The following is a 115,343-nucleotide window of genomic DNA, read 5'->3' on the forward strand; positions in this document are numbered from 1 at the left end:
AGCTTGCCTCGACTTCCTTGAAGAGAACAAAGTAGGGGTCATTCTCTCTTGCAATCACCGCCGCGCGGTCTTTTTACCGCAAGTGTGGGAGAAATTACCTGTGCCTTTTGATTTCATTCGTGCCTTGAAACGAAAAGGGGGAATGGATGAGGCTGATTGGCCTTCTGACATGCGGGTTGATGTGTTTTCTGTCGACAGCCTAAAACAAGGCTTTCGTGACTGAACTGCGTGGCCTCTCGCAACTGGAAAGGGGACTTCTCATGTCATAAATGTTATTTCGTTAGACTGCGAGTCGTTTACACGCAGCCGAGAAATAACATGCAGAAATACAAAGCCTTCTTTTTCGATCTCGATGGAACCCTAGTTAACTCTGAACCGCTTAAAGGTGAAGCGATCGCAAGAGCGTGCAGAGAGCTGGGTGCAGAATCAGACGTTGAATATTACAAGGCAGTAATGGGACAGGACTGGCCGACAGTCACTGGCCATTTTTTCAAACTCGGTAACATTACGCCGACCATGGACGCCTTCAATACTCATTTCAGAAAACACTATGAAAACCTGCTGTCTGAAAATCTAAACCTCAACCCCGGCGTCGATGTCTTTATCCGACAAGCCAAGACCGAAGGTAAACGCTGTGCGGTAGTGAGTTCTGCGGCTGCTTGGATGGTTGAGAACATTCTTTCACAATTGAATCTCAAAGGTTGCTTTGACCTTATCATCAGCAATGAAGATGTTTCCCGCCATAAACCTGATCCAGAAGCCTATCTCGTCGCGCTTGAAAAATTTGACCTATCGCCCCAAGAAGCCCTGATTTTTGAGGATTCGAGTGCAGGAATTGAAGCGGGTAAGCGTTCGGGCTGTGACGTGATTGCGATTCGTCATGACTTTAACATTGAAAATGATATGACTAACGCTGACAGTACTATCAATAGTTTTGATGAGCTATCAATGGCTTAACCCATAAAATCAGCGTTATCGCTAGCTGGGTGTTTAACTTTGTGGCGCGTCGCATTGGTCACTCAGCCAAGTTTTAAAGGTAATTTACTGTATTTATATACAGCCAAACCAATAACAACGAAGCTGGAAGTACTGATGATATTAGATTTTGTTAACAAGGGCTGGAAGTATCACGACCAAGAGTCTGAGCGGCTGTCGGGCGAGTTGGAATCTCTCGATCTTTCTTCGCTGACATCAGAGGATCTTACACCGCTATTGGCACTGTCAAACCACACCATGGGCGAGCATCGAAATGAATGGGAGCGTGCGTATGCGTTTGCGCAAAAAGCCGTTTCGTCGTTTGACGCAGATGAACTTTCATCTCGTCAGCACAGCAAGCTTGCTGTCGCGGCCTTTATGTCTGGCGATGTTGCTAAGGGGCATTTCGAAGAAGCGCAAGCGGTTGTCAAAGCAGGCGATGAAGGTCTGGCTGCGGTCGTTGAGATAAAAGTGGCGATGTCAGCAGCTCTAATTGCTGTGGGCCAGATAGACGATGCTCTGCATCTATTTAACGCAGCCTCAACCTTGTCTTCCTCGTTGACGGAAAAGCACTTTGCAGACAGAGCCATCGCAATCTCGGCCAACAACCTGGCGAGTGACCTGCTGAGAGTTTCTCCCAGAACTGATGCGCACGATGAGCTTATAACAGCCGCAGCGACCTTGTCACTGGCAGCATGGCGTAAGTGCGGTACATGGATTAATGCTGTACGTGGTCTCTATTTGCTTCAGTATGTCGAAAACGAGCGTGGTCGTTTCGCGCTAACCGTTGACCATGGCCTTGAAGCTATCGCAGTGTTGGATAAAAACGGCGGCGATGATATCGAAGAGGCATTTATCCGCCTTGAGCTTGCAAGAGCTCTACACCATCTGGGTGAAAATGAACGCTCAACGAGTGATTTAAACCGTGCTGATGACCTGAGCCAAACGTGGGAAGACAAAAGCCTTGTTGAGTGGTATCAGAACGAGCGCTCGAAATACTTCTGATTGGCTGTAAGCATTCAGTACATAAGACAAGCAATGTATTTACCCAATAAAAAAGAGCCGTCAGGCTCCTTTTTTCAGTTCTTGTCAGCTCATCACGCTGTTGCTTCAATGGTCTGTAATTTGTTGCTGTTCCAGCAAATCATCAGGCCAATAACCACCATTACTGACGACAGCATCATTGCGGTCGATACCGTCACAAGGCCATATATCGCAAGCGCAGACACCGCGCCGCTGGCAATGAAACACACCATGGTCTGCAGGAAGTTCAGCATTCCCGCTGCTGTTGCGCTGCAATTTTTAAAACCTTCCAGCGACTTGTTCACCACGATTGGGTAAATCGCGCCATTGGCTGCTGCCATGAAGCAGAAGGGTACCAATACTGTCCAGATTGAGGTCACTTCCGTCTGCGTGGTCATAAAGAAAATCACACCGATGCTGATAACAAACAGCGCGATGAAACCCGGTAAAATCGCTGCGCCGTCAAACTTATTCAGTAGTGCTCGGCAACCGTAACCGCCTGCAATAAACGCAATGGTTTGAGGTACATAACTCATACCAATATCTGCACCTGAATAGCCCATCTCTGTCATCACAAACGGTGAGCCAGTCAGCCATGCGAAGAATGCAGCAGAGCAGCCTGCAAAAATCATCATATTACCGATGAATTTTTTTGAACTCAGAATTTGGCGATAATCTGTTGCCAGTTTGGCCGACATTTTCTGGCTGTTGTCGGCAACGGGAGCGCTTTCTGGTTGACGCAATGTTGCAGCAATCAAAGCAACACCCAGTATCGCAAGCACCACGAAAATACTGCGCCAGCCAAAGTGTACTTCCAGACCTGCACCAACCAGTGGCGCTAATGCCGGAGATAAGGCTACCAGCGGCATGACGGTCGCGAAAACGCGTGGTGCTGTTTCGCTATCATATCTGTCTACCACAACCGCTTGCCAAATAACCGCTGCGCTACAGGCACCTAATGCCTGAACAAAGCGTGCAGCCAGCATCACTTCAATACTTTGCGCCATGAAGCAAACCAAGGTTGCCACGGTGAAAAGCGACAAACCGCCAACCAAGACTTTAATACGGCCAATGCGATCAGATAGTGGACCATAAACAAGTTGACCGATCGCCATACCAAGCAGGAAAACACTCAGCGTCAGACCGATCATCGATTGTGATGTGTCCAATTGCTGGCGGATATTTTCAAAAGCCGGTAAGTACATATCCGTGGCCAGAAACCCCAGCATGCTGAGAACGGCGAACCAGATCATTGTGGTCATTGGAACAGGTTGTTTCATGTTGTCATTCTTATTTTGGTCTTCAATTGCCGGGCAGTCTAAAGTTTGTGAAAACATTTGTGAAACGTTAAAATTTCACTACTGTCATCAAAAAATTTGATTTGTATGTTTTCTTATCAAGATCTTCAAGTTATCGATGCTGTCGCACGCCTAGGAAGCTTTGCCGCTGCGGCTGCTGAGCTTCACAAAGTGCCCAGTGCTGTCAGCTATACCGTCAGGCAAATAGAGCAGAATCTCGCTGTTTCATTGTTTGAGCGCTTACATCGCAGTGTCAGGCTGACGCCCGCCGGAGAATACTTTGTCGTTGAAACACGGTCGCTCATAAAACAAATGGAATCAGTTCGTCAGCAGACCCAGCGGGTTGCAAACGGGTGGACAAGAACGGTGTCTCTCGCCCTTGATAACGTGGTGCGTGAGGACAGGGTTAACTCATTGGTGGGGGACTTTTACGACGCGTTTCCGGATGTAGAGTTGCTTCTAACGATGGAAGTATTTAATGGCGTGTGGGATGCGCTTGCCTATGACAGAGCGGATATAGCGATTGGTGCCACCGCAGCCATACCGGTTAATGGTCCGTTCAGCTACCGTGATATGGGCAAGCTCGACTGGTGCTTTGTCATGAGCAGTCAGCATCCGTTAGCGACTGCAGAGCGCCCGCTGAACAATGCTGAGTTGTCAGCGTACCCTTCAATTTGTCTTGAAGACACCTCCCGTATTTTGCCAAAGCGCAGCACATGGTTACTGGACAACCAACGCAGACTTACCGTACCTAACTGGCACAGCGCGGTTCAGTGTTTTTGTTCAGGTCTCGGAATCGGCGTGATGCCTGCACACCTTGCGAGACCACTGATTGCAAAGGGTGAGCTGGTAGAGAAAGACATCGAGGACGCGGTGCTGGCTAGTTCCTGTTGTATTGCCTGGCGCACAGATAAAGAAAATCCAGCGATTAACTGGATTCTCCACTATCTGGGCAACTCTGAGCAGGCGCATCGGGAATGGTTAGCCTAAATCTGTTTTTTCAGATTCCCTTTCAACGTCTGTCTCGGCAGCGCGAAGCGTGTTGAAGCCAGCCAATATACGGGTAAAGGTTGTTATCCAGCAAAGGGCACCGAAACACCACGCCAACAATGCGAAATGTGCTGGTATCAAGCAAAACAAGACGAAACAAGCGATAGTCTCGGTGCCTTCGGTGAGGCCGCCAATGTAGTAGAGAGACTTATTTTTATAGACAGGGTTGTCGATGCCTCGCTTACTGGCCATCACGGCAAACGCGAGGAAACTTGAGCCTGTGCCCATGAAGGAAAATATCAGGAAGGCGGCAGGTATAGCGTTGTTCGCCGGGTCGGCAAGTGCAAAGGCAAATGGCACCATGGAATAGAAGAGAAAATCTAACGTGATATCCAGAAACCCGCCAGAATCGGTAATCCCCTGTCGTCTTGCTAAGGCTCCGTCTATACCATCAAAAATTCGATTAATCGAAATGAAAAGCAGCCCAAACGTATAGGACTGCAGTGCAATGGCAGGCAGAGCAAGCATACCGACAAGAAAACCGGATACTGTAATGTGGTTTGCCGTTATCCTGCTGCCATCAAGCAGTTGAGCGGCTTTTTCCAACGGTGCTTTAATAATGGTGATGGCGTAGCGATCAAGCATCAGAGTTCGCCTCGTTGCCATTTGTGTTGTAGGCGTTGTTCATTGGCCAACTGATGCAGACGCCATTTGCGGGAACGTCATCTTCGTCGTGTGTTACCATCACTGCTGCAATTTGTCTCTGTGCAATCTGGTTAAATACGAACTCTCTAAACGCACGTCGCAGAGGTTTATCAAGTTTACTGAATGGCTCATCAAGAAGCAGGGCTGAGGGCGCTGACAGTAGGGTTCTCATCAAACTTATCCTTGCGCGTTGACCACCAGAAATCTGATCTGGCATCTTTTCAGCGATTTCAGACAGGTTGATTTCAGATAATGTCGCCATGGCCTTCTGTTTCTTTTCCTTGGCGCTTAGTGCCGAACTCAAACCAAATGCAAGGTTTTGCCAAACGTTGAGGTGGGGGAACAGAAGATCTTCCTGAAACAAAATACCAATGTGGCGCTTTTCTGCGCTCAACGAAACGACGTTCTTGCTATTAATGTGTATTTCACCCTGGCAGGTAAACTCCGGCGCAAGGTGGCCAGCAATTGCGCTAAGCAGCGTAGATTTTCCGCAGCCGCTCGGCCCCATCACCGAGAGCACATCACCGTTTTCAACAGTGAACGAGAAGTTCTCCAGCAGTGTGAGCCTGTCAGTGTTTATAGTCAGGTTTCTTACCGACAAAGTCATAGATACTCGCTTTTAGCGTGGTTAGTCGTGATTTTTGACGTTTCGGATCAGCCAATCGGCTTGTCGCTAACGCAAACGCAAAAAACAAAAATGGCAGCATGGCTTGAAGCAATCCATAAAGGGCGCTTACCCGCCTATCTTCGCCGCTGGCTAGGCTCACCGCTTCTGTTGTCAGCGTCATAATACGCCCTGCGCCCAATAGCTGGGTCGGTAAGTATTGGGCGAGGCTGACGCTTGCACCTACAGCCCATGCTAAAAGTATGGCTGGTATGAGTAATGGAAACTTGACCAGCCACCATGCCTGCCAACGGTTTTTCCCTAAGCTGATTGCGGTTTGTGTCAGCCGCTGGTCGTAACTTTGCCAAGGTCCGTCCAAGGCAAGGTAGACATAAGGAAAGGCGAATAAGATATGTGCCCAAATGGTTGCGGGTACATGCCATGCGCCGGGTAATACGTAGATTGAAATTTGGATACCGAAAAGAACGGATAACTGTGGAATCAGCATCGGCGTGGCAATTACCAAACGAGGAATCGATTTATGGTATCTGTCCCGATATTCAAGGCAGGCAACACTTAGCATAATCGCTGTAGTCGCAGCAATCAGGGCCAACAGCAGGCTGTTGCCGATTAACTCACTTAAGTGACTCATTTCCTGTTGCCAGAACCGCAGACTGAACCTGAGAGGCCAAAGATCGGGGAATGACCATCTGAGTGCAAAGGACCACACCAACAGTATTGGCAGTGTCGCAAGAGAAATCAGGGAAACCAGTCTGAAGATGTTTTTTCCCGGAAGGGAAAGTTGTTTGCTTCCTGAAAACTGCCAACCTTGAATGCGGTCAAGGAAAATGGTCTCTATTTTTCGATAGATGGCTAATATCAGCAGGCATAATCCAAAAAGCATCATGGCACCGACAGCAGCTCTTGGCAAAAGGCTCAAATCCGGATCGTTAAACCATTGCCACACCAGCACCGCAAAAGTAGGTGGTGATGAGGGGCCAAGGATCATCGCAACGTCAACGACTGACAAGCTGTAAGCAAGAACCGCATACACAGGAAAACGCATTTTCCTCAACCAGATAGGAAGAATGACTTTTACCCATGCGGCGCTGCGGTTATATCCAAGACTGCGGGATACCGTGAGGAGTTTATCGACCTGAATCTGCCGAAGTACGGAAATACTCATCAGCAGAAGAAAAGGGGTTTCTTTGAGCGCTAACGCGAGTGTCAGACCTATACCAAGATTGTCCTGAACTATCGACCAGTTGTATGGCTGTTCTTGACCCGTGATAAACGCGAATAACCGAAAAAACCAGCCAGACGGGGTAAATAGCAAAGAAAACCCTATGGCGAAAGCAACATGGGGCACAGCCAAAAGTGGAGAGAGAAGCTTTTCAATGCCTTGCCAACCTTTGTTGCCCCACCATGCCTGCAACGTCAGAAACGTTATCAATACAGCCAATAGGTGGATGTGATGCCAGAGAAAAGTGTGAGAAGAATTGATTTATCAATCCCCGGCCAACTTAGAAAAGCATTATGCCTGCTAAGTTTGGTGACTCGAGTCCTAAGACGGGTAAATAACCCGAAGCAGTAAACAAGACACCAACAAGGCCGGGGAGAAGCGGGAAGCAACAAACAATAAGTGTCGTCAAATACAACAGACGAATCACATTACCCCCACGAGAATTACCCTAGCTGCCATAGCGTTTAAGCCATGCTTGCTCGAGCGCAACCTGCCAGCTTGGGTGAGGCTCTGGCTGAGATTTAAACAATGGTTTGCTGCCTTTGATTTTAACCACAGCAGGGTCACCCCAAACACTGTTCTTCGCTTTCTTCGCCTGTGCTTCTTCACTCAGCATGAAGTTAATTGCAACGAGTGCACCTTCTTTGGCATTGGCGTTGAACGGTACAGCAAGGAAGTGAACATTCGACAACGCACCTTTTTCAAACGCGATGGTACGTGTGGTCGGCGCCAGTGTGCCATTTTCAATGCCTGCTTCAGCAGCATTCGGGTTGAATGCAATACCCAGCAGCAGTTCTCCATCATCTAACAGTTGAAGCGTTTTAGGACCGCTGGCCGGGAATTGTTTGCCCTCACGCCAAGCCACTGGATGTAACTGATCAAGGTACTTCCAAAGTGGCGCGGTAATGACTTCAAAGCGCGCTTCGTTGACGGGTGAGTAGAGCGGCGCTGTATCATCAGCCAGCTCCAACAGTGCAGACTTTAAGAAGCTTGAGCCATGAAACTGTGGCGGCTTAGGGTAGGTCACTTTACCCGGAAACGCTTTAGCAAGGCTCAACAGCTCATCAAAAGAGGCCGGTGGGTTATTGAGCTTCTGGCTATCATGAACAAATACGAATTGACCCACACCCCACGGGGATTCCAATCCATCTGTTGGCTCGGTGAAATCTTCAGTCACAGGCAGCGACATGTCGACATTTGACCAGTTCGGCAGTTGCTCAGTGAATGGGCCGTGCAACAAGTCGTTCGACTTCATTGATTTGAAGTTTTCACCGTTGATCCACACCATATCAACACTACCGCCTGAGGTTTTACCCGCGGCTTTTTCGGCGACCAAGCGGTTAGTGGTTTCCGCAATATCAGAGACTTTGACATGTTTGAGAGTAACGCCGTATTTGTCTTGTATTTCTTTCGCTGCCCAAGAAATGTAAGAGTTCACATTCTGGCTGCCACCCCAGGCATTGAAGTACACGGTTTGACCTTTGGCTTGTTCTTCAATAGCTGCCCAGTCAGTAGCTTGAGCGATCGTTACAGGCGCAGACGCAATCAATGCAGACGCGAAAAGGATCTTTTGTTTCATGATCTCTTGTCTTCCTTAACAGATGTTATTCAGATAAAAATAAATTAACGATTTCGTTGCCAAGTATGGAATTTCGCCACCCACTTCAGAACTTGCTGTGGTGCATTATTTTGCTTCCAAACCCCGGCGGTATATTTAGTTGCTTCACTCATTGTGGGGTAAGGGTGTACCGTCCCCAATATTTTATTTAGACCCAGACCATGACGCATTGCTAATGTAAATTCTGCCAATAAATCACCAGCATGACTACCTACAATGGTTGCTCCCAAAATTTTGTCTTTTCCTTTTGGTGTAAGTACCTTGATAAAACCGTGGTCTTCGCCATCAGCGATAGCGCGGTCAAGATCGTCAATGCCATAAAGCGCGACATCGTAATCTATGCCCTGTGCCTTGGCTTCTTTTTCGTTAATACCGACACGAGCTACTTCAGGCGCCGTGTAGGTTGCCGCTGGCATGACAGAGTAATCGGCACGGAACTTTTTAAACTTACCAAACAGTGCATTGACGGCAGCATACCAACCTTGGTGGCCTGCAGCATGTGTTAACTGAAACGGGCCTGACACATCCCCGACGGCAAAGATATTCGGGTAGTTGGTTTCTAAGTAATCGTTAATTTTGACCGTGCCGCGCTCGGTTAATTCAACGCCAAGTTCCTCAAGTCCAAAACCTTTGACGTTTGCGACACGACCGAGAGCGACCATCACCGCATCAAAATCTATATTCACAGTCGACCCTTGGTATTCAAGGATAGCGGTCTGCTTGCCGTTTTCGTTGGTAAATTGTGTCGCTTTGTGACCGAGTAACACGTTTACGCCGTCCTCAATGAGCCCTTTGTAGACTAGCTCAGAGACATCGGCGTCTTCTCTGATCAGGAGTTGATCTGCCATTTCCACCAAAGTGACTTCAGAACCCAAGCGAGCGAAGCTTTGCGCCAGTTCACAGCCAATAGGGCCGCCACCCATGACCAACATCTTTGGTGGTAACGTCTCCAATGACCAAACGGTTTCTGACGTCAGGTAATTCACATCAGCTAAACCAGGAATCCCAGGTACGAGTGGGCGAGCGCCCGTTGCAATAACAATGTTCTTGGTGGTGAGTACTTGTCCGTTAACCTCGACTTCCCACGGCGAGAGTATTTTTGCTTCTCCTTGAATACACTCAGCGCCCAAACTGGTGTAACGTTCAACCGAGTCGTGCGGTTCAATTTTAGCGATCACGTTACGAATTCGACCCATTACCTGAGCAAAGTCGACTTTCGGCTCACCTTCCACATGGATACCGAACTCTTTCGCTCTCTGTATTTCTTTTAGCGTCTGACCTGAACGGATAAGGGCTTTAGAGGGTACACAGCCTGTATTCAGGCAATCACCGCCCATCAAATGTTTCTCTATGATGGTAACTTTTGCTTTAACCACAGCACCAACATATGTTGTTACCAGACCGCCTGCGCCCGCGCCAATGGCGATAATATTACGGTCGAACGTTTTTGGCTTGGTGAAACGGCTATAGATTCTGCGATGGTTAAGGTTGTCGATAACAAATTTGGCGATCAGTGGGAAAATGCCCAGCAGCGCCAACGAAATCAAAATTTCTGGTGAGATGATACCGCTTAAGCTCTCAATCTGCGCTAACTGTGAACCTGCATTGAGGTAAACCATGGTTCCCGGCAACATACCTAACTGGCTGATAAGGTAAAAGCGACTTGCTTTGAGCGGTGTCAGGCCCATCAGTAAATTAATGAGGAAGAAAGGAAATACAGGGATCAGTCGAAGTGTCAGTAGGTAAAACGCACCGTCTTTTTCTATCCCTTTATTAATGGAATCAAGTTTGTTACCAAACTTACTCATTACCCAGTCTTTCAGTAAGAATCGGCTTACGAGAAAAGCTGCTGTGGCGCCGATAGAGCTGGCGAAAGACACCAGTAATAAGCTCCACCAGAAGCCGAAGAGTGCAGCACCTAACAATGTGGCGATAGCGGCACCTGGAAGAGATAAGGCGGTAATGGCAATATAAGCAGAAAAATAGATGATGCTGGCGGTAACCCAGTTTTCTTCAATGAACTCAGCTAGTGCGGCCTGTTGTTGCTTGGCATTTTCTAGTGTGAAAAGAGTATCAAGGTCAAATCCAAACCAGATAGCAATAAACGTTATGATGACGGCAATTATTGCAATTTTTTTTGTATTCATTTGGTGGTCCATTCAATAGGTTGTGGCACTCTGTTTCTAGGTTTCAGGACGCAAACATACCTTTTTGCGTTTTCAGTCCATTTTGTAGCTCGAGAGTGATCAATCTCTATGCATTATTGACCGAGTGATGATTAGAAAAATTTCATCCCTGAGTAAAAAGTTCGGGCTTGAGGGAACGATGTGTTGAAATTCAAATATTGATTGTAGCGATGGCATGTATGATTAGAGTCTCAACAATGGGGATTAGAGAAGAGCATATGCAATAAAGCTGTCATTTAGTCTTCAAGCTACTGAACAATATAACAGTTCTTGCTAATTTTTAAATGGCCTATACACAATAAGATGAATACTGGAACACGAGTGCTGACAATGGTAGAAATGCCAGGAAGAGGCTTTTCGAATAATAATTTACGTGGAAACGTGTTCGTGACCGCGCGAAGCTGAGCTTGAATCCCCAATAGATAACCATTGCATTAATGACCAACGACAAAACGACGAGAAGCGATAGAAAGGAGGGGGCAAACAAGCCAGTTTGTAAAATGTAGTAAGCCAAGAAAGGTAACAGACAGCAAAACAGCACCGTAAGGTTATATTTTATCGTCGAGTTTTTCACTTTATCTTCGAAAAAGTGGCAATTTTTCTGCTCAAAAGTGTTCTTTTTAGGCATTTTTTCTGATTTTTATTTATTCAGACTCTTTTTTCAATAGTTGATATTTCTCACAAAGAGGAAGTTTTTGAGCAGATGATAGATGAAAAAAGTGACCCTTATCACGAATTTGTCTAAATCAGCGGTAAGAGTTACCTTCTGTCAGAGTTCCAATCGAACGGGGATTATTCTGACAAAATTCGAAATCTGGTTAGCTAGCAAACAAAAATAAAGAGCCGCGGTTGCGGCTCTTCAGTTAGAATGATCTGTATATCAATTGCTGGTGTTAATCACTAAGGCGTTGAAGTAACTCTTCTTTGCGCTGTGGTGTAATCACTGACCAGTGCTTGCCTTCCAGTGCGCCTTCCAGTGCCCACAAAACATCAAGGCTCAGGCTTTCAGAATGGGATTTACGCAAAGCAAGAAAAGCCTCTAATGAACCACGGTTTTGCAACTCCTCGACACTCTCGATACCTGCTTTACGCAGCATTCTTTCGGTTGCTAAACGCAGGTTCGGTAGGTCTTTGATTCGCTCCGGACCAGTGTTTTGTTTTACTGTTTGAGCTTTTTTCGCCAGCTTAAGTGCGACTTTTGCTTGCTCAAGCAGCTCAGAAGGATCTTCCCACCAATGGTCTGGCACTGAATAATACTTAGTGACGACCGGGAAACCTCGCTTCTTGTAGATATACGGGGTCAGTTTCAGTTCTTTGAAACCTTTTTCATTCTCCTCTCCAGCTCGAAGGTGTAATTTGTCGTTGACAACAAGCGCGAACATAATCTTGTCGCAGAATACACCAAATCCGCCAAACATAGACCGAGACTTCATTTCGCCAAGGTCTTTCATGAGTTCAATTGAGTTGTTCAGTGTTGATTTATCCATGTGACTTCTTCTCGTTCAATCAATGCGTTCCTGAATGAAGGTCAAGAGGTAACGTAAAAAGGCAATCTCGGAGAATTGTCATCGAGCCTTAACGGCACTTGTTATGTTTACGTCCGGGCAGCCCCGCCGCCGATTGAAAAGTACTTGCTTAACTATTCATCCGGCCGGTGGCTTTGCGTCCCAAGCTTTCGCTTTGGTTTGCCTTTCACTTGACGAAATCCAGCTTATCTCAATCCGCAAATTAAGTCGTTATTGACTACCTTAATATTTGTGATATTGATTCAAAAATAATGATACAAACCAGTTTGTCTGTTACAAAATGACAACAGTGTTTCAACAGGTGCACTGTAAGTATTTGAATCGCGAAAGTGAGATAAAGTGAGACGCGTCGAGGTTTTGCGGCCAATTGATGACTAGAAGATGTATAAAATGGAATGAAAACCCACTTAGGCAATAATTATAGTCGAAAAAAAAGCCTGTCAATATGGCAGGCTTTTATTGTTTCTCTAATGCGACTGAGTCTAAAGATTGAGGTCTTTTACTGACTGTCTAACAACCAACTCTGGCTGTACCTCAAAAACTTGTTGTTCACTATCTTTATTGGCGATGCGGTTAAGAAGTAACTTAATGGCCGTTTTTCCCAAGCGTTTTTTTGGGTTGATGCACGGTGGTGAGCGGCGGAGAGAAGAAGCCAGCCAGGTCGATGTTGTCGTAGCCAATCACTGAAATATCTTCAGGTACACGCACGCCCGCTTCCTGAAGCGTGCTGATTGTTGCCAACGCCATGATGTCGTTGAAACAGAAAAGGGCTGTAGGGCGATCTGGCATCGCAAGAATCTTCTTCGCAGCTTCGACTGCGGCGTCGCATTCGAAGTCTGCTTCGACCAACCAGTTGGGATTAACCTGAATGTCTGCTTCATTCAACGCTTTTTCAAATCCGGTCAAGCGCTCTGAACAGGTAAGTTTCTCCATTTGCCCCGAGATACAGCCAATATGCTTATGACCTTTTTCGACAAGGTATTTAGTGGCAAGGTAACCACCCATTTCAGCGTTGTCCTGAATACAGTCAGAATCAGAGATATGCTCGGTGCCCCAATCCATAATGACCATTGGCATTGGCTTCTTCTTCTCAAGAAGGCCCATTAGTTCATCGGTTAGGTCAGAGCACATCACCAAGAGACCATCGACGCGTTTTTCAGCGAGCATCCGCAGGTAGTCTCGCTGTTTAGTGAGGTTACCTTCGGTGTTACACAGAATCAGTGTATAACCTTCGTTGTAACAGTACTCCTCAACGCCATGGACAACTTCAGCAAAGAAAGGGTTGGTTGACTTGGTGACCAGCATGCCTATGGTGCGCGTTGTGTTGCACTTTAGGCTACGTGCGACCGCGCTTGGCGCATAATTTAGCTCGTCGACTGCGCTCCATACTTTCTTGGTGGTCGATTCAGCAACAAAACGCGTTTTGTTGATAACGTGCGACACAGTTGTAGTAGATACGCCTGCCATACGGGCGACATCTTTAATGGTGGCCATTGAATGCTCTTCTCTATTTGGTCGGTGTACCCGACACATGCAGTGAGGCCGCCATTGATAATGACAGCGTCAGTGTTATTGGTTTGAGGCATTGGGATGGTGAGATGCAGAGTACAGAAAATCTCAATGCCAATCGCTTGCGTTCACAGTTTACTGATAGTTGCGTGTAGGTCAATTCTACGTCTTGTGGTTTTGTGGCGAATTAGCGGCTATTTGATCAGTGACACTGAAATGTAGTGAATAATTGGCATAAAAATAACAGCCGAGCATGGTCGACTGATACTGAGGTGGTTTTGCGTTTTGTGGATAGGGTTTTAAGGCCAGTGTAGATTCGCCTTTGGAAAGGCGATATCGAATGTATGCTAGGCGTTTTGCTGTGGCGTCGAATACAAGGACGATATCACCGTTCTTTATGCTGCTTGTTGCTGCGTCTTCAGTGCTCACCTGTGAGAGCAAATCCTCTGTGCACTTTCAACCAGAAAGAGCTATGAGAGAGGGTTTGCAGCAGTGTCATCAATCATTATTTAATAAAACTTGACCAAGAGACACTCACCCCAGGAAATTGCACACCGAAAATAGGTCGGTTACAAGCGAAGCCTACGAAGTTTCGTGCAGTTTCACCTTTAAACTGCATTTCATTTACTTGACTTAAAAAGCCAGACACAAAAGGAATCGATTTGCCGATATTTAGAAGAATATCGATCGGTATCTTTTTGAATGCAGGGCTGCCATTCATTCGCATGGCTATACCATTGGGTAAACGGGCGAATGCATTTAATGGTTTACCAGAGACCAACTCATGATGACTCACTTCTTGCATCCCAATGATATGCATAGTGCTCACTGCACAATGAGGAAACGTATCAGGGATGAAAATAATGGGGGATATATCGTGGTTATTCTCTGCGTCAAAAACCAGTGAAAAACCAAGTGAGAGGCCAGTAAAATCGTCTATGTCATGCAATTCAAACTCATAATGTATGTTATCGCGCTGGGTAATGACAGGAAACTTATAGAGTCTCTCACTACTGTGGTTCGGTTTATATTCCACATGTGAATCGGAATCATCTTCTATTCGTTTGAGGCTAAAATCTGCTTTTTCAGCCGGGAAACCATACCAACTGCGGATTTGCATAGTTCCCGCCCCATGATTACAGCGTATCGTTTCAACGGAGTTCAGCGCCGTGATGCAGTCTTCGGCTAGATTATTAATCGGAACGTTGGGTTTGAATAAGTTACGATCATCCCAAAAAGCGTAACTATCAAGGCTCTTGCCGACATCGCGTAAGGTTGTTGTGGCTATATCTCCCCACGCATCATTTAAAGTAAAGCGTGTTTGAATATCCATATTCATTTTTATGATGGGTTCCGGGTTAAAGGTGACATCATTTACGATATTAGTAAATTTCTCTGCTCCTCCAATTAAGTACATAGCTTGAGATGTAATATCTTCTTGTGATGTTGAAAACACCTGACTTTCATCAAAGTTAGCAAAGTGCGTATTAGTTAAATGAAAGGGGCCGTCATACAATAAGACGCCAATCGGACTATGAAAATTCAATGGATTCGAATCATCAGCTGGGTCATTATTATTACTTCGACCAACAATTAGGCTATCTTTTAAACCTTGATTGTACGCAACAAAAAAATTCCAAACACTGTCCGCTAAAATTGAATGATGAAATGTTGTTGGTGCACCGCGATAATAAACTGCTGTATTAGCACTTTTATAAGCGACTAAGTTTTTTGGTTGTGGGTCACCTTCATAATATGATTGTCTTAGGGCAAAATCATTTCCAGGATTACGGGGATTAGATATTGGTCGATTTAGGTCGATACCTCCGTCCCATGTAATTCCTACTTTGTTCGTGCTAGCTTGGTTATTTGAAAATGTTAATGTCGGTGATGATAGAGGGTACACCTTTTCATGACAATCAGTATTCTCTCTGCACTCGGCTTCGACAGCAAAGGACATCCAAAAACCGGTCCCCTCTGATGCTACAGATACATTATTCTCGATAATATTAGTGGGGTGGGTAATCCAAAACGTAGAAGGCCCGACTGCACGCTTTGGTCCAATACCAAAATTCATTTGGTTTGGATCGCTATCAACAATACCTCTATCGATATCTGAAAATAATAAATGCTTGCCCACTGGAGGCCTACGACTTAATATACCAATATTGTTCGTAATGACATTTTTAGTTTCATTGCCATCCTCTAGAAAATAGCCATGGCCTTCGTGATCATAACAGGCATTATTGTCAAGAGTCGCTTCATTAGTCCCATGAATCGTGTAGCAACGGTTTTTCGAGTTCATCACCACAGAGTCTTTCACATATTGCCCTTTAGCATTACCAATGTAATGCCAATGGAAAGGATACCGACCTAAGATTCCTTGCTGTCCTACACGTTTAAATTGAACGCCTTGTAAGAAGCCTTTTGCTCCTGACATTAACATGACATGAGCACCAAAGCCGTCGTCTCGCCAATCACTATCATCAGGCCCTTCAATGATAATGTTTCTTTTTAAGTTAATGACGTGAGCTCGTTGATCAAGTGTCCAGGATAAATCTTTGTCGTTGGTAAAACTCTCTGTTTCGCCATGATGGTAATAAGCTAATGGCTCGTCCAATAAAACTGTGGTCTCAGATTGGTTAAAAGATATCTCGCTAATAACTCGTTCTTCATTTTCATGCACACTAAAACTTGTCGTTGCTATGACAATTTTATCGCCGACATTCCAACCTGGCATATTGCCTAGCAGTGTTATTCGCTGATCACCAACATCAACACTTGAACTAAGTCGAGTCCGCTTCGCTACATCAGATGCAGGAGTATGTAAGTTGAGCGTTGCATTGTCGGTGATCATAATACCGCGTTTAGCATTATGAACGTCGTCAGGCTCACCTGTTAGTTTCAACGTTAATTGTCCATTAAATGGAGCCTCTTTTTCACCGCAGAGTAATTCTGCCTGTGAGCCTTTTACTATAATACCGCGTGTGCTAATCGTGATCTTGCCTTGATCTGGACACTTCAGTAGACCATTTACTGTAATATAACTATTATCACGTTGTACTGAGTCTAAAGTGACCACTGTATCTATCGGTATATTGATATTCCCATTTTCATCTAAAGACAATTGACTTAATAATAAGTTCCCTGGAAAATTTGGTAGTGAAAATGCACCCGATTTAGTCAATTCTTTATTGTGATTATCTATACCGTCTAGTGATATACCGAAAACAATAATACGTTGCCCTGCAAATTTTTTCTTTTGCTGATCACTGAATGTGTATGTAAAACGGTGTGTCGCTGATGCACCACTAGAACAACGGTTAATAATATCTAATTCGTTCGAAAGATTAGCAGTCGTACTATCAATGAATTTTCTATTGCCGGCTTCATTTTGAGCATATATATGCACATCAATTGATTGCATTTTTGAATGATCGCATGCCCATCCCAAGATAGTGCCGTTGGTTAATTCATCAACATAACCCTTAATACCCAGAGGCACCACAGGCTTAGGAATTACAGAAAAGGCAAGTATTTGATTTGACATAAATACAAAAAGAAAAACAAGAAATAAATAAAATAGTTTTTTCATCACGAATAAATCTCTCTGTAAAATTAAATTAAAAGAGACGCTATTGGAAACTAGCACTAAAATGCCACTTATCAATTTTATTTCGCGGAATTTAAATCTAGGGGCGTTTATTTTTCGAATGTCTTATAAATAAGAATTACGCTGAGGATTGTTTAAAAGAATGCAACATGAAAAGAATCAGTAAACTCATTAATGGTTATTTCATTGTTGCCACTGCAATGAATGGAATAATTACTATAAAAAACAAAAGCCGAACAAGGTCGGCTTATATTTGGGTGATTTTGAGGCTTTGTAGAGGAGACGGCGTTGCCCGACCTTATTCGCCTTTGAGAAAGGCGATATCGAGCACAACGAAAGCTGACAGCAGTTTTGCAGCCGCGCTGTAAAAACCAAAAGGATCCTGCTTGGTGACCAGTGCCTGAAAGAGTGTTAGCCAGCTCGTTAGCATATCATTGATGAAAGTGAGTTGTTCCTGCATCAATGCTTCTTGTTGGACTTCATCTTTTTCTGTGTTGGTACGAATTATAAGGTTACCGAGAAAATCGAGAATAATGGCCAGATGATCGCTCGGTTCATTGAAGTCTTTGCGTTGTGCGATGTCGAACTTTTTCATCCAAGCCGCCATATCCTGAGCGGGCTTTTCATTTAAAAGGCCACTGTCGCATAAAAATAAAGATGCATAAGGGAGCGCGCCAGTTTTAGGCGTACTTAGAAAAAGGCCACAAAAATCCGCTGACAATTCAAGTTGCGTATCCGGACGTTTTTTCAGCTTACTCAGTGATTCCCGAAAGTTGGCGACAGGCTGGCTGAGTTCAGGAGTCATTGCCAGACTCGAAAAGTAATTGCCCATTTCACCGCCGAAATAGTTTTGAAGGTCAGCTTCTGTCAGCTCTTTGGCAAACAGTGATGACATCCACCAATAAAATTCAGCGCGTTGTTCGTTGATGGCAATAAAATCCTGCATAGGGGCTCCTGATGTCTATTATTGCGGTCAGTCTAGCAAAGTTGACTGGTGTGAAAGGTGAGAAAAGTGAGAAGGGCATGAGCACAGAAGTTCATGCCGTTTGGTGTTACTTTGCTGTTATTTATAAATCCATCGCTGGGAATAAAGGGTTCACATCTTGCAATTCTGTCGGCCCACTGAAACCTGTGGCTGCAGGCGCAGTACCTTTATATTTCTCGATGTTTACCAGCGCTGTGTGGGCAGATGTTGCTTGAGCAAGCTTTGACGTACCTTGGTCCATCGTCAGAACGTTTGGATCGCCATACGTACAAAGTGTTCCCGGCTTACCGCCTTCCAGCGGGCTGTACCAGGCACCTTCATGAATACGGCAAACGCCTGACTTGTATTCATCTGTGACAACGGCACCTGCAAGCACTTGACCACGGTCATTGAACACACGAACGATATCGCCGCTCTTGATGCCGCGTGCGGCTGCATCTTCAATGCTGATATAAATCGGTTCACGACCATTTACCGCATAGGTTTCACGGTGTTCGGTAGACGAACACAACTGCGAGTGCAGGCGGTGTTTCGGGTGACAGCTTTGTAAGTGAATCGGATACTGACGCGATTTTGGCCCGCCGTGACTACGTTCTGCTTTCTCAAACCACATTGGGTGACCCTGACAGTCGTCGTAGCCCATATCTGCGATGGTTTTACAGTAAATCTCAATCAAACCAGACGCTGTGCCCAGTGGTTCAAGATCCGGTTCGTTGCGGAAAGACTCGTGACGGACCCACGGGCTGCCTTCCGGGAATTCAATAAAACCTTCGCCATCCCAGAATTTTTTGAATTTCGGCATGCGAACGCCAACGCCACGTCCTTGCAGAAGTGCACCGTTGTATATTTCTTCGACCCACTCGGCTTTGGTTTTGCCGCCAGTGAAAGCTTCTTCTCGTCCGAAGCGGGTACAAAGCTGACGGAAAATATCGAAGTCATCTTTTGCTTCAAACATTGGGTCGACAATCTTACGAAGGGCAACGATACCTTTATTCGAGTGGTTACCGAATTGCTCGATGTCATCACGCTCATACGTTGTGGTTGCGGGCAAAACGATATCAGAGAAACGGCAACTTGCTGTCCATTGGTGCTCGACGCTGATAACCGTTTCCAGCTTACGCCATGCCTTGATCATCCGATTGCGATCCTGATGATGATGGAATGGGTTATTACCGCAGAAAATCGCCATTTTCATGTGCGGGAATTTTATTTTTTTGCCGTTCCAGTCGATTGTCTGGCCCGGGTTTTCAATACAATCTACAAAACGGGCGACAGGGATATAGCTGGAATAGCCGTTATAGCTATGGTTATGAATAGGGTCGACACCCGTTACACCGCTGAAACCCGCCATCAGTGGACCTTTGGAGGTTACTGTGCCTGCATCGTTATAGTGCCAGCCAAATCCGTAACCGCCACCCGGTAAGCCGATTTGACCCAGCATTGCCGCCAGTACAACCAGCATCCACGCGTATTGTTCACCGTGCTGCATGCGCTGCAAGCACCAGCCACCGATGATTTGTGTACGACCTGATGCCATTTGACGTGCCATCTGGCGAATCGTCTCGGCATCAACACCACAAATCTTTTCTGCCCACTCAGGTGTTTTGGCAATACCGTCTTTCTCACCGAGCAAATACGGCAAGAACTTATCGAAACCTGTTGTGTAGTCAGAAAGGAACTGCTCGTTGTGCAGCTTTTCAGTGTATAGAGTATGTGCGAGCGCCATCATAAGAGGGACGTCAGTCTGCGGGTTAACCGGAATCTGATCGCCACCGACAAATTTCTGGGTCTCGTTTTTCACCGGATCAACGTGAATGACTTTTATGTCACCGTTTTTCACTTTCTCGGCAAGCTGTTGGTAATAGCCATAGGTAGAATGGCAAGGCACCATCCAGCCAACCTGCAGGTTTTTGATTGGGTCAGAACCCCATACCACAATGGTGTCAGTGTGTTCTAGAACCAGAGGCCAGGAGGTCTGTTGCTCGTATACTTCCATGGCACCCGCAACATAGGGTAAGACGACCTGAGCTGCACCTGTCGAATAGTCACCGGCTTTCGCCAGATACGTACCGTGCAGACCGACCGCACGCATCATCATGGTGCCTGCTGAATGGAGTTTACCGACTGACTGCCAGCCTGTGTGACCGGCATACAGCGCACTTGGACCATATGTGGTTTGAACACGCTCAAGTTCATAATGGAAGAAATCGAGAGCCTGAGACCAAGGTACGCGGACGAAGCGGTTGTCACCACGCTGGGTGGTATCTGACTTAAAACCGTGTTTGAGCCAGTCAATACGTACCATTGGGTACTTCACGCGGGCTGGGTTATAAACGGTTTCACGCAGACCCGCAAGCATGCTGGTAGGGTGAGGGTCTTTCTCAAACGGAATAGTATCTACCCAAATACCGTCTTTGATTTTGGCACGGAAAGCGCCCCAGTGAGAGCCTGAGAGAATGTCGAGATTCGGGGTTGCTTTGGCTGCATTCTCTGCCGCGAGAACACTACGTGGGGCCAGTAAGCTTGAGCCAATGGCTGCGCTGGCACTGGCAGCGAACAGGCCAGACAGGAAGCGACGGCGGGTAATGCCAGTATTTTTGAGTTCTGTCGCCATGAGTAATAAACCTTACATACTTGAATTCATGATTGCCGGGCCATCGGTGTGACCCGGCGCAAAGAGAGCACTGGTGTCTCAGTGGTTAGTGGTGACCCTGTCCGCCAGTGTCGCTACCGTGGTTCTGAAGATATTTCAGCAGGGTGCGCTCTTCTGTTTTACTCAGGCGATAGTAAGAGCTCATTGCTTTGAGGCCTGAGATCCAGCCGTTTGCTGTAAAGTGTTCTGGTGCTGGTGCAGCGTGACACGCATTACAGGTTGAACCGAACATCTCTTCTGCATAGGTCCAGATAGGTTGGATATCATCCATCAAGTGATCTTTGGTGATGTAGGCTTCAACACTTACGTGTTGCCATGCAATATTTGTCGCTGGGTCTTCCTGTTCTTCAAGTAATTTTTCTGAGGCTTTGATGTCGCCACGAATGGTAGCTTTGAACACGCGTTTACCCATGTACTCAGTCAACACTCGGCCTTTACCGGCTTTTTCGAGCCAACCGTCCAGACGAATTTTAAGCATGTCATTTTCTTCGCCGATGACAGTCACCTGCGATGCTGGCAGAAGCTTACCTTCTGATTTGCCATTGGCATCTGCCGTCGCGAACATATCCTTCTCGCTGATAGAGAACAGGTTGGTAGCCCCTGCCGTTGCGACTGCCTTCGCTTCAAGCTCTTGGAAGCTCTTACGGAAACCGCCTGCCATGTTTGGCAGCTGGTGAGCAATACCCTTGTGACACTCGATACAGTTCATGTCATCAGCCGCGGCTTTTTTCATTTCCATCTGGGCTTTGACTGACTGTTTGTCATGATCCATCGCTTCATAGGAGTGACAGCTTTTACAGGTTTTCGAATTCTGACGCTTCATTCGCGCCCAGACAGTTTGTGCCATTTCCAACCTGTGCTCTTCGAACTTCTCAGGGGTATCGACTTTCTTGGTAATAAAGTGGTGGTACAGGTCTTTGGCTGCTTCTAACTTACGCAGCATTTTGCCGGGTAAATCTTTTGGCTGGTGACAGTCAACACACTCTGCGCGAACACCCATCGAGTTTTTAAAGTGGATGGACTCTTTGTACTCTTCATAGTTGCCCTGCATGGTATGGCACGACGTACAGAAAGAGGTCTGAGAAAAGAAATGCAGAGATTCGTGCGCAGTAATAGTACCGATAATGGTGATAACGGAGCCGACCAAAATTAGCGCGAGTACAGAGTACTTGGCACTTGGCTTTGTGAGCTTCCCGAGGAGTTTTTTAATCAAAACGATTTACCCGTCAATTGTCTGCCGTGACACAGGTCGCAGCAATCTGAAATGCTATCTTTATGCCGACAATATTAGGGAGTGGATGTGAATATGGTTACCTGTGCTTGTTAATGGCTGTGGCGTACTTATGAAGAGATATGAACAGAATTGATTCTTACTAACGAGGCAAGCTTGAGTGCTTCATATAACATACTGTTATTAAATAAAAAGGAAGTGTTTTTCTGGGTTCATGAAATGAACGTAATAATTGGCTGAAAGCTAATCAAGTGGCGACCAATCTGGCTTTATGATGATCCAAATCAATTTATTAGAGAGGTCGGTTGATAAGATTTCACAGATAATTGAACAAATATGAACAGGCGGCGAAATGGACCACCACATACTGGTAGTGGATGACGAGGCAGTCACCCGCAACATGGTCAGCAAGTACTTTGAAAAGATGGGTTATCAGGTTAGCCAAGCAGAAAATGCCGCTGAAATGCGTGCGTTAGTCGCTCAAGACAACGTGGACTTGATACTGTTAGACATTAATCTCCCTGATCAGGACGGTTTGACACTGACGCGTGAACTTCGTGGACACAGCAATATCGGCATCATCCTCGTGACAGCAAGAACCGATTCTATCGACCGTATTGTTGGCCTTGAAATGGGCGCTGACGATTATGTCTCTAAACCTCTTGAACTTCGCGACTCCAGGTTCGGGTTAAAAACCTGTTGTGGAGGATGTCGACCCCTCATAGAATGCAGGTAACAACTCAGGCTAGCCCGGTTGAAGACCACCTGCTGCGTTTCGGAAAATGTATCTTCGACGCAAAGCGTCGCTCCCTTGTTAAAGATGGCCTGCCAGTCAAGCTCACCAAAGCTGAGTATGAAATGCTGGTTGCGTTTACTGAGCACCCTAATACGGTACTCAGCAGAGAACGTATACTGGCAATGATCAGCCATCGTGTTGATGCGCCGAACGATAGAACCATTGATGTACTTATTCGGCGACTTCGAAACAAAATAGAGCTGGAACCGAAAAAACCGCAGTTGTTTATTACCGTCCATGGCGAAGGGTATTTGTTTGCCAATTAAGGAAGGGTAGGGCACGCTTCAGCGCATAAACAGAGAGAACTCATGAACTATATTCCGTTTGATGAATACAAACGAAAGTGGATATTTACCCATCAGTCGATGCCAGTTGAAGAGGCTGATAAAGAAGCAATAAAACCCATGTCAACGCAACGTTCTTCTCAGTTGTGGACTGAATTTGTCAGTCGTAAAAGTCCGACTGTTGATCACTTTGGTGCTGAAGATTGGGCGAACAAAGATGCAACGTGGAAAGAAGAAGTCAATTGGATGATTGCGTGGGAAGATGAAGCTGACTTACCACCAGAGTTTATTGAGCATTTTCAGTGGGAAGACAATATTGTCGTCTACTTCTGTTATGACAAAACTAACATTATTGAAACGCGTTGGGCTATGTTTAAGAAGTATTGGAAAAATTTTCTGTTCTATGACGATAAGCCTTTGTTGCTGGGTCGCCGTAAACAGGAAGTGGCAATGTTTGAACAGTCAGGCGAGGTGAAAGTGGGTAAGCGCCCATAACTCACAGCAAAGGATACTGAGCCGGGCTAGCATGTGCAGCCCGGCTTTTTTGTTTCAGGATGAGATGCTGTTCGACTCTCAGAAGGTCATGAGATGAAGAGTGCGCGTGTCATTGTGTTGTTTGCCCTGCTTATTGCTTGTAGTCCGGCAACACTGAGAAATTTTGTGCCAAACGAAATGTCTGATGTGGCGATCTCGAAAGAGCTAGATCTCGCCCACGACAAAGTCATCAACTGTCACTACTTTGAAGCGCTGGATACTTTCCAGCAATATACCGTAATTGGTAGCCGACCTGAGCGCATATTTGCCTACCGTTGGCTCGGAGTGCTCTATCTCGAGATGATGAACTTTGACGAATTCAACCATACTGTCGACCGCTTCCTCTTTTCACGAGCGGGTAGAGGGCAGGATAGGGAAAAAGTTGTTCTCAATTGGCGAATAGAAGCGAGAAAATGCGCGCTGAGAGGCACATAAATACGGGCGTGGGCGAATGTGGTATCTACAATTTGCTATCAGAGAGCGAAATTTAGACAAGATTGATCGCAAATTTTGCTGATCTCTGTCTGGTATGGGCAACTATTGGTGATATTTCACAGAATTCTCTACTGTTGATAGCTAATATCCTACTCGTTCTTAATAGAACTTTAAAAAGCCAGCGTTGGTATTGGCCTATTAACGCTGGCTTTTTACCCCTCTCAGTTCCAAAATCGGCGGCTCCAAACCCTTTTGCACCACACCGTCTTAAATTACCTACATTAACGAATAATTCACAAATTATCCTGACGTGAGTTCGAGTGATCACTTTGTTTGTCTTTTTCAAAAAATCTTCGACAAACCTCTGATTTTTATGTTAACAGCGACATCATATTCTATTGAATAAGACCAAATCACTATGTATAGTTGCGAACGATTTTGATAACCACTCTCATTAAGGTTTGCGATATGTATAAAGTACTTGGCACGGCAGCCGCGCTGTCTGCATTTTTGTCTCTTCCCGCTTTGGCCCACTCTGTTACTGTTGAGCACCGCCTGGGTAAAACCACTGTTGAAACGAATCCAGAGCGCGTTGTTGTTATCGGTTTGGGCGCGCTAGATGCCGTTGATAGCCTAGGTGTAGAGCCAGTCGCAGTAGCGAAATTTGGCTTATTCCCTGACTATCTTGCTAAGTACAAAACAGATGAGAAAATGACTGCAGGGTCTTTCTTTGAACCTGATTTTGAAAGCATCTACTCACAAAAACCTGATCTGATCGTTATCGGCCCACGCGCGTCTGGTCAATACGAAGAGCTGTCTAAAATCGCACCGACCGTTGTATTTGCCGCTGAATTCAGCAGCTACTGGGAGTCAACTCAGGCACAATGGCGTAACCTTGGTAAAATCTTTGAAGCTGAAAATGTTGTTGAAGACAAAATTGAAAAGCTGAACAAAGACTTCAAAGCAATCAAAGGCAAGGCAAGCAACACTAACGCACTGACTGTTCTGACTTCAGGCGGTAAAGTATCTACCTTTGGTGCTGAGTCACGCTTCTCTGCTATCTACAAAGACTTTGGCTTCAAAGAAGCGGTTAAAAACCTGAAAACATCGACTCATGGCGACCAGATTTCGTTCGAGTTCATTCAGGAAGCAAACCCTGAAACACTGCTGATCATCGACCGTGATCAAATGAAGGGTAAGGGCAAAGCGAAAGAAACATTAGACAACGACCTCGTTAAAGCCACTGAAGCTTACAAAAACAACAAGCTGTCTTACCTAGATACAACGGCATGGTACCTGTCTATCTCAGGTGTTCGTGCAACTGAGCAAATGGTAACAGACATCAAGCAATCAGTAGGCCTGTAAGGCAAGCACCATACAAGCTGGAGTAAACTTTGAAAAAGTTATTGCTTGTACTGGTTGTGCTGAGTGTTGCGTCCCTTTTTGTGGGCGTTAGCGAACTGGAGTTTATGTCAGTAATGGCAGGCGACCCCGGTTCGCTTCACTTGTTGTTCACCAGTAGACTTCCTAGACTATTTGCCATTCTGCTCGCTGGCTCTGCATTGAGTATCGCCGGCCTTATCATGCAGCAAATCAGTCAAAACCGCTTCGCGGCGCCTTCCACTTCCGGCACCATTGAATGTGCTGTTCTCGGTTACGTACTCAGTCTTGTTTTATTGGGTCACGGCAACGGCCTTTGGCTGATTTTTGGTTGTTCAATGCTCGGCACGTTAGTGTTTGTCCAATTCGTACAACGCATACAGTTTAAAAATGCCGTCTTTATCCCGCTGATTGGCATTATTTTCGGTAATGTTGTTCAGTCTGTATCGACATTTTTCGCCTACAAATTCGATGTGCTGCAAAACATGTCGACTTGGGCGGTGGCAAACTTTGCAAGTATTCTCGCCGGTGACTTTGAGCTGCTTTATATCGCCCTTCCCATTGGTTTCTTCACTTATTTCTACGCCACGCGAATTTCTGCTGTCGGCATTGGAAAAGACTTCGCGACCAATCTTGGCCTGAATTACCAGCAGGTAGTGACCATTGGTGTCATTCTTGTCTCTGTATTGTCAGCATCTGTAGTGATGATTGTCGGTGAACTGCCGTTTCTCGGCCTGATCGTACCAAACCTGGTGAGTCACTTCTTTGGGGATAACCTGAAAAAGAACATTCCTTTGACCATTATTTGTGGTGCATTGCTTGTTCTTGGCTGTGACATTTTAAGCCGTCTGATCATTTTCCCATACGAAATTCCTATTTCTATGGTGCTGAGCATTCTTGGCGGTATTGTCTTCCTGTTCCTTATTATGCGGAGTCAGCCAAGTGAGAGATAAGCAAAAATTATTGATACTTAGCTTGGTTGCATTGGGGTTAGCGGCACTCTTTATTGTTATTGGCCTCAATGCGAATAACTACGAGTACTTTCTCTCAAGAAGAACACCGAAAGTGCTGGCTATGGTTCTTGCAGGTATTGCAGTGGCTCAGGCTTCGTTAGTATTTCAGACCATCACCAACAATCGGATTCTGACACCCAGTATCATGGGTTTTGACAGTTTGTATGTCCTGACTCAGACATCGATTGTGATGTTCTTTGGTGGTATGAGCGCATTTGCGATTAATCACTATCTGAACTTCACGATTTCCATTGTCGTGATGGCGATGTTCTCAGTCTTTTTATTCGGCTTTTATTTCCAAGGTAAACGCAAAAACTTGATTGTGCTCTTGCTGGCAGGACTGATTATTGGCCAGTTGTTTGGCAATATTTCCTCGTTTTTCACCATGGTGATGGACCCGAACGAGTTCAGTTTTCTGCAAGGGAAGCTCTTCGCCAGCTTTAATAACATTCAAATGGAGTTGGTTTATATTTGTACGCCTATTCTTCTGGTTGCTGCCTTTTTGCTGTTCCGGGAACACACAGTGCTTGATGTACTTTGGTTGGATCGTGATAACGCTGTCAGCCTCGGCGTGGATGTTGATCGTTTCAATCGCAAGATACTTATCTTTTCCGCTCTGCTGATTGCTATTTCGACGGCCTTGATAGGTCCAATCATGTTTTTCGGCCTGCTAGTGACTAACCTGACGCGCGAATGGTTTTCGACGTATCAACATAAAATATTGTTGTTCGGCTGCTCCTTGATGTCTATCTGTGCGCTATTGAGCGGTCAGTGGGTGGTCGAGAAAATCCTACACTTTGATACCACGTTAAATGTGGTGATCAACTTTGTCGGTGGTGTTTATTTCCTCTCTATGTTGTTACGAAACAAAGTGGTTTAGAGAATACAGATGATAAAACTTGCTCAGTTAACCAAAAGCTATGGAACAAACAAAGTCGTTGATGAAATCAGCGCGGAGTTTGCGAAAGGCAAAGTCACAGCGATTATCGGCCCCAACGGCGCAGGTAAGAGTACCGTTTTGTCGATGGCTAGTCGCCTTTTGTCGCGTGATAACGGAACTGTTCATATCGACTGCAAAGAGTTGAGTGAATGGGACAACAAAGAGTTGGCAAAACGTTTGGCGGTTTTGCGTCAGGCTAACACCATCACTATGCGCTTTACGGTGAAAGAAATGGTGTCATTTGGCCGCTTTCCTTATTCGAGGGGGCGACTAACGGCTGAAGATAAAAGCGTTATTGAAAAGGCAATTACTTATCTTGATTTGACCGATATACAGGATAAATACTTGGACGAACTCAGTGGTGGTCAAAGGCAACTTGCATTTATTGCGATGGTTATTGCTCAAGACACCGATTACGTTTTCCTTGATGAGCCATTAAATAACCTAGACATAAAACACTCGTTGCAAATCATGAAGAACATACAGCGACTCGCGCATGAGATGGACAAGGCGGTTGTCGTGGTTATTCATGATATTAATTTCGCGGCCTGTTATGCCGACAGAATAATCGCCCTGAAAAAAGGAAAAGTTGCTGCTACTGGCAGAGTAGAAGAGGTTATTGAACCTTCTGTGCTAGAAGGCATTTACGAAACGCCGTTTAACGTAATTGACATGAACGGTAAACGCATGTGTCTTTATTATTGAGCGTCTTTGTATAGATTCATATCTCTTCAAAAACACGTAACTGGTATCATCCCATTACCAGTTGCGTTCTCAGATATGTCAGGATTTTTCCATGACATACCGTGAAAAGAAAATGTTTACTTTTCATTGCTTGAGTGAAAATCAACCTTTCCTTAAAAGACATAATTTTATATGTTTTCGCAAAAATTTATATTTAGCAATGACTTATATATTGGCTGGTACTTATTTGTTTATGAATAATTTGTTTCGTTAATAAGATTTATTGTACAGATGTTCAAAAAATAGATAGTGCCAAATCACATATTCTGTAAGCAGTAACATAAATTTCTTTCTGGCTATTTTGGTTATGCTACGGTTTACATACCAGTTGAGGGGTCAGAGCCTCACAAAAGACCCACAGTAGAAGGTGGGCGATTTAAACATAAAGACATCATTGAACTGAATTTATCTTGGCTGAAAAAATTAGCATTTATTCTTTTGGATGTGTTTATGTTTACATTAATGATGAAAATTTACTCTTCTTATTCATACAAAAAGTCCTACTCTCCGGACAACACTTCGCATTCGTTATTTTCGGTAGCTGATAATAATAGACATTATCGATTACCTCTCCTCCCGTTATAAATCCGAAAGAATAAATTTACTTTTTTTTGGAAATATATATTTTTTATTTGAAATTTAGAATTCAATTTGAATGAATTTTCGAATTAATAAACTGTGACTAGGAGGTGATAAAAATAAACAATAAGGTCTTTTATACCTTAATACATTTTCAAAACCAAAATCTGATTAATTGCACTATCCAAATTGAAGGAGCATTACAATGTGCAAGAAAAGAACACCATTTTCGTTAGTTGCTGGTGCACTACTTTTTTTATCTTCATCAGCAGTGTCGCAAACATTTACGCTTTCAAATGACAGTGGTTCTCAACTAAATAACCACAATCCACATTTTACAGGACTGGGCTATTTACAACCACGGGCATCAAACTCTGGTTCTTCCTCTGTCCGTTATTTACCTCAGAAGAATGACTCTGCTGCGGTAGATATTTATGACAGCTCATCAAACCGGGGATATATAAAAGGCAAGGGCTTCAGGGGTTACGAGACTCAAGTTATTTCAACACTCGCGCCTGAGGAATCGAATGCGGGCGGCAACTTATGGACCCTGCTCGGTGGTAACAGTAACCTTAATCACTGCAAACTTTTCCCTGATTCAAACTTTGGCGGTATATGGAACTCACTCTGGGGCTCACACTCAACCAGTATCGGTGTCGGGGGCGGTGACGATGTCAGCTGGGGTATTAGTGCAACACTGGGGACAAGTTGTGATGGTGTCCATAACGGGCATGCTATTTTCGTAAAAGTGGGTGCCTCTATATCCACCGGTATTGGTGAAGCGTTGGAACTTGCTCAGGCTCCTAGCCCAGTTAAAGTGAGTTTTAATATCGGAGCGTCTGCAGGTTTTAAAGTTGAAGTCGGTGGCGGAAAAATGGGGTACTTCAATAAGGTTCCGCATCCCATTTACGTTGCTGGTATTCGCTTTCCAGAATATACCTACATTTCTCTGACTCCGGACGGAAAAATAACGTTAGGTGGTGCACTCAAGGCCGGCATGGTGATTGGCGGCACACTGGGTGTATCAATTAATCTCCTAGATATTTCTGCTCCTGTGCGTCTGGAGGCTGGTTTGACTCGTGCTGCAAACCCCAAAAACTATAAATATTACACCAGAAAAACCGCGAAAATCGGTGCGTCTTCGGCCGGTGGCCGGGCTTATGCGAGCCTGTGGTTGGGTAACCCTCCCTGGACATGGACCATATTAAGTACCACGTTATTTTCTTGGTCTGGTTTCCCTATATTTAGTCATACATTTTATGACGAGTTTGAAAAAGGCAAACTGTTGGTTAATCCGAAGGAAAATACCGCTTCGATTAGTCAGAGTTCTGTTTAATTTATGCCATCCGGGGCGGAAGCGCCCCGGAATAGCCGAGACTATTTAGGAATGAGAGCATGCGAAAATATATTATTAGCGCAGTTGGATTGATCGTTGTTGTTAGCCTGTTTTTTATTCAGACTGACTTCTGGGGCGGCAACGGTGGCAGCCTAAATAACGGCTCAGCGACCGAAAACGCGCTATCAAACCCTACATCTGAGGTGATTGGCACGCAGCAAAAAACTAGCCACCAGAACAGCCTTTTGAAGAATAATACCTCAGAGTTTCTCGGATACATTGTCAATGTAAACGTTGGGATGACGAATTCAGATATTGAGGAAACTGGCGGCAATTCATCTGGCACTAAAGCGAGTTTCGAACTGGTATTTAATCACCCTTTTGAAAGCGGGACTGCCAAGCAGGCATTGGTGAGAAACTTCATTCAGGAAACGGCGAATGGCCCGTATAAAGTCGATCAGATGGGCTTTCTTTATGACTTAGAACAACCCCAAGTCTACCAAAACCTTGATTTACTTGGGTTACCTAAAGAACACACTTTGGTCATGCTGCCTTATATCCTCAATGCTATTTCGTACCATAGCGAGACAACCCCACTGATCCTGACAACGCCAACAATGAAAACTGAATATTCATATCAGCGTTTGGATAACAAAAAACTATTGAGGGAGCTTATCGATTATCAAGATGGTCCCTCAGTTGTCTATTCGGCAAATTCGCCACAAGTTGCCTATTCAGAAACATGGCAGGCTGATTTATCAGAGGACAAGTTTATTGAACGGGTCGCCACCAAATCTGCCATTCAGGCACTATTTACGAACGTGAATGATGGTGAAGATCTCAGCATCGAACAGCATATTCGACTAACGATGAAACGGTTTTATCCTGAGAGTGCTGATTTTACTCAGGGGTTATTTATTGCAAATGCCAATCGCTCGATCGATATTCTGCTTGCTGGTAGTGACTTGAAAGAGCCTGAGAATGATGAGGAAATGCTGCTACTCCTTGATAAGGTCACTGAAACACTCAGTCAGGCTGAGGCTGAAATGCTGGGACGTTACCTTATTACGAACAAATCAATCAGTGAAGTCAAAGACTTGCTGGCCGATGAAGCATTGGATCCTTTCAACAAGCAAGCTCTTTTGATGGCATTGCAAGAAGCAAATCAACCAGAATCAGAAACCTATCTCGCGTCAATTATCCTTGATGCATCAGTCGCCGATCGCTATCGTGCCGCAGGAATGGTAAACATCGCCTTGATCAAAGATGCAACCCATGTGTCCTACGATGCTTTGCATGGCGTGATGTATAAACAGGAAGCGCCACTATTAATTGAAACCGCTCTGTACAACATTGGCAATATTTCCCGTAATCAGTCTCTTATTGCGCCCGATGGCGTTAAAGAAATCATGTCAATCCTTGAAAAAACGCAAGACGATTCGCGCGAGCGTTTCATTGCCTTACAAGCCGCAGCAAACGCAAACAATGATGCGTTTACTGAAACTTTTGTATCGTCTCTATCTGCCAACACGCCGAGGGAAAGGCTAGCTGCGGTCGAAGGTGCGTTATACCGCCCCAATGCAAAATCCCAAGCTGTGGAGCATTTGCTACTCAAAGAGACAAGTCCAATGGTTTTCGCAGCTGCTGAACGTTATTACCGCCGCGTTGAACCCTCATTTTATGAAGTTATTAAATTCTATGAGCGGTTGAAAAGCGAAAATGACGAAAACATGCAAGTTGCTCTTGGCAAGGTTCTTCTCAGTAACCGTGCTCAAAAAGAGCGAATGCAACAAAAGCTTGAAGAGTTGATTCCAGTGAAACCCGGGATAGCAAAGCTACTCTCCGGGTCAAGCGATGGTTGATATAAGTTTCAAAAAATAATTACAACGTCAGGCTAGGCAATGGCAGGTGTAAAAACCTGCCTTTTTTCATTTTGCTGACTTCCGCTGGGCGCTCATCATGAAAACGCACTTAATATTTTCATCCTAAAAACAAAAGACTCAACAAAGAGCCACATACGATTATTCATACTATTGAATGATTTATTAGTATTTTTCGCTCTTCTAATATTAATTTTTCGGTGAACACCCATCACGCCCAATGGACGCGAGCGCTACGGATGGCAAAGTTTAGTTTTGATTTAAAAGCACTAGATGTGTTTGTTATGGCTGCGAAAACCGGAAATATGACCGAGGCAGCACTAAAGCTTAAATTGTCTCAGTCTTCTGTTTCTCAGATTTTGTCTCAACTGGAATCTTCCCTCGGTGTCGAGCTTTTAGATCGAACCGTTAGGCCTATCGAGTTAACGGTAGCAGGGCGTTATTTTTACGATCAGTCCGTTTATCTGCTCAAACAGGCTGACAAAACGCAGCAGGTCATCACCAAAGGCAGTTTCGACAAACTGCATCTTGTTCGTCTCGCTATTGTCGACTCAATGGCATCGACACTCGGCAAGCCAATTATCGATTCAGTAAAGTCACATACTGAAAACTGGATGATGACCACTGGTTTTTCCCACTTGCATCAGCAAGGCTTGTTGAGCCGAACGGTGGATATCATTATTTCTGATGATGCACTTCCGCGTCATGATGATCTTCAACGATTTCGATTACTGAAAGAACCTTTTGTTCTTTTAGTGCCGACTACTTTTCATGAGAAAATACCAAATATAACCAGCCTTAGACAACTGTCAGCACATCTCGACTTTGTTCGTTACAGTTCTCAATCTGTGATAGGCCAATCTATTGAAACTTACATACGTCAGCAAGGTCTGGATATCGCTGCGAGGATGACGTTAGACAACACATTTGCGATTACATCGGCTGTCGCAGATGGTCTGGGTTGGACAATAACGACGCCGCTTTGCCTTCTGCAAGGCGATGTATTTGATAAAAAACTTACCTGTCTGCCTTTGCCTGATAGTGAAGGCTTTTCTCGCTATTTGACGTTGGTGGCAAGAAGAAATGAGTTAGGTGACTTACCTGAGCGCCTTGCCAAAGACAGCAGAGTCATTATCCAACGCCACTTCTTACCAAAAGTGAAGCAGGCGCTACCTTGGATTTATGATGCCATCAAAATTGGTAGCTGACTGTGCGTTGTCAAAATGAATCTCAGATAAAGGTGTATTGCCACCCGAACACCCATGGTTGAATGTTGACCGGTTGGTACTTTGCATAACTTAACTTATTGAAAATTAATAATGTGACAGCTGCCCTACTATTATGAATCCTGATAGTGTTCTCTTAGCACGTACGATTCTTGTGGCCAATTATTGAAGCCTCCACCTATCTTAAGATCAGTCGTTCGTTCTTCGGTTTGTTTCACACGGAGAACTACTTGAACTCTGTATTTGCTTACCACCGATCTTGATCCGGTGTGCTCAATCTTAATGTCAGCCAATGTTGTTCTGTCTTTGTGTTCGACGAAAACGAATAAAAAAGGGGAAACATCAGATATGGAAGCGAGAGATGTAAGAAGTGTTGCCGATGCAAAGCAAATTATTGAAGAGCGGGGTTTAACGCACGTAAAAGTCGGTTTGTTTGATAATGACGGCGTGATGCGCGGCAAGTACATGTCGAAGGCCAAGTTCTTTTCGTCGCTGGATAAAGGTTTTGCGTTCTGCGATGTGGTACTTGGCTGGGATGTTAAAGATCAACTTTATGACAATACCAAGTTTACGGGGTGGCATACGGGATACCCCGATGCGCCTGTCCGAATACTTCCTGAAACGTGCAGAGAAGTATTGGACGAAGACGGAATGCTTCTTTTTATCGCCGAGTTTTCCGGTGAGGCTGAAACTGTCTGCCCCCGAGCGACCCTGAGAAGGGTGCTGCAAAAAGCCGAAGACATGGGCTTTGATGCATCCGCGGCACTCGAATATGAGTTCTTTATTTTTGATGAAACGCCTCACTCGATAAGAGAAAAAGGCTTCAGAAACATCAAGCCAATAACCCCAGATTGGTTCGGTTACTCGATGATCCGCAATTCGACTTATTCCGGGCTGTACAAAGCGATTCTGTCGATGGCCGAGACGATGGACTTTCCCATCGAAGGTATTCACTCAGAGACCGGGCCCGGCGTTATTGAAGCGGCTATCGCTGTCGATAGCGCAATCAACGCGGCAGACAAGGCGGCACTGTTTAAAACCTACATGAAAGTACTGGCGCAAAAAAACGAAATGATGGCGACTTTCATGGCCAAATGGACCAATGACTATCCCGGTCAAAGTGGGCACATTCATATCTCCCTTCAAAACAAAGATGGTACTTCGGCGTTTTATGACCCGACTCAACCACTGAACATGAGCGATACCCAGCGTCATTTTATTGCAGGACAGCAGCATTTGATGTCTGACGTCCTTTGTATGATTGCTCCTACCATTAACAGCTATTCCAGAATGGTGCCCGGCTTTTGGGCACCCACCACGGCAACATGGGGTGTTGAGAACCGCACGGCATCATTGCGCTTAATACCGGGCTCGGAGAAATCACAGCGGGTGGAATACCGTTTAGGTGCAGCCGATGCCAACCCTTATTTGGCGCTCGCTGCCGCATTGGCGTCCGGGCTTTACGGTATTGAAAATAGCTTAGAGCCAACGGCGCAGGTTAAAGGCAATGCCTACGAGCAGGAACATCCAGAAGAACTTCAGCTGCCAAGCACCTTGTGGGACGCTGCTCAGTCTTTCAAACAGTCTGATGCGGCAAGGGGCTTGTTCGGTGATGCCTTTGTTGAACACTTCGCAGCCTCTAGAGAATGGGAGGAACGAGAGTTTCGTAAGCACGTCACTGACTGGGAACTGGATCGGTATTTCGAAATCATTTAGGGCGGGAACATGGATAGCATTCGAACAGTGTCACCCGTTGATGGCCGCATATATGTCGAACGACCATTAGCGTCAGAAAATGAAATTGCAGTGTGTATTGAGCGTGCGGATAAAGCCCGGAACTACTGGCAGGCATTGCCGCTTTCTGCCCGAAAAACCTTTTGTTCTCATGCCATTGATCACTTTGTCGATAACAAAGAGGCTATTGCTGAGGAAATCAGTTGGATGATGGGGAGACCGATCGCTTACACGGGTGGAGAAGTCAATGGGGTGGAGGAACGAGCGAGGCACATGATTTCCATTGCCGATGAAGCGCTTGCACCGATTGTGTTGGAAGAAAAAGCGGGTTTTGACCGTTATATAAAGCGTGTTCCTCTCGGTGTGGTTTTTATTATTGCTCCATGGAATTATCCGTATTTGACGGCGATTAATGCCATTATTCCCGCATTGCTCGCCGGCAACACGGTAATTTTGAAACACTCGGCCCAAACCCCCTTGTGCGCTGAGCGCTTGTTTGAAGCGTTCGAAAAAGCGGGATTGCCTGAGGGTGTCTTTCAATATCTTCATTTAAGCCACGCTGACACTGAAAAGGTGATTCAGAGCCCTGAAGTCAAGCATGTTGCGTTTACTGGCTCGGTGCCGGGTGGGGCGATGGTAGAAAAAGCGGCGGCGGGACGATTCATCAGTGCAGGCCTTGAGTTAGGGGGGAAAGATCCCGCTTACATCCGTGCTGATGCAGATATTGCTGCTGCTGTTGAGACCGTGGTCGACGGCGCTTTCTTCAATTCAGGACAGTCATGCTGTGGTATCGAGCGCCTCTATGTACACCACAGTGTTCATGATGAGGTCGTAGAAAAGTGTGCAGCCCTCATCAAGGATTATCAACTCGGCAGCCGGATGATCCGGCGACAACAATGGGCCCACTTGTTAAAACGGGTGCTGCTGATTTTGTTCGAGGACAGGTTGAAGAGGCGATCAGAGAAGGGGCCAAGGCGTTGATTGATGCCAGCCACTTTCCGCTGCATAAGCCAGGCACTCCCTATCTGGCTCCACAACTTTTGACCAATGTTAATCATCAAATGCGCGTGATGCATGAGGAGTCTTTTGGCCCTGTGCTTGGTGTGATGTCCGTCTCTGATGATGACGAAGCGATTACGCTGATGAACGACAGTGAATTTGGTCTGACTGCTGCGATTTTTACACAAGATCAGCAAGTAGGCGAGGCGCTTGCTGACAAAGTTGAGGCGGGCACAGTGTTCCTCAATCGCTGTGATTACCTTGACCCCGGCCTTGCGTGGGTGGGTATCAAAAATTCAGGACGTGGTTGTACTTTGTCAAAGGTGGGTTTCGACATGTTAACCCGTCCCAAGTCCTACCATATTAAAAAGCCCGGAGGTGACGCATGATCACTCGTTGGAATTACCCAACTTCGATGACGGCTGGTGAGGGAGCCATCGAGACCGTGGCAACATCGTGTGAGTCTTTGGGAATTCAACACCCATTACTGGTGACTGATCCCGGTATTATGGCGCTCCCAGTTTGTCAGCAGTTAATTACGTTTTGTCAGCAAGCAGGCCTTGCGCTCGGTGTCTTCAGCCACGTTAAGGGCAACCCAACGGGGGAAAACGTCCAACTGGGCGTAGACGCTTATAAATCAGGCAATCACGACGGCATTATCGCTTTTGGCGGAGGGTCTGCACTGGACTGTGCGAAAGCCATTGCGCTGATTGCCGGGCAGACAGAGTCGCTTTGGGCGTTCGAGGATGTTGGAGATAACTGGACCAAAGCAATTGCTGAGTATATCGCTCCAGTTATCGCGATCCCTACCACGGCGGGAACAGGCTCAGAGGTTGGCAGGGCGTCCGTTATCACCGATGAGGATGCACGGCAGAAAAAAATCATCTTTCACCCGCTGATGTTACCCAAACAGGTCATTTTGGATCCTGATGTCACAGTGGGCTTACCTCCTCATATCACTGCCGCAACAGGTATGGATGCGTTGTCACACAGCTTTGAAGCATTGTGCGCGCCCGGCTATCACCCGATGGCCGAGGGCATTGCCTTAGAGGGGATACGTTTGGTGAAGGAGTGCCTGCCCACGCATATGCCGATGGCGGGGACAAAATGGCCAGAATGCAAATGCTGGTGGCATCCAGCATGGGGGCGACGGCTTTCCAGAAAGGATTGGGTGCTATGCACGCATTGGCGCACTCACTGGGCGCGTTGTATGACAAACATCATGGGCTCCTGAATGCCATTTTGATGCCGTACGTTGTCGCCAGTAACCGAGAACATATCGAAGATAAAATGTTAAGGCTAAGCCGTTATTTAGGCTTTGGCGAAAGCGGTACCGATGCAGTACTTACGTGGATTCTGGACATCAGAAATGAACTGAATATTCCTCACACACTCGGGGACATCGGTCTTTCAGATCAGGATGCGGTAAAGATCGGTCAGATGGCCGTGCTTGATCCGTCGGCAGGAGGGAACCCGGTTCAACTCTCTGCGGCGCAATATCAACAATTGTATCTCAACGCGCTTCACGGCAATGGACTTAACTGATGCGGCTAACCGATGAAATAGCGGGGGAATCAACATGCGAATAGGCTTGTTGCTTTGTGACGATGTGGCACCTGAGCTTCAGGTTACCCACCAAAACTATCCTGAGATGTTCAGCGCTTTGTTGACCCGGCTGGAGCCGTCAGTTGAGCTGGTGACATATCGGGTCATGGAGGGGCAATACCCATCGACTATTGATGATTGTGATGCTTACATTATCTCTGGCAGTAAGTTTGGTGTGAATGATGATATTGACTGGATTCATACCTTCGAAACCTTTGTTTGGCAGCTCTTTGCTGCAAATAAGCCTGCCGCAGGCATTTGTTTTGGTCATCAAATGATGGCAAAAGCGCTGGGTGGAGAGGTGGTGAAATCAGAAAAGGGGTGGGGCGTCGGCGTTATTCAGGTCGAAAGAAAATCTTCTCACCCGTTTGATTGGTTGAACGATGGCACCTCGCCCGACACATACTCGTTGGTTGTCAGTCATCAGGATCAGGTTATTGAAGTACCGGAGAATGCAGTAGTCCTCTTTGGCAATGACTTTTGTCCTGTTGCTATGTTTCATGTCGCTGATACGTTCTTGGCTGTGCAAGGACACCCCGAGTTCAGCCCTGCGTATTCGGCTGCGCTGATGGAGCGCCGAAAAGATTCGATCCCTGCTGATGTTATTCAGGCAGGGAAAGTTTCACTCACAAACAATATTGATAGTGACGCTGTCACAAAATGGATTTTGGCGTTTTTAAAAAAGGCCCAAGGTCACCACTGAGAGAGACAGTCTCACTAAACACTAAGGAAGGTCGTAGTAATGCAGTCAACCGAAGTGCAAGAAAAGGAAATTCTAGATTATCTTCCCGCGCCGTTTGCGGTGTTCGTCCGAGTAGTGGAAAAGGTAAATTACCGCGTTGGTCGCTTCGCTATGTATTTGATCTTCGCCATCCTCGGTGTGCTGATTTACTCCTCGATTACAAAGACCTTCTTCCTGCCCGCGCTTTGGACTCTGGAAATGGCGCAATTTCTGATGGTCGCCTACTACATGCTTGGCGGCCCTTATTCGATGCAGCTAGGCAGCCACGTAAGAATGGATTTGGTGTATGGCAACTGGTCATTGAAAACCAAGTCTATAGTGGATGCGTTTACCGCAATATTCCTGCTGGTTTACCTCGGGGTGCTCTTTTATGGCGCGATTTCTAGCACCAGTTATGCCCTTGAGTATGGTGAGCGCAGCTATTCGTCATGGCGGCCTTATATGGCACCGATAAAACTTGTGATGTGCCTGAGTATATTGTTGATGTTGCTCCAAGCCGTTGCAGTCTTCCTCAAAGATATCGCGACGTGGCGTCAGCAGTCTGACAAACCGGAGGTGCAGGCATGAGCTATGAAATGATCGCTTTGCTGATGTTTGCATCCATGATGTTGATGCTATTGACCGGACAGCGTGTGTTTGCGGCCATTGGCGCTGTCGCAGTGATTTCGGCGCTGTTGCTATGGGGTGACGGCGGTTCTGAGATTGCTTTCGGCGCAGCCATGAAGCTGATGAAATGGTACCCGCTGCTGACATTACCTCTGTTCATTTATATGGGTTACATGTTGTCAGAATCCGGCATTGCTGAAGACCTGTATAAGATGTTCCACGTCTGGATGGGGCCGATTCACGGCGGCTTAGCTATAGGCACTATTCTATTGATGGTAGCTATTTCGGCCATGAACGGACTCAGTGTGGCAGGTATGGCCATTGGGGCCAGTATTGCGTTACCGGAACTGCTTCGGCGGGGCTACGACAAAATCATGGTGACAGGGGTGATACAAGCGGGAAGCTCGTTGGGTATTCTCGTTCCTCCAAGCGTGGTTTTGGTCCTGTACGGCATGATAGCCCGTCAACCAGTAGGCCAACTTTGGCTAGCAGGCGTTTTCCCCGGTCTGATGATGGCGGGGATGTTTATCCTCTACATTGTGATTCGTTGCCGTATGCAGCCTCACCTTGGCCCTGCTTTATCGAAAGAAGAACGAAATGTGCCTCTGGCTGAAAAGCTCAAACTGTTACGCGCAGGTATTCTGCCGCTGCTGATATTTTTCTCGATGACCGGACTGTTCTTACTCGGGGTGACCAGTTTGGTTGAAAGCTCCGCGGTAGGGGCGCTAGCGGCGACACTGGCTGCTATCGTCAAACGTCGTTTGACGAAAGAAGTGCTGGAAAATACGGTTCGAAAAACACTGGCAATAAGCTGCATGTTTATGTGGATCATATTAGCGGCTTTATGTTTTGGTGCAGTGTTTGATGGCCTGGGTGCAGTGAAAGCCATTGAGGCCTTCTTCGTCGGCCGTCTTGGGCTGACTCCGTGGGAAATTCTTATCCTGATGCAGCTTTCATATCTGTTGATGGGAACGTTTCTGGACGATACCGCGATGCTGGTGATTGTGGCACCACTCTATGTTCCCTTGGTCAAACTGCTTGGCTTCGACCTTATTTGGTATGGCGTCCTTTACACCATTACCTGCCAAATTGCCTACATGACGCCCCCGTTTGGCTACAACCTGTTTTTGATGCGCGCGATGGCCCCACCTGAAATCAGTCTGACTGATATTTATCGCTCGATTATTCCATTTGCTCTGATCATGCTGATTGCGCTGGCGTTGGTCATGGCGTTTCCTCAGATAGCCCTTTGGTTGCCTGAATGGCATTACAGCCGCTAAGGAAAGAAATCACGACAATAATAATATAAATAGCAAAAGGAACCCGGGGTAACCCGGGAGTGATAACCTGAACAAAAGGACAACACTATGAGCAACAGACGCGACTTTCTGAAGAAAGCAGGGATCGTCGGTGCCGGAACCGCTGTTATTGGCGCCCCTGCCGTAGTTACTGCAAAACAAACCATCAAATGGCGGTTACAGACGTATGCAGGGCCAGCATTGGCTGAGCATGTCATCAAACCAGCCATTGATGCGTTTAATAAAGCAGCCAATGGTGAAATGGTTATTGAGCTTTACTATGCCGACCAATTGGTGCCAACGGGTGAACTCTTCCGGGCAATGCAAAAGGGCACCATTGACGCTGTGCAGAGTGATGATGACTCTATCGCTGCGCCGGTTGATGTATCTGTATTCGGTGGCTATTTCCCGTTTGCAACCCGCTACAGTCTGGATATTCCGGTTTTATTTGAAGAATACGGGCTCAAAGAAATCTGGGAAGAGGCCTATGGCGAAGTGAAAGGTGTAACCTGGCTGAGTGCAGGCGCATGGGACCCTTGTCACTTTGCTACGGTTGATCCGATCACCAAGTTGTCAGATCTGAAGGGTAAGCGCGTGTTTACGTTCCCGACTGCTGGCAGATTCTTGTCACGCTTCGGAGTCATCCCCGTTACCTTACCGTGGGAAGACGTCGAGGTCGCTGTACAAACAGGCGAATTGGATGGCATTGCATGGTCTGGGATCACTGAGGATTACACCGTCGGTTGGGCTGACGTAACCAACTACTTCCTGACCAATAATATTTCTGGTGCATGGGCAGGGTCATTCTTTGCCAACACAGAGAGATGGGAGGCGTTACCCGATCACCTGAAAACTCTGTTCAGACTTTGTATGGATAGTTCACATTACTATCGTCAGCATTGGTATTGGGGCGGTGAGGCGAAACTAAGAACGCAGGGTACCAAAATGAAGCTGACCACGATTCCAGATGATGAGTGGCGGAAAGTTGAGCTGGAAGCCTACAAGTTCTGGGATGAGATTGCCGAAACCAGCCCGAGAGCCAAGCGTGTGATCAATATCTTCAAAGAATACGCTTCAGTCATGGAGAAGGCAGGGAAACCATACCGCTATTCATAAATTTGAATCAGCGAACTCGGCTTAAAACAAAAGCGTAAACCAAGTAAAGCAGAACGCGTTCAATGTAGCGTGTTCTGCTTTTTTATCGACTTATTCAGGGACGTTTTACTTGTGCTCGCAACAACACCTGCTCGGCTTTCTCCATCAACGCAGGGTAAGCGCCTTTACTCTGAAGAGCGAGTTCAGTTTGTTCCGCTAACACTTCCTCAAGAATTGTCTCGGTTGTTAATGGGTTTGCCAATACCACACGGAACACTGTCGTTGTTCTTCCATCCCATGCTGCAGGTGTAAGTCTTGTTCGGGATACAAACGAGTGACCGCTTTCACGCTGCCGCTTCTGAATCGAAATGGTTAGGTCGTTGAGCAAACTCGTTAGAACATCAATCTCATCGGGTTTGGCGAGAGACAGCGCCTGTTTGACTCTCTCCGGCACGTAACGGTAGGTCAGAATACACAACTCAGGTTCAGAAATTAACTCAAACTCAGGGTGTGTATTTATCATCTTGGCAAATCGTTGCGCCTTTGCGACGCTCTGATCAATGAGCAATTGATAACCCTGGCGACCGATAATCTTGAGGCATGAGAACACCAGCATTGCCATGCCGCTTCGAGAACCTTCGAGTGTGTGACTGCCTAAGTCTTTTGAGCCTTTACGGAGAATATACTCGGCATGATGCTCAATCGATGACACCAGAGCTGGGTCTTTAAACAACACCATGCCTGCGCCCATAGGCACGTATAACTGCTTATGGGCATCTATGGTGACAGAATCTGCTCGCTCTATGCCGGCCATTTTCAGACGTTGACTGTCAGACATCAAACTCGCACCGCCCCATGCTGCATCAACATGGAAATGACAACCTTCACGCTCAGCGATATCGGCCAGCTTATCGAGCGGGTCAATACTGCCTGTTTCGGTTGTTCCGGCGATGCCGACAATGGCAAATGGCTTGATATTTTGTGCTTTCAGCTCGGTGATTGTTTTCTCAAGGGCTGCAATATCAATACGGTTATTTTCATCTGTAGCCACAGAGACCAGTGACTCGCGACCAATCCCAAGAATGTCGGCAGATTTCTTGACCGAGTAATGGCCACGATCTGATACCAACACGGCGATGCCTTCATAGCCGTAATGCTTCATTGCTCGATATATACCCTCTTGTGCGACGCCCCTGAACGTGCCTTGAGGCCTTAACAAGTGGTTTCGTGCTACCCAAAGCGCAGTGATATTCGCAACCGTGCCACCGGAGCAAAAAGAGCCAAGCGAGTGGTTGGCACTGTGCATCCAACGATCGTAGAAAGCATCGTCTTGCTGATAAACAAGATTGTGAAGCATACCCAGCACCTGTCTTTCTAACGGGGTAAATGCTTTAGATGTTTCAATCTTTACGGTGTTCTGGTTGAGCCCAATCATGATTTTTGAAAGCGGCATCAGGAAATAGGGCAACGCAGACGTCATGTGGCCAATAAACCGGGGAGATGATGTATGCACTGATTGTGCTACCAGTTTATCGAGCAGAAATTCTGTATGTTCCGACACAAAAGTCGGGTTTTCAGGCACAGATGCAGTGTTGAAGTCTTTTTCAATCTCAGTCAAAGGGCGTTCGGTAGCGGCGATATGTTCCTGAAGAAATCGGTTCAGGTTTTGAGAGATCGCCTGTTCTATCCTGCCTAATGATGAATCCGGTGCTTCCGGCACCGTGAAGATTCGATCAATACTTTGCTGGCTTGCCTGAGCAGTTTTTTTATCTTTATGCATCAGTAACAGTCTATTTATCGTTATTTAAGCGCAATGTTTCAGCTCACAGGGCGGGGAAGATAGCAAAGAGCCACAACAAAAGCAGGCAAAATAGGCTGCTTTCCTCAAAAGTGTTCGTCGCTGTGTTCGCAAAATGTGATCTTAGAAACAGTCTGGTGATTATTTCAGGCAGCTTTTCTTACTAATTGTTTCGATTTTTTGATTGTAGGCGCCTAGAGGTTCTTCGATCTTCTTAGGGTGACTCAATAAATCTGCAAATGCAGAGCGAAGTGAGTAATTATCTGCGTGGGCTTTCCCTTGGCGAAAGTCGAAGACATCCTTTGCTGCCGCGGATATTGGCGTACTTGTCTGGCTTAGCATCCTAATGTCTTCCTGCTCAGTTTCAGCCATGATTCGACAGAAGTGTTGAAGTCGAGTTTTGACTCATCATTATTCAGGTACCAATCAAATGCTTTTTTGTTGAGTAAGAAATGCTTTTCACGGCCGTCCATAAACCACTCGGCAACATCCTTGAGTTTTGGATCTTCTTTAATGGTCAGGCGCACAAGGTTTTCATACCATTCGACGGATGCATCGACGTAGTCGTGATAACTGCTTTTGACACACTGCACATCAACGTTGGCGATGTCAGTGGCTTGGGCAGAAACTGAAAACAGGCCCGAGAGTAAAACCAAAGCTGAACGACGCATTCCGGATTCCTTTTGTCGTGATAGTTTTTCCAACAGTATATACGTTGACCGACTTTAACGAGGATTCATGGTAATAGCAGTATTTGTGTCTGCAAACACAAAGTTACTCGAAGCGTGAGAGCAGTAGGTATTGCGTATTCTCATCATTGTTAACTGACGAATTCAGATTTTGATACGAATAAGTGCTTTGCATTTGTTGTTCGAGAAACGCTTTACTGCGCCTTAATAGCCTTCCCTTAAATCAGAGGTGATATGTGGTTACTTCTCACATTAAAGATGCCATGCACTTTACTTGTTAGACAAAAGTGAGTGTTAATGGATTTTTTCCAAATGATAAGGAAATGTAAAATGCAGGAAGGCTTAGGTTACGCTGTGTCGGCTGGCGTCTTGGTTATGGCGTCTATCGTGCAAGTTGCATTTATCTGTCTCTCATACGCTTAATTGATCCTCTCACTGAAACTGAGGGTGTGCATCTCTTCCAGTTGCTGGCAATATGTCCAGAAGTGGTTGAAAATTGTAATGTATACCCCGGTTCAGTGCAGAGGACGCAGTGACACAACATACCCCCAAGAGATATTCCCCTGATTCACCCCAGACATCGGTCGTATTGCCCGCAAAACGAAAAATAGCGCTTGTCGCACAAGGTGGTGGCCAACGAGGAATCTATACGGCAGGTGTTCTTGACGCTTTTCTTGATGCAGGTTTTGACCCTTTTGAAATGTACATTGGTACATCTGCAGGTGCCTTGAATATTTCGTCTTACTTGTGCAGACAACGAGGCTTCGGTCACGACTTTATTCTTGACCTGACGACACAAGATGCGTTTTTTAACCTTTTTCACTTCGCGCGCCGTGAGCAATATATGGGGCTGGACTGGGCGATGGAACAAGTGTTGCCTCATCAACTTGGCGGATTGAAGATGGAAGAAGGTCTACGTAATGTCGAACGAAGTGGCAAGAGTGCATTGGCATGCGTTACCTTTGCTGACACCTTACAGCCTGATTACCTCCCGATTTTCAGCAAAGACTGGCAAAAGGTGCTTAAAGCCACCTCAGCGATCCCTCTTCTTTATCCATCGCCAATTGAAATCAATGGGGAACAGTACATTGATGGTGGAGTGGGGGATTCAGTTCCCGTTCGGGAAGCGTTTAATCGTGGTGCCGATGTCATTGTTGTTATTCGAACTGAGAGCACGGCTTTCGAAAAATCGCTGTTGAATAATCGATTTTTTGATTCACTGATCAACCGCGTTGAAGGTGCTGTACCGAATTATCTTGAGCGAATTAATCTCGATGAGCGGCTCGAAAAGTTTGATGCACTTCAGAAAGAACTCGCGCAGCGTTTTCGCTCTGTGACTGACAAATACGTTGATGACAATGCTGATTCTGTTTGGCCGAAGATTCGAACTGCGATCGTAAATAGCCTGTTGGGCAACAAAGATAAGAAGACGTTATCAGAGCGAGAGACGATTTATCGCCTTCATGCCTTGGGTGGCAGAAAGCTGAACGCTGATACCATCGCGATGTTGGTTAAGCACTACCAAACTTACCAAGATGCGGTGACCTTTATTGCAAGGCCGCCAAGGCGTGTCGAGATTATCGAAATTGCGCCAGAGGTGGCTCTGGAAAGCAGTGCAATGCTCAGCAAACCTTTCCAACTAGAACATGATTATCAGGACGGTATGAAAGCAGGGGTAAACTTCTTGTCTGAGCACGGACAAAGAATCAACAGTGTCAGTCGTAACAGGGAATCACAGTGCAATATTCCCAATCCATTATCGGGAGATATGACATGACGGAATTTGAAAAAATGCAGCAAGGGTTGCCCTATCGACCCGCCGACGAAGAACTCACTCAGTTTCGTTACGCTGCGAGACGCCTTTGTCAGTCATTCAATAGCCTTGATCCGTCTGATGCTGAGCAACAGGATGTTGTATTGACAAAATTATTTGCTTCTAGGGGTCGAAATGTTGTGATTGAGACCCCATTTTATTGTCAGTACGGAATGAACATTGATATCGGCGATAACGTAATTATCGGCCTCAACTGCTCATTTATAGACAGTGCGAACGTACACATTGGCAGTAACGTCCGCATTGGGCCTGATGTGAAAATTTACACGGTAACCCAAGGCCTTCTTCCTGAAGAAATCAAAACGGGAGAGCAGGAACTCGCGTCGCCCGTTGTCATTGGTAACAACGTACTTATCAATGGTGGGTGTATTATTAAAGCAGGGACTGCAATTGGTGAAGGTGCAGTTATTCACTCAGGTGCGGTGGTTGAGGGCGATGTAGCCCCTTGCGATATTGTTGCTGGGAATCCGGGGAAAGTGGTGGGTAGGCTGCGTTGAAAAATGACAGCAAGAGATAACATTGATAGGATTGCGCGTCATGTCATCGAAAATGTTGAATGTTAAAAATCAGTGCATTAAATGCGCTGAGCGTAAGCCGATGAAGTGGATGCACCTTTGTTTACACGGTGCATTCAATTGGAAATTGAGAATTTAGAGAAACAAGCCGATGGCGAAAATCAGAACACGGGTAGACTTCAGAGTGGGTACAGGAAGCCAATTTCCGGCTGAGATCCTCTCTTTCGAGGGACTGGATTCGGACAAAGAGCATGTCGCCCTTATTTTCCAACAAGCCGATCAAGAACAGGCAATTCCTTTAGTTCGCATGCATTCTGAATGCCTGACTGGTGATGTCTTCCATTCGTCCCGCTGTGATTGTGGTGAACAACTGGAAGAAACTATTCAGATGATGGGAAAAGTGGGCGGTATTTTGCTCTACCTTCGCCAGGAAGGCCGCGGGATTGGCTTGTACAACAAGCTTGATGCCTACGAATTGCAGAGCCAGGGTATGAACACCTATGAAGCCAATAATCATCTTGGTTTCCCCGATGACCTGCGTGATTTCAAAGATGCTGCGGATATGCTCAAAGCGCTGGGTGTGAATAATATCCGCCTTGTCACTAACAACCCGAAAAAGATTCGAGAAATTCAGGGTTACGGTATTGAGCTTGAGGAGGTTATTGGTACTCAAGCGCACATCAAAGACGGCAATAAACAGTATCTGAAGACGAAAGTTGCCCATGGCAAGCATAAGCTGAGCATTGACTGAAACAGGCAACAACGTGATTTCGAAAGGCAGCCGATTGGCTGCCTTTTTTATATCGACACTCTTATCATTAGTTTTCAACGTTTTTCATTAGAAAAACTAATCATAAATATGATTTCTTATCGTGCTCGAATCAGAAATATTCAATTGTACTAAAAGCACTAAAGCTCTAATATCGCCGCCATATCCAAAGTTTACAGAACTATCCACTGGTCAAGTTGAATTGGCCAGCAAGTAGTCGTTTTCTTAGTTTTCCGAAAGTTATCATTTTTGTAATAGAGGTGTTTGTCATGTCATCGACAATGGCAATGTCTAAAGTCTTGTTTTCAATTATTATTCTGGCCGCTGTCGGGCAGATGACACAAACCATGTATATCCCGTCCATTCCTCTAATGGCTGACGACTTTGGCGTGTCTGTTTCTTTGCTGCAAGCGGTTATGGCAAGCTACCTGATCCCATATGGTTTATCGCAATTTTTCTACGGGCCGCTTTCCGACCGATTTGGCCGAAAGCCGATCATCCTTTTCGGGTTAGCCTATACATAATCGGTACATTGATAGCGATATTTTCGCAAAGCTTTGCTGTCTTTCTTACTGCGAGTGTTATTCAAGGGTTAGGCATTGGTTGTGGTGGCGCAATGGCTCGAACACTGCCTCGAGATTGCTTTTCTGGAAATCAGCTGCACCGTGCCAATAGTCTTGCCAGTATGGGACTGATCTTTTCGCCATTGATTGCCCCTGTTTTGGGAGGCACCTTGAGCACCTTTATGCCTTGGCATGCGAGTTACGTATTTCTTTTGATTCTTGCCGTCTGTGTTCTGGTGTTCATGATTACCTCGTTGGAAGAAACGTTGCCTGTTTCGGCTCGCCAGAAGACGTCAGTTTTACAAAGCTATAAGCGCGTGCTTTCGCATAGGCCGTTTGTTGGTTTTCTTGTCTGCCTGATCGCGACGTTTTCCGGTGTGGCAGTGTTTGAGGCTGCAGCAGGTGTGTTACTTGGTGGAACAATGGGGCTGGATTCCGCAACGGTGAGCTTGCTTTTTGTCATGCCTCTACCAGGGTATTTGTTGGGCTCTTGGTTGTCTTCCCCCTTGAGTGAGAAGACATCGTCTCAGTTCGTTCTGCGTCTTGGTGTGATCGCAACAACAGTGGGTGCAGTGGTTATTGTTATTCCGGGTCTGGAAGGTTTAGTGACTGTTGCCTCCCTGATTGGCGGAGCCTTCATCTATTTTCTGGGTGCTGGCATGTTGTTTCCTGCAGCAACGACAAGTGCATTAAGGCCTTTTCCTTATCAGGCAGGCACCGCCGGTGCATTAATGGGTGGTGTGCAGAACTTAGCTGCTGGTGGTTTTACATTACTTACCGCCTTTGCATCTTCTGAGAGTCAGCTTTCTGTGGGTTGTGCACTGTTGATTATGAGTTTTATCAGTGCGGCTGGACTGATTTTGACTCGATGTGATGAGAGTGAGTCAAATCTCGAAATTGCAACCTGATTTTGTCTTTTAGGTGAAATTTGCGACAAATTATTACAAAGTAATTGCGAAGTTTATCGCATTAGTGCATCTTGGATGCGCTTCGAACACTCTGAAACGCTAAGGGAGTAGCTGAAAGAGTGTGAACGGCCAATTTTATACTGATAAGTGGTATCTGATTTATGCACTCAAACTCCCAGAAAACCTGGTTAGGACATCCTAAAGGACTTTTCCTTCTCTTTAGTACCGAACTTTGGGAAAGGTTCTCTTACTACTCGATGCGTGCGATTCTGGTTCTTTATCTCACTGACCAAACAATCAGCGGTGGTCTTGGCTGGACAACTGAACAAGCGCTGAGTCTCTATGGCATATATACAGGCTCGTTTATCTTACGCCTGTATTTGGCGGATATATTGCCGATAACTTTCTTGGTCAGAGACGTTCAATTCTATTCGGTGGCGCGTTAATGGCCGCCGGACAATTCACACTTGCGCTGCCAGATAGCATGGTCGGCGACCTCAATGTTGATTTCTTCTATGGCGGTTTGGCCCTTCTTATCGCAGGTAATGGCCTGTTTAAGCAAATATCTCTACGATGGTGGGAGAGTTGTATGAAGATGGTGACAACCGTAGAGATGGTGCTTTCACGATCTTCTATATGGGGATCAATCTTGGTTCTTTGATGGCTGCGGTCATTTCAGGCTGGGCAGCAAATGAATTTGGGTGGAAAGCTGGCTTTTTCTGCGGTGGCGTTGGTATGTTGTTGAGTCTTGTTATTCAACTGGCTTTTGCACGTTCACTATTAGGAAAAATTGGTGTTGAGCCTGCGGCAAAGCGTAATTTGAATGAGGCTGGGGAAAAAACCAAACAGCCTTTGACTCTGGTAGAGAGAGACCGTTTGAAAGTCATTTTGGTAATGAGCCTTTTCGTTATCATTTTCTGGGCTGGCTTCGAGCAGGCTGGCGGCCTAATGAATATTTACTCTCAGGAATATACCAACCGCATGCTGGGTGGGTTTGAAATTCCCGCGGCCTGGTTCCAATCATTGAATCCATTTTTCATTATTTTGCTGGCACCTCTGCTTGCAATCTTTTGGCGTAAACTTGGTGCTGCAGAGCCAAGCTCTCCAGTGAAGTTTGCCATGGCAATGGTGTTTCTCTCGCTTGGTTTCTTATGCATGGTGGGAGCGGCTCTGGAGCAGGGGGGAGACCTTTCGGTGAAAACCTCTATGTGGTGGTTGGTGGGTGCATTCTTCTTCCATACGTTGGGTGAGCTTTGCCTGTCGCCGATTGGATTGTCACTAATCACGAAGTTAGCGCCGCTCAGACTCGCGTCGGTGATGATGGGTATATGGTTCTGTGCTAACGCCGTTGCAAACTTTGTCGCGGGTATTATTGGTAGCCATATCGGCAACGCCGGACCACTGGCTATTTTTGGTGGTATCGCAATAACGTCCTTTATGGCAGGTGTACTGCTACTTATTTTCGCAAATAAGCTGATTTACTGGATGCATGGGGCCGAAGGACCACGTGAAGAGCAAGTTGAGTACAAATCAGCAACAGTATGAATTACTGAGTAACCCAGAAATGGCAGGCATTGCCTGTGCGGCGAATAAAAAAGGCAGCGTAAGCTGCCTTTTCACATTCAACATCACTAGCCTTGGAGGCGTTTCCAAAGGAGATGGCAAAATTTGTTTTCTGGGTCACGGCTTATCAGCATCCTGACCAGTACATCTTTGAGTTCATCTTCTTCGACTAAACCGATACGAATTTCTATGAAGCGTCTCTGTCAACGTCAAAGCCCACATGCTGTTCCCAGTCAGGCGCTGCCTCAACGGCAACACCTGCACCGGTATCGTCAAAATGCTCTCGATAGGCCAGTAAGTCATCATATTCAAGACTGTCTTCCGCCATTTCATAAAAGATTTCAAAAGCGCTATCAAGGCTTTCATCGATGCTAACCAATTCAGTTGTCATTGTCTTATCTCAGCGTATTTATGATGTGGAGCCCAGTTTTATTGTAACCAGTCTCACATATTCAATCAGTTGGCTTAAAATGTTCAGTGGGCATTAGACCAGAATGACAGCCAACACCCAAGCAATCAGCCTTCAGTTGCGATTATTTTGTCCGAATGGAGGCGGAAAGAGCTTGATGTGAGCCAGGGTAACTAGTGCTTCAATTTCAATCGGCGTGAGAACATTAAGTGACAGCATTATATCGAACCAAAAGCCGTACAAGCCAGCTCCCTGAACTGGACAGCTCATCGCCGTTTCAGGAGACATTTGATCCTGCAGTAAAAGCCGCTGTTGGTTATGTTTCCTCATATTTAGGAATTAACCTCCACAGCCTCTATATTTCGGGGGATATTGCGTTACGCAATGTCGAGGGAGATAAAGCTGTAATGAAGCTCACAGCCGTTGTCGATTCAGAATTAACTACCCGTGAATTTGTCGGGTTAAACTCGGTCAGAAATAAATACTGTAAAGCGTATCCCCAAATATCCCAACTGCATATCGAATGTATCCCGCAAAGCCGCGTCGTCGATCTTGCCAATATTTTTCGATGGGGTTTCTTTCTTAAGCACTGTGCTATTTGCCTTTCCGGGAAGAATCTGGCCGATGGCTTCGGGCACTTTGAAGTAAGCTGGGAAGTCGCGAAAGCCATGAACAACAGTTTGGTGAGCCAGCTGTCTATTTTACGCAGGAAAATTGCTCAGTCAGCAAAGTGGATTCAGCAGTTGGATGCCGCAGAAGAAGCTGCGGATGTGTTGATCAGGGCTGCATTCGGTTTGGTTGCACATAAGGAAAAAGTCTGGGAACACAGTCTGAAACCCTGCTCTGAGCGTTTCCTCAAACACTACCCTGAGAAATCTCTTGAAATTGAAAGGCTCTTTTACCTGATTGAGAGAAAGCGGGTGGGGAAACGCGCTGTGGTGACTCTGCTTGATGATCTGGGAGACTGGATAAAATCGGAATACAAGAAAATTGATAACCGAATAGGCTAACTTCTTACTTGCACTTACCCGCGTCAAAACGTTAATGCTGTTAACCAGTCGTTACCACCGTGTTTTTGCTTTATATTTCGTTGACACCTCCCTTTTTTTGTTATTAATTCTCTATTTAGTGGCTGATTCTTAGCCTATCACACCGTATATATGTTTTTATTCAAAATATATGACTAGGTATGGTTTACTTTGTCTTTTCACTGCATTAATCTCGCTCACAACTTGAACGTAATAATCGCAATTCACAAACAAAAAACGCGAGTGAAACTCAATTTTATGCATGGTTCTTCTGCGGTAAACACGCCGACGTTTTCAACACGAAATATTTTGATGTTCTTGATTCCCTCTTTGCTAGGGATCTTATTGTTTATGGCACCTGTTAGTCATGAAGGGGGGATTACCATCCCTGTCGCCATTTTCTCTAAGCTCATTCTGTCAACACTGGGAGAACAGAGCGGGTTAGTGGTCTCTCTCGTGATCATATGCAGTGCGGTGATTTCGGCGCTTGCTTTTATTGCTAAACCCAAATGGATCACATCGAACGCCTTCTTGAAGAACCTTTTTATCGTATCGCCTGTTTGGTTTTCTGTTCGTCTCTTGGGTGCAGTCTTTGTCTGTTTGAGTTATTTCGCCGTTGGTCCCGAGATGATTAGCGGTGGCGCTACAGGGGGATTCATTTTCACAGACCTACTGCCGACCTTATTGGCTGTATTTTTGTTCGCTGGTCTCTTCTTACCTTTATTGACCAATTTCGGCTTGTTGGAAATGTTTGGTGCCATGTTGAGTCGTGTTATGCGACCTTTATTTGGTCTCCCAGGACGTTCAGCTGTTGACTGTGCCACCTCATGGTTAGGCGATGGAAGCGTCGCAATACTGATGTCCAGTAAGCAATATGAGCAGGGCTATTACACTGAGCGCGAAGCTGCTGTTGTTGGCACAACATTCTCGGCTGTGTCTATCAGCTTCAGCCTTGTGGTCATTGCTCAGGTTGGCCTTGAACATATGTTCGTGCCTTTTTATCTGACAGTTTGTCTGGCAGGTTTTGTAGCTGCTGTTGTTGTGCCTCGTCTTCCACCGCTGAGTTGGAAAAAAGACACGCTTGCCAATGGCGAAGAAAAAACATCTCACGATGCTGAGCTACCCGCAGGTGAAAGTGTTCTGCGTTATGGTTTTTCCATGGCAGTGAAAAGAGCGAGCACAATCACCTCATTACGCGCTGTATTTAAAGAGGGGTTACAGAACGCCCTGGATATGCTGTTCGGTGTACTCCCCATTGTTATGGCTATTGGCACACTGGCTTTAATCATCGCTGAGTACACCAGTGTCTTCGCCATTCTTGGTGCGCCGTTTGTTCCCTTGCTCGAATTACTGCATATTCATGAAGCGGCGGCGGCATCTGAAACCATGGTGGTTGGCCTAGCCGATATGTTCATTCCTGCCGTACTTGCTGCAGATATCAACAGCGAAATGACACGTTTTGTCGTTGCTGTAATGTCCGTTTCTCAATTGATCTATATGTCAGAGGTCGGGGCACTGCTGCTGGGCAGTAAAATTCCAATTAAGCTCTGGGAAATGGTCGCTATATTTTTGTTACGTACGCTCGTGACTCTGCCTGTGATTGCTGGTGTTGCTCATCTAATTTTCTAAATTCATCTAAAGCAGCATGGTGTACTGCACACTCCATAGCGACTTTCTCATGATTAAGCCTCTATCCTGCTTAAGTTGGCTAATACTTACAGGAAAGAAAAGAAGGATGTTCAGATGAAAGTCGTTTTGATTCATGGGCTCTATATGCATGGTGTCACTATGATGCCCATTAAAAAGATATTAGAGCGCCATGGGCACCATACACTCAATATTACTTACAATACCTTAACGCCTGATGTGGGTGTAATATTTGGTCAGATAGACGACTACCTGAAAGGGGAGAGTGAGGCTGCAATCGTCGCGCATTCAATGGGCGGTATTATTACTCGTGCCTATCTCGATGCGGGTAGTGAGCAGAGCAAGCTAGTTAAAAAAGTCATCACGCTTGGCTCGCCACACAAAGGCGCTAAACTCGCAGGTTTCTTCAAAAGTATTGGAATGGGCTGGGCTATGCACAAGAGCCAGCAGTACCTTTTACCGAATGATGACGCCGAGTGGAATCACGATGCACAGCTATACAGTCTCGCTGGCAACCTGCCTATTGGAGCAGCTAACCTGTTCGTGCGGGGCGAATCTGATGGCACTGTTCTCGTTGCAGAAACACGGATCCCCGGGATGACAGGCCATGAGGTATTCCCTCTTACCCACTTTTCGTTACTTTGGGCGTCTGAGATTAAGAAACGTATTCTGGTGGTGTTAGACTCGCCGCCAATGAAGGCGGCGGTCAACGAATAAAGCGGGGATTACTCTCCGACAGTGGATGTATTTTTTGACCATCGGCGCGTAAACGTGCCGTCTGGGTCATACATTTCAGCTTGTTTTTCCAGATTAAAGTGGCGTTGACCTCGTGGATCGGCACCGACACCTGCAAGATATTGCCAATTCCCGTAATTGCTGGCGACGTCAAAGTCGATGAGTTGTTGCTCAAAGTATGCCGCACCAAATCGCCAATCAACACCCAGCTCGTTCACCAGACAACTGGCGACGATTTGTCTGCCCCGGTTTGATAACCAACCTGTTTGCTTGAGCTGTCGCATGCAGGCATTGACCAAGGGGTACTCTGTTGTCCCTTCTTCCCAAGATTTATAGCGGTCTGAATAAAAGCTGGTTAGAGGTCGCTTGTCCTTGATGCCGGTGAATTGAAACATCTTGGCACCATAAGTTTTCATCATCCATTGGAAGTACTCTCTCCACAGCAATTCAAAATACAGTGCTTGTGTTGATTCGTCTTTACCGTGGCGATACTCGTAATTGTCGAGCTCAGCGGCAACGGTTCTCGCCGAAATTGAACCGTTGGCAAGCCATGCAGACAATCTCGAAGAGAAGTTCCAACCGTCAAAACCATTTCGCGTTTGCTTGTAGCTTTTGACGCGATGGGATTTCCAGAAATACTGATTCAACTGGAATGCCGCACTGTCTTCTCCGCCTTGGTATGGCCTCAGGTCGTACACAAACTCTTGATCATCATAGCTATCACTGGCTTCAACAAGACGCTGCGGTAATTCCTCTGGGGTGCTGATAGGGATACATGGCAAGATGTGATTTTTTTCGACGAACTTTCTAAATTGGGTAAAAGTCGCAGGAAAATCGTCCTTTTGGAAAGGAATTTGATTCTCAAGAAACAGGGTAAAGCTTTCAGCGGTGATCACTTCACAGCCTATGTTTCTTTTTAAGTTCGCAATCTGATGTTGTTCAAAAACACCAGGGTGAGATGTTGCTGCCACCAGATCTACACTGTGTTTTTTACAGAGTTTGGGAATTATCTCTAAGGGGTTTCCGACTTTAACGACGAGCCTTTGTCGGTTAATTCTCAGTTGGCTGTCTAGTTCCCGCAGTGATTGATAAAGAAACTCTTGTCGGAACTTGCCCATGTGCGCACATTGGTGGCGTGAAGGACGAAACCAGTTAGGATCGATGACATACAGTAAGATTGCCTTTTTACATCTACGGCTGAGTGCTGTTAGAGCAGGGTTGTCTGAAAGACGCAGATCATGCCTGAACCAAATTAATCCATTCATTTCGTCACTCCTGATAAAAAGTCGCTGATAGGGTGAAAACTGCGTGTTGCTGGCGGGCACCTCCTTGCAGTCAAGCCAGTAAATTACTGACCTACATACGATATGTATTGAGATGTGAATGCGATCATTTATCCCTAAGGTTAGCCAAATTCATTTCATTTGACTCAAGTTTCAGTCAAGAGTGTGGAAAAGATCGGTATTAGTCCTCTTTTTTAAATTTCTGATGTTTCAAAGAGATAGTGATTTAAATCACGTTTAGTTTGACTTGGGTATTATTCCATATAAAATGAACACCGTTTTTTAAGTGCTTTGAAATAGATTTATGACAGTGCGCATCTGGGAGCCGAAACATTTAACAACAGGTGTAAAAAAGGTTTGCTTTTGGCGACTTTTTCCAACGTCTATACAGGTAAATTCATGCCAGTTAGCCTCTTAGAGCCGTCATAACTTAAATAAAAATTAAAAAAATAAACAATAAGTGACCGTACACCAAATCGTTGCATCAAATGAAACTCAAACACGCATTCAACACTGTTTCAGTAAAGTGATTTGCTCCCTTGTTGAGCCATCGCTGTTTGCGAAGAGGTGAGTAGGTTTTTGATGCCTTGTCATATTGAACAGTGATGACCATTAATGAAAAAGATTAAATTCGACAATGTGGTATTTGATACGGGTCTCCGTGAGTTAGCATCAAACCTTTCGGAGCCCGTTCAGCTGAGACCACTTCCTGCCGATGCGTTGCTTGTCTTGCTAGAACATCCAAATACACCCGTGAGTAAAGAAATGCTCATTGAACGCTGCTGGTCAAGCAGTGTAGTAACCGATCAGGCACTGACCAATGTTATTTCAAAGCTCCGAAAGGCGTTGACCAGTGTTGGTGCAGAGAATACCCGCATAAAAACAATCACAAAATTAGGGTATGTCTTTGAAACAGAGAGCGTTGTGCAGCTCATTGAAGAAGAACATGGCGATCTACAGCAAACATCATCGGCAACCAGCACACCTCCTCTCACTGAGTTGGAATCAGAGAGAGCTTTATGCGATGAGAGTATTAGCGAGTTCGGAGAAGTGTCAGGAGAGGCATTGGAAGAAACGGACACGGTGAGTACTGAATCTGTCGCTCATTGCCATTCTATTGTCGTAATTGATGATAAAAAGGATGATATTTCTTCTAACGTCGAAGTGCTGGCCAATGGGCGGGATAAAGGCCGTAACAATCGTCTTTCTATCATTGCCATGGGTTTAGTGACCATGGCTACTGTCGTGTTCGCTATCTTATTTGGTCTTCACTTTTTTCACAATGAATTCTTCGATCATGACGAGTTTGTCAGTGTCGATGCAAATAGTTATTTTCACGACTCGCACCTTTTTGTTGAAAAAGACTTCGGGCGACGAACCAACGACATTGATTTACAGAAAATAATGGTTGATAAATCAATTCAAAATATTGAAGGGTGTGAGCAGAGTATTTACCTCGAAGTCTTCCAAGCCTTATTTGACCATAACAGGCTGGGGATCAAGATGTACGGATTTAATAAAAAAGACCGAGGCACAATTAACGTTGTAAATAAAGAGGTGGAACCATCAGAAATTTCTGCTGTGTTGGTTTCATCATTTAGGGAGATAAGGAAAATATGCCAGCTATAATTGCCGTTTTTTGCACATCCATTATTGCGATTGGTGCATTTAGTTGGTTTCATTTCTTTCCAGAGCCGCTGACAAATACGACTTGGAGTTGTAACTCTTTCACCCAATATTCTGGCTATGGTGCCGATGAGGAAAAAGGCGTTCGCCATGAATATGATACGCTAATTTTCCTGTCTGACGCACATGCACGTCTTATAAAGCGTGGCTTCCAGCAGAATGATGGAGACAGACAACGTGGGTACCAAATCGATTATGTCGTGAATTATCAACAATACCATCAACAGTTAAACTTACAGTTTTCTGACGTTGATTGGGTCTGGGGTGACATTGCCAGTTGGAGACGGTCTGTTCAATCCCATGAGGGGGTGTCTGCGGTCTTTAATTATAAAAGAGACGGGAATCATCTTTTCTTGTGGACGGGAAAACACGGAAACCGAATGGTATGTTCACGCTATATTGAAGATAATAAAGAACTTCATTAGTATTTTTTGAGTGCGGGATACAACATGTTACCCGCATTAAATCCATCATTATTCTCTCTATCATCAGTTTCTTATAGATATTTCTCTCATTTGAATTACGTGTTTCTCTTTTGCGTCTATGCTGTTAATTAGATGAGTTAAACTTTGCCCCTGTAACCAGTCGAGAGCGGCGTATATATGGAACATCAAACTGGAATTCTATTAGAAAGTGGTACGAATGAACTCGAGATTATTGAGTTTCACCTTCGAAGAAATCTGCCCGATGGTTCGAAAAAAGTATGCTATTACGGCATCAACGTAGCCAAAGTGCGTGAAGTCATTCGTGTACCCGAAACAACTGACTATCCAAATGCGCAGCCAAACGTTTTAGGTGTGTTTTCATTACGGGACAGATTGATCCCATTAGTGAACCTTGCTGGTTGGTTAGACGTGGACACTGACTACGAGATGGATAATAAAGTCGTCATCGTCACTGACTTCAACAAAATGATAAATGGGTTCTTGATTGACAGTGTCAGTCGAATTCACCGTGTGTCATGGGAAGAGGTTGAGTCGCCCAGCGAGTTTCTTGAAGCAGGGAACCAGGATTGCGTTGTTGCTGTCGTCAGACAAGAAGGTAACCTAATTATGATCCTCGACTTCGAGAAAATTATTGCCGATATCAATCCAGAAATCAGTATGGAAAAATACGATATCACGGCAGATAAAAACATCCATCTCGATGAGGATGCGGTCTCGCAGCGGAACAACAAAAGTATTTTGGTGGTTGATGATTCCGGGTTTATTCGTCGGATGATAGAGAATACGTTGCGCTCAGCAGGTTACAACATTCTGTCAGCGAAAGATGGCGCTGAGGCTTACCGCACTTTAATGGGATTCGCGAAAACAGCGGACGAAGAGGGTGTGCCCATCACCAACTATGTTGATGGTGTGGTTACGGATGTAGAAATGCCGAAGATGGATGGCATGCACTTATTAAAACGACTACGTGACACCAACTATTACACCAAGATTCCCATTGTTATGTTCTCTTCATTAATGAGTGATGAAAACCGACGTAAAGCGCTGCAACTCGGTGCCAATGACACTATTACCAAACCAGAAATGGGGCGGATGGTCGCACTGATGGACAGTTTCATCCTGAATATAAAAGATGAGTACGTTGCGCCAGCGCCGAAAGAAGAGTCTAGTTGATCCCATCTCGTTTTAAGAACTGGGAAAGGGCGGTGACGCCCTTTTTTGTTGTTTCTAAAACGTTCAACATCACTTTAGGTTACATGCCGCCGATACAGACGTACTTGATGTTGAGATATTCATCGATACCTTGTTTTGCCCCCTCGCGGCCAATACCAGATTGCTTAATACCGCCAAAAGGAGCAACTTCGGTAGACACTACCCCTTCATTGACGCCGACCATACCAAATTCTAGGGCCTCAGCGACGCGGAATATACGGTTGATGTCCTTACTGTAAAAATAACTGGCAAGCCCAAATATGGTGTCGTTTGCTCGCTCAATTAACTCCTTTTCATCTGAAAAAGAAATAACAGGCGCTATCGGGCCAAAAATCTCTTCTTTCGCTATTTTCATATCTGGCTTAACCCCAATCAGCAGAGCTGGGCTGAGGAATAACCCTCCGAGATCTGTTCCCCCGGTAACTAATTTAGCTCCGTCCTCGATGGCTGATTCGAGGAGCTGTTTGACTGATGTTTTTGCGCTTTCTTCAATAAGAGGACCGATTTGTGTGCCTGGCTCTAATCCATCACCGACGTTTAATGCCTCAATGGCAACGGTGAACTTTGCAATAAACTCGTCATGAACAGATTCGTGAACATAAAAGCGATTAGCGCAAACACAGGTTTGACCGGCATTTCTGAACTTAGAAGCGATTGCACCTTTTACTGCCGCGTCAATGTCCGCATCTTCGAAAACAATAAATGGTGCGTTACCACCCAGCTCCATAGAGGTGCGTTTTATTGTGCTGGCACAATCTTCCATTAGACGCCTGCCCACTTCTGTCGAGCCGGTAAACGAAAGCTTGTTAATCTTTGGATGTTGACAAAATATTTTACCGACCATCGATGAACTAGCACTTGAGACAACGGTGAGAAGGTCTTCAGGTATTCCAGCCTGATGCGCTAACTCGACAACAGCATAAGCACTGAGAGGGGTAAGGTTTGCTGGTTTGATGATCATACTGCAACCTGCTGCTAGGGCTGGTGCCGCTTTTCTAGTGATCATTGCGATTGGGAAATTCCAAGGTGTTATGGCCGTCGTTACACCAACAGGTTGTCGGATGGTCATAATCCGTCGATCTTGCAAAGGGGAGGGAATCACTTCCCCGTAAGCACGTTTCCCTTCTTCAGCAAACCATTGAATAAATGATGCACCGTATATGACTTCACCCCGTGATTCTGTGAGCGGTTTTCCTTGCTCTAAGGTCATGAGACGAGCTAGGTCGTCAGCATTTTCCATCAAAAGGTCGTGCCATCGCATCAAGATAACAGAACGTTGCTTCGCGGTGAGTAACGCCCAAGCTTTTTGGGCAATGGCACTTTTATCGACACACTTGTTAACCACCTCTTCGGACATTGAGGCGATATAGCAAGGCAATCGCCGTTCGAGGGATTATGAATGGCAATGCTCTCTCGACTTTCTTCCGCGGAAAGTACTGTAATTAATGATTTATTATTTATTTTTTCCATTAGTCCTCCTGACGTTAGTAAAAGAATTGTTCTCTGCTTAATGCTGCGCCATAAGTTCTGAAGATGTAAGTTCTAACTTTGCGAAATGTTGACATTTCACAACAAAGCAAAATATTAATCATATATAAGTTCATTTTTTAGTACCTAATTCTGACTGGTCGTCAGTTTTCAGTGGTTGATTGCATTGAGACGGCTTGTTGCTGACCTGTTTGTGTAAAGGTTTATCACCAATTCGCTTCAACTTTGAGAAAAGTGAACCTTGCTTCATTTTTGGATAGGTCGCTGACAGCAATTTGTTGTGAGTTCTAAATGTATCAAATAAATTACATGTGCAAATTAAATGATTATTCGGAGTACTAAATAGCTGAGTGTATCCGAGTCAAATGCCAATACAGGGCCTTGCGTGCGTTTCTTTTTTACATTTTTTGGGCGCCCTAGTATTTGAAGATCAGAGCTCTCAGCGATTTTTGTGCTTCTTGCTGACACCCAGTCGAGATGGATGCAGTCGCGATTTACACCGCAACCAATGCTGCTTTCGACATGTTTTAGGGGCTTAGATATGCGTTACACACAACTCACACTTATTGCACTCTCTGCGTTATCACTCGTTGCTTGCTCATCAACACCAACATCTACCGTGTCTTCTGATGAAGTCACTGCCAATAACCAAGAGAAAAACAATGCACTGGAATTGTTTGAATCTGTAAAGGCTAAAAATACTGAGTGGAAAGAAAAACTCTCTAACATTAAACGATTTGGCATATATAGTCGGTCGATGATAGAGGACATCATTGATACATGGGAAGATGCGCAAGATATCTATTTAGATATTTCAGCTGATCCGGCTATCGCTTCTGAGAGCTACTCACTGTTTTCATCACACACTTACGCAGCTAAATATCAATTGGAAGTACAGTCGGTAGCCAATCAATATGAAGCGCTAATGGAACTGAAAAAGAGAGCCGACAGCTGCTTGCACCTTCGATCGATGCAATGAAATATCTTGGGTCTATCGATGCAGCCGAGCACTCAGCATCCAAGTATCGCTCACTCAAGAAAAAGTATGTCTACCTGTTCCGTGAAGTCGAGGCGGGCGACATTAATGATGCGACCAAGCTTCAGAGCAAGTTTCTTGTTTATGCACAAAAACTGGAAGTGGAAGTAGCAACTAAAGTATACATTGAGCCCCTCGAAGCGTCAGTGAAAGCGCTCAAGAGAAAACGCACCGATGATAAAGCACCGGCGAGTTTTCTCCAGCTTGAGGCGGCACTTGAAATGGCGAGTTATGTTGTTAAATCAACACCGCGTGACGTTGAAAGAATCAAAGCGCTCGTGGCCAAATCGACAGAAGAAATGTCACACGTGAAGAATGTGGCTGCAGAAGTTAGGACACTCCAATCACTGGAAGATGAAGAATTCGAAGCGTATGTTTTGTCGATTGAAGATACGCTTCAACAAATTGCCGCAGCGCTTGATGCAGAAAATATGCGCTCTTTGACGATTTCTGAAGTGGGTTTGAATCTGGCTAGCATGGCAAATGACCTTCGCACTGCTGGAAGCGACACGCAGCCTTTAATTGATGATTTGAAAGAGCAGCTTGCCGATGCAAAGGGCATGAACGATAAGTTAAACCTTGAAGTCCTGAAGTTAAATGATGAGCTTGAGAGTCTATCTCAAGGTGCCAATACCATCGCTCAGACACTCAACTAACGACGTGCAGTCGACAGGAAAAGAGCTACGTTATGTAGCTCTTTTTTATCCGCATTGTTTAAACAATATTAGTTGCACAAACTCCATATAAAACCCAATTCTTATATTATCGATACTGCATTAGATAACTTAGCTTCTGTTTCATTTTTGATTCATCCTTCTGCTGTTGTAGAACATATAGTTCAGTGGTCTGACCATTAGTTCGGGCCATGGTCAATAGATAATGCGTCTGCCGTTACCTAGCTCTCACCAAGTGTGAGGTTGGGATGCGTGTCTGTAGAGTCCGAAGCGTTAATTCACAGGAGGTGTCATGAAATCACTGTTTCAAGCATTACTTTTTCTTTATCTAATTACGTTCCATCACCTTGCATCCGCGGCCTCACCTCCGAAGAACCCTTTTCTGGCTGATTCTCCGTGGCCAATGTCGCATCAGGGGCCATATGCACAGGGATCGTCAGATTGGCCCGGTCCGACTGCTAACCAAAATTTGACCAACGATTACATGCCCGGATTACCTGTTTCTATCACCTTGGGGTATACCTCTTCGAAATACGGTCAACCTGCTGAGTTTTGGGGGAGTTCACTTTTCACCATATTTAATGGTGAAGCCCGGGACAGCGGAATTCATCGCAATCTGTTTGTGGGTAAACCGATGGCACAAAATGCACTGTCTGGAGCCTACATCGTCGTAGATAAAGATGACGCTGCCTTTATTCCCGTCGGCGATACCTCGATGGGAAAATTCGTCCATCACAAAGCGCCATTCCTTTGGTGGACAACGTCACAGATAAATAAGGTGAAAGAGCTGGCGATACCGAGCGCGTATATTAATGGCAGCAATGACTACATTGTTGGTGTGAATATGACGTATGACGGTCATTTGATAGTGGTTACTGCAAATGGCGTAGTATGTAGCACAGACAGAAACCTAAATAGTTTTGACTGTATCAACCTGCCAGATAATCAGGAGATATCAAATTCAATTGCCGTCGATGAAGAGGGCGGTATATACATTGTCAGTAACAAATACATGAACCGAATCCAATGGACAGGAAGTTCACTCTCCACACATTCAAGTGATGGTGCATGGCAGGCGAATTATGAAACGGGTCCTGAGCAACCGCTGCCGGGCCGCTTGGGCACAGGCTCAGGCTCTACACCTTCACTGATGGGTAATCAAGGGGAAGACCAGTTTGTTGTGGTTACTGACGGTCAGGAGTTGGCGCATTTAGTACTATTCTGGCGTTCAGACATTCCCGCTGATTGGCAGCCGATTGCACCCGGTAAAGACAGAAGAATCGCTGCCGAAGTTCCGATTAAATTTGGTAACCCGTCTGCAACCTCCAGCGTTTCAGAACAGTCTGTTTTGGTTCGTGACCACAGTGCCATGGTAGTGAGTAACGATTATGCGTTCAGCTCTTCGTGGTTACCGGGTTTGCTACAGTACACAACGGTATTTTTCTCCAATGTTGGTCCGAACGCGCCTTATGGCGTCGAGCGCTTCAGTTGGGATAAAAATACTCGAACAGTAAAAAGCGACTGGGCCACAAAAGAAATCAGCTGCCCTAACGGCATTCCAACAATGAGTGCGGCGACACAACTGGCGTACTGTATTGGTCAGCGGGGAGGGAAGTGGACCTTAGAGGGGATTAACTGGCAGACAGGCGCCTCGGCTTTCCACTATAAATTAGGCTTACTGCCAATCAACAACAGCTTTTACGCGGCGACTCAAATCGGTGCAGATGGTGACATTATCACGGGTACATTTGGTGGTGTTGTAAGAATTCGCCAACGATAAATACATAATGGCCTGACTCACTGTGTCAGGCCAGCTTTCGATATCGATGAAGTCGACAGTAGTCAATCACTACAGGTTTTCGGCAGAGTTTTCCGTCCAGTAATAGTGATTATTGGCTTTCTTACTGATGAAACCTTTCTCAGCCAACTCAGCAAACAACTCATCGACTTTTTCATTACTGATATCAAAGTGTTTAACGACAGCACGTTTGCTGCATGCGATCACTTTGTCACGCAGTGCCGCTTCCACTTGTTGCACCAGATTTTGTGAATATGGCTCTGGCTCCTTGGTCTCTTGTTCTGTTGCGCCTTGGCACTGACTAGCCTCGGAAACTTCAACCTGTTTGCTCTCTTCGCCGCGAGTACCAACATCCATATTGGCTGACTGACTTTCCAATAACGCGGATGGATAGTGCTTGGGTAGGCATCAATAGTGACTTCACCATAGCGGCGGAAAAACTGTCTAAAACGCAGCTCCTCACCAATCACACCAACAAAGAAAGCGGCAAAGAAATCAAGTAAGAACGAGAGAAACACAACCAGACCAAGTTGCGCGTCTTGAGTCGACAGCTTTAACGACTTTGCAATACTGTCAATCAGCCCAATAGCGGAACCTTGCGCGACAGGAGGAAGGGCATCTCGCTCAGCGGCGAGCCGGAGTTGTTCCGCTCTTAACTTGTTGTTCTGTTTCTGAATACGTTCAACACCCGTCGCAATGCGCTCCATCTCGATATACTTTTTTGCGGCCAGATCATTGAGCGCGATTTGTTTTTCAATCGCCTCTATCTGCCTGTCGTAAGAGGCAACCTTTGACTCACTGATGGTAATGTGACTTTGTGCTTTATTGGTCGCGCTGTTAATACCACCAATGCTTCCCCCGACTGAAATCGCGGCGAGCACAAGATAGAAAATCAGCGAAACGAGAGCGCCAGAGTAGTTTTTATGTGCCCGTCGTTCGCCATATTCATACCAGGCAAAAAACTTACCTGCTTCGAAAATGATGGCGAGTGTTCCAAACAGCACCCGCATCATTGGGTCATCATCGATAGATAAGAAGAGTAACAGTGAGAAAACCGTTGAGGTAATGACAGCAGCGCCAGTAAAAGAGTAGACGCTGAACATCGCGAAGTGCCCTTTAGGGAAGCGATATCCTATTGATTCTTGGTAATGCATATTTACTTATTATTTTGCTGTATACCCTGTTATTTCTGTGAGGACAGATATAGAAGGGCATAAAAACAGTCAGGATTATTGCGGGAGAATACCCCAACCATGTCGAACATGCTGCCATTTCATTACTCGTAAGGTGTTGATTGGTTGAAATGAACGCTTAATGCTGCTTTTTCATGCGATAAGTACATTGTGACAAAGTTTTTAGTTATGAAATCTCTCTATTCTCTGCATATCCATCATGATCATAACGCACTATAACTAAATTTCTTGTGTTGCATTCAGACAGAAAAAAGGAGGTAAAGCGCCTTAGTCGCTTAGTCAAAGATGATTACTGTGTACCACTATCGATAAATAGTGGTTTTCTCTTGTTCCAGCCCCTCAGACACTTTGCGGTGACAAATACGATTCTCTAGACTCGTTGCTAGCAAATTGTTGCAAGGAGCACAGCAAATGGCTTTATGGAAGAAGTTGGTACTACTCATCGCTTTAATCTCTCCTGTGGTAAGCCAAGCATCATCGAATGAATCAGAAGGCGCTTGGGATCGCGCGCTTGAATCAGCATCGCTAGCCCTGGATGCAGCAAAAGATGCGGGTGAGAATGCTTGGGTTGCAGCAAAAGATAAATCCAGTGATGCATTGGTTTGGCTGGAGGCACGAGCTGGTGAAGGCTGGATCGTTGTAAAAGATCTGTCTGATGATGTTTGGGCATCGTTAACGCGTAATGGTGAAGAACTCTGGGAAGAGTCAAAGGTATTACAACGCAATTTCCTCATTGAAGCGCGGGTCACCATCGATAAAATTCTTGCTCCCGAAAGAAATATTGAAGAACGTCACGAATTATCAAAAGATAAAGATGAAGAGGTGCTGGCTAATCAAGCCTAGCCCTTTCACTAAAAAATCTTGATTGATTTTCTCTTATCCAATGACACTGTGAAACGCATCCTTTTTATGGGTGCGTTTTTTATTTTTATCTCTTCAAAACGCGTAAATTTTCCTGTCCAGAATGGTGCGCAGATTATTCCTTGATGCACCAGAAGTAAGCGCAGCTCAAAACCCCTCACAATAAATGCGTTAACGAATTCTCCTTTTTTCTAATAAAAACCATAGTCTTGGTTAGTTTTGCGATCGGGTTGGCACACTTCTGGCGTGTTGGTGAATGAATTTGGAACTTTGTTCACAAGGAGAAACCTGAAATGGAAAAGATCTTATTACCTATGACACGTAAGCTCGCGATGGTTCTCGCTCTGTCTGGAGCGATGCATGTTTATGCAGATGATGACACGATTAAGGTCGGTGTTCTTCATTCACTGTCGGGAACAATGGCAATCAGCGAAACGACGCTGAAAGACACTGTGTTGATGATGATCGAAGAACAAAACAAAGCAGGCGGCCTTTTGGGTAAAAAGCTTGAGCCTGTTGTCGTTGACCCAGCGTCAAACTGGCCACTGTTCGCGGAAAAAGCACGTGAGCTTATAGAGAAAGAAAAAGTAGATGTGGTTTTCGGTTGTTGGACGTCGGTTTCTCGTAAATCGGTATTGCCCGTTTTCGAAGAGCTAAACAGCTTACTGTTTTATCCGGTGCAATACGAAGGTGAAGAATCATCGAAAAATGTTTTCTACACTGGCGCAGCGCAAACCAGCAAGCAATTCCAGCTGTTGACTATTTAATGGCTGACTTGGATGTTGAGCGCTGGGTTCTTGCAGGGACTGACTATGTTTACCCGCGTACGACCAACAAAATTCTTGAAGCTTACCTGAAAAATAAAGGCGTCAAAGCTGAAGATATCATGGTCAGCTATACCCCATTTGGTCACTCTGACTGGCAGTCAATCGTTTCTGACATCAAGAAGTTTGGCGCATCAGGCAAGAAAACGGCGGTGGTTTCAACCATCAATGGCGATGCCAACGTTCCTTTCTATAAAGAACTGGCTGCACAAGGCGTGAAAGCGGAAGACATTCCTGTTGTTGCTTTCTCGGTTGGTGAAGAAGAATTGTCAGGTATGGATACCTCTGCATTGGTGGGTCACCTTGCTGCATGGAACTACTTCATGAGCGTTGAGACCGATCAGAACGAAGCCTTTGTCGAGAAATGGCACAAGTTCATTAAAGATGACAAGCGCGTGACCAATGACCCAATGGAAGCGACTTACCTTGGCTTCAAAATGTGGGCGAAGGCTGTTGAGAAAGCAGGCACCACAGACTCTGAAGAGGTACAGGAGTCCATCATTGGTGTGACCGTTCCTAACCTCAGCGGCGGATACGCCACCATGATGCCAAATCATCACATTACCAAGCCAGTGTTGATCGGTGAAATTCAGGATGATGGTCAATTTGTCACTGTATGGGAAACATCTGATGTGATTGCAGGCGATGCATGGTCTGATTTTCTTTCAGGCTCTAAAGACCTGTTCGCAAGCTGGTTGAAACCAATGTCTTGCGGCAGTTTCAATGTCACAACAGGTAAATGCTCGGGTGAAAGCAAGTAATTAAAAGTAAGGGCGACCGCCTCAGGTCGCCCGTCTAGCCCAGCTTTTTATTTACGGAGCAATAATGGCTTACACGGATGGCAAAATGGATGTAATTAACAGGCTTTCAGTTGGCATTGCCTCTGCGCGAAGCCAAATTCTTTCGATATTAATACTGCTATTAACACTCTTTTCTACTTCGATATATGCATCAGTGAGTGACTTTCATGACGTTGAAAAAGCTCTGTCTAAAGGCAAGTTCAATGAGAAGCGTGGTGCGGTGTCTTGGCTTGTAACCAGTAACAATGAGAATGCAGAAATCATTCTTAATGGACTGTTAAACAGAAAAGTCGCTTATGACAAAGCGAACAAAAACCTCTGGTTGTTGAAAGAAAAATCGGCGGTTCGCCTTTATGACCAGCAGCGTGTCGAAGATGCAAAACCCCTCAGATTAAAGAAAGTGACGATCAATAACTCGGTCAGAAAAGCGATCAAAGAAGGGTTGGCGAGGCTTGAGTTATCTGCGCCCGACAGTCAAAAACGTCTGGATGCCATCAATCGCTTAATGACGTCTGGTCTTGATGCGCCAACATCGAAGGCGTTAACGGAACTGCGTACTACAGAAAAAAATGAATCTGTAAAACAAGCCATCGAGCTTGCGTTAGCGGCACACGCATTATCGTCTGCCACGCTGCTTAGCGATGAAGCAGTTTTATCACATATCGCTCTTCTCGGTGACTCTGCCCACCCTTACGCGCAACAAGTCTTAAACAAAGCAAAGAGTGAGAACAATTCGCCTGCCGTATCTAAAGCAATAACATTGGCTCTGACTGAGTTGGACCAACATCAGCGCCTGATGCAGGGTGTGGAAACCCTTTACTTTGGTATCAGCCTTGGGTCGGTATTGGTGCTGGCAGGTATTGGTCTTGCGATCACCTTTGGCGTAATGGGCGTTATCAATATGGCTCACGGTGAGCTTGTGATGATTGGGGCTTACTGTACTTATGTGATGCAACAACTGCTGCCGAATGACACAGGTTTGGCGCTTCTGCTGTCTATACCCGCTGCGTTTGTCGTGGCTGGTGCGGTTGGTATGCTGATAGAAAGAACAGTCATACGTCATCTCTACGGACGCCCCTTGGAAACACTGTTGGCAACCTTTGGTATTAGTCTCATTTTACAGCAAGCAGTGCGTTCAATCTTCTCTCCGCTTAACCGTTCTGTCAGCACTCCAGACTTTATGTCAGGCATGCTGGAGATTTCACCCATGCTGTCGCTGACGTGGAACCGTCTCTACATCATCGGATTCTGCCTCATTGTCTTCTTTGGCCTGCTGATGGTGTTGAAGAAAACGCCGTTGGGGCTTCAGGTTCGTGCCGTCTCGCAGAACCGAGCGATGGCGCGAGCAATGGGCGTGCGCTCCGAACGCGTTGATGTAATGACATTTGGTATCGGCGCAGGCGTGGCAGGTATTGCGGGTGTCGCTTTATCTCAGCTTACCAACGTGGGACCAAACATGGGGCAGGCCTACATCATTGACTCATTCATGGTGGTCGTATTCGGTGGTGTTGGAAACCTATGGGGTACGCTGGTCGCGGGTCTCAGTCTCGGAGTGTTTAACAAACTGCTCGAACCTTGGGCTGGTGCGGTACTGGCAAAAATTCTTGTATTGGTATTTATCATTCTCTTTATCCAGAAACGTCCAAAGGGGCTGTTTCCTCAACGTGGCAGAATGGCGGAGGGCTAATCAATGTCTATGAATGATCTTCGTCAACAGCCTGCGAGCTTCAGGCTTATCGCGATTTTACTGGCAATAGCGGTGACAGTACCCATATTAAACTTGGTGGTGCCACAGGGCAGTATTTTCCATGTGGAAACTTACACAGTATCCCTACTGGGTAAATACCTGAGCTATGCCATTCTCGCCTTGGCTGTCGATTTGGTTTGGGGGTATTTGGGTATTTTAAGCCTTGGCCATGGTGCTTTTTTCGCGCTGGGCGGCTATGCCATGGGAATGTATCTGATGCGTCAGATAGGCGATAGGGGTGTTTACGCTGACCCACTGTTGCCAGACTTCATGGTCTTCCTGAACTGGACGGAGTTACCCTGGTTTTGGCACGGCTTCGATCAGTTTTGGTTTGCGTGTTTGATGATTGCGCTTGTGCCCGGTGTGCTTGCTTTTGTCTTTGGCTGGTTGGCATTCCGCTCAAGAGTTTCGGGAGTTTACCTATCAATCATTACTCAGGCACTGACTTACGCGCTGATGCTGGCCTTCTTCCGAAATGAGATGGGTTTTGGTGGGAATAATGGCTTAACAGATTTCAAAGATATCCTCGGCGCCAGTCTGCAGTCAGATGCCACCAAGGTTGCGTTGTTTGTCGCTACCGTTTTGATACTCGTGGCTGTTTATCTGCTTTGTCAGGCCATCGTTAATAGCCGTTTGGGCCGGCTTTCTGTTGCAATCCGCGACGGCGAGGCACGTGTTCGATTCACAGGCTATCGGGTTGAAAATATAAAACTCTGGTTGTTCGTTTTATCTGCGGTCATCGCGGGTATTGCAGGCGCGTTATATGTACCTCAGGTAGGAATCATTAATCCGGGTGAGTTCTCTCCGCTTAACTCTATTGAAGTCGTGGTTTGGGTTGCGCTGGGTGGTAGAGCCACGCTTTACGGCGCAGTAATTGGTGCGGTGTTAGTCAACTATGCCAAGAGCTGGTTTACGGTTGAGTTCCCGGAAGTTTGGCTATTCGCATTGGGTGGATTGTTTGTCGCCTCGACACTGTTTTTCCCAAATGGGGTCAGCGGTATTTTCAAATCACTTGGCGCGATGTTACGACGTGATCAAATTCAAACCCGGGAGGCAAAATGAGCCGTTCAGCAGCAGTCACATCTATGATGGATGTTAAAGGGGTCAAAGCTCTTGAGGGTGTGCAGTCATTTCTGCGTCGTGATGAAGTGTTCGACTTTATTAAGCCTGTCGAAAACCCTTTGGTTGATACCCGAAAGAATATCTTGCTCTACCTCGAAGGCGTATCGGTGTCTTTTGATGGCTTTAAAGCCATCAACGATTTGAACCTTTACATAGAGCCCGGTGAACTGCGATGCATTATCGGGCCAAACGGGGCGGGTAAAACGACCATGATGGATATCATCACAGGCAAGACGCGTCCGGATGAAGGGGAAGTGTGGTTAGGCAGCAACCTTAACTTACTGAAAATGGACGAGGCTGATATCGCCAATGCGGGAATAGGGCGAAAATTCCAAAAACCGACTGTCTTTGAAGCTTTATCGGTTTGGGAAAACCTAGAACTGGCAATGGCAGGTGTGCGATCCACATGGGGCGCATTTAGGGCGATCATGTCGTCCAGTCAAAGAGATGAAGTGAAACGTGTTCTCGCGTTGATCGGGCTTGAAAAAAGCAAAAATGAACCGGCGGGTAAGCTCTCGCACGGACAAAAACAGTGGCTGGAAATTGGCATGTTGTTAATGCAAAAACCACAGCTTTTGCTTGTCGATGAACCCGTTGCCGGAATGACCCATCAGGAGATGGACAGAACCGCAGAGCTGCTCCTTAGCCTCGCAGGTGAGCAGTCAGTGGTAGTGGTTGAGCATGATATGGAATTTGTTCGCTCCATTGCCAGTACGGTCACTGTACTTCATCAGGGGCATGTGCTCGCTGAAGGGAACATGGATTCGATTCAGAGTAACCCTAAGGTCAGGGAAGTGTATCTCGGTAACTAACCATAAGGAGTGTGAAAATGTTACTAGTAGAAGGTGTTAATCAGTTCTACGGCGAAAGCCACACCTTATGGGACCTGAGCATGGATGTGCCCGAAGGTGAATGCACGGTCTTGATGGGGCGAAATGGCGTCGGCAAAACAACGCTGATGCAATGTATTATGGGGTTATTGCCCCTGAAAAGTGGTGAGATTTCCATTGGCGGCCAAAGGATATCCGGCACCTCGACAGAACAGCGACCGCGTCAGGGCATAGGTTATGTACCGCAGGGGCGTCAGATTTTCCCGCTGTTGACTGTTGAAGAAAACTTACAGGTTGGCTTGCCCATTCGAAAACGTAATGACCGAAAAATACCCGCTTTTATCTATGAGTTGTTCCCCGTGCTGAAAGAAATGAAAAGTAGACTGGGAGGCGACTTATCTGGAGGTCAACAGCAACAACTTGCAATAGCGCGTGCGTTAATTGTTGATCCAAAGCTCTTACTGCTTGATGAACCGACAGAAGGTATACAACCGAGTATCGTGAATGAGATTGGCGAAATCATTCAACGGCTTAATCGGGAAATGGGATTGACAGTTTTGCTGGTCGAGCAGAAACTTCATTTTGTGCGCAATTTTGGTCATCGCTATTGCTTGTTGGACCGCGGTAGGGTCGTCGCCAAAGGAGGTATGGAAACTTTGACTGACGATATTGTTGATAAATACTTGACCGTGTAACGAAATATGACCAAAAAGGCATTTTTGCTCTGCATGTTGAGAGCATTCATAAACCAGGGATAGGTAATGTTATGGCTGCGAAAATTCGTAGGCTTAAGGCTGTCGATAACTCAGCTTCAAGTTATGATAATGAACCCCCGCAACTGTCGCCAGAGGGATGGAAGGCTGAACTTGAGCTTGATTTCCATGATCGCGGCGACAAAACTATTCTGAAACGCTACCACCATAGAGGGCCTCTGGCTGTTCAGCGTCCTCTTTATCCTGAAGCGACATTTGCCATATATATTTGCTCCATCCCCCGGGTGGTGTGGTCGGTGGTGATCAGCTGAGCATGCAATGCTATTCAGCATCTGGATCACACGCTTTGTTGACCACCCCCGGCGCGACCCGTTTTTATCGGTCGGGCGGTAAAGTGGCAAAGCTTAATCAGACCTTTGTGGTTGATAGTGGTGCAGTGATGGAGTGGCTTCCGCTCGAGAGTATTGCGTTTCCCGGTACCAGACTGGATGTTGATACTGATATTCGGGTAGCTTCTGATGCCTGCTTCTTTGGCTGGGATATCTGGTGCGTAGGTCGTCCCGCCAATGCTGAGCAGTTCGACAAGGGATTAATCAAAGGCAAAAGTCGTATTTTCATTGATGACCGCCTAGTACTCACCGAAAGAATGCGTATTGGCGAAGGGTCCGGGGTATCGAAAGCGGCTGGCCTTCGAGACTACCCAGTCACCGCGAACGCTTATATTGTGTGCTCAGACGGTGATGCTTTATGTTCCTCTTGGCAAGACATGCTTGAGGAAGAAAAAGACAGCGATGATTTCCAGTCAGCCGTTGTTGGCGCAAGTTATATCGATGGCCTGACGGTAGTACGTGGTCTCGCGGAAAATACTGAAACCATGTTCCGTATTTTCACCCGCCTTTGGCAGCACGCACGAAATCATTGGCAAGGACAAACGCCGGGCGTACCTCGTATCTGGTTGGTTTGATATCAGCTTGGAAGCATCTTGAAAGCCATTAAAGAAAAAGAGCACATAACGTGCTCTTTTTTATGTTCATTGGGCTGACAATTAAATTAATCAGTGCCTACGCCTTGTGAAATCTTCTTTGAACACATCTGATGTTCGATCCAGACCAGATCCTTGCCCATTAACGTTGCGGTTTTTCGGCGACACGGCTTGCCTATTTTGTGCTGTGCACCAGTCGACCTCGGTTTGAAGCGGTGTGGCATTATTTGGCAGAGCACTCAACTCTGTGGCAAGCGATCGGCCAAGAATTTCTTCTGCCACAGCCTGAGCACGTGTTCTGACACTGAGGTCTGACAACCTGTTCCTTTGCCCCCATCGCACAATATAGTCGGCGCATTTCGCAGTATTCGGGTCTGGATTTGTGGTGAATGCAACATCAGCGACGGCACCGTATTGGATGAACATCATGACTTCTTCGAACAGCATGGCAACATCTTCTGCACCATATCTGTCATGGTCGCTGTATCCGTAAAGGTGCGCTGCACCATCAGTCGCGAACATCACCCCTGCGTCATAAGGGGTTAATGCTTTGAGTGCGTTTGTTGCCGCCTTACCGGCGTATCTTACGCTGGCGGCGCTTTTTAATGTTTCTGAATTGAGTGGGTAACGCTTTTTAGCTGTTGATTAATATACAACTCGGGAAATAGGGAAATTGCTTCATCGAAATCACCAAAGTAGAGCAATGTCATCAGGCGATCAGGAGGGAGAAAGTCGTTTGCGTGCGCAAGTTCGTGAACCAGCAAGGCAAAAAGCCTCGGAGCCAGCTCTTCGGTTGTGCGAAATGGATTTGACGTACTTAACGTATTTGATACTTCTAGTCGGCTGTTATCAGATGGGTTGATATAACGCATGGGTGTGGCAAATTGAAGCGGTCTACCAAAGTCTTGTCGATAGTCGTCTTTCTTTTCAATGGTGTTCCATTCAGAGAGGTCTCGCCACAAGTATCGCGGATCGAGGTAAATGGAGCCTGTCAAAGGATGGTAAAAAGCGGGCCGTGTATCGTAGCTGATCACGATGGCATTAACCGGTTTGAACAGGTTCAACAGATCTTGATTGTCTATCTGTTGTAGCGCAGCGATTAAACTGTCGCCCATCCAGTCATGAGTGGTCACAATTCTATCTCTAATGTCGTTAAGGGTAACGTTATAGAAATATTTGTCGGCCCCCAGAGGGCGAATCTCAGAAAGGTCGCATGACTCATTCGTCTTGTAAGCATTTGCACAATCGATCTGTTTCTGCCCGTCAGGCTGGTTATTGTAAGCTCTCAAAACGGTAGCTGAGCCAGAATTGGCTGCATTGTTTCCAGCAGAGGCGTTAGCGTTATTGACCGTATTAGAGTCAGAGCCTCCTCCACACCCACTGAGCAGCAAGAGCAATGTTATGTACCTAAAGTGTTTAATTGTTCTGCAAAGACATTCCATCAATCGTCACCGGTTTAAATCCTTGTTATCGCTAATGAGTGCCGCGAAACATTAAACCGTTCACGCCATGTGCATTCTCGTCTCAAAAAGGAAACGCATTGCTGGCAAGTATGGAGTGCGAATTTCACGAATGAATGCTGACGGTTGAACAAAAGAGGGCTCAAATTTTTCCCTGATTTAAATCACTCTTTGGCACTAAATTAGTGCACTAAAACTCGATTGTGCACAAAAGGTGCAAAAATGTTGTCCGCTATGTTGAGCTTTATCCTTCTCTCCCTTTAACTTCTTGTTAAGTCGATATTTTCGATTCACCTCACCAATAGGCACGGCTTTTGCTGAGTCAGATTGTAATCTGGTGAACGAATGTCACATAGGCAAGTGTGTTCGATATGACGTCAGGGAGGGGAAATGGAGCTGACACCCAGAGAAAAAGACAAGTTAATGCTGTTTACGGCAGCACTACTGGCAGAGCGAAGAAAAGACAAGGGACTTAAATTGAATTACCCGGAGTCTGTCGCTTTTATCAGTGCTGCGATCCTTGAAGGAGCGAGAGAAGGCAAAACAGTGCAGAGCTGATGGATTTTGGCAGAACCGTCTTATCAGCCGAAGACGTCATGGAGGGGGTAGCATCAATGATCCACGATGTTCAGGTTGAGGCGACTTTTCCTGATGGTACCAAACTTGTCACTGTTCACGATCCCATCGTTTAGGTTGTTCACAAGCAAAGGTGTAACGTTGATGACTGCAAAAAAGAAGAAGCCAAAGCCACTGATTCCGGGTGAGTTTTTACCCGCTGATGGCGACATTACGCTGAATGAGGGACGAAAAACACTCGAGGTGGTTGTTGCCAACCTCGGTGACCGACCCATTCAGGTGGGATCGCACTATCACTTTTTTGAAACCAATGATGCACTCGACTTCGACAGGGAGGCGACGCGTGGATTCAGGCTGAATATTGCCTCTGGTACCGCAATGCGTTTTGAACCGGGCCAGACCCGCACCATTGAGTTAGTTGAGTATGCAGGGAAGCGCGAAGTATATGGCTTTAAAGGACGCTGCATGGGTGCCGTCTGAGGTTAGTGAGTGTCAGGACGCAATAAGAGTATCGAGTTTCAAAGCTCAGGGAGGAAATGAAAAGCATGGTGAGTATTTCCCGACAAGCATATGGCGAAATGTTTGGGCCAACAACAGGCGATAGATTAAGACTCGCCGATACGGATTTGATTCTTGAGGTAGAGAAAGACTTCACGGTTTACGGTGACGAAGTCAAATTCGGTGGTGGTAAAACGATTCGAGATGGTATGGGCCAAAGCCAAAGACCATCATCAGAAACACCAGATTTAGTCATTACCAACGCCATTATTCTCGATTATTGGGGCATAGTAAAAGCGGATATCGCGGTAAAAAACGGCCTTATCTCCGCCATTGGTAAGGCGGGTAACCCTGATGTGCAGTCTGGCGTTGATATTATCATTGGACCAGGCACTGAAATCATTGCGGGCGAGGGTAATATCATCACTGCTGGTGGTATCGACGCCCACATCCACTTTATTTGTCCGCAACAAATCGATGAAGCATTGGCATCTGGCGTGACTACGATGCTGGGTGGCGGTACCGGACCCGCAACAGGAACCAACGCGACGACCTGTACGCCTGGCCCATGGAATCTGGCAAGAATGCTGGAGTCGTTGGATGAATTCCCCATGAACTTTGGTCTTCTCGGTAAAGGGAATGCCAGCCAGCCACAGGGGCTGACCGAACAAATCGATGCAGGCGCAATCGGCCTTAAGCTACATGAAGACTGGGGCACAACACCTGCAGCGATTGACTGTTGTCTTAATGTCGCAGAAGAAATGGATATCCAGATTGCGATTCATACTGACACATTGAATGAATCGGGATTTGTAGAATCAACGCTGAACGCCATCGGTGATAGAGTGATCCACACTTACCACACCGAGGGTGCGGGTGGTGGTCACGCGCCAGACATTATCAAAGCCGCGGGTCAGGCAAATGTATTGCCTTCGTCTACCAACCCTACCCGGCCCTATACCGTCAACACCGTCGATGAACATTTGGACATGCTGATGGTGTGTCACCACCTTTCTCCAGCGATTGCAGAAGATGTTGCATTTGCTGAGTCACGTATTCGCCGAGAGACGATTGCGGCAGAAGATATACTGCACGACCTTGGTGCGTTTTCAATGATTGCCTCTGACTCTCAGGCGATGGGCCGGGTCGGTGAGGTCATCACGCGAACTTGGCAAACGGCGCACAAAATGAAGGTGCAGCGTGGCAGCTTGGAAGGGGACCCTTCGACGAACGACAACTCCCGCCTCAAACGTTACTTGGCTAAGTACACGATTAACCCGGCAATTAGCCATGGTATTTCGCACCACGTAGGGTCTGTCGAAGTGGGAAAATTGGCTGACTTGGTGTTGTGGAAGCCTGCATTCTTCGGCGTGAAGATCAATCGTGCTGAAAGGTGGAGCTATAGCGATGGCGCCAATGGGGGACCCGAATGCCTCGATTCCAACCCCGCAACCGGTTCACTACCGCCCAATGTTCGGAAATTATGGGAAGGCAGCATACAGAACGTCGACATTGTTCATGTCTCAATCTGCTGTCGACAAAGACATTGCAGGCCAACTGAGCCTGAACAGCCGTATCGAAGCGGTGGTGAATTGTCGAAATATCTCGAAAGCAGATATGAAGCTGAATAGCTGGCAGCCGAATATCGAAGTGGATTCCCAGACATATGAAGTGCGTGCAGATGGCGAGCTACTCGTCTGCGAACCTGCCACAGAATTACCAATGGCTCAACGCTACTTTTTGTTCTAGTCACTCAGTGATTTGACGGAATATTTTTCACAAGGAGAAGGTGATGAAGAAACTGACACATCTTGTAGATAGTGACCTTGTCACTTTTGATGGTCGTGTGAGCCTTACCATCGATCAGCGTATCAAAAGTCGCCTCAAAGTGGTTCTGGCGAGTGGTGAGGATGCAGGTATCTTTTTGCCTCGCGGGCGAATTTTACGCGGCGGTGAAGCACTGGCGACAGACGACGGATTTACGGTAGAAGTGGTCGCTGCTGATGAAACGGTATCAACAGTGACTGCCGACAGCCCGCTTTTAATGGCGCGGCTTTGCTATCACCTTGGTAATCGCCATGTACCGCTTGAAATTACTGAAACGTATTTACGCTACCAACATGACCATGTGTTAGATGAAATGGTGGTGTTATTAGGTGGACAGGTGTTAGTCGAGCAAGCGCCATTTGAACCTGAGGCTGGCGCATACGGTCAGCAAGAATCGGGGCATCACCACCACCATCATGAACATGAATAATTGAATCAAACATTAGCCGACAAGGAGACAACAATGAATAAATTAACTTACGGCGCAGTGCTGACGACAACGTTGCTTTCATCGACGACAGCACAGCACATAACGGTGAACATACTTTTGATTTTGGTGCTCTTCATAGCCTTTTACATACTGTGTCTGCAGCGTTACCTGCGTTGTTCGTTGCTGCATCAGCTGGTGCAATGTTATGGGTGGGCTTCCGTATCTATAAAGCATCCAAAACTGACAAAGGCGTCGATAATAACAAGCGCGTCATGAACCGCTAAAAAGGTGCAGCGGATGCATGAAGACTTTCGACTTTTTCAACTGATAAGCCCGTCTCTGCCCGTCGGTGCATTCAGTTATTCTCAGGGGCTTGAATATGCCATTGAGCTTGGTTGGGTAAAGAATGTCGAGCAGTTCAACGACTGGATGGTCAGCATGATAGAAGACAGCCTCGTTACCCTAGAGCTTCCCATTTTGAGGCGGATGTATCATGCATTTTCGGAGGGCGATCTCGATCAGATTAGCGAGTTGAATCGCCTTTTCTATGCCAATCGTGAAACGGCGGAGCTACGTGCTGAAGAGAAGGCGCGAGGTAAGGCGATGGCGAGACTGTTACAGAAGCTGGGGATGAACCCAAGCAGTGACAGTAGACAGTCAGAGTTACTCAGTCAAAACAGCTTGGTAGGCTTTGCGTATGCCTGTCATCACTGGCATATCGATGAGGACAAGATGTGTAGTGGCTACCTGTGGAGTTGGCTCGAAAACGCAACAATGGCAGGGATAAAGCTCATTCCGCTTGGTCAGTCTGATGGACAAAAACTGATGTTGGCGTTGAACGAAAGCATGTCTGATGCAATAGATAGCTCGAAACAAGTGATCGATGAGGATATAGGCAGTTATACACCTGCACAGGTGCTTGCCTCCAGCAAACACGAAACACAATATACCCGGCTTTTCCGGTCTTAAGGAGAGAGAATGGATTACAAACAACCATTGCGAATTGGCGTCGGTGGCCCTGTTGGTTCGGGGAAGACGGCGCTTCTGGAAGTACTGTGTAAGTCACTGCGCGACAAATATCAGATAGCGGTAGTGACAAACGATATTTATACCCGTGAAGATCAGCGTTTACTGACTGAAGCTGAAGCGCTTGAAGCAGACCGTATTGTAGGTGTTGAAACAGGCGGTTGCCCGCATACGGCGATTCGTGAAGATGCTTCAATGAATCTGGAGGCGGTTGAGACGCTGGCCAAAAAACATAAAAACCTTGATGTGGTTTTTGTAGAAAGTGGTGGCGATAACCTGAGTGCGACGTTCAGCCTGAACTTGCTGACCTGACTATCTATGTGATTGATGTGGCCGAAGGCGAGAAAATCCCCAGAAAAGGCGGCCCGGGTATAACGCGCTCTGACTTGCTGGTCATCAACAAAATCGACCTTGCCCCATACGTTGGTGCATCCCTTGAGATCATGGATTCTGACACCAAGAGAATGCGCCCTGAAAAGCCTTATGTTTTCACTAACCTCAAAGAACAGAAAGGGTTGGATGTGATCATTGAGTTTATTGAAACGCAGGGAATGCTGTCGATGGCAAGCTAACCCGCTACTTAGCTGAAAAGAGGGGGACAGCAGTATATGCTGTCCTTTTTTGTATTAAGCAGTGGCTTCTTCTTGCTTCGCTTTATGGTATTTACTTTCGCCAATCAGCGCGCATAGCAAGCAAACAATTGATACCAGATAAGAGACAAACAGAATCATAAATCCACCATCCCAGCCGAAGTGGTCAACGGTATAACCGAGAATCGCATTGGCCGCGACAGCACCACCAAGATAACCAAACAACCCCGTTAAACCGGCAGCTGTTCCTGCTGCTTTCTTCGGCGCCAGCTCCAGAGCATAAAGACCGATCAGCATAACCGGGCCGTAGATCAGGAAGCCGATTGCAATCAGTGCGAGCATGTCTATGGTCGGATTACCCGCCGGGTTGAACCAGTAAACCAACACGGCGAGAGTCACCAATGCCATGAAGAGGATGCCAGCGGATGCACGACGCCCTTTGAACAGTTTGTCGGAGATCCAACCGCATAGCAGCGTGCCCGGAATACCCGCCCATTCGTAAAGGAAATACGCCCATGAAGACTTATCGACACTGAATCCTTTTGCTTCTTTAAGGTAGACAGTTGCCCAGTCCAATACGCCATATCGGATCAAGTACACAAAGGCGTTAGCGACGGCGATTGACCACAGAAGTTTGTTAGAAAATATACTTGAAGAAGATTTCCTTCGCCGTCATCTCTTTTTCCTGAGAGGGGTCGTAATCATCTGGGTAGTCGTTTTTGTACTCTTCAATCGCAGGCAGTCCGCATGACTGAGGTGTATCGCGCAGTGTCAGCCAAATAAAGAAGGCAACCAGCGTAGCGAAGAAGGCGGGGACATAAAATGCTGTTTTCCAGTCATCGTTAAATGCCCAAAGCCCCAGAAGAAACATAGGCCCGATCAGTCCGCCGCCGACGTTATGAGCGATATTCCAGACAGAGACAATTTCACTCCTTTCTTTCTTCGACCACCAGTGAACCATGGTTCGATAGCCGCAGCATTGTAATCAAGGACAAATCATTGTCTGTGACATAGAGTGGATTAATCGTCTAGAACTGGGTATTGAGGTGTAGTTAATCTGTATTTTTGGGTCTTTCATCAACCGAGCCTAAAAAAGAAGCAAAACTATGATGTTTTTATAAAGAAAAAAGTCTCCTCTTTGATTTCGCTTCTTTCTTTTTGATTTATACGCATAAAAAACAGAGAGATAGAAAAAATTGAGAAGGTAGACGAAATTACACTTTGCCGCTGGATTTGTAAAATAGTGAGTGGTCAATTGGTTCTTTTGGGGAAGATGATATTTGATTCATGTACAAATTTTGCGAATACTGTCATAGAGTTACTCTATCTTAACTTTTCTACTGTTTTAAACATAAATTGATTGACCTGAATATTGTTCTTCGGTCAATATTTCATCATCTAACTCATTGATAGCGTGATATTCCGCATCAATGATTCTCGTTGAATTTATATGTTTTCGGATGGTGAAACCAAAACATTTTCTCAGTGTAAAGGTCGTAGTTGGTTATGCAGTCAGAACAACGAGGTGTTCTCTTTATCCTCATCGCGACTATGCTCGCGGCCTCTGGATGGATTTTTTCCAAAGAGCTATTCAGGGATTACCGCCATTTGGTTTTATTGGCTTGAGGTTTGTTCTCGCTTCACTTTTCATTCTGCCATTCTCCTGCAAGCAAATTAGGAAGCTAAATCGAAAAGAATTGATGAACGGCTGTATCACTGGTTGCCTGTTGGCCATGACGCTGAATTTCTGGGTATATGCTGTTTCAATTACAACATCATTGGGGGTTGGCGGTTTTATACTCAGCTTGTCGATGTTATTTGTCCCATTGGTCGGGATCATTGTATTTGGTAGACGCCCACCACGTATCTTTTGGCTAAGTGCACCGATAGCTGCGGTTGGAATGGGCTTTCTGTCTCTCAAAAGTGGTGGTCTCATAATCTCAAAAGATCAGGTTTTCTTTCTTATTGCTGCTTTGGCGATGGCCTTTCACTTTAATGTGAACAGTAAAATTTCCAAGCAAATCCCCGTTCTCGCACTGACTACTATCCAGCTGTTCGTGACTGGCGTGTTAGGACTTCTCCTTTCGTCTTTTACCGAAAGCTGGCCAAATTCTGTTGATGTCTCTATATGGGGCTGGGTATTGATGAGTGTTTTACTCGCCACAAGTTTACGCTTTGCGGTGCAGACACTTGGACAGAAAAAGGCAAATGTCACCAGTGCCGCAATGGTAATGATGGTCGAGCCGGTCTGGATAGTGACCTTCAGCCTAGGATACTACGGTGAGGTGTTGGCACCGCAAAAACTGGTGGGGTGTGCCTTGATACTGTCAGCCCTTTTTCTTTATCAATGGGTTGAACGAAAAAAGTCAAATCTCTGATTGTTCCGCCCAGTCTTGAAAATAAGGGGCTGCGCAGCCACTCAAAGTGATGCCGCGCTTTATTCTTCACAGATTATTGACGCTGTTCCACTTCGTGATCACAGTGTGATAATTCCTCCTAATCTCAATGTGTTACAGAGACTACAATATCCACTTAATTGTGTTTTTAATTCAGTGATTGGGCTTAGCCAGCGTTTTGGCGCATCGGTGAGTGATTAAAAATACAAATCATAAATAACATAACCAGAACACATTTAGGGTGGGGAAATGCGTCGCATAGTATTTAATCAAAAGGGTGGAGTAGGGAAGTCAAGTATCACGGTGAACCTTGCAGCAATGAGTGCTGCAAGCGGCAAGCGCACGTTGCTGATTGACCTCGATATTCAGGGAAACAGTAGCCACTATCTGGGCTTCGACATTAATGAACGAAGCAAGAAAACGGTGGCCGATTTATTTGATCAAACCGTATCATGGTTCTCTGTTTCTACGCCAATCAAAGATTTCCCCCAGCAAACCCGTTATGAAAACCTCGATATTATACCTTCAAGCCCAAGGCTTGCAGCACTCGAGCCAGAGTTAGAACGCCGATATAAAATATACAAATTACGTGAAGCGTTAGACCAGCTAGAGAAAGAATATGACAGAGTGTATATCGATACGCCGCCAAATCTTGGCTTCTACTCTAAGGCAGGGTTGATCGCGGCAAACCGTCTTTTAATTCCCTTCGACTGTGACAGTTTTTCCCATCAGGCATTACTGACCTTGATGGATAACTTGGCGGAACTGAGAAATGACCACAACCGTGCATTGGAGTTAGAGGGAGTGGTGGTGAATATGTTTAATGCTCAAGCAAAATTCCCTGCGCAAATCATAGAAAATATTCGAGAGCTTGGTCTGCCGTTGATGGAACCATTTTTGCCTCAGTCCATCAAAATGAAAGAATCTCACTACCAACAGATGCCATTAGTACACTTTGATAATAAACATAAGTTGACGCAGAGTTTTTCTGCATTATTTGACAATATGGAAAGTGAAAAGCTGGTAACAGCGTGAGACACAGTCAGAGTTTGGTAAAGAAAAAGCCGCACAAAGTGCGGCTTTAGTTTCTTGTGAGTAACCTTTTACTCTGCAGTCTTTAGGAAGTGACATTTGCTGCCGTGGCGTTCTCACTAACGGTTAGCTGAGATACAGCGACTTCTGCAGCCTCCAAGCTCCCTCAATATAACCGCCGTATCCTTTTGCTGCCTCGGTGCCCGCAAAGTAAAGTCCTTGTGCCGCGAGCTGTTCAACAGGCTCTGAAGGAAGGCCATACGAACCATGCATCGTTTGTACTTGGTCGTCGACTGTCGCGGTATATTCTTCTTGCGACCAGTCAACCAGTTCCACGCGAATTGGCTTGCTGGCTTTCTCCCCAAAGATGTGGCTGAGCTGTTCGATAGCCAATTCTTTAAGTTTTTCTCTACCTGCTGTTTTTCTTGTTTGGGCGTTGTAACCAATAAACCCAAACAATGCCCCCGCGCCTGATTGGCTGTTGATCGACGCATCATGAATTTCAACAAGTGGACCTACGCGGCTGCTGGCCGTTCCTGAGTGGCCCTCATCGCGCCAAAAAGGACGGTCGTAAACAGCCACAAATTTCGCGTGAGCTGCCATCCAAGTTGGCGTGTTGAGCATCACTTTCAACAAGCTTTCAGGGAGTTCGGGAGAGAATCCTACCTGATTGACCAATAAACGCAGTGGTATTGCCGAAATAACATAATCACCCTCGTAGACGGTAGATTCTCCGTCAGTCTCGGCATGAACTGTGTAGCCCCCATCATGCTTTGTGATGCGTGTTACCTGCGTATTGAGAACAATCTGTTCCTCTTTTAATTCTTTATAAACCGCATTTACCAGTGAGTTCATGCCACCTTCGACACGATAAGAGCTCGGTGAATTGACATAGATACCCGGTATGACGCGTGGTGGCGATGTTTTGGTATCTTCCATCAGGTAATTGCCTTCTTCCTGTTGCGCGAAGACATTTAAACCGAAAGTTTTGACCAACGACTCCACGCGACGGTTCATACCTGGCCAGAACCACGAGGGACCCAAATCGTAATATTCTTTTTCGCCACGCTCTTCGGTTTTTGCGGTTAATATACGGCCGCCGACTCTGCCTCGTGACTCAAGAATCGTCGCTTCTATCCCTTGTCTTTTCAGCAGGTAGGCAGAGTAGAGCCCACTGAGACCTGCACCGATAATGATGACACGTTTAGTTTTCATAATATGTCCTCCAATTCTCAGATATTCGGCCTAAAACGACTCTGAATAAGGTCTTAAGTCGATTTCATGACTCCATGTCGAGCGCGGTTGTTGGCTCAGTTGGAAATAGGCTTCCGCGATGTCTTTTGGAATCAGCGCATTTTCAATTTTTAAATTCGGGAAACGTTTCAAGCTAACGTCTGACCATATGATGCCGTCCAGTACGACATGCGCAATATGAACGCCAGATGGTTGGTATTCCCGAGCCAGCGACTGTGCTAAACCACGCAATGCGAACTTCGCTGATGAAAATGGGCTGAATCCTTTACCCCCTTTCACGCTTGCCGTCGCGCCTGTAAAAATGAGTGTGCCTTTGTGGTTTCGTTCCATTGATGGCAGTACAGTTTGTGCAACATTGAATGCGGATAAGGTACTTGCCCGCCATGTCGCTTCAAACTCTTCCGCTGATATGTCGTTAAAACTGCCCCTGGACAATGTTGCTACGTTATGGATTACAATTTCGGGCGAACCATGCTCTTCCCTGATGGTTTCGAACACCGCACTGACTTCTTCAGCGCGTGTGGTGTCTGCCTGATAATCACCACCTCGTCTGGCAACCCCAACAACTGTGTAACCTGACTGTTGGTATCTGTGTTTCAGCGCTTCACCCAACCCTGGACCATACCCTGTGATGACAACAAGTTTTCGTTCCATTGATGTTCTCCATCCACATTGCAATTGTATTTCGTTGATACCTATTGTTAAAAATTCATGTCGTTCTCACAAAGCATGAGTTTTTGCCAGCCACTAAAGATTTTATTTAGCGGCGTTCATACACAATCAAATGCATATTTGTTGATTGAGGAATAAATGATTTAAATCATTGCTTTACAGGCTTTGGTTGCGAAGAGGTTTGAATTTTATTTGGTTGTTGATGCTTTTTTGGTTAGCAAAATGGCGTGAAATTAACATGGTGAAGAAAGAATGTGCTTTTTGGCATGTCAAATTGATGCGTTTTCTTATTATGCGCCTGATTGATTTAGCTGATCATTGGTCCCTTCATTTGTCTTTTTATTGAACGATGTTCGAAGGGTAATTCAGCGCACACTAGGAAAATATCATATGTCAAAAAAGCCCCTTCTCTTGATTGCAGCTTCGCTGGTTACCACCCAAGCCATGGCTGATGATTATCGCCCTTATTTCGGTGGTGGTATTGGTAACACGTCCATGGATGATTCCGGCTGGATCGACAAAGTTGCAGAATATGGCAACAATTCAAATAAGAAGGGCGCAGGTTTTAAATCTGACGATTTAAGTTTTCGTGGTTTCGCTGGTTATCACCAAAACCGAATCGTAGGCCTAGAGCTTGCGTACACAAAATATGGGAAATCGAAGGCGGAGTATAAAGGCCAAGATCTGAATTACTCCTGGGCACCTACTTCTATATCTCTATCTGCTAATCTTGGCTTTTCATCACAGAATGGCCTGCGCCCATTCGTTCTTATTGGTTCTTCTTACGTCAACATTAATCAAGAGGGACGCAAAGAGTTAACCATTGCTAATGGTGACAGTGGCGCTTTTGGGCTGCACTACGGGGTGGGCCTTGAATATACCCCGCAGGTAGATAGAGGTCTGAGTTACCGCCTTGCTTACGAAGGTGACATGGTGGAAGTAACTTCATCAACTAACACCAGTCATGGCATTGCTATTGGCAGCCTCTATGCCGGCGTTCTTTTCAAGCTGTAATGGGACGATAATGAAAAAACTCATTCTACTCGCGGCGTTTTTTTCGGCCAATGCGTTTGCCCAGTTTCAGCCATCGTTTTATATCGGTGCTGGCTACGGTGATTCACACGATATCAAGAGCACGTCAGATAATGGTGGTTCGTTCTCGCAATCTGTGTCTGAGAAAACCAAGCGCGGGTACGTAGGCGTTAAGGTAAACCCGTTTTTAGGGTTTGAAGGCCAATACGTGAAATACGATATGCCTAACAATGCAGCGGACATTTCATCGATGTCAGTTGCGGGAACGCTGGGCTGTAGCTTTAATTCAGGTTTTCGTCCTTATTTGATCGGCGGGGTTGGTATTTCGGTTGCAAACTCCAACAGAAAAGATGTGGAATCTGAAGCGCGTCCGTCGCTTCATTATGGGGTTGGTATTGAATATACGCCGCCAATGTTGAAACAGCTGACAATCAGGTTGTCTACAGAAAAAGATCGTATCTATTTAGAAGGCATTGATAATCCACGTACAACGCTGGGGTCGACCTATCTGGGTGTGAGTTACAACTTGTATTAGCCTTTTTACGTTAATAATTATTATGAAAAGCCAGCATCTTTGCTGGCTTTTCTTTTTCTGAAATTGCTTAGAAAATGATGCAAGAAGCCTAATCTTTAAATCACTAAAAGATGATTTATTCCTTTCATTTTCAGATAGTTTTACCGATGAGAAGAAAACGATCTAATGCCGGATGCTATGCTTGCGCTAAAGACAAAATAATAATCAAAGGGATATATGAATCGATTGGCACATCTAAACGGAATCAAAGCATTCGAGGCTGCAGCGCGCCACCTTAGCTTTGTTGCCGCAGCGGAAGAGTTGAACGTAACACCGGCTGCAGTGGGACAACAGGTAAGGCAACTGGAAGACTGGTTAGGCGTAAAATTGTTCATTCGCGCGACATCAGGTCAGGCAAGGTTGACGCTTACAGAGGAAGCCAAGCTGGCTTACCCTGAAATATACCAAGGTTTTAACTTAATCATGAACGGGTTAAGTAAACTCAAAAGCCCCAACTTTGATGACAAACTGACAGTCAGTGTCAGTCCGTCTATAGGCGCTAAGTGGCTTTTGCCGCGTATTGCTGATTTTCAAATACGTTTCCCCGATTATGACCTGTGTATCTCTACGAATATCGCGCCACTTGATTACGCTAAAGAGGCGGTCGATGTCGGTATTCGATATGGCTCTGGCGAATGGGACGGACATGACAGCTTATTCCTGATGGACGAAATGGTTTTTCCCGTTTGTTCACCTGAGTTTGCGGAGAAATATAATCTTGCAGCGGGTAGGGAGTCAGAACTTGGTGATGTCCCTTTTTTGTTCGACGTGTCGTTGTCAAAAAGCAAACTCTACCCAACGTGGAATGAATGGTTCGTTCACAAAAGTATCACCGTGCCAGACTGTATTCAGGGCCTGAAAATTAACAGTTCTTCTGAAGTTATTGATGCGGCTATCCGAGGAGAAGGGTTAGCGTTGGGCAGAAGTGTGTTGGTTGAACGAGACATGGAAGCAGGCAAGTTAGTCTGCCCATTTAATATCGAAGAGGTCAGCCACCGTTCGAATTTTTGCTATTACGTTGTTTGGGCTTCGGGTGTCGTCGTACCTGAAAAAGTTGAAGACTTTAAACTGTGGTTACAGGCCCAAGTTAATTGATCGAACTGATGGTTTGATAAGCACAAAGACCGCCTAAGCGGTCTTTTTTACATTTTTACATTGTCTATCTTGGCAAAACATATGTCAGATTGAAGGGAATAGCTACGTCTAACAGTTTAGGCGCAGCGAGCTGGTTATCCCGATTCGACCGACTCTTGATGTACTCTGCCTCTGAGACATGTGCGTTAATCATTACGTTGTCACTCTTTTGCGTTGCTAGCGTGGAACATAACTCAGGTTCATCTTCCTGTTCAGGATAGTCATGGCATAAATAAACCCGCGTATCCTCAGGGAGTTCATAAAGGCTGGTGATAGAACGATAGAGGTCCTCCGCACTGCCTCCCGGAAAGTCTGCCCTCGCTGTTCCACGTTTCGGTGAAAACAAGGTATCCCCAACAAAAACGCTATTTGCTATGTGGTAAGTCAGGTCAGCGGGCGTATGTCCGGGAGTGGCAAGCACAGTGATGACTTCTTCACCGACTGGCAGGGTATCACCGCCCTTTAAAAGGATATCGAACCGGGCCAAATGATTACCATTGACTTTAGCGATCCATGTTTCGTACACATCAATCACTTTTTCGCTGATGGCCACTTTTCCGCCCATTTCTGCTTTAAGTGCCTGCGCTCCGGACAAGTGATCGGCGTGGATGTGAGTCTCAAGGATGTACTTAAGTTTTAAGCCCTGACGTTTTATTGCCTCAATTACTATTTGCAATGAATCTGCTGCTACCTGTCCTGTTTCGTAATCCAATACAGGATCGATAACAACAGCCTCTCCACGATCCGAAACAAGATATGTCAGTGTGCCCGTCGCCCGATGAAAGAAATGTTGTACGTTCATCTGAATCCTCCTAAATTTCGCCTCGTCGAGGGTATGCAGGGAGTTTACGATGCGCATTTTTTCAGAGCGACGCACAAAACTTTTTGATGTCCAACAGAAATTCTTTTGTATGTTCCTGTGGCTTTGAGTCAAGAGGCATTGAGGATTAATCACCACGAATAATTGTCGCTACCAATGCTGTTGACTAGTCTCACAATAGATACATTGTGAATTGATTGGGGAAATTATTGTGATGCATAACAGGTTTTCTCGGCTTATTATAGCCTTCCTAGTTGTCAGCTTGAGCGCATGCGATAAAAGCGCTGAAGATGTGAAAACAGCCTCAGGCAAATCCATCAACCAAGTAAAGCCCGAGGTTTTATATCGTGTCACTGTGATTGATGGTTATCTCGACGGCGCGACAGTCTGGGTAGACCTTGATGCAGACTATGAACTGGATCAGGATGAACCGTCAGCTGTGTCCGGGGCTAACGGCGATGCAGACATCAATGTTGCTGGTATCGACAATGCTGAAAGATACCCGATTGTTGCGTTAGCGGTCAGAGGGAAGACCATTGACGAAGATACACAGTTAACAGTTCCATATACTTTTCTGCTCTCAATGCCTCCCGGTTATAAGGTCATTACGCCACTGACAACCTTGCTTGATTACAGGCTGAGACAACAAGCATCAGCTCAACCTCAAGACCTCAGCGATACGTCTACTCATGCGACAGCAGTAAGCTGGATAGCAACGCATTTGGGGTTGCCTAAAGACGTAATTACAACAGATTTTATTAAGGGCGAGCAGATCAGTGCTCGCTATGCAGCGATGAACTTGGTCGCAGCAGGTGTGTTACCTGAAAATGCCGCACAAATTCCTCCTGGTATCTTTATTCAGTCTTTGACGCCAACACTTCTAAACAATATTTCCCTTGCCGGTGACGCGATTAAACAGATGCTGGTGTGGAACACCTCTAAAGGAAACACTGATATAAAGTCGATGAAAAGGGTCTACCGACCTTTTGACCCTGATGTAGGTTGTGACAAGGGGTATGTCTCGGAGGGAAAAGCCTGTGTACTCGACAGCGATGATGACAATATAGGTAACGCGCGCGACACAGATGATGACAACGATGGCGTTGAAGATAACGCGGATATGTTTCCATTAGATCCGCAGGAGTATGCAGATTTTGATGGAGACGGCATCGGAAACCGCTCTGACCTTGATGATGATGGCGACGGTGTTTTAGATGCCAACGATGCTTTTCCTCTCAATACCAATGAGTGGATAGACACAGATGGAGATGGTATTGGCAATAATACCGATAACGACGATGACGGTGATGGTGTCGTTGATGAAGACGACCAGTTCCCATTAGATAAAACGCAAACCGGCCGGCAAACCGTCAAGCACAACAGCTATATCGCGTTCAACCAGAACAGCTTTAACGATTTGAGCGGTGATTTGAGTGCTTACGTGCTCTTTGCTCAGCATTCAATCATCCCTGCTGGTAATCATATTCAGGGAGATCTCCAGCCACACCTTACCGGGAACAGAAAAACCCTTGTCATGGTTAAACCCGAAAAAAACATGATGTCAGGGGATGCGCTGACGATGCAGGTCATTGACGCTGGTGGCAATGATCGCTATTCCGTTTCTATGGAGACGCCCCGCTGGATCCCCGGAATTGCAGGTCAATTGGAAGTCTCTGTGGGTTTTGATTGGGATCCGACTGATTTTGACTTGCCCTCCAGTTACGACGCAACGGTTTCAGGAGAATCAGCGTTGGCTCAGCTTGATAAATCCGGTGCCAAGTTGCTCGACATATTCAAGTCAGCACAAACGGTAAAAGTCGCGACCCGGAACGGTTCATGGCGCTCTGCGTTCTACCTGCCAACCTCTGAGGCGTTGGACGGGAAGAAAATCGTCTTCCAGTCGTCGGCTGGGTACGGTTCAACAGTGTATTACGGTAATTCAAGTACAAGACTGACAAACGGAACAACGCTGGTTTTGGTCAATTACAAAGGGGCTTGGTTGCAGGCTTCCGACATTGAGCTGACAAAGGTCAAGTATGGGAGAACTTTTGGTCGGCCTCTATCCCTGCTGAGTTTATCAAACCTGGAATGTCACTCAGGTTTAATTATTCAAGACCTGATATGGAATTAAAAACAGGCACATTGGATCAGGTAAATGTTGGTGCGCCAACCGAAATGCTGCTGCACACTATAGATGTAGGAATGCTGATTGAGAATCGTGGTAGGTTTGAATTTCAGTATGATAAAGAGCATGCCAGACAGTATTTTCAGACGCTTCCCGCCAGCCGTCTGGTCGTTTCTATCTATGAGCCGCAGCATTTTGAAGAAATCATGATGTATGACGGCACCTTGCTGACAGACCGGGCACCGGATAACGGTGGATGGCATAGCGGTTCAATGCGTGAGTCAATCGGAAAAATGCTGATTTCATTGGGTATCAACAACGCAAACTATGGCATCAACACGTCCGATGTGTTTATGCAGTCAGGTCGGGGGCATCCTTATTCCGTCGCGCAGATGACGGTACACAGCACCATCGGCGTGTATCAGAATGGCCCGGTTGTACATGGTGGTTCAGGTGGGGGGTATAGTGACGTTAGACAATAGTATTGGCAATGAAATGAGCCACGAGTTAGGGCATAACTATGGGCTCGGTCATTATCCTGGCGGCTTCATCGGCACCCTCCACAGGCCTGCAAACCAGATTAACTCCACGTGGGGATGGGACAGCGATAAAAACCTTTTCTTGCCGAATTTCAATGTGGTTAAATCTGGCACTCAGGCCTGCTACAACGGACAGTGTCTCGACCCGTTTAATGAATATAGATTTGGCAATGATTCCATGGGGGGAGGGGCACCTCACGTCCCTTCGGTGAATGCCTTCACACTTTACACGCCATACACCGCCAAGATCATTCAGAGTTTCCTTGAAGGAAAAGCTGTATTTTCAGAGACGTCATCAACAGGGTTTGTGAAGTGGGATGTTGAGAGTCAATCTATGCGTGAATGGGAAAATAAAGTGCCAGACAAAACCTACGGTAGTCTCTCTCCATCAACATCTGATGAGGCCTCTGTCGCCAGTAAACTTGCGAAGTATGATGGTGTGAAGGTCCACTTTTATAATGGCAATTGGACTGACAATATTCATATTCCGGCTGCATCTTCTGACAATATCGGCAAAGTGTTGACAGTCGGGCATTCCGCAGGGTGGGGCACCACACTTCACATTAATGGTGGAACCGTCTCGGTGAAGTCTGGGTTCGCCAAAAACTATCGCTCGGATGGAAGTCAGTGGGTTGAAGGCGAGTCGTTGAGTCTGACTAAAACACGCAAACCGATACGTCATGGTGTCCCTGTCACGACACTTTTAGGCTACTTTGACCCAGAGAAACAGCTAACAAGCTACATATATCCGGCACTGCATGGTTCGTATGGCATGGTTTACCCGGATGATACGGAATTGGCCAGTTCATCGAATCATTGCCACCTCGCGGTGACTACTTCTGAAGGGGTAAAAAACTACGCGTTGGCCAATCATCGCTTTACACCATCCCGAATGAATCAGTTTCACATCAATATTGAAACTGCAACACAACCGTCAAAAGCAGAGATCATTTGTGGTGGGAATCCGGTTGTGTCACGGGCATTGGAAAGCCCTCGGCAAGAACCTAAGGTTTATATACTGCCATCTGCGGAATGAATGCTCTAATGAAAAGAGAAAGAGCCAGCAATAGCAATGCTGGCCCTTTTTTCTCGGGCAGTGAACGTTTTTTTCTTAGCCTTTCAAGCTAGGACGTTGACCTACTTTTTCTCGCCAGTCGATAAGGTTAGTCAGCTCAGCTGAAATCTCTACTTTAGCGAAGTCTGCAAACGCCAGACCATAGAACAAAGTGATATCAGCCATGGAGAAACTGTCTCCAGCAACATATTCGCTGTTCGCAAGCAGTCGATCGAAATACAGCAGGCCGTTTTTTGCATTAGCAAGCTGAATATTACCCCACTGTGAACACTGGTTAGTTTCCAAATCTGGACCTAAGCCATCCGTTGCATGGTGGAAATACGTACCGACTGCATCCATCACCATTGATTCAGCACGACGCTGCATCATATGTATTTTACCGCGAGCTGAGGCAGTTTGACCCGTCAAGCTAACACCATCGAAATGCGCATCAATGTATTCGGTGATTGCGGTCGACTCTGAGATGAAATCTCCTTCAGCCGTGCGTAATACCGGTACAGTACCGAGCGGGTTCATTGCATAAAAGCTCTCGGTTCTGTGCTCCTTATTCATGACATCGATTTCAACGAAATCCACCTGATCTAAGGCATTTTTCTCTGCCAAGGCTGCACGGATACGCGCAGGGTTAGGAAAGCCGGTAGTTTCAAATACTGTGATTTTGTTTTCCGCTGACATAATGTCTCCTTACTGATATTTATCAATGTCTTTGAGCGACTAAATTGAGTGTTTTCTAAATCTAACGGGTTCAGTTACAGCGAGGTTCTCGCAAAACCTTTGCCGATTTTTCTGTATACCGTTGCACCGCTGGCAGTTTTCAACGTAATGGGCGTGCCTTTGGCGAAACGGAGCCATGAACGTTCTGGATAATCTGCGCCGTTGACGTTTGCAACACCATTGACGACGAAGTATTCCGCAACATCATCAAAGAGTGTTGTTTCTGCTTCATACCCGGCTTCAAATCTGAAAATGTCCGTATGTTCGTATTCTGATTTCCACAGATGCAGTTTGGTCGCTTTTTCGCCGTCAGCTTTCCATTCTGCTGTGTTCATATCGATAATCACTTGCTCTTGGTTTTCTTCTGGTGGAAGCTGAGCCAGTTTTACGAAAATCTCACACCCATCATCTGAAAAGGGACGGTGTGTTCCACGAACTGGGTTGCGAACATAGTATCCTTTCGGATAGTCGCCATACTCATCCTGGAATGTACCTTCGAGTGTGATGAACTCTTCGCCGCCTGGGTGCATGTGAGGTTCAAAATAACTCTCTGGCGCATATCTCACGATTGACGTTGCTCTGATAGCGACTTCATCGCCACGACGTTCAAACATCATTCTTTCTACGCCTTTCATTGGCGTTGGGCTAAATGGTGTTTCTCCGCCGTTGATTTTTACTGTTTTGTCAAAGTCGACGTTGGTTTCGATGAAGCTTTGAGCAGCAGTTTTTTTAATAGCAGTCATTGTTATGCCCTCTATGTCTTGTGTATTCCGTTTCGATGGAGCCAGTGTAGGAAAGTCTTCTGCTGCCGACGACACAAAAACTTTTTGTCCCAACACAGATTTTCTTCCCCGAAGCCGATGAGCGAGAAAGAACGCGTCAAGGCAGGTGAACACAATATATGATTGGTACTTTGTCGAGGTGTTATTCTTGATACGGCGATATATGCCGGGTGGGGTAAGCACTCTTGTTGCTAAATACTTGGCAAGGGGATGACTAACGTAAAAAGTATCCGGTTGATAAAGGATGGCATCGCTCAGCCCGTGACTATGGCATGTCTCGCGCCACAGAGTGTTATTGCTATATCTGGCTTACGAAAATGCTCTTAAGTTGGCGAGTGATCACGGATGTCGCGATAGTGCGTTTTCCGCATTTTCTGAGGAGTGTGGTTATTCCATCATTTAGCTGCGAAGTTCGTGTTTAATGCTCGTAAAATGCAGAGGTTAAACATATCGAAATAACCTCCACTTTTTTGAAGGTACGACATGAAAATACAGAATGACATACCATGTAATCTCTATCAGTGGATATGTTTGAAATTTCAATGATCTTATAATTTTATTTATAACGTTTGTCATTCGGTATTTACTTTTACTTATTCTCACTTAGACCGTGTTTTTAATAATGTCTATACTCTATAAATTATTAGGCATTATTTAATATTTGTATGAGATTTGAGTTTGTATAAGTTATTAGAGCTTAAAAGAAATATAACTAAAATAAGCGTTCCTATTTTTAGGCACCTCAGCAAGTTTGTTTGTGTTATTTTATTTTTTCTACCACTTCGTTACACGCTAATGAACCCGTGAAATTACTGAAACTTGACTGGGCAAGCCAACAAGCTATCACCCACATCACCGAAATTCTGCTCAATAAAAGCGGCGTCGATACTGAAATTGTTGAAGCGGATTCACTAGGACAATGGTTCTTTTTGAATTCAGGGCGGGCAAATGTCCAGATGGAGGTATGGCAAGGAAATGGTTCTTCTCCTTATTACCATCTCGTCGAAAAAGGCAAAATTATCAATGCAGGAAGTCATTTAGTTAAAGGAAGAAAGGAGTGGTGGTACCCCGAACACGTTAAAGAGCTTTGTCCGGGTTTACCAGACTGGCGCGTACTGAACGACTGTATGTTGCTTTTCGCACACGAATTTTCTGGCGATGGAGAGGTGTCGATTGAAGAAAACGCAGGAACAAAAGGTATTCTTTACGCTGGACCATCGAGTGGCAATCTACAAGGAAGAATACGCGCGTTGGAGCTTAACTTTGACGTTAAATATGTCAGGCATGATGATGTGCTTTGGCAGTATTTAGATTCTGCTGTGAACATTCAGAAACCGATTATACTTTTAAACTGGAACCCTAATTGGGTCGAAAGTATCTACCTGGTGAATACGTTGAGTTTCCTGAGTATCAAAGTGACTGCGAAATTAAGCCGGGGTGGGGCTTAAATCTAGAGTATATGTTTGATTGCGGTTCACCAAGAGAAACGAAAATAATTAAAGTGATGACTGATAACTTACCTCTTTGCGCAAGAGAGGTTATCAGTTCAATAAAAATGACAGAAGAAGACATGATATTTCTCTCTACGCTATTGGAACTTGAAGTTAATTATGTCTATACCGCACGAGAGACTGCAGAAATTTGGTTACGTCAGAACAAGGCGAAGTGGAAACGTTGGATGAAAGATGTCTCTTGCCAAGCAAAAAAAAGTGATTTTTCAGATGGCATTCAAGTGCTGTAGTTGTAGATGACTGAGAAGATGAATATGCAGAATTCACGGAATCACGCTAAACAGTCTTTGTCGAAAAAACTCGTGAAGAAAAGTTTGTTCACAGCGCTGTTGCTCGGGCTGCTTTCAAGCTTGTTTTTTACTTATCAGGGTATCAATTCTGAGTTAAATAACGAGATTAAGAATGCCAGAGAGCGTGTCCTTTCTGTTGGCCCAAGTGCTGCGCTTGCGCTTTATTCGATGGACCAAACCCAACTGGAAACTCTATTAAAAGGGTTTGAGACTGACCCCGTATTCAAATACTTCGAAGTGATCGACGTTAACAGCGAGACCATTTTTCGAGTCGATATTCCGCATGCTGAATCAAGTGCCAGTAACATCTTCATGGCAATACTCCCAAACAAAGAAAAGCGTATTGATTTGACTTTGATGCATACCTTTTCAACGGGCAGCGAAACCAAGACGATACCAGTCGGCAAGCTTGAAGTAGAGGTGGATACCATTCATTTGTTCAACACTGCGGTGAATCTGATGTTTGGTATTACCACCAGCACATTGATCTCTGTGATGTTGACCATGATTGTCTTATTAGTCATCAGCCATAACCAAATCATTAAAGCGCTGACTCAGATGAGTGAACTAATGACCTTCAAAGAAGGCAGTCGAGATGTGGGTAATTACCCGATTCCCGACAAGCATGAAGACGACGAAATCGGCGTTTTGATCACCTCGTTCAATGATGTGACGATACAAGCCCAGAACTATATGGACGAGCTTCAGAAGAAGACAGAGAAGCTGCGTGCTTTATCTGACACTGACCCGCTCACAGGTTTGTGGAACCGTCGTGCCTTACTCGCAAAGTTGACGCGCGTTTGTCGCTCTGACTACGACAACAAGTGGGTCATTGTTGCCGTGGGTATTGATGGTTTGAAAGAGTTTAATGACAAGTTTGGCCACAAAAGTGGTGACCAGCTGATTAAGCAATACGGCCAGTTTTTACTCGAAAACCTTCCTGAATCGGCCTTTGTGGCGAGGGCTAGCGGCGATGCGTATACCATTGTCAGCGCTGTTTCATCGGTTGACGACGAGTTGTTGGATAAAATTAAGCAGCTACAAACGTTCCACTTTCCCGCGGATGACCCTAACTTGCCGGAAGAGCATATAACGGCGGCGGTGGGTATCTCGGTTTTTCCTGAGCACGCGAAGAAACCTGAAGCGCTCATACAGTGCGCTGATGTCGCGTTATTCTCGGCAAAGAATAACGAAGATACACAACCCAGCTTCAGATTTTACTCACCAGAATTAGACCTGAAGTTGAAACACTACATGCAGTTAAGAAAAGAGCTGCACAAAATTCTTCATGACAATGCGTTCTACATTGTTTATCAGCCAAAAGTTGCCTTAAACAGCGGTAAAGTTGTTGGGGCTGAGGTGTTGTTCAGGCTGAGAAGTAACCCTGAGCGCGCGCCTTTCGAGCTTTTACAAGTCGCGGAAGAAAGTGGTCAGATTGTTCGCCTTGGTGAGGCGGTGATAGAGATGACATTCCTCGAGATGAAGCCTTATGTCAGACGTTTCCCTGATAACTTCAGGGTCAGTATTAACATTTCACCTAAGCAGTTTCATGATGAACACTTTACTGAGTTTCTCTATGAAACGAGCAAACGTACTGGCTTTCCCCTCAATCGGTTGGATATAGAGATTACAGAAACCAGCCAAATGACAGATTCGGCAGCGCTTGAAGAAAACCGTAAATGGCTTGAAGCGAATGATGTCACCGTGACATTGGATGACTTTGGTACTGGTTTTGCCTCGATGGAGTATCTCCTGCATTTTGGCTTCGACCAGTTGAAGATTGACCGACAGTTTGTGATGCGACTCCCTGACGACGATGAATCACGCTCTATCGTGTCGACCATCGCTTATCTGGCGAAACAATTCGGTATGACGGTGGTTGCTGAGGGCATTGAACTAGAAACGCAAGAAGCCTGCCTTAAAGATTTTGATATTGAGTACGGTCAGGGTTTTCTTTATGCACGGGGCATAGAGCTGGATGCGTTTCTCGATATGGTCGAGTTTAACGACGAGCCAACCACCGGCAGGCCTGCCGTTAACGAATAAGCCTGTTTATTCGTCAGACTTTGACTACGCCACAGGCTCTGGCGACATTTTTTACAGTGAGGTCTGGGGTGTCTTTTGAACGATCATAATCTCGCATTGACTTCACCAGACAATAGTAGGTTTTTCGCAAGGCTTTATTATCGGGGTTTTCAATCGCGTCAATCCGGTAACGCGTTATCGTTTCTTTAAACCATGCCTGAACAATGCTTGTTAATGTTCCCTGACAGACGGCTTTGGTGACCACGTTTAGCTTGTCGTTATAATCTTTTGGTTTCGCTTTCCCTTGATGATGGACATGTTGAAGAAAGTCTTCAAACTGCTTCGATTCCGCAAGCAATGTTGAGTCTTCGACTTTTTCACAGAGTGAGGCCGTAGAGGCATTCACAGCGACTACGCTATTCATCAGCGTCATGGATTGATTTTGCAAAACAGCCAGTTTCTTGTATTCCTGAATAACACCTTCGTTGGCAACGACAGCGAAACTAAAAGTAGCCAATGAAATAATGAGGAGAAGGTTTTTTTTCATGATTAATCAATCCTAAATGCATCAAGAGTATGCCGTGTCGTTTCGTATGCCCTCGTTGTAATGGATGAGGTGGAATTGAATCACTGGCCTGACGTAGACAGTGTATAAGGAAGAAATAACGGGTTTTTTCGTGAAATTAAGACTAAAGCAAAATTAATGCAATTAATGGTACAAGACCCGGTTACTCCGGGTCTTTTTCATTCAGTAGATTGAGGAATTTCTCAGGTAGTTTGATGTTGATATCAGGGTTCTCTCTCAGCAGCGCGTCGAGTGCATCTTTGGCTTCTTGGCGTTTTCCTGCACCCAGTAGTTGTTTTATCCTTTCAATTTCTTCCATGTGTTCATTAAGCTGACGGTTTGTGGCAGGTTCTACCTCGTGTGCTGGGTCAACTGTCATGATACCAAGCATCTCCATTTTCCCTGACTTAGCTCTAACTTCAGGCATCTTTATCGATTGTTCAGAGAGAGTTGGCGGTATTGACTCTTCAATATGTTGAATGCTTTCAACGGGTGCAGTCAGTATGGTTGCATCACTAACATCAACCTGCTCCGGTTGCCTGATGTCGGTCCACTGCCATGGAGAAAGTAGTGCTACAACAGCTAGACACGCCGCCAGACTCGCATAGGGCCACCATGTTTGATGCGCTGATCTCTGGCGTGGTTTATTTGAATCTTCACTTTCCATCGCCTGTGCAGCACGGCGTAAAATCGCATCATCAAGACGTGATGTGGGGGTCTCATCAGCATGCTTCTTGTACGTGTCTATGATGTCATCATCATTAAACTCTTTCGCCATCATACTTCTCCCAGCTTGCGCGAAATGCACTGCCTGAGCTGATCTAGTGCGTACCTCAAGCGGGTTTTCAGTGTTTCTGGTTTAACCGCTATAATGTCGCAGATCTCTTCGCGGGAAAAACCAGAGTCATGTTTCAACATAAATGCTTCTCGTTGATGAGAAGGTAACGAAGAGACGCATATTTTTATCGCTCGTTTTTTTGCCTCCGAAAATTCGTCAGTCATGGCTTCTTCAGTCTCTTCTTGTTGCACCTGTTTTAGCCAGTGAGTGTGCGAGCTTTCTTTACGGTATTCGTCTACTAAAAGATTATGCGCAATTTTATATACCCAAGTAGTGAATTTTGCACTTGATTGATACCGTTGCCGATTATCAACGACACGTATCCACGTCTCCTGATACAACTCCTCGGCACGGGCCGAGGAGGAAATCTGACGCAGAAAATAACGGTATAACGGCGCTTTGTGTCGTTGATATAGCTCGGTAAAGGCTGCGCTGTCACCATTACCGTAAGCTAGCATCAACTGTTCATCATTTTTCTCTGTCATAAAATCAAAGGGTAGGAGCAAGTTCTACTAGACTAACAAACTCACCGCGATAGTTGAAAGGGTCCTCTCCGCGACTTTTTCTCGCGATATCAGCAATTTCGGTGTAGTTCATCGTAGTCAGATATTGGTTAGCTTTTAGCTTTTGAGCAAAAGCGGCAACGGCGCTGGCAAACCTGAAGTCATCAGATGCCTTATCAAAACTTTGAGTGATTTGGTCAGGGGTGACTTGTGTTTTGACCAACTTGCTTGTTGATTCTCCTGGCAGTTTGTAACGCACTTTAACTTCTAACAGCTCGCCATTGTTTTCCTTTGATTGTTTTGTTTGTTGGTACTTTAAGTCATCAATTTGGCCTGCTTTTCCTGCCAAGGTCATTTCGTACAACGCGGTGACGACATGCCCTGCTCCAATTTCCCCAGCATCTACGGCATCGTTATTGAAGTCCTCGTCCTTTAGCAGTCGATTGGTATATCCAATCAGACGATATTCCTTCACCGTTGCTGGGTTAAATTCGATCTGAATTTTGACATCGGAGGCAATGCTTTGCACCGTGCCGCTTAGCTGACGTTGCAAGACTTTTTGCGCTTCGTGGAGTGTGTCAATGTAGGCGTGGTTTCCATCACCGATATCAGCGAGTTGCTCCATCATCGCATCGTTATAGTTGCCACGGCCAAATCCGAGTGTGGTTAAAGAAATACCTTGTTTACGCTTTTCCTCGATGATGGATTTGAGCGCATCAATATTGGTGGTACCAACATTAAAATCTCCATCGGTGGCTAAAATAACGCGGTTGACGCCATTTTTAATCTTGGCATCAAGTGCTTGTTGATAAGCGAGTTGAATACCACCTTCGCCATTGGTGCTGCCCGCAGCCTTCAATGATTTCAGCGTATTGAGAATTTTGGTTTTGTTCTTCGCTGATGTGGGCTCCAAAGCCAATCGGGTGGCGCCTGCATAGGTGACGATACTGACGAAATCTTCTTCAGAGAGTTGGTTAACCATTAATGTCAGGCTTTGGGTCAACAATGGCAATTTGTTGGCCTCGTTCATAGAACCCGATACATCAATAAGAAAGACCAGATTAGAGGGTTTGCGTTCATTGGCTGGTATATCGTAGCCCTTGAGCGTCAGTCTGAGCAGTTGCCTGTCTGCATGCCATGGGGCTGGCGCTACTTCGGTATAGAGCGAGAAAGGCTGTTTTTTGTTTGATGGCGCAGGGTATTGATAGTCAAAGTAATTGATGAATGCTTCTTCTCTTACCGCATCTTTTGGTGGTTTTTTGCCCATTTTCAAATAACTACGTACATTGGCATAACTGCCAGTATCGACATCAACAGAGAAGGTTGAAAGCGGTGAGACAGAGGTTTGAAACACACCGTTACTTGGTGTTGGCAGATAGTTGTCTCTGTCTGATGATGAAGTAGGAGGCTCGATAATAATAGGTGGCATGGGTTGAGGAATGCCGACTCTCGTTGTTTGGATCGCCATGGTCGACATCTGGTCGACCGATTCATAATGCAGCACCATAAGTTTTTTATCTTTTGGCGTCTGTGGGAGTTTTGTGTCTCCTTTTTTGTTTTCATCAGAAACCACGTCAATCACCTCATGCGGTTCTGGCTGTGTGGTCTTCGTCGCGTTTGTCGTATCGTTTTCAGACGTGCACGCAGTGAGTGCAAGCACGGTGAGCGATAAGCAGAAAAACTTTGGTGTGTTATTCATCATGTCTACCTATTAGTTAGCGATTTTAACGCGCAATATTGGTCTTTATTGACTTTGTTAAACGCTACAAACGGCTGACATGAAAAACGGGGTGAAAAAAGTTGCGATTTATTTATTTGGTATTGCAGGGAATAAATGAACTTTGCCGGGAATCGGGTGACAGAGCTAGTAATGGCCAACGATCTGGCATGTCATCTCTGGAGAATTTTATGAATACAAACAATGGTGTGACTGCCACATTGGGCCTATTGGCGCTTTTTTGCTCGCCAATGGCATGGTCGGCATCAATGCTAGATGACACAAAGAAGGCAGATACACAGCCTCATCTGTTAGGCGTTTGGCAGTGCAATGCTGTTTCTTCAGATATTGAGAGTGCTACTTTCGAAGGGGAAGTTGAGTATAAAGCCGATGGGACATTTATTTCTGAAGTAAAAACTGAGTTCGAAATGCCATCTCTCCCTATCGAGTTTCTATTTCTCGTGTCCTCGACGGGTGAATGGGTATCAGATGGTGTCAAATTAACCGAATCAGACATCAATTACAGTGCAAAAGGTTTGAATGATTTGTCCGTTAAGTTTGCTGATGCGATGGCTTCCCAGTTACCAACTTCAGCGAGTTGGACTTTGTCATGGAATGGAACAACCCTCGTGAAAACCAGCGAATTCGGTCAAGTTCAGCAGTGTATCAAGCAGACAAAAACATTGAGTGCGAGCTTATAAGTTCGTGATGAAAGCGCGTAATTTCAGGGGCTTGCTACCTATGCTACTATCTTTCACTTCTCTCGGGCTGATGCCTGCGATCTAGTATGGAGTGATAGATGGATTATCTACAATTTTATGGTATCGATTGGTTGGCAATGGTGCTGACGTTTCTTGCCATTTGGCAGATAGGTAACAAGAACAAGATCGGTTTTGTATTGATGATGTTCGGGAATACATCGTGGGTTGCGGTTGGCTATTTGACAGGAAGTGTTGCAATGATTATTGCCAATGTCATTTTCTTTTCAATGAACCTCAGAGCCATAATTAAGTGGTCGAAGCCTCAGCTTGTAGCCTCTGAATGACGTTTAATACCATTGCAAAACAAGGCGTTGAAGCTAAATAAACCCCTCTTTCGGGAACAGTAGAGTAACTTTGTGTTGGGTTAACATCAGTAATAAAAAAAAAGCCCTCGCATGCAGAGAGGGCTCCAAGGAAAAAATAACGTCTGAAAAAACCAAGCTTATGTGCAGGGATACATGTCACTTGGTAGGTGTAGAATGCGCCCGTATGCTTTGCGAGGCAACTAACAGATTTCATGTATCAGATGTTACTTCACTAACTTAATGTACTTCGAAAAATTAGTGGTGGCATTAATTGATCTTGCTTCAAGTAATTCTGCGTATATAAGCGCTTTATTGAATATGCTTGGGCGATTTCTTGAGTTTATGACGCAATTAGCTCGCACCGTGAATTAAGTCTCTTGGCTTCGTACGCTGGCAATTCCTTTCTTCAATCGCTCATCAAATTCACTGCACGTCAATGTATCCCATCAAGCCTGTTTTCATGTGTTCAATGACATGGCAGTGATACATCCACTTTCCCGGATTGTCTGCAACGAATGCTGCTTTTGCGTAGCCATTTTTTCCCAACAGCACAGTATCCGTATGAAAAGGCTCAGCGAGCGGTTCTCCGTTCATTTCCAACACGGTAAAAGTATGCCCATGTAGATGAATGGGGTGGTGATATTGGGTTAAGTTGCGAAGGTAAAAAATATAGGTTTTACCCAGCTCGAGTGTGGCCAGCGGTGCAGGGATGTTGTCTTTACTCATGCCTTCCCATGCACGTTTATTTGTTAGCCAGAATGTTGGTATGTTTTTACCGGATGCGTCGGCTGGGCTGACTGCACCTGCCCATTCAAAAACAAAATTGAGCGCCTCAGCATTATCTAAATTCAAATTTGGCACTGGGTTTAATGGCAGGGCGGGTAATGATTTACCATCCGGTATCGCAGAGGTAATGACATTAAATGAACACAGCGGGAACGCGAACCGGCCTTTCATTTGCCTTACATGAACCATCGTCCCTGCTTTTGGTGCGATAAAAGCAATATCTACGCGCATACCAGGGCTTACTTTGTGCTGTTCGAGTTGATAAGGAGTTTTGATAGGGTTGCCATCAATCGCCACAACCCAGACGTCAGCATTCTCGACAGTAATTGGGTAGGTCAGCGTGTTATCGACATTTGCTAACCTTAGCCTCACGGTTCCGTTTTCAAGGAGGTAATACGTCGGCTCGTGAACGCCATTAACGGTTGACCACTCGCCGGGCGTACCCATTCTGGCGCTGTAACGTGGGATCATAAGGTCTTTCCAATGTCCCTGAGCGTCGAGGTGCCAGTGCTTTAGCATTAATGCCTGATCATGATCGAAAGTCACAGGATCAGCTTCCTCAATGATGAACATCCCCACTAACCCCATTCCCAGTTGCTTCACGCTGTTCATGTGTGGGTGGTACCAAAACGTCCCCGCGTCTGGTGGTGTGAATTCATAGGTGAAAGTCTCACCTGGCATAATCGGGTCTTGGCTAAGGAAAGGAACGCCATCCATCTCAACAGGTATACGAAGCCCATGCCAATGAATTGTGGTGGGTTCATCAAGCTTATTGGTAACTCTTATGGTGACTTTTTTTCCTTGTCGACAATAAATGGTTGGCGCAGGAATTTTTCCGTTAAAACCGAGAACAGACGTTTGATATCCGGGCACCAGCTCGGCAACCGCAGGCTCTAAGGTTAAATCGTATACATAAGATGTTTTGTCATCAGTTTTTTTGATGAGAGTGCACGCAGGAAGCATTGAGGCTGCGGAGAGGAAAGCTGAGTGTTTAATAAACTGACGTCGGGAGGTGTCCATTTAATTCGGTCCATGACTTTAATCCGGTATTGTATACCGATTCAATACAATAAAAACACGGACCATTGCCTGATGGGATGAACGAATTGATAGAAATGCCGGCCGTCATTTTTGCTTGAATCGGTTTTACCATCCGATACGTCAGTGAGTTTTCTATATCAAGTGATGATCAGGCAGGTCGCCGACGCTGTGGCCAATAATTTACCGTCTTCTGTCTTCAACGTGCCTTCTGAGACACCTAACGACTTTGACAGGTTTAAGACTCTGCCTTCAGCAATTAATGTCTGGTTCTTAGGGACAGGGCGCATCATCTTCACGTTTAAATCAATGGTGCCGTAACTCATACCCGCCTTAAGTGTACTGTGAATCGCACACCCTGTTACTGAATCCAACACAGTTGCTGCAAAACCACCATGCACGCCACCCATGGGGTTAAGGTGTGTGTTGTTCGCGGTTGCATGGAAGGTAACTTGACCCTCATTCGCGCTTACCATCGACATTGGCATCGTATGGGTAATTGTCGGAGCGGGTAATTGTCCGTCGATAAAGGATTGCAATATTTCCAGCCCAGTCATTTTTGAAACTTCCATGTACTTTTCCCTGTTATAGATAGACTTATTTATCGGTTACGATTGTTTTTTATACAAAAGCAACTAGACGTTATCATTTAAATTAATCGCAACGTGTCATACATTTGACAAAAAATACCATCAACTATAGTTATTCAATAAATTTTATTGATTTTTTTATACATAATACTTTGTGACTATTAATTGAGAAAAACATCCGATTTATAAACAAATAATTGCGTATTAATATTCTCACTCCTTCGAATGTTAATGATAACTAAACCATTTCACAGTCATTCTCTTTTTTGAGCCAGCAAAGTTAAGTATCTAATGTTTAATGTTTTTTTACTTATTGGAAATATTGCATGCTAGTTTTTCATATATAAAACAATGTATTATAGGTTTTCTCCTGCCACTTAATAAATGGGCGCGTACTGCTAGCTAAAGTGGAAACAATAAAAATGAGATGCACTAGGGGAATATATGAATCTGACAGCGAGAATAAGGACATCAGCGGCACTGGTTGCTGTTTTGTGCAGTTATAACAGCGGAGTAAACGCTGAACCAAACACATTCAATGCAATGGATAAACTGAACAAGACATTTTCTGGTGAGGCGGATGGCCTTCTTAAACACTTTGATAGGCAAGTTATTGCCGGTGGCTTCATGCTCAGCGACGGCAACTTTACAGGGAACTCGTACTCGAAATATCGGATTACCGCTGGACCAAAAAGCGATGTATTAACAAACGTTGAAGCAAACACTGATCTAAACACAACCAAGTCGACACAAAAATCATCAGCGGCATGTGGCGAATTAGACACGTCAGTCACGCTGAGAGTAGACGATGAAACCTTATTCGAAACATCGCCGAGCTGCAGTCCGCGCTCAACGATTCAGGTATCAAAAGAGTTTTCCGTTCAGGTTGTGCCACCTGCATTAAACATCGGGGCAGTTTGTTTTGACCCGTTTTTCTGTAGTGTGAAATTGGATAACTTTTCTTTGGAATCTGTCATCGATACTAAGATTACTACCTCTATTGGGCTTAGTGCAGGTGAAAACGGCTCTAAGGAAGATTTTTTCTTTGCGCATGCGACACCAGAAGTCAAAGGAACGGTTGAAGGTGCGGGGTCTACGACCATTGATTGGTGGATAGCCAAGTGGGGCCTTGATGGAGCGGGCACTATAAACCTCGATGAATTCAAAGTGGTATCAAAAATTGAATTCGGCATTAAACACAAATCTGATTTGCTTTCTAGCGTTACAAATACAGCCGTGGGGGCTGCGAATGGTGCGATAAATGCAGTAGCGCCTATCGCGGGAGGTATTTTTGATGTGCTCGCGCCGATTACGAACCCAATCGTTGATGCAGGCCTTGGCGTTGTTAATGCAGGCATAGATGTTGTAGGTGACGTCGTAGATGCAAACGCGCCACTTATTGGTGCAGTAGCCGATGGCGTTATAACAACCGCATCTTCTATATTGTCGAACTTTAACGGCGGTGCAGGTGGTGCCTTCCCCACTGTTATTTCAAACATGTTGCAATGGCTACCATTCCAAGGTTTCGCTCGTCTTGCGGTCGATTATAGTGTGACAGCAGGCAGCGGATCTTTATCGACAAATGTTTGGCTCACAGTGTGGGAACAGCAGCTTATTAATCAGAACCTTGTCCATTTGACCATCCCGCCTCTGGTCAACATTCCTCAAACACCACTTATCAATATCGAATTACTCTTGTGGGAATAATCAGTACAAATCTGAGGTGGACAATGTCCACCTTAATTTTCAAATAATAGGATAGGTCAGAGATGATACGTAAACTCGTCTTCGTCGTGTCCATATTATCAGTTTTCATGACAATTCAATGGATAATGAACGATGATGTGGCACAAGGAAGTAATAATGTTGAAAACTATGCTGTAGAAACACCCTCGATAAACGAACAACGAAATAACGAAGAAAATGCGCCCATAAGCGATAATCTAGAAGTAAAAATGTTTTCTGTTTATTTCAACTCAGAAGTGAGTACCGCTGGGCAGGCACTTGGCACATTGGAATACAGATTTAATCTTGCTCTTAAGCCTCAGAGGCAAGGCGAACAATACTTGGGAAGAGTTTACGATATTAAATGGCCCGAATTAGAAGCCGTTTATAGTAAACCCGATACGTTGGCATTTAAAACACAATTTAAAAATGGTCAATTTACACAAGTGGACTTGCTTGGGCTTGATGACAAACATCCACTGGCGATGATTCGCCCATTACTCGCACAAATGTCGTATTCAGAGGGAGTGACACAGCTACAACTTGAGGGCGGGATGTATACCTTCAAATTCAAAAGGCTGGATAACAAAACGTTGACACGCACACGCCTTGAAAGTGCAGAAAACGAAAGTGTGCTCGACGTGCTGAGTGAAAGTGACGACTGGCACATGATTCATGATGACGCAGGTTTCCCGTTAACCATGAAAATGTCTCATGCTCGTGAGGTGAGATATCCCCCAAACGTTCTCGCGATCAGCCAAAAAGCCTTTGCATCGCGTGTCGCTGACTCTGTTTCTTTGAGTTGGCAGTCAGAGCAGTTTGACTCTGGTGCGAACAGCGCCTATTTCGTTCGTGCGACCGAACGCCCTGATGAAGCCCCCGCAATAACAAATGAAAACCTGAGAGAGAATCTCTCACAACTCGCGTCAAACACGTTGATCAGTAAAGTGAGAAGCTTGGTGAGTTTCTTGTACTTCAAGGAGCGGGATTTTCGCGGCAGCTTTTGCTCGACAATTCCCTGAGTGATAAAGAAAAATCAGTGTTAATTCTTGCGTTGGAACAATCAGGTACTCAGGAAGGGGAATGGATTCTGTCGCAACTAATTAGTGATAATGAACTCGAAGAAACACACCGTTTAAGGTCGACTATATCAATTGCAAGAATGGGTGATGTGAATACACTTGTTGCCTTTCGTTCACTTCAAGATGCAATGAAAGAGAAGGGGTCATTACTTGCCAACACGGCACTGATTAATATGGGCGTGCTGGGGAAGAGAGCGCCATCACTAAGCAACCAAGTTGACGAATTCCTAGTCGAAAAGCTTCAATCTGATTCTGAAACATATCGCACATTGATTGCGATAAATAACTCGACGACGGCTAACTTGAGTGAGCAAATTTCTCCGTTTTTGAACAGCGCATCATCCTCAGAAAGGGAGTTAGCAGTAAGTATACTGAGTCGCGATAGCAGCTCGGCACCGCTTCTGAATGAAGCATTAAAGAAAGAGACAAACCCGTCAGTCATGCAGAAATTGTTATCCGTTCAGGGTAAAGATGGATATATCAATCAAGAACTGATGATTGACTTACAACAGAGGGCCGTAGATAAGGCAACGCCGATGGTGACACGCGAGATAATTTTTGGCTTTTTGTTAAATCATGCGAGTAGTTCGTTTGAAATACGAGAGGTAGCAAGAGATATACAAAAGCAGCGAAGTGTGTCTGACGCCATGGAGAAAAAAATAAGTGATTTATTAGCTCACTAATGAAAGTTGAGGAAATAAGTAACTCGTCTTTGTGTCAGACGATTTTAGTATTACTGCAGGAAGCGGGTCGTTATCGACTAATGCCGCGATCTCATCTTGGGGATACGAAATTGACGATATGAATATCGGGATTCTTACTATTCCCCCGTTGCTCAATATTCCCCAAAAACAGCTGGTAAATGAGCAATTATTCTTGTGGTAATACACGTCATCTGTAGAGGTGGGCAAAGTCCACCTCTTTCTTCAAATAATGGGATGGTGACGAGGTGATACGCAAATTTGCTAAGGTTTGATGATAAAGGTCTTTTGATAATGTTCCACTTTACTAGCGTGGCGTCTAATTCAGAGGGAGTGCACTACTCGAATTGTAGGGACGTACATACGCTCAAAGCTTAAAATAAACAGTGCGAAAGCTATAGAAAAAACTAACGTTGCAATTACGTTAACAATCAGTTTCATTAAACTCAATGAATAACTCATTATGAATTCAAACTCTTCTCTATTCTAATTGTTAGGGCTGGGGCTTCGCTGTATTTTTTCATCAAATATTGATTTTTTATATCGGTAATTGAGGAAGGAATGAAGAAAGTATCTGGCGCCGTCTCCGTTGTAACATTACTCACTGCGTGTGGCGGTGGTGACGATGGCAACACCTCAGCGAGTGGCTTTAGTGGTAAAAGTTGTAATGGCTTTAAGATAGAACGGCAATACACAGACGATAGCAAATCTTCAAAAGTATGGAAGTTAGAGCAAAAGGAATTTCCCAGTATCACGATTTCAATCAACCGGATGAGTGGGACAAAATATTCGAGTGTTTCCGACATTGCTTATAAATGTCAGCATAGCCTAGACGTTCTCGCGGCAAATAAAGTTGATGTTTGGGAAGGGGAGACCAATGGTTCTATCTCTACAGGAGAGGAAATTACTTATAAGTCTTCATTTATGCTTGATCACTCCATGCCAGATATACCTTCATACAACGAGTGGGAAATACTTAAGCCCAACAGGAAACTAGCCGAAATACGTGGTGCTGAAGTAAAGGTTGACATATTGAACAGTGACGATTGGAGAGTTCCCAATGCTAGTTCGACAGCTATAGATTTGGTTTGTGAACAGCCTTTTGTCGAAGAGTTTGAAATAACAGAAGATGAATTTGAAGTGGCAGAAATTGACCTTTACGACTTAGATCCAAAATTTTGTGGGCTAGCTTATAGTCGAATGAAAGACGGGAAGCTGACACATTTTAAAAAATGTTTAGATGTTTCTCCAATCATTACTGAAAAGGCCGCAAGTTGCAGCTTCACTGATGCGAAGTTCAATATCCCAGATAATAAGGGCGGTAACTTTCCAATACTTGCAAGCGGTAAGCTCACTAAACCCGTCGATAATATTTTCTCGCTAACCATTAATTCAGTGAAATACTGAATTGAATTTATTGGGTGGAGGCTGTTTTTTAGCCTCACTCATTTATCTCGCAACTTACTTTTCAAAAATTGCGTAAATGCCTGTACTTTTGCACTGTGGTGCAAATCTCTATGCGTAATCAGCCAAAGGTTTGCGTTCCATTGTTCAGGAGCATCAAATTGACGAATTAATGTCGGTTCATTGTTAGCAAGCCAACAGTGACAGGGTGCGATACCTATTCCGGCTTTTGCCATTTCCATTGCAAAGTTAAAATCTGGCGCACGATGATTAATTTGCTCAGTTGGCACGTTATTCTCTATCCACGCCGTCGATTCGACGTTCATTAAGTTTTTACCGACCGTAATAAATCGGTGAGCACCAACCTCATCCAATGCCTTCATTCTGCCGTTACGATTGATGTAACCCTCAGATGCATAGAGTGCAGTGCTAAGGCTTTTTAAGTGTTGAACGACATAATCAGGCGTATCAGGTTTTTTCCCCGGCCTAATGCCAACATGCGCTTCTCCGTATTCAAAACGTGTAAGTTTTGGCGTTGCCACGATTTCAAGACAAATTTCAGGGTGAAGGGTTTGAAATTCGGCGAGTAACGGCGTGAGTGGGGGTAAAAAAGCCAACAGGGTAGTGAGCTTTAATGATCCTTTCAGCGTATCGTCATTTGTCTGCAGTTTGCCTAGTAATCTGTCTAGTTCATTTTGTGTGTTATCTGCAGCTGCCAGCAATAGTTCTCCCGCTGGCGTGGGGGTATAACCCCTCGCATGTCGGTGAAACAGTTTGACACCAAGCTGTGCTTCTAGTGCATCTATGCGCCGTAACACTGTGGAATGATGCACACCGAGAGCCAGAGAAGCAGCTGAAAGTGTGCCATTTTTGGCGACTTGATAGGCGAAGTGGACGTCAGTCCAGTCTAAGTTCTGTGCGTTCATGCACAGTAGGTTTGCATGCGAAGCCTATGTCGTCAACAAGGCTTTCAATATAATGAGACTTCTTTCAACGGTGTATTGGATATACATCACTAGCTGAACAAGGTAGTCAGATTAATGGGCAAAAATGAGAAAAAAAATTGGAGCTGGCCATTAATTGCCATTCATTGGCTGGTCGCTACTGCTGTCTTCGGTTTGTTTGCTCTGGGCTGGTGGATGGTTGACTTGTCTTACTATGACCCGTGGTACAAAACAGGTCCAGATCTACATAAGAGTATTGGTTTTTTACTTTTTATGACGATGGTCGCGCGATTAGTGATGAGAGTGTTCACTCGTAAACCCGCGCCTATCTCTTCACATGCGAAGTGGGAGAAGCTCCTTGCCAGTAAAGTGCACATTGCTCTCTATCTATTAGTTTTTTTGGTCATGCTCAGCGGTTACCTCATTTCAACCGCAGACGGCAGAGCAATAAGTGTGTTTGGAATCATAGATATTCCAGCAACAATCACCGAAATTGAAAATCAGGAAGATATTGCCGGTCTGATTCACTGGTATGCCGCTTGTACGATTATTGCTTTGGCTGTGCTTCACGCAGCCGGCGCATTGAAACACCACCTTTTAGATAAAGACGACACATTAAAGCGCATGCTCGGAAAAGCATGATGCGAACGTAACTCGTAATGACACGACGAAAAGATTGAACGGAGACTCTGTTATGAAAAAACGCCTTTTAGCGACGCTAATGCCAGCAGCACTTTTAGCTTCTTCATTTATTGCACCAAATGCATTGGCTGACGATTACAAAATTGATACGCGTGGTTCTCATGCCTCTGTCCAGTTCCGTATTCAGCACCTTGGATACAGTTGGTTAGTGGGTCGTTTTAACACTTTTGATGGTGAGTTCAGCTATGACGAGAAGAACCCAAGTGCATCAAAAGTGACAGTAAACATCGATACCTCAAGCGTGGACTCAAACCATGCTGAGCGTGATAAGCACCTGCGCAGTAAAGATTTCCTGAATGTTTCTAAATTCCCTCAAGCCACGTTTGTGAGCAGCTCGTTCAAAGACCTTGGCGATGGCAAAGCGACAATGACGGGTGACCTGACGTTGAACGGTGTAACGAAGCCAGTCACCATTGATGTTGACCACATCGGCGCAGGTAAAGACCCTTGGGGTGGCTATCGTCGTGGTTTCTTGGGTAAAACCACCATTGCTCTTAAAGATTACGGTATCAATACAAACCTAGGCCCAGCATCAACAACTGTTGAGCTCGAGCTGAACGTAGAAGGTATCCGAATCTAGGTACTGAGTGTCAAATCGACAAAAAGCCCACATTCGTGGGCTTTTTTCTTGATGTTGACTCATTGAATAGATCAATAAATTGAGAAGCGAAATTCGCTTTCGTCATTCACACAATCAGCAATAAAAGGATCTAAATAGGGGCTTCAAGAAAATCTCTTGCCACTTCACCAGAACAGTCTGACCACCAACTTACGACATGTGATATTCCTTTCCATTCCTTGCTCCATGCTGTTTTTCCATGAGACTTAAGCTCGGTTGCCCAAGAGAAAGGCGTAACGGGATCAAACTCACCAGACAGTAATAGCATCGGCGTCGTTATTTCCCTTTCTTCTTTGATTATCTTTGGCGCATGAGGTATGTCCCAGACATCGCAATTCATTAAATCCAGTTCAATAAGATTTTTCATCATGTACTTTTGAAAAGGATGTCGTTGTGATTCGGAGTATGCGTTACCTCGATCAAAAAATGGCACTTCATCATGGCAAGAGTAGGAATAATAAGCGCCTTCATCGAGGAACGTTAGGTAATCGATATTAAGATATTCCTCTTCTATCAGCTCTACTAACTGGTTTTGATCTCCATTTATGATTGCATGCAACCTCGATGGCAGTTTTTCGATAGACTCGCTAACGTAGAGTATGTTGAAGACCGAAGAGATAATGACTTCTGGCGTTGCTTTATTTCGATTGTTTTGAGGGTGAATGGATGTTCCACCGTTATCGGTAAAGGCTCCTTTTCCAATTCACTCAGATAATTGATGAATTCTTGTTCTAGATTAGCGCCAAAGCGGTCTTTGCAGGCATCATTCAATCTGCATTGTGCAAAAACTTTCTCAAACGTCTCGAACAAAATGGCTGGCATTTGTTCGTATGATTTTGTGGTCAGTGGGAAAACACCATCTAAGACCATACTGCGTGTTTTTGATGGGAATAGCTGCTCATACATCAGCGCAACGCGTGTGCCGTAAGACTGTCCCCAAAGATTTAATTGCTCAATATTGAGCAGCTTACGTAACTCATTGATGTCTCTCGCCGCATTGATGACGTTATATTGTTTAACGTCCACTCCGTTACTCAGAAGATTGTCGCGACAATCTGTTACTGCACTCCTGTATATATCCAACGACTCGTCAAATGTAGGTTGTTGCTCAATTAAATCGCTGAGAACAGGCTCAAAATTTCCACAGTTCAGATTCGGTTGAGAACTTCCGACCCCACGATTATCAATCAGAATTAGCGGCCGTTCTACAGATAGGGTTGGTAAGTAATAAGGATACCAATATTCTTCAGTAATGAAGTAAGGGTCATCTGGCGAAATACCCAAAGCGCCACCAGGACCGCCCCCACCAGCGACCAGTAATGGATAAGGTCCACCCTCAGTGATTTCGCCCAAAATGACAAAAGGCAAAGTGACGGTATTACCTGAAGTGCTTAAGTAATCCTCGGGAACTTGTAATTCGCCACATGTCACAGTGGGCCAATGTGGTTTTGTGTCAAAGGAGCAATCTACCTGTTTAATGTCACTTTTAGTCACTAAGTTGTCAGGTAAGTGAAGCGGTTCTTTTGTCTCTCTAGGAGTGTAGCGGGTTGAAAAGTTGCTACATGCAGCAGTTAGAAGAGCAACGGAAATGACGAGAAATCGATATTTTTTCATATATTCATTATTCACCAGGTTGCGTTTGTTAAGCAATTTTATACATTACGGCCATAAGCGGTGTCAGGCTGTTTATTGCAATGCCAGGTAATAAAGAGTGTCTAATCGAAAAATTGTTTGAGAATTAATGAATAGTGTCAAATATCTTTTCTATTAATAAAGCGTATCATCAATACCAAAAGTATAAGCCCAGCCCAAATAGGGCTGGAATTAAATAATTTACCTGACACAAACTTCTACTTCTTTTGCTTTTTCAATTCCTTTATCAATTAACGCAATAATATCTGGGTTCGAGATATTAGAAACAATACTATTGATAACTTGGTCTGCGGTTGATTCAGACGATACTTCGACTAAACAGCTGTAGGAATTAGCAATATCATTTGTTGTATTGAGCAAATCAGCAGGGTTACCAAAATCCGTATTCATGATGTTTTCAACCGAGATCAGAAGAGATGCAGCTGACTCTGAGGCGTCTGTTAAATGATCTAAGTTCAATCCACTTAGATCGACCGTTTCCATCTTGGCTTGAACAGTATCCACAGCATCATTGGCAACCTGCTGTGCTTGGTCAATCATCTTATTCGCATCTTCACAACCTGCCAAAGCGACAATTAGTGCGACTATCGAGAGAGGCTTTTTCATCTTTCATCCCTTAAACCAGAAACCTGAGCATTGATAATAAAGCAATTATCGCTATCAGCGAAAAAATATTACGTAACGGAATGTTGTGCTTACTCAGTCGCGGAAGCGCAGTCAACATTGTCGACGTTGACGTTAAATGTGTAATCAGCCGAAAACTTTTTATGAGCATTTGAATCAATCGGAAGGATGGTGTTTTCTGTGCGGCCGCCTCAGATTTACCTAAACCCCTGTTTACGTCTTCAGGGCGTTGTGAAGAGAATCAGACTGGTAAAACCTATTAAGACGTTAATCTGAGTCTAAAGTAAACGAGGAAAAACATGTCGAAGCGCATTATTGAAGTCGTAAATTACCGTCAGGAATGGCCAACAGAGTTTATAGAAGAGAGGTCGAAAATAGAATCTGTACTGACAGTGAGTAACATTGTTGATATCCAACATATTGGTAGCACGTCGGTTAATGGGCTTTGCGCAAAACCGATTATCGATATTCTATTGATAGTCAACAGCCTTGATGTCCTCGATAAAGACACCGACGAAATAGCGACGATTGGCTACCTTGCTAAGGGCGAGTTTGGTATTCCTGGCAGACGTTACTTCCAGAAAGGTGGAGCACAACGCAGTCACCAAATGCATGCCTTCTTGGCCGATTCAGAGGGTTCTCATAGACACCTTGCATTTCGTGATTACCTCAGAGCTTTTCCCGATATTGCTGAACAATATGGAAAGGTGAAACAAGAGGGCGCAAGGTTGTGTAATAACGACAATGATTTTTACTGTGAATACAAAGATAGTTTTGTGAAAGAACATGAGGCAAAAGCGTTGGAATGGGTGAAAAGTTATAAATAACTGATAGGCGCTCTAAAATAAGAGCGCTCTTTTCTGTCTTGATTTTGGTTGCTTTAAGTCTTGAGGCTTAATTGAAGTACTTATATAAAGTTCTTGAACAATTCCCATGGGTCCTTGTCGTGATAGACAATCAAGAAATGCGATACTCCTTTGCATGCTCTATATTCTCGAGGCCTTGAATCTGATAGCCCAAAAAAAGAGTCAAAGAACTCTGCTTTCGTTTATTGTCATACGCTTTCGGCTAGCTGATGAATAGCGCTTTCATCAAGCCTTGAATGCCTAATGCCGTCAAAAATAGTCGCGCCCAAAGCGTTATAAAAGCCTTTTCCATTCTTATTGTTGTCAGCCACGATCCAATCGATACGAGCGCACCCGTTACTTTTAGCAATTTGGCATAGCTTTGTTACCAGAGCCTTGCCTGCACCTGATTTTCTATGACTTTCGTCAATGTATAAGTCATCCAACCAAAGCCCGGGCTTGGCAATAAACGTCGAGAATATGTCGTAATACGTTGCAATACCGATAACTTTGCCATCAATCGTTGCGACAATTGCTTTGGCTTTAGGCGAGTTTGAAAAGAAAACCTCTTCGATTTTATTCTCGTCTAATTTTAAGGACTCTGGTCGACCATCAAACTTAGCCTTGGCTTGCATCAACGAAAAAATATCAGCGATATCCGCTATTTCAATCTCTCTAACATTCATACTCAGAAAACCCCTAACCAAAGAACAAAAAAATAATTACAGAGCGTTCAATATAATTGTTGAGGCTCCTACAAAGCAGCTAGAGAAGGAAATTTGCGAGCGTCTACACGCCAAGAAACAGAGGGAGTAGGTTTAGCTTTGAAAGGTTTGGTGTATATCGAAATATCGGTACAACGCTACTTCGATGGCAGGTAGTGAAGTTTATATTAAAAAATGCGCAGTTAGGGTAATAGTACTTCATTGGGTATTGAAGATAAGTTCGATGTAAGACTTCCCAAAAGACGTAGGCGAGGATAAGGGCCAGCTCATTCCTGGCCTACTTAGCGTTGATCACT

General features: G+C 45.4%; 93 protein-coding genes, 17 pseudogenes and 1 riboswitch (1 of these 111 only partly in view). Of the genes and pseudogenes, 71 read left to right on the plus strand and 39 right to left on the minus strand.

The annotated features are described in order from the left end of the window. The 3 genes from amrA to CS022_RS05385 form a co-directional block, all read left to right on the plus strand. Window positions 1-223: the 3' end of an AmmeMemoRadiSam system protein A gene (gene amrA / locus CS022_RS05375; RefSeq protein ID WP_129121434.1), read on the plus strand. Its footprint begins 368 nt before the window's first position; 223 of the gene's 591 nt are visible here — the last part of the coding sequence; the start codon falls outside the window, past its left edge; its stop codon occupies window positions 221-223. Window positions 224-318: 95 nt separating this feature from the next. After that, window positions 319-957 (plus strand): HAD family hydrolase, encoded by a 639-nt coding sequence (locus tag CS022_RS05380; RefSeq protein WP_129121435.1) that lies wholly within the window; start codon window positions 319-321, stop codon window positions 955-957. 135 nt (window positions 958-1,092) lie between these two features. Further along, entirely contained in the window at window positions 1,093-1,980 is an 888-nt protein-coding gene (locus CS022_RS05385; protein ID WP_129121436.1) for a hypothetical protein, read from the plus strand. A 92-nt stretch (window positions 1,981-2,072) separates the two neighbouring features. On the opposite strand, the gene punC is transcribed toward CS022_RS05385, so the two are convergent. Beyond that, a complete protein-coding gene (gene punC / locus CS022_RS05390; RefSeq protein WP_129121437.1) occupies window positions 2,073-3,278 on the minus strand; it encodes a purine nucleoside transporter PunC in 1,206 nt (401 codons plus the stop codon). Window positions 3,279-3,383: 105 nt separating this feature from the next. Between punC and punR the strand changes: the two genes are divergently transcribed. Further along, window positions 3,384-4,286, plus strand: coding sequence for a DNA-binding transcriptional activator PunR (gene punR / locus CS022_RS05395; RefSeq protein WP_129121438.1), 903 nt, complete (start codon window positions 3,384-3,386; stop codon window positions 4,284-4,286). On the opposite strand, the gene CS022_RS05400 is transcribed toward punR, so the two are convergent. The 7 genes and pseudogenes from CS022_RS05400 to purR all read right to left on the minus strand — a co-directional run bounded on the left by CS022_RS05400 (window position 4,278) and on the right by purR (window position 13,662). Beyond that, the gene (locus tag CS022_RS05400; RefSeq protein ID WP_129121439.1) at window positions 4,278-4,931 is read right to left on the minus strand and encodes a CDP-alcohol phosphatidyltransferase family protein; all 654 of its coding nucleotides are present in this window, start codon (window positions 4,929-4,931) and stop codon (window positions 4,278-4,280) included. The genes punR and CS022_RS05400 overlap by 9 nt on opposite strands. Continuing rightward, window positions 4,924-5,598, minus strand: a complete 675-nt coding sequence (locus CS022_RS05405; RefSeq protein ID WP_129121440.1) for an ATP-binding cassette domain-containing protein — start codon at window positions 5,596-5,598, stop codon at window positions 4,924-4,926. Before CS022_RS05405 ends, CS022_RS05400 begins: the two co-directional genes overlap by 8 nt. Next, a pseudogene (locus tag CS022_RS05410) lies at window positions 5,561-7,265 on the minus strand (ABC transporter permease). The gene CS022_RS05405 and the pseudogene CS022_RS05410 overlap by 38 nt, the downstream one beginning before the upstream one ends. A 21-nt stretch (window positions 7,266-7,286) precedes the next feature. Next, the gene (locus CS022_RS05415) at window positions 7,287-8,417 is read right to left on the minus strand and encodes an ABC transporter substrate-binding protein (RefSeq protein ID WP_129121441.1); all 1,131 of its coding nucleotides are present in this window, start codon (window positions 8,415-8,417) and stop codon (window positions 7,287-7,289) included. Window positions 8,418-8,461: 44 nt separating this feature from the next. Further along, window positions 8,462-10,603 (minus strand): FAD-dependent oxidoreductase, encoded by a 2,142-nt coding sequence (locus CS022_RS05420; RefSeq protein ID WP_129121442.1) that lies wholly within the window; start codon window positions 10,601-10,603, stop codon window positions 8,462-8,464. 932 nt (window positions 10,604-11,535) lie between these two features. Then, window positions 11,536-12,129: a TfoX/Sxy family DNA transformation protein gene (locus CS022_RS05425; RefSeq protein WP_129121443.1), complete on the minus strand. Its 594-nt coding sequence runs from the start codon at window positions 12,127-12,129 to the stop codon at window positions 11,536-11,538. Between the two features lie 113 nt (window positions 12,130-12,242). After that, a riboswitch (cyclic di-GMP riboswitch) is annotated at window positions 12,243-12,342 on the minus strand. Between the two features lie 308 nt (window positions 12,343-12,650). Then, window positions 12,651-13,662 (minus strand): annotated as a pseudogene (gene purR / locus CS022_RS05430) (HTH-type transcriptional repressor PurR). On the opposite strand from purR, the gene CS022_RS24810 reads away from it, so the two are divergent. Continuing rightward, window positions 13,662-13,832, plus strand: a complete 171-nt coding sequence (locus tag CS022_RS24810; protein WP_161569573.1) for a hypothetical protein — start codon at window positions 13,662-13,664, stop codon at window positions 13,830-13,832. The pseudogene purR and the gene CS022_RS24810 sit on opposite strands and share 1 nt — an antisense overlap. Window positions 13,833-13,839: 7 nt before the next feature. On the opposite strand, the gene CS022_RS05435 is transcribed toward CS022_RS24810, so the two are convergent. From CS022_RS05435 to torC, 5 genes are all read right to left on the minus strand, one after another. Further along, window positions 13,840-14,106 carry a hypothetical protein gene (locus tag CS022_RS05435; protein ID WP_129121444.1) on the minus strand — a complete coding sequence of 89 codons (267 nt, stop codon included), beginning with the start codon at window positions 14,104-14,106 and terminating at the stop codon, window positions 13,840-13,842. A 76-nt stretch (window positions 14,107-14,182) separates the two neighbouring features. After that, a complete protein-coding gene (locus CS022_RS05440) occupies window positions 14,183-17,272 on the minus strand; it encodes a G8 domain-containing protein (protein WP_235869287.1) in 3,090 nt (1,029 codons plus the stop codon). A 316-nt stretch (window positions 17,273-17,588) separates the two neighbouring features. Further along, entirely contained in the window at window positions 17,589-18,236 is a 648-nt protein-coding gene (torD, locus tag CS022_RS05445; protein WP_129121446.1) for a molecular chaperone TorD, read from the minus strand. 121 nt (window positions 18,237-18,357) lie between these two features. Further along, a complete protein-coding gene (gene torA / locus CS022_RS05450; protein WP_129121447.1) occupies window positions 18,358-20,889 on the minus strand; it encodes a trimethylamine-N-oxide reductase TorA in 2,532 nt (843 codons plus the stop codon). 85 nt (window positions 20,890-20,974) lie between these two features. Continuing rightward, window positions 20,975-22,138 (minus strand): pentaheme c-type cytochrome TorC, encoded by a 1,164-nt coding sequence (gene torC / locus CS022_RS05455; protein WP_129121527.1) that lies wholly within the window; start codon window positions 22,136-22,138, stop codon window positions 20,975-20,977. A gap of 373 nt (window positions 22,139-22,511) precedes the next feature. Between torC and torR the strand changes: the two are divergent. The 17 genes and pseudogenes from torR (at window position 22,512) to CS022_RS05540 (ending at window position 41,406) form a co-directional block, all read left to right on the plus strand. After that, window positions 22,512-23,221, plus strand: a pseudogene (gene torR / locus CS022_RS05460) (two-component system response regulator TorR). A gap of 42 nt (window positions 23,222-23,263) precedes the next feature. Beyond that, on the plus strand, window positions 23,264-23,734 hold the full coding sequence (locus CS022_RS05465; RefSeq protein WP_129121448.1) for a DUF2947 domain-containing protein: 471 nt from the start codon (window positions 23,264-23,266) through the stop codon (window positions 23,732-23,734). Window positions 23,735-23,827: 93 nt separating this feature from the next. After that, on the plus strand, window positions 23,828-24,208 hold the full coding sequence (locus CS022_RS05470) for a hypothetical protein (protein WP_129121449.1): 381 nt from the start codon (window positions 23,828-23,830) through the stop codon (window positions 24,206-24,208). 468 nt (window positions 24,209-24,676) lie between these two features. After that, entirely contained in the window at window positions 24,677-25,573 is an 897-nt protein-coding gene (locus tag CS022_RS05475) for a siderophore ABC transporter substrate-binding protein (protein ID WP_129121450.1), read from the plus strand. A 29-nt stretch (window positions 25,574-25,602) separates the two neighbouring features. Beyond that, on the plus strand, window positions 25,603-26,541 hold the full coding sequence (gene vctD, locus CS022_RS05480) for an iron chelate uptake ABC transporter permease subunit VctD (RefSeq protein ID WP_129121451.1): 939 nt from the start codon (window positions 25,603-25,605) through the stop codon (window positions 26,539-26,541). Next, a complete protein-coding gene (locus CS022_RS05485; RefSeq protein WP_129121452.1) occupies window positions 26,531-27,481 on the plus strand; it encodes an iron chelate uptake ABC transporter family permease subunit in 951 nt (316 codons plus the stop codon). The genes vctD and CS022_RS05485 overlap by 11 nt, the downstream gene beginning before the upstream one ends. Before the next feature lie 9 nt (window positions 27,482-27,490). After that, the gene (gene vctC / locus CS022_RS05490) at window positions 27,491-28,246 is read left to right on the plus strand and encodes an iron chelate ABC transporter ATP-binding protein VctC (RefSeq protein WP_129121453.1); all 756 of its coding nucleotides are present in this window, start codon (window positions 27,491-27,493) and stop codon (window positions 28,244-28,246) included. An 823-nt stretch (window positions 28,247-29,069) separates the two neighbouring features. Continuing rightward, window positions 29,070-30,200 carry a hypothetical protein gene (locus CS022_RS05495; RefSeq protein ID WP_129121454.1) on the plus strand — a complete coding sequence of 377 codons (1,131 nt, stop codon included), beginning with the start codon at window positions 29,070-29,072 and terminating at the stop codon, window positions 30,198-30,200. A 59-nt stretch (window positions 30,201-30,259) separates the two neighbouring features. Next, the gene (locus tag CS022_RS05500) at window positions 30,260-32,062 is read left to right on the plus strand and encodes a hypothetical protein (RefSeq protein WP_129121455.1); all 1,803 of its coding nucleotides are present in this window, start codon (window positions 30,260-30,262) and stop codon (window positions 32,060-32,062) included. Window positions 32,063-32,319: 257 nt separating this feature from the next. After that, window positions 32,320-33,288 (plus strand): LysR family transcriptional regulator, encoded by a 969-nt coding sequence (locus tag CS022_RS05505; RefSeq protein ID WP_129121456.1) that lies wholly within the window; start codon window positions 32,320-32,322, stop codon window positions 33,286-33,288. A gap of 366 nt (window positions 33,289-33,654) precedes the next feature. Beyond that, window positions 33,655-35,022, plus strand: a complete 1,368-nt coding sequence (locus CS022_RS05510; protein WP_129121528.1) for a glutamine synthetase family protein — start codon at window positions 33,655-33,657, stop codon at window positions 35,020-35,022. A 9-nt stretch (window positions 35,023-35,031) separates the two neighbouring features. Next, window positions 35,032-36,428, plus strand: a pseudogene (locus CS022_RS05515) (aldehyde dehydrogenase family protein). Next, window positions 36,425-37,584, plus strand: a pseudogene (locus tag CS022_RS05520) (iron-containing alcohol dehydrogenase). The pseudogenes CS022_RS05515 and CS022_RS05520 overlap by 4 nt, the downstream one beginning before the upstream one ends. 34 nt (window positions 37,585-37,618) lie before the next feature. Next, window positions 37,619-38,347 (plus strand): glutamine amidotransferase-related protein, encoded by a 729-nt coding sequence (locus tag CS022_RS05525; RefSeq protein WP_129121457.1) that lies wholly within the window; start codon window positions 37,619-37,621, stop codon window positions 38,345-38,347. Window positions 38,348-38,386: 39 nt separating this feature from the next. After that, entirely contained in the window at window positions 38,387-38,953 is a 567-nt protein-coding gene (locus CS022_RS05530; RefSeq protein ID WP_129121458.1) for a TRAP transporter small permease subunit, read from the plus strand. Next, complete coding sequence (locus tag CS022_RS05535; RefSeq protein WP_129121459.1) at window positions 38,950-40,272, plus strand: TRAP transporter large permease; 1,323 nt, start codon at window positions 38,950-38,952, stop codon at window positions 40,270-40,272. Before CS022_RS05530 ends, CS022_RS05535 begins: the two co-directional genes overlap by 4 nt. Before the next feature lie 87 nt (window positions 40,273-40,359). Next, window positions 40,360-41,406 carry a TRAP transporter substrate-binding protein gene (locus CS022_RS05540; RefSeq protein ID WP_129121460.1) on the plus strand — a complete coding sequence of 349 codons (1,047 nt, stop codon included), beginning with the start codon at window positions 40,360-40,362 and terminating at the stop codon, window positions 41,404-41,406. Window positions 41,407-41,500: 94 nt separating this feature from the next. Here CS022_RS05540 and panP read toward each other — a convergent pair whose 3' ends face one another. Further along, window positions 41,501-43,165: a pyridoxal-dependent aspartate 1-decarboxylase PanP gene (panP, locus tag CS022_RS05545; RefSeq protein WP_129121461.1), complete on the minus strand. Its 1,665-nt coding sequence runs from the start codon at window positions 43,163-43,165 to the stop codon at window positions 41,501-41,503. Between the two features lie 353 nt (window positions 43,166-43,518). Beyond that, complete coding sequence (locus CS022_RS25980; RefSeq protein ID WP_235869274.1) at window positions 43,519-43,854, minus strand: hypothetical protein; 336 nt, start codon at window positions 43,852-43,854, stop codon at window positions 43,519-43,521. 550 nt (window positions 43,855-44,404) lie between these two features. On the opposite strand from CS022_RS25980, the gene CS022_RS05555 reads away from it, so the two are divergent. The 5 genes and pseudogenes from CS022_RS05555 (at window position 44,405) to CS022_RS05575 (ending at window position 50,006) form a co-directional block, all read left to right on the plus strand. After that, on the plus strand, window positions 44,405-45,649 hold the full coding sequence (locus tag CS022_RS05555) for a patatin-like phospholipase family protein (RefSeq protein ID WP_235869275.1): 1,245 nt from the start codon (window positions 44,405-44,407) through the stop codon (window positions 45,647-45,649). After that, window positions 45,646-46,203 (plus strand): sugar O-acetyltransferase, encoded by a 558-nt coding sequence (locus CS022_RS05560; RefSeq protein ID WP_129121462.1) that lies wholly within the window; start codon window positions 45,646-45,648, stop codon window positions 46,201-46,203. Before CS022_RS05555 ends, CS022_RS05560 begins: the two co-directional genes overlap by 4 nt. Window positions 46,204-46,372: 169 nt before the next feature. Next, window positions 46,373-46,972 (plus strand): GTP cyclohydrolase II, encoded by a 600-nt coding sequence (locus CS022_RS05565; protein WP_129121463.1) that lies wholly within the window; start codon window positions 46,373-46,375, stop codon window positions 46,970-46,972. Between the two features lie 287 nt (window positions 46,973-47,259). Further along, window positions 47,260-48,461 (plus strand): annotated as a pseudogene (gene emrD / locus CS022_RS05570) (multidrug efflux MFS transporter EmrD). 161 nt (window positions 48,462-48,622) lie between these two features. Then, window positions 48,623-50,006, plus strand: a pseudogene (locus CS022_RS05575) (peptide MFS transporter). An 86-nt stretch (window positions 50,007-50,092) separates the two neighbouring features. Here CS022_RS05575 and CS022_RS05580 read toward each other — a convergent pair. Further along, window positions 50,093-50,415: pseudogene (locus tag CS022_RS05580) on the minus strand (DUF440 family protein). Window positions 50,416-50,642: 227 nt separating this feature from the next. Here CS022_RS05580 and CS022_RS05585 point away from each other — a divergent pair. The 3 genes from CS022_RS05585 (at window position 50,643) to CS022_RS05595 (ending at window position 53,825) form a co-directional block, all read left to right on the plus strand. Continuing rightward, complete coding sequence (locus CS022_RS05585) at window positions 50,643-51,443, plus strand: hypothetical protein (RefSeq protein WP_129121464.1); 801 nt, start codon at window positions 50,643-50,645, stop codon at window positions 51,441-51,443. A 276-nt stretch (window positions 51,444-51,719) separates the two neighbouring features. Further along, the gene (locus tag CS022_RS05590) at window positions 51,720-53,090 is read left to right on the plus strand and encodes a YjiH family protein (protein ID WP_408057217.1); all 1,371 of its coding nucleotides are present in this window, start codon (window positions 51,720-51,722) and stop codon (window positions 53,088-53,090) included. Between the two features lie 114 nt (window positions 53,091-53,204). Further along, a complete protein-coding gene (locus CS022_RS05595) occupies window positions 53,205-53,825 on the plus strand; it encodes a PGAP1-like alpha/beta domain-containing protein (protein WP_129121465.1) in 621 nt (206 codons plus the stop codon). A gap of 8 nt (window positions 53,826-53,833) precedes the next feature. On the opposite strand, the gene CS022_RS05600 is transcribed toward CS022_RS05595, so the two are convergent. Next, the gene (locus CS022_RS05600; RefSeq protein ID WP_129121466.1) at window positions 53,834-55,108 is read right to left on the minus strand and encodes a DASH family cryptochrome; all 1,275 of its coding nucleotides are present in this window, start codon (window positions 55,106-55,108) and stop codon (window positions 53,834-53,836) included. A gap of 633 nt (window positions 55,109-55,741) precedes the next feature. On the opposite strand from CS022_RS05600, the gene CS022_RS05605 reads away from it, so the two are divergent. The 3 genes from CS022_RS05605 (at window position 55,742) to CS022_RS05615 (ending at window position 58,431) form a co-directional block, all read left to right on the plus strand. Continuing rightward, complete coding sequence (locus CS022_RS05605; RefSeq protein ID WP_129121467.1) at window positions 55,742-56,755, plus strand: winged helix-turn-helix domain-containing protein; 1,014 nt, start codon at window positions 55,742-55,744, stop codon at window positions 56,753-56,755. Beyond that, window positions 56,743-57,237 (plus strand): hypothetical protein, encoded by a 495-nt coding sequence (locus tag CS022_RS05610; protein ID WP_129121468.1) that lies wholly within the window; start codon window positions 56,743-56,745, stop codon window positions 57,235-57,237. The genes CS022_RS05605 and CS022_RS05610 overlap by 13 nt, the downstream gene beginning before the upstream one ends. Before the next feature lie 177 nt (window positions 57,238-57,414). Beyond that, window positions 57,415-58,431 (plus strand): chemotaxis protein, encoded by a 1,017-nt coding sequence (locus CS022_RS05615; protein WP_129121469.1) that lies wholly within the window; start codon window positions 57,415-57,417, stop codon window positions 58,429-58,431. A gap of 79 nt (window positions 58,432-58,510) precedes the next feature. Here CS022_RS05615 and CS022_RS05620 read toward each other — a convergent pair. Then, window positions 58,511-59,940: pseudogene (locus CS022_RS05620) on the minus strand (NAD-dependent succinate-semialdehyde dehydrogenase). Between the two features lie 559 nt (window positions 59,941-60,499). Here CS022_RS05620 and CS022_RS05625 point away from each other — a divergent pair. The 3 genes from CS022_RS05625 (at window position 60,500) to CS022_RS05635 (ending at window position 63,448) form a co-directional block, all read left to right on the plus strand. Continuing rightward, the gene (locus CS022_RS05625) at window positions 60,500-60,937 is read left to right on the plus strand and encodes a hypothetical protein (protein ID WP_129121470.1); all 438 of its coding nucleotides are present in this window, start codon (window positions 60,500-60,502) and stop codon (window positions 60,935-60,937) included. Further along, window positions 60,934-61,650 (plus strand): hypothetical protein, encoded by a 717-nt coding sequence (locus tag CS022_RS05630; protein ID WP_129121471.1) that lies wholly within the window; start codon window positions 60,934-60,936, stop codon window positions 61,648-61,650. The genes CS022_RS05625 and CS022_RS05630 overlap by 4 nt, the downstream gene beginning before the upstream one ends. A 310-nt stretch (window positions 61,651-61,960) precedes the next feature. After that, window positions 61,961-63,448 carry a hypothetical protein gene (locus tag CS022_RS05635; protein WP_129121472.1) on the plus strand — a complete coding sequence of 496 codons (1,488 nt, stop codon included), beginning with the start codon at window positions 61,961-61,963 and terminating at the stop codon, window positions 63,446-63,448. A 69-nt stretch (window positions 63,449-63,517) separates the two neighbouring features. On the opposite strand, the gene CS022_RS25985 is transcribed toward CS022_RS05635, so the two are convergent. Together CS022_RS25985 and CS022_RS05640 are read right to left on the minus strand one after the other, a co-directional pair. Beyond that, window positions 63,518-63,697, minus strand: coding sequence for a hypothetical protein (locus CS022_RS25985; protein WP_235869276.1), 180 nt, complete (start codon window positions 63,695-63,697; stop codon window positions 63,518-63,520). Further along, the gene (locus CS022_RS05640; RefSeq protein WP_408057214.1) at window positions 63,670-64,620 is read right to left on the minus strand and encodes a Preprotein translocase subunit SecY; all 951 of its coding nucleotides are present in this window, start codon (window positions 64,618-64,620) and stop codon (window positions 63,670-63,672) included. Before CS022_RS05640 ends, CS022_RS25985 begins: the two co-directional genes overlap by 28 nt. A gap of 450 nt (window positions 64,621-65,070) precedes the next feature. Between CS022_RS05640 and CS022_RS05645 the strand changes: the two genes are divergently transcribed. The 8 genes and pseudogenes from CS022_RS05645 to CS022_RS05680 all read left to right on the plus strand — a co-directional run bounded on the left by CS022_RS05645 (window position 65,071) and on the right by CS022_RS05680 (window position 72,520). Continuing rightward, window positions 65,071-65,502: a hypothetical protein gene (locus CS022_RS05645; protein ID WP_129121473.1), complete on the plus strand. Its 432-nt coding sequence runs from the start codon at window positions 65,071-65,073 to the stop codon at window positions 65,500-65,502. A 380-nt stretch (window positions 65,503-65,882) separates the two neighbouring features. Further along, window positions 65,883-67,105, plus strand: a pseudogene (urtA, locus tag CS022_RS05650) (urea ABC transporter substrate-binding protein); the annotation flags it as partial. An 820-nt stretch (window positions 67,106-67,925) separates the two neighbouring features. Beyond that, window positions 67,926-68,831, plus strand: a pseudogene (urtB, locus tag CS022_RS28015) (urea ABC transporter permease subunit UrtB); the annotation flags it as partial. 9 nt (window positions 68,832-68,840) lie between these two features. Beyond that, on the plus strand, window positions 68,841-69,953 hold the full coding sequence (gene urtC, locus CS022_RS05660; protein WP_129121532.1) for an urea ABC transporter permease subunit UrtC: 1,113 nt from the start codon (window positions 68,841-68,843) through the stop codon (window positions 69,951-69,953). A 26-nt stretch (window positions 69,954-69,979) separates the two neighbouring features. After that, the gene (gene urtD, locus CS022_RS05665; RefSeq protein ID WP_408057218.1) at window positions 69,980-70,825 is read left to right on the plus strand and encodes an urea ABC transporter ATP-binding protein UrtD; all 846 of its coding nucleotides are present in this window, start codon (window positions 69,980-69,982) and stop codon (window positions 70,823-70,825) included. Between the two features lie 17 nt (window positions 70,826-70,842). Then, window positions 70,843-71,538: an urea ABC transporter ATP-binding subunit UrtE gene (urtE, locus tag CS022_RS05670; RefSeq protein ID WP_129121475.1), complete on the plus strand. Its 696-nt coding sequence runs from the start codon at window positions 70,843-70,845 to the stop codon at window positions 71,536-71,538. Between the two features lie 71 nt (window positions 71,539-71,609). Continuing rightward, complete coding sequence (locus CS022_RS05675) at window positions 71,610-71,867, plus strand: hypothetical protein (RefSeq protein ID WP_129121476.1); 258 nt, start codon at window positions 71,610-71,612, stop codon at window positions 71,865-71,867. Window positions 71,868-71,869: 2 nt separating this feature from the next. Further along, a complete protein-coding gene (locus CS022_RS05680; RefSeq protein ID WP_235869277.1) occupies window positions 71,870-72,520 on the plus strand; it encodes an urease accessory protein UreD in 651 nt (216 codons plus the stop codon). Window positions 72,521-72,610: 90 nt separating this feature from the next. Here CS022_RS05680 and CS022_RS05685 read toward each other — a convergent pair whose 3' ends face one another. Both CS022_RS05685 and CS022_RS05690 read right to left on the minus strand, forming a co-directional pair. Continuing rightward, the gene (locus tag CS022_RS05685) at window positions 72,611-73,060 is read right to left on the minus strand and encodes a hypothetical protein (protein WP_129121478.1); all 450 of its coding nucleotides are present in this window, start codon (window positions 73,058-73,060) and stop codon (window positions 72,611-72,613) included. Window positions 73,061-73,140: 80 nt separating this feature from the next. Then, entirely contained in the window at window positions 73,141-73,935 is a 795-nt protein-coding gene (locus CS022_RS05690; RefSeq protein ID WP_129121479.1) for a hypothetical protein, read from the minus strand. Window positions 73,936-74,388: 453 nt separating this feature from the next. Here CS022_RS05690 and ureA point away from each other — a divergent pair. The 7 genes and pseudogenes from ureA (at window position 74,389) to ureG (ending at window position 78,927) form a co-directional block, all read left to right on the plus strand. After that, window positions 74,389-74,690, plus strand: a pseudogene (gene ureA / locus CS022_RS05695) (urease subunit gamma). Between the two features lie 28 nt (window positions 74,691-74,718). Then, complete coding sequence (locus CS022_RS05700) at window positions 74,719-75,054, plus strand: urease subunit beta (protein ID WP_201746217.1); 336 nt, start codon at window positions 74,719-74,721, stop codon at window positions 75,052-75,054. 65 nt (window positions 75,055-75,119) lie between these two features. After that, window positions 75,120-76,821 (plus strand): annotated as a pseudogene (gene ureC, locus CS022_RS05705) (urease subunit alpha). Window positions 76,822-76,864: 43 nt separating this feature from the next. After that, window positions 76,865-77,329, plus strand: coding sequence for an urease accessory protein UreE (gene ureE, locus CS022_RS05710; protein WP_129121480.1), 465 nt, complete (start codon window positions 76,865-76,867; stop codon window positions 77,327-77,329). A gap of 152 nt (window positions 77,330-77,481) precedes the next feature. Then, entirely contained in the window at window positions 77,482-77,613 is a 132-nt protein-coding gene (locus tag CS022_RS27180; protein WP_268967868.1) for a hypothetical protein, read from the plus strand. Between the two features lie 13 nt (window positions 77,614-77,626). Then, entirely contained in the window at window positions 77,627-78,298 is a 672-nt protein-coding gene (locus tag CS022_RS05720) for an urease accessory protein UreF (RefSeq protein ID WP_129121482.1), read from the plus strand. A 9-nt stretch (window positions 78,299-78,307) separates the two neighbouring features. After that, window positions 78,308-78,927, plus strand: a pseudogene (gene ureG / locus CS022_RS05725) (urease accessory protein UreG). 54 nt (window positions 78,928-78,981) lie between these two features. Here ureG and CS022_RS05730 read toward each other — a convergent pair. Further along, window positions 78,982-79,912: pseudogene (locus CS022_RS05730) on the minus strand (MFS transporter); the annotation flags it as partial. A 539-nt stretch (window positions 79,913-80,451) separates the two neighbouring features. Here CS022_RS05730 and CS022_RS05735 point away from each other — a divergent pair. Further along, window positions 80,452-81,323 (plus strand): annotated as a pseudogene (locus CS022_RS05735) (DMT family transporter). A gap of 267 nt (window positions 81,324-81,590) precedes the next feature. Continuing rightward, window positions 81,591-82,376: a ParA family protein gene (locus CS022_RS05740; RefSeq protein WP_129121483.1), complete on the plus strand. Its 786-nt coding sequence runs from the start codon at window positions 81,591-81,593 to the stop codon at window positions 82,374-82,376. A gap of 123 nt (window positions 82,377-82,499) precedes the next feature. Here CS022_RS05740 and CS022_RS05745 read toward each other — a convergent pair whose 3' ends face one another. Both CS022_RS05745 and CS022_RS05750 read right to left on the minus strand, forming a co-directional pair. Next, window positions 82,500-83,588, minus strand: coding sequence for a flavin monoamine oxidase family protein (locus tag CS022_RS05745; RefSeq protein WP_201746218.1), 1,089 nt, complete (start codon window positions 83,586-83,588; stop codon window positions 82,500-82,502). Between the two features lie 30 nt (window positions 83,589-83,618). Next, window positions 83,619-84,281 carry an SDR family NAD(P)-dependent oxidoreductase gene (locus tag CS022_RS05750; RefSeq protein WP_129121484.1) on the minus strand — a complete coding sequence of 221 codons (663 nt, stop codon included), beginning with the start codon at window positions 84,279-84,281 and terminating at the stop codon, window positions 83,619-83,621. Between the two features lie 408 nt (window positions 84,282-84,689). Between CS022_RS05750 and CS022_RS05755 the strand changes: the two genes are divergently transcribed. The 3 genes from CS022_RS05755 to CS022_RS05765 all read left to right on the plus strand — a co-directional run bounded on the left by CS022_RS05755 (window position 84,690) and on the right by CS022_RS05765 (window position 87,000). Then, window positions 84,690-85,313, plus strand: coding sequence for an outer membrane beta-barrel protein (locus CS022_RS05755; RefSeq protein ID WP_129121485.1), 624 nt, complete (start codon window positions 84,690-84,692; stop codon window positions 85,311-85,313). Window positions 85,314-85,323: 10 nt separating this feature from the next. Then, on the plus strand, window positions 85,324-85,866 hold the full coding sequence (locus CS022_RS05760) for an outer membrane beta-barrel protein (protein WP_161569575.1): 543 nt from the start codon (window positions 85,324-85,326) through the stop codon (window positions 85,864-85,866). A 216-nt stretch (window positions 85,867-86,082) separates the two neighbouring features. After that, window positions 86,083-87,000, plus strand: a complete 918-nt coding sequence (locus tag CS022_RS05765) for a LysR substrate-binding domain-containing protein (RefSeq protein ID WP_129121487.1) — start codon at window positions 86,083-86,085, stop codon at window positions 86,998-87,000. Window positions 87,001-87,064: 64 nt separating this feature from the next. Here the strand turns inward: CS022_RS05765 and CS022_RS05770 are convergent, their stop codons facing one another. Further along, on the minus strand, window positions 87,065-87,841 hold the full coding sequence (locus CS022_RS05770; protein ID WP_129121488.1) for an MBL fold metallo-hydrolase: 777 nt from the start codon (window positions 87,839-87,841) through the stop codon (window positions 87,065-87,067). Between the two features lie 232 nt (window positions 87,842-88,073). Here CS022_RS05770 and CS022_RS05775 point away from each other — a divergent pair, with 232 nt between their 5' ends. The 3 genes and pseudogenes from CS022_RS05775 to CS022_RS25990 all read left to right on the plus strand — a co-directional run bounded on the left by CS022_RS05775 (window position 88,074) and on the right by CS022_RS25990 (window position 91,559). Next, a complete protein-coding gene (locus CS022_RS05775; protein WP_235869288.1) occupies window positions 88,074-89,990 on the plus strand; it encodes a thrombospondin type 3 repeat-containing protein in 1,917 nt (638 codons plus the stop codon). Continuing rightward, window positions 89,948-90,740, plus strand: a pseudogene (locus tag CS022_RS05780) (M66 family metalloprotease); the annotation flags it as partial. The gene CS022_RS05775 and the pseudogene CS022_RS05780, both read left to right, overlap by 43 nt. 117 nt (window positions 90,741-90,857) lie before the next feature. Then, entirely contained in the window at window positions 90,858-91,559 is a 702-nt protein-coding gene (locus tag CS022_RS25990) for a TagA domain-containing protein (RefSeq protein WP_235869289.1), read from the plus strand. A 75-nt stretch (window positions 91,560-91,634) separates the two neighbouring features. Here CS022_RS25990 and CS022_RS05790 read toward each other — a convergent pair whose 3' ends face one another. After that, entirely contained in the window at window positions 91,635-92,273 is a 639-nt protein-coding gene (locus CS022_RS05790; RefSeq protein ID WP_129121491.1) for a glutathione S-transferase family protein, read from the minus strand. Window positions 92,274-92,347: 74 nt separating this feature from the next. Then, complete coding sequence (locus CS022_RS05795) at window positions 92,348-93,055, minus strand: cupin domain-containing protein (RefSeq protein ID WP_129121535.1); 708 nt, start codon at window positions 93,053-93,055, stop codon at window positions 92,348-92,350. An 842-nt stretch (window positions 93,056-93,897) separates the two neighbouring features. Between CS022_RS05795 and CS022_RS05800 the strand changes: the two genes are divergently transcribed. The 3 genes from CS022_RS05800 to CS022_RS05810 are packed head-to-tail and all read left to right on the plus strand — an operon-like array spanning window position 93,898 to window position 96,941. After that, window positions 93,898-94,542, plus strand: a complete 645-nt coding sequence (locus tag CS022_RS05800; RefSeq protein ID WP_161569577.1) for a glycine betaine ABC transporter substrate-binding protein — start codon at window positions 93,898-93,900, stop codon at window positions 94,540-94,542. A gap of 11 nt (window positions 94,543-94,553) precedes the next feature. Then, window positions 94,554-94,835, plus strand: coding sequence for a type 2 periplasmic-binding domain-containing protein (locus CS022_RS05805; protein ID WP_129121493.1), 282 nt, complete (start codon window positions 94,554-94,556; stop codon window positions 94,833-94,835). 24 nt (window positions 94,836-94,859) lie between these two features. Then, window positions 94,860-96,941 (plus strand): EAL domain-containing protein, encoded by a 2,082-nt coding sequence (locus CS022_RS05810; protein WP_161569578.1) that lies wholly within the window; start codon window positions 94,860-94,862, stop codon window positions 96,939-96,941. Window positions 96,942-96,954: 13 nt separating this feature from the next. Here CS022_RS05810 and CS022_RS05815 read toward each other — a convergent pair whose 3' ends face one another. The 4 genes from CS022_RS05815 to CS022_RS05830 form a co-directional block, all read right to left on the minus strand. Beyond that, complete coding sequence (locus CS022_RS05815; protein WP_129121495.1) at window positions 96,955-97,467, minus strand: hypothetical protein; 513 nt, start codon at window positions 97,465-97,467, stop codon at window positions 96,955-96,957. A 181-nt stretch (window positions 97,468-97,648) separates the two neighbouring features. Next, on the minus strand, window positions 97,649-98,266 hold the full coding sequence (locus CS022_RS05820) for a hypothetical protein (protein ID WP_161569579.1): 618 nt from the start codon (window positions 98,264-98,266) through the stop codon (window positions 97,649-97,651). Then, a complete protein-coding gene (locus CS022_RS05825) occupies window positions 98,263-98,808 on the minus strand; it encodes a sigma-70 family RNA polymerase sigma factor (protein ID WP_129121497.1) in 546 nt (181 codons plus the stop codon). The genes CS022_RS05820 and CS022_RS05825 overlap by 4 nt, the downstream gene beginning before the upstream one ends. Before the next feature lie 4 nt (window positions 98,809-98,812). Next, on the minus strand, window positions 98,813-100,528 hold the full coding sequence (locus tag CS022_RS05830) for a vWA domain-containing protein (RefSeq protein WP_129121498.1): 1,716 nt from the start codon (window positions 100,526-100,528) through the stop codon (window positions 98,813-98,815). A 206-nt stretch (window positions 100,529-100,734) separates the two neighbouring features. On the opposite strand from CS022_RS05830, the gene CS022_RS05835 reads away from it, so the two are divergent. Continuing rightward, complete coding sequence (locus CS022_RS05835) at window positions 100,735-101,244, plus strand: hypothetical protein (RefSeq protein WP_129121499.1); 510 nt, start codon at window positions 100,735-100,737, stop codon at window positions 101,242-101,244. 98 nt (window positions 101,245-101,342) lie between these two features. After that, window positions 101,343-101,588: a PnuC protein gene (locus CS022_RS05840; protein ID WP_129121500.1), complete on the plus strand. Its 246-nt coding sequence runs from the start codon at window positions 101,343-101,345 to the stop codon at window positions 101,586-101,588. Window positions 101,589-102,032: 444 nt separating this feature from the next. Here CS022_RS05840 and CS022_RS05845 read toward each other — a convergent pair whose 3' ends face one another. After that, window positions 102,033-103,415, minus strand: a complete 1,383-nt coding sequence (locus CS022_RS05845; RefSeq protein ID WP_129121501.1) for a multicopper oxidase family protein — start codon at window positions 103,413-103,415, stop codon at window positions 102,033-102,035. A gap of 158 nt (window positions 103,416-103,573) precedes the next feature. Continuing rightward, window positions 103,574-104,005 carry a PaaI family thioesterase gene (locus CS022_RS05850; RefSeq protein ID WP_129121502.1) on the minus strand — a complete coding sequence of 144 codons (432 nt, stop codon included), beginning with the start codon at window positions 104,003-104,005 and terminating at the stop codon, window positions 103,574-103,576. Window positions 104,006-104,467: 462 nt separating this feature from the next. On the opposite strand from CS022_RS05850, the gene CS022_RS05855 reads away from it, so the two are divergent. The 4 genes from CS022_RS05855 to CS022_RS05870 all read left to right on the plus strand — a co-directional run bounded on the left by CS022_RS05855 (window position 104,468) and on the right by CS022_RS05870 (window position 108,938). After that, window positions 104,468-105,730, plus strand: coding sequence for a hypothetical protein (locus CS022_RS05855; RefSeq protein ID WP_129121503.1), 1,263 nt, complete (start codon window positions 104,468-104,470; stop codon window positions 105,728-105,730). Window positions 105,731-105,792: 62 nt separating this feature from the next. Next, window positions 105,793-106,770 carry a hypothetical protein gene (locus tag CS022_RS05860; RefSeq protein WP_129121504.1) on the plus strand — a complete coding sequence of 326 codons (978 nt, stop codon included), beginning with the start codon at window positions 105,793-105,795 and terminating at the stop codon, window positions 106,768-106,770. 17 nt (window positions 106,771-106,787) lie between these two features. Then, entirely contained in the window at window positions 106,788-107,513 is a 726-nt protein-coding gene (locus CS022_RS05865; RefSeq protein WP_129121505.1) for a hypothetical protein, read from the plus strand. A gap of 579 nt (window positions 107,514-108,092) precedes the next feature. Continuing rightward, on the plus strand, window positions 108,093-108,938 hold the full coding sequence (locus CS022_RS05870) for a hypothetical protein (protein WP_129121506.1): 846 nt from the start codon (window positions 108,093-108,095) through the stop codon (window positions 108,936-108,938). A gap of 38 nt (window positions 108,939-108,976) precedes the next feature. Here the strand turns inward: CS022_RS05870 and CS022_RS05875 are convergent, their stop codons facing one another. After that, the gene (locus CS022_RS05875) at window positions 108,977-109,861 is read right to left on the minus strand and encodes a LysR family transcriptional regulator (RefSeq protein WP_129121507.1); all 885 of its coding nucleotides are present in this window, start codon (window positions 109,859-109,861) and stop codon (window positions 108,977-108,979) included. Between the two features lie 114 nt (window positions 109,862-109,975). Here CS022_RS05875 and CS022_RS05880 point away from each other — a divergent pair, with 114 nt between their 5' ends. Both CS022_RS05880 and CS022_RS05885 read left to right on the plus strand, forming a co-directional pair. After that, the gene (locus CS022_RS05880; protein ID WP_129121508.1) at window positions 109,976-110,521 is read left to right on the plus strand and encodes a cytochrome b; all 546 of its coding nucleotides are present in this window, start codon (window positions 109,976-109,978) and stop codon (window positions 110,519-110,521) included. 52 nt (window positions 110,522-110,573) lie between these two features. After that, complete coding sequence (locus CS022_RS05885) at window positions 110,574-111,161, plus strand: YceI family protein (protein WP_129121509.1); 588 nt, start codon at window positions 110,574-110,576, stop codon at window positions 111,159-111,161. A 130-nt stretch (window positions 111,162-111,291) separates the two neighbouring features. On the opposite strand, the gene CS022_RS05890 is transcribed toward CS022_RS05885, so the two are convergent. The 3 genes from CS022_RS05890 to CS022_RS05900 all read right to left on the minus strand — a co-directional run bounded on the left by CS022_RS05890 (window position 111,292) and on the right by CS022_RS05900 (window position 113,459). Next, entirely contained in the window at window positions 111,292-111,759 is a 468-nt protein-coding gene (locus tag CS022_RS05890) for an alpha/beta hydrolase (RefSeq protein ID WP_129121510.1), read from the minus strand. Beyond that, window positions 111,744-112,814, minus strand: coding sequence for an alpha/beta fold hydrolase (locus tag CS022_RS05895; RefSeq protein ID WP_129121511.1), 1,071 nt, complete (start codon window positions 112,812-112,814; stop codon window positions 111,744-111,746). The genes CS022_RS05890 and CS022_RS05895 overlap by 16 nt, the downstream gene beginning before the upstream one ends. 219 nt (window positions 112,815-113,033) lie before the next feature. Next, a complete protein-coding gene (locus tag CS022_RS05900; RefSeq protein ID WP_129121512.1) occupies window positions 113,034-113,459 on the minus strand; it encodes a hypothetical protein in 426 nt (141 codons plus the stop codon). A 317-nt stretch (window positions 113,460-113,776) separates the two neighbouring features. Here CS022_RS05900 and CS022_RS05905 point away from each other — a divergent pair, with 317 nt between their 5' ends. Then, a complete protein-coding gene (locus tag CS022_RS05905) occupies window positions 113,777-114,304 on the plus strand; it encodes a GrpB family protein (protein WP_129121513.1) in 528 nt (175 codons plus the stop codon). 227 nt (window positions 114,305-114,531) lie between these two features. On the opposite strand, the gene CS022_RS05910 is transcribed toward CS022_RS05905, so the two are convergent. Then, window positions 114,532-115,008, minus strand: a complete 477-nt coding sequence (locus tag CS022_RS05910; protein ID WP_129121514.1) for a GNAT family N-acetyltransferase — start codon at window positions 115,006-115,008, stop codon at window positions 114,532-114,534. Window positions 115,009-115,343 lie beyond the last annotated feature (335 nt).

The sequence above is a fragment of the Veronia nyctiphanis genome, assembly GCF_004116385.1.
Lineage (GTDB): Bacteria > Pseudomonadota > Gammaproteobacteria > Enterobacterales > Vibrionaceae > Veronia > Veronia nyctiphanis.

What these genes read in the sequence shown, in the direction of transcription:
- CS022_RS05440 (WP_235869287.1), bottom strand. Translation starts at nt 17,272, where the DNA reads ATGAAAAAACTATTTTATTTATTTCTTGTTTTTCTTTTTGTATTTATG.
- CS022_RS05400 (WP_129121439.1), bottom strand. Translation starts at nt 4,931, where the DNA reads ATGCTTGATCGCTACGCCATCACCATTATTAAAGCACCGTTGGAAAAA.
- punC (WP_129121437.1), bottom strand. Translation starts at nt 3,278, where the DNA reads ATGAAACAACCTGTTCCAATGACCACAATGATCTGGTTCGCCGTTCTC.
- CS022_RS05830 (WP_129121498.1), bottom strand. Translation starts at nt 100,528, where the DNA reads ATGATGAATAACACACCAAAGTTTTTCTGCTTATCGCTCACCGTGCTT.
- urtE (WP_129121475.1), top strand. Translation starts at nt 70,843, where the DNA reads ATGTTACTAGTAGAAGGTGTTAATCAGTTCTACGGCGAAAGCCACACC.
- CS022_RS05615 (WP_129121469.1), top strand. Translation starts at nt 57,415, where the DNA reads ATGGAACATCAAACTGGAATTCTATTAGAAAGTGGTACGAATGAACTC.
- CS022_RS05810 (WP_161569578.1), top strand. Translation starts at nt 94,860, where the DNA reads ATGCAGAATTCACGGAATCACGCTAAACAGTCTTTGTCGAAAAAACTC.
- CS022_RS05565 (WP_129121463.1), top strand. Translation starts at nt 46,373, where the DNA reads ATGGCGAAAATCAGAACACGGGTAGACTTCAGAGTGGGTACAGGAAGC.
- CS022_RS05605 (WP_129121467.1), top strand. Translation starts at nt 55,742, where the DNA reads ATGAAAAAGATTAAATTCGACAATGTGGTATTTGATACGGGTCTCCGT.
- CS022_RS25990 (WP_235869289.1), top strand. Translation starts at nt 90,858, where the DNA reads ATGCGTGAATGGGAAAATAAAGTGCCAGACAAAACCTACGGTAGTCTC.
- CS022_RS05815 (WP_129121495.1), bottom strand. Translation starts at nt 97,467, where the DNA reads ATGAAAAAAAACCTTCTCCTCATTATTTCATTGGCTACTTTTAGTTTC.
- CS022_RS05630 (WP_129121471.1), top strand. Translation starts at nt 60,934, where the DNA reads ATGAAATATCTTGGGTCTATCGATGCAGCCGAGCACTCAGCATCCAAG.
- torD (WP_129121446.1), bottom strand. Translation starts at nt 18,236, where the DNA reads ATGCAGGATTTTATTGCCATCAACGAACAACGCGCTGAATTTTATTGG.
- CS022_RS05845 (WP_129121501.1), bottom strand. Translation starts at nt 103,415, where the DNA reads ATGGACACCTCCCGACGTCAGTTTATTAAACACTCAGCTTTCCTCTCC.
- CS022_RS05385 (WP_129121436.1), top strand. Translation starts at nt 1,093, where the DNA reads ATGATATTAGATTTTGTTAACAAGGGCTGGAAGTATCACGACCAAGAG.
- CS022_RS05540 (WP_129121460.1), top strand. Translation starts at nt 40,360, where the DNA reads ATGAGCAACAGACGCGACTTTCTGAAGAAAGCAGGGATCGTCGGTGCC.
- CS022_RS05465 (WP_129121448.1), top strand. Translation starts at nt 23,264, where the DNA reads ATGAACTATATTCCGTTTGATGAATACAAACGAAAGTGGATATTTACC.
- CS022_RS05505 (WP_129121456.1), top strand. Translation starts at nt 32,320, where the DNA reads ATGGCAAAGTTTAGTTTTGATTTAAAAGCACTAGATGTGTTTGTTATG.
- CS022_RS05680 (WP_235869277.1), top strand. Translation starts at nt 71,870, where the DNA reads ATGCAATGCTATTCAGCATCTGGATCACACGCTTTGTTGACCACCCCC.
- CS022_RS05635 (WP_129121472.1), top strand. Translation starts at nt 61,961, where the DNA reads ATGAAATCACTGTTTCAAGCATTACTTTTTCTTTATCTAATTACGTTC.
- CS022_RS05805 (WP_129121493.1), top strand. Translation starts at nt 94,554, where the DNA reads ATGTTTGATTGCGGTTCACCAAGAGAAACGAAAATAATTAAAGTGATG.
- CS022_RS25980 (WP_235869274.1), bottom strand. Translation starts at nt 43,854, where the DNA reads ATGCGTCGTTCAGCTTTGGTTTTACTCTCGGGCCTGTTTTCAGTTTCT.
- CS022_RS05840 (WP_129121500.1), top strand. Translation starts at nt 101,343, where the DNA reads ATGGATTATCTACAATTTTATGGTATCGATTGGTTGGCAATGGTGCTG.
- CS022_RS05835 (WP_129121499.1), top strand. Translation starts at nt 100,735, where the DNA reads ATGAATACAAACAATGGTGTGACTGCCACATTGGGCCTATTGGCGCTT.
- CS022_RS05875 (WP_129121507.1), bottom strand. Translation starts at nt 109,861, where the DNA reads ATGAACGCACAGAACTTAGACTGGACTGACGTCCACTTCGCCTATCAA.
- CS022_RS05795 (WP_129121535.1), bottom strand. Translation starts at nt 93,055, where the DNA reads ATGACTGCTATTAAAAAAACTGCTGCTCAAAGCTTCATCGAAACCAAC.
- CS022_RS05755 (WP_129121485.1), top strand. Translation starts at nt 84,690, where the DNA reads ATGTCAAAAAAGCCCCTTCTCTTGATTGCAGCTTCGCTGGTTACCACC.
- urtC (WP_129121532.1), top strand. Translation starts at nt 68,841, where the DNA reads ATGAATGATCTTCGTCAACAGCCTGCGAGCTTCAGGCTTATCGCGATT.
- CS022_RS05895 (WP_129121511.1), bottom strand. Translation starts at nt 112,814, where the DNA reads ATGAAAAAATATCGATTTCTCGTCATTTCCGTTGCTCTTCTAACTGCT.
- CS022_RS05610 (WP_129121468.1), top strand. Translation starts at nt 56,743, where the DNA reads ATGCCAGCTATAATTGCCGTTTTTTGCACATCCATTATTGCGATTGGT.
- CS022_RS05910 (WP_129121514.1), bottom strand. Translation starts at nt 115,008, where the DNA reads ATGAATGTTAGAGAGATTGAAATAGCGGATATCGCTGATATTTTTTCG.
- CS022_RS05470 (WP_129121449.1), top strand. Translation starts at nt 23,828, where the DNA reads ATGAAGAGTGCGCGTGTCATTGTGTTGTTTGCCCTGCTTATTGCTTGT.
- CS022_RS05855 (WP_129121503.1), top strand. Translation starts at nt 104,468, where the DNA reads ATGAATCTGACAGCGAGAATAAGGACATCAGCGGCACTGGTTGCTGTT.
- CS022_RS05595 (WP_129121465.1), top strand. Translation starts at nt 53,205, where the DNA reads ATGAAAGTCGTTTTGATTCATGGGCTCTATATGCATGGTGTCACTATG.
- CS022_RS05380 (WP_129121435.1), top strand. Translation starts at nt 319, where the DNA reads ATGCAGAAATACAAAGCCTTCTTTTTCGATCTCGATGGAACCCTAGTT.
- CS022_RS05625 (WP_129121470.1), top strand. Translation starts at nt 60,500, where the DNA reads ATGCGTTACACACAACTCACACTTATTGCACTCTCTGCGTTATCACTC.
- CS022_RS05420 (WP_129121442.1), bottom strand. Translation starts at nt 10,603, where the DNA reads ATGAATACAAAAAAAATTGCAATAATTGCCGTCATCATAACGTTTATT.
- CS022_RS05645 (WP_129121473.1), top strand. Translation starts at nt 65,071, where the DNA reads ATGGCTTTATGGAAGAAGTTGGTACTACTCATCGCTTTAATCTCTCCT.
- CS022_RS05590 (WP_408057217.1), top strand. Translation starts at nt 51,720, where the DNA reads ATGCATGGTTCTTCTGCGGTAAACACGCCGACGTTTTCAACACGAAAT.
- CS022_RS05510 (WP_129121528.1), top strand. Translation starts at nt 33,655, where the DNA reads ATGGAAGCGAGAGATGTAAGAAGTGTTGCCGATGCAAAGCAAATTATT.
- CS022_RS05525 (WP_129121457.1), top strand. Translation starts at nt 37,619, where the DNA reads ATGCGAATAGGCTTGTTGCTTTGTGACGATGTGGCACCTGAGCTTCAG.
- panP (WP_129121461.1), bottom strand. Translation starts at nt 43,165, where the DNA reads ATGCATAAAGATAAAAAAACTGCTCAGGCAAGCCAGCAAAGTATTGAT.
- CS022_RS05675 (WP_129121476.1), top strand. Translation starts at nt 71,610, where the DNA reads ATGGCTGCGAAAATTCGTAGGCTTAAGGCTGTCGATAACTCAGCTTCA.
- CS022_RS05860 (WP_129121504.1), top strand. Translation starts at nt 105,793, where the DNA reads ATGATACGTAAACTCGTCTTCGTCGTGTCCATATTATCAGTTTTCATG.
- CS022_RS05640 (WP_408057214.1), bottom strand. Translation starts at nt 64,620, where the DNA reads ATGCATTACCAAGAATCAATAGGATATCGCTTCCCTAAAGGGCACTTC.
- urtD (WP_408057218.1), top strand. Translation starts at nt 69,980, where the DNA reads ATGGATGTTAAAGGGGTCAAAGCTCTTGAGGGTGTGCAGTCATTTCTG.
- CS022_RS05790 (WP_129121491.1), bottom strand. Translation starts at nt 92,273, where the DNA reads ATGTCAGCGGAAAACAAAATCACAGTATTTGAAACTACCGGCTTTCCT.
- CS022_RS05825 (WP_129121497.1), bottom strand. Translation starts at nt 98,808, where the DNA reads ATGACAGAGAAAAATGATGAACAGTTGATGCTAGCTTACGGTAATGGT.
- vctC (WP_129121453.1), top strand. Translation starts at nt 27,491, where the DNA reads ATGATAAAACTTGCTCAGTTAACCAAAAGCTATGGAACAAACAAAGTC.
- CS022_RS05820 (WP_161569579.1), bottom strand. Translation starts at nt 98,266, where the DNA reads ATGATGGCGAAAGAGTTTAATGATGATGACATCATAGACACGTACAAG.
- CS022_RS05745 (WP_201746218.1), bottom strand. Translation starts at nt 83,588, where the DNA reads ATGAAAACTAAACGTGTCATCATTATCGGTGCAGGTCTCAGTGGGCTC.
- CS022_RS05900 (WP_129121512.1), bottom strand. Translation starts at nt 113,459, where the DNA reads ATGAAAAAGCCTCTCTCGATAGTCGCACTAATTGTCGCTTTGGCAGGT.
- CS022_RS05880 (WP_129121508.1), top strand. Translation starts at nt 109,976, where the DNA reads ATGGGCAAAAATGAGAAAAAAAATTGGAGCTGGCCATTAATTGCCATT.
- CS022_RS05870 (WP_129121506.1), top strand. Translation starts at nt 108,093, where the DNA reads ATGAAGAAAGTATCTGGCGCCGTCTCCGTTGTAACATTACTCACTGCG.
- CS022_RS05740 (WP_129121483.1), top strand. Translation starts at nt 81,591, where the DNA reads ATGCGTCGCATAGTATTTAATCAAAAGGGTGGAGTAGGGAAGTCAAGT.
- ureE (WP_129121480.1), top strand. Translation starts at nt 76,865, where the DNA reads ATGAAGAAACTGACACATCTTGTAGATAGTGACCTTGTCACTTTTGAT.
- CS022_RS05750 (WP_129121484.1), bottom strand. Translation starts at nt 84,281, where the DNA reads ATGGAACGAAAACTTGTTGTCATCACAGGGTATGGTCCAGGGTTGGGT.
- CS022_RS05600 (WP_129121466.1), bottom strand. Translation starts at nt 55,108, where the DNA reads ATGAATGGATTAATTTGGTTCAGGCATGATCTGCGTCTTTCAGACAAC.
- CS022_RS05560 (WP_129121462.1), top strand. Translation starts at nt 45,646, where the DNA reads ATGACGGAATTTGAAAAAATGCAGCAAGGGTTGCCCTATCGACCCGCC.
- CS022_RS05850 (WP_129121502.1), bottom strand. Translation starts at nt 104,005, where the DNA reads ATGGAAGTTTCAAAAATGACTGGGCTGGAAATATTGCAATCCTTTATC.
- torA (WP_129121447.1), bottom strand. Translation starts at nt 20,889, where the DNA reads ATGGCGACAGAACTCAAAAATACTGGCATTACCCGCCGTCGCTTCCTG.
- CS022_RS05885 (WP_129121509.1), top strand. Translation starts at nt 110,574, where the DNA reads ATGAAAAAACGCCTTTTAGCGACGCTAATGCCAGCAGCACTTTTAGCT.
- CS022_RS05765 (WP_129121487.1), top strand. Translation starts at nt 86,083, where the DNA reads ATGAATCGATTGGCACATCTAAACGGAATCAAAGCATTCGAGGCTGCA.
- CS022_RS05760 (WP_161569575.1), top strand. Translation starts at nt 85,324, where the DNA reads ATGAAAAAACTCATTCTACTCGCGGCGTTTTTTTCGGCCAATGCGTTT.
- CS022_RS05700 (WP_201746217.1), top strand. Translation starts at nt 74,719, where the DNA reads ATGACTGCAAAAAAGAAGAAGCCAAAGCCACTGATTCCGGGTGAGTTT.
- punR (WP_129121438.1), top strand. Translation starts at nt 3,384, where the DNA reads ATGTTTTCTTATCAAGATCTTCAAGTTATCGATGCTGTCGCACGCCTA.
- CS022_RS05535 (WP_129121459.1), top strand. Translation starts at nt 38,950, where the DNA reads ATGAGCTATGAAATGATCGCTTTGCTGATGTTTGCATCCATGATGTTG.
- CS022_RS05905 (WP_129121513.1), top strand. Translation starts at nt 113,777, where the DNA reads ATGTCGAAGCGCATTATTGAAGTCGTAAATTACCGTCAGGAATGGCCA.
- CS022_RS05425 (WP_129121443.1), bottom strand. Translation starts at nt 12,129, where the DNA reads ATGGATAAATCAACACTGAACAACTCAATTGAACTCATGAAAGACCTT.
- CS022_RS05415 (WP_129121441.1), bottom strand. Translation starts at nt 8,417, where the DNA reads ATGAAACAAAAGATCCTTTTCGCGTCTGCATTGATTGCGTCTGCGCCT.
- CS022_RS05720 (WP_129121482.1), top strand. Translation starts at nt 77,627, where the DNA reads ATGCATGAAGACTTTCGACTTTTTCAACTGATAAGCCCGTCTCTGCCC.
- CS022_RS05500 (WP_129121455.1), top strand. Translation starts at nt 30,260, where the DNA reads ATGCGAAAATATATTATTAGCGCAGTTGGATTGATCGTTGTTGTTAGC.
- CS022_RS05530 (WP_129121458.1), top strand. Translation starts at nt 38,387, where the DNA reads ATGCAGTCAACCGAAGTGCAAGAAAAGGAAATTCTAGATTATCTTCCC.
- CS022_RS05405 (WP_129121440.1), bottom strand. Translation starts at nt 5,598, where the DNA reads ATGACTTTGTCGGTAAGAAACCTGACTATAAACACTGACAGGCTCACA.
- CS022_RS05685 (WP_129121478.1), bottom strand. Translation starts at nt 73,060, where the DNA reads ATGTTCGCGACTGATGGTGCAGCGCACCTTTACGGATACAGCGACCAT.
- CS022_RS05495 (WP_129121454.1), top strand. Translation starts at nt 29,070, where the DNA reads ATGTGCAAGAAAAGAACACCATTTTCGTTAGTTGCTGGTGCACTACTT.
- CS022_RS05475 (WP_129121450.1), top strand. Translation starts at nt 24,677, where the DNA reads ATGTATAAAGTACTTGGCACGGCAGCCGCGCTGTCTGCATTTTTGTCT.
- CS022_RS05770 (WP_129121488.1), bottom strand. Translation starts at nt 87,841, where the DNA reads ATGAACGTACAACATTTCTTTCATCGGGCGACGGGCACACTGACATAT.
- CS022_RS05775 (WP_235869288.1), top strand. Translation starts at nt 88,074, where the DNA reads ATGCATAACAGGTTTTCTCGGCTTATTATAGCCTTCCTAGTTGTCAGC.